Annotated in this window: 115 protein-coding genes, 1 tRNA gene and 1 pseudogene (1 of these 117 only partly in view); 69 read left to right on the top strand and 48 right to left on the bottom strand. The window is 39.4% G+C overall.

Annotated elements, in window-relative coordinates; all coding sequences use genetic code 11:
* Positions 1 to 210: 210 nt before the first annotated feature.
* On the bottom strand, positions 211 to 525 hold the full coding sequence (locus FC56_RS01420; RefSeq protein ID WP_056977544.1) for a DMT family transporter: 315 nt from the start codon (positions 523 to 525) through the stop codon (positions 211 to 213).
* Between the two features lie 201 nt (positions 526 to 726).
* On the opposite strand from FC56_RS01420, the gene FC56_RS01415 reads away from it, so the two are divergent.
* Entirely contained in the window at positions 727 to 1,350 is a 624-nt protein-coding gene (locus FC56_RS01415) for an NAD(P)H-binding protein (RefSeq protein ID WP_056977541.1), read from the top strand.
* A 496-nt stretch (positions 1,351 to 1,846) separates the two neighbouring features.
* On the opposite strand, the gene FC56_RS01410 is transcribed toward FC56_RS01415, so the two are convergent.
* Positions 1,847 to 2,191, bottom strand: a complete 345-nt coding sequence (locus FC56_RS01410) for a helix-turn-helix domain-containing protein (RefSeq protein ID WP_054670067.1) — start codon at positions 2,189 to 2,191, stop codon at positions 1,847 to 1,849.
* Between the two features lie 171 nt (positions 2,192 to 2,362).
* Here FC56_RS01410 and FC56_RS01405 point away from each other — a divergent pair, with 171 nt between their 5' ends.
* A complete protein-coding gene (locus FC56_RS01405; RefSeq protein WP_056977539.1) occupies positions 2,363 to 3,355 on the top strand; it encodes an alcohol dehydrogenase catalytic domain-containing protein in 993 nt (330 codons plus the stop codon).
* Positions 3,356 to 3,384: 29 nt separating this feature from the next.
* Here FC56_RS01405 and FC56_RS01400 read toward each other — a convergent pair whose 3' ends face one another.
* Positions 3,385 to 4,239 carry a GRP family sugar transporter gene (locus FC56_RS01400; RefSeq protein ID WP_056977538.1) on the bottom strand — a complete coding sequence of 285 codons (855 nt, stop codon included), beginning with the start codon at positions 4,237 to 4,239 and terminating at the stop codon, positions 3,385 to 3,387.
* Between the two features lie 355 nt (positions 4,240 to 4,594).
* On the opposite strand from FC56_RS01400, the gene FC56_RS01395 reads away from it, so the two are divergent.
* Positions 4,595 to 5,590 carry a tRNA dihydrouridine synthase gene (locus FC56_RS01395; protein WP_056977535.1) on the top strand — a complete coding sequence of 332 codons (996 nt, stop codon included), beginning with the start codon at positions 4,595 to 4,597 and terminating at the stop codon, positions 5,588 to 5,590.
* A 43-nt stretch (positions 5,591 to 5,633) separates the two neighbouring features.
* On the opposite strand, the gene FC56_RS08275 is transcribed toward FC56_RS01395, so the two are convergent.
* On the bottom strand, positions 5,634 to 5,774 hold the full coding sequence (locus tag FC56_RS08275) for a DUF1541 domain-containing protein (protein ID WP_147649667.1): 141 nt from the start codon (positions 5,772 to 5,774) through the stop codon (positions 5,634 to 5,636).
* A gap of 262 nt (positions 5,775 to 6,036) precedes the next feature.
* Between FC56_RS08275 and FC56_RS01390 the strand changes: the two genes are divergently transcribed.
* From FC56_RS01390 to FC56_RS01370, 5 genes are read left to right on the top strand one after another with little or no spacing between them, the layout of a single operon-like run.
* A complete protein-coding gene (locus FC56_RS01390) occupies positions 6,037 to 7,668 on the top strand; it encodes a peptide ABC transporter substrate-binding protein (RefSeq protein WP_056977533.1) in 1,632 nt (543 codons plus the stop codon).
* A 26-nt stretch (positions 7,669 to 7,694) separates the two neighbouring features.
* Complete coding sequence (gene opp3b / locus FC56_RS01385) at positions 7,695 to 8,621, top strand: oligopeptide ABC transporter permease (RefSeq protein WP_056977531.1); 927 nt, start codon at positions 7,695 to 7,697, stop codon at positions 8,619 to 8,621.
* Positions 8,622 to 8,638: 17 nt separating this feature from the next.
* Positions 8,639 to 9,664, top strand: coding sequence for an ABC transporter permease (locus FC56_RS01380; RefSeq protein ID WP_056977529.1), 1,026 nt, complete (start codon positions 8,639 to 8,641; stop codon positions 9,662 to 9,664).
* An 11-nt stretch (positions 9,665 to 9,675) separates the two neighbouring features.
* Positions 9,676 to 10,767 (top strand): ABC transporter ATP-binding protein, encoded by a 1,092-nt coding sequence (locus FC56_RS01375; RefSeq protein WP_056977527.1) that lies wholly within the window; start codon positions 9,676 to 9,678, stop codon positions 10,765 to 10,767.
* A gap of 5 nt (positions 10,768 to 10,772) precedes the next feature.
* Positions 10,773 to 11,720: an ABC transporter ATP-binding protein gene (locus FC56_RS01370; protein WP_056977525.1), complete on the top strand. Its 948-nt coding sequence runs from the start codon at positions 10,773 to 10,775 to the stop codon at positions 11,718 to 11,720.
* Positions 11,721 to 11,769: 49 nt separating this feature from the next.
* Here the strand turns inward: FC56_RS01370 and FC56_RS01365 are convergent, their stop codons facing one another.
* The 4 genes from FC56_RS01365 to FC56_RS01350 form a co-directional block, all read right to left on the bottom strand.
* Positions 11,770 to 12,510 (bottom strand): DUF554 domain-containing protein, encoded by a 741-nt coding sequence (locus FC56_RS01365; protein WP_056977523.1) that lies wholly within the window; start codon positions 12,508 to 12,510, stop codon positions 11,770 to 11,772.
* Between the two features lie 108 nt (positions 12,511 to 12,618).
* Positions 12,619 to 12,990 carry a DUF1304 domain-containing protein gene (locus FC56_RS01360; RefSeq protein ID WP_056977520.1) on the bottom strand — a complete coding sequence of 124 codons (372 nt, stop codon included), beginning with the start codon at positions 12,988 to 12,990 and terminating at the stop codon, positions 12,619 to 12,621.
* A 93-nt stretch (positions 12,991 to 13,083) separates the two neighbouring features.
* Positions 13,084 to 13,344, bottom strand: a complete 261-nt coding sequence (locus FC56_RS01355; RefSeq protein WP_054670080.1) for a hypothetical protein — start codon at positions 13,342 to 13,344, stop codon at positions 13,084 to 13,086.
* Between the two features lie 15 nt (positions 13,345 to 13,359).
* Positions 13,360 to 14,031 (bottom strand): matrixin family metalloprotease, encoded by a 672-nt coding sequence (locus tag FC56_RS01350; RefSeq protein WP_056977519.1) that lies wholly within the window; start codon positions 14,029 to 14,031, stop codon positions 13,360 to 13,362.
* A 225-nt stretch (positions 14,032 to 14,256) separates the two neighbouring features.
* Between FC56_RS01350 and FC56_RS01345 the strand changes: the two genes are divergently transcribed.
* On the top strand, positions 14,257 to 15,630 hold the full coding sequence (locus FC56_RS01345; RefSeq protein WP_054670086.1) for an NAD(P)/FAD-dependent oxidoreductase: 1,374 nt from the start codon (positions 14,257 to 14,259) through the stop codon (positions 15,628 to 15,630).
* A 74-nt stretch (positions 15,631 to 15,704) separates the two neighbouring features.
* On the opposite strand, the gene FC56_RS01340 is transcribed toward FC56_RS01345, so the two are convergent.
* Positions 15,705 to 16,085 (bottom strand): winged helix-turn-helix transcriptional regulator, encoded by a 381-nt coding sequence (locus tag FC56_RS01340; protein ID WP_056977517.1) that lies wholly within the window; start codon positions 16,083 to 16,085, stop codon positions 15,705 to 15,707.
* 131 nt (positions 16,086 to 16,216) lie between these two features.
* Here FC56_RS01340 and FC56_RS01335 point away from each other — a divergent pair, with 131 nt between their 5' ends.
* Entirely contained in the window at positions 16,217 to 17,416 is a 1,200-nt protein-coding gene (locus tag FC56_RS01335; RefSeq protein WP_056977514.1) for an MFS transporter, read from the top strand.
* 77 nt (positions 17,417 to 17,493) lie between these two features.
* On the opposite strand, the gene FC56_RS01330 is transcribed toward FC56_RS01335, so the two are convergent.
* Positions 17,494 to 18,198, bottom strand: a complete 705-nt coding sequence (locus FC56_RS01330; protein ID WP_082620538.1) for a GTP pyrophosphokinase — start codon at positions 18,196 to 18,198, stop codon at positions 17,494 to 17,496.
* Between the two features lie 53 nt (positions 18,199 to 18,251).
* Positions 18,252 to 19,118, bottom strand: a complete 867-nt coding sequence (locus FC56_RS01325; protein ID WP_056977512.1) for a LysR family transcriptional regulator — start codon at positions 19,116 to 19,118, stop codon at positions 18,252 to 18,254.
* Positions 19,119 to 19,237: 119 nt separating this feature from the next.
* Between FC56_RS01325 and FC56_RS01320 the strand changes: the two genes are divergently transcribed.
* Positions 19,238 to 19,963 (top strand): DUF554 domain-containing protein, encoded by a 726-nt coding sequence (locus FC56_RS01320; RefSeq protein WP_056977910.1) that lies wholly within the window; start codon positions 19,238 to 19,240, stop codon positions 19,961 to 19,963.
* 39 nt (positions 19,964 to 20,002) lie between these two features.
* Here FC56_RS01320 and FC56_RS01315 read toward each other — a convergent pair whose 3' ends face one another.
* A complete protein-coding gene (locus FC56_RS01315) occupies positions 20,003 to 20,947 on the bottom strand; it encodes a D-2-hydroxyacid dehydrogenase (protein WP_056977510.1) in 945 nt (314 codons plus the stop codon).
* Positions 20,948 to 21,066: 119 nt separating this feature from the next.
* On the opposite strand from FC56_RS01315, the gene FC56_RS01310 reads away from it, so the two are divergent.
* The 3 genes from FC56_RS01310 (at position 21,067) to FC56_RS01300 (ending at position 25,093) form a co-directional block, all read left to right on the top strand.
* Positions 21,067 to 21,906 (top strand): hypothetical protein, encoded by an 840-nt coding sequence (locus FC56_RS01310; RefSeq protein ID WP_056977509.1) that lies wholly within the window; start codon positions 21,067 to 21,069, stop codon positions 21,904 to 21,906.
* A gap of 610 nt (positions 21,907 to 22,516) precedes the next feature.
* Positions 22,517 to 23,974 carry a hypothetical protein gene (locus FC56_RS01305; protein WP_056977507.1) on the top strand — a complete coding sequence of 486 codons (1,458 nt, stop codon included), beginning with the start codon at positions 22,517 to 22,519 and terminating at the stop codon, positions 23,972 to 23,974.
* Positions 23,975 to 24,118: 144 nt separating this feature from the next.
* Positions 24,119 to 25,093 (top strand): LacI family DNA-binding transcriptional regulator, encoded by a 975-nt coding sequence (locus FC56_RS01300; RefSeq protein ID WP_056977505.1) that lies wholly within the window; start codon positions 24,119 to 24,121, stop codon positions 25,091 to 25,093.
* 32 nt (positions 25,094 to 25,125) lie between these two features.
* Here the strand turns inward: FC56_RS01300 and FC56_RS01295 are convergent, their stop codons facing one another.
* Both FC56_RS01295 and FC56_RS01290 read right to left on the bottom strand, forming a co-directional pair.
* Complete coding sequence (locus tag FC56_RS01295) at positions 25,126 to 25,515, bottom strand: VOC family protein (protein ID WP_054670119.1); 390 nt, start codon at positions 25,513 to 25,515, stop codon at positions 25,126 to 25,128.
* Positions 25,516 to 25,527: 12 nt separating this feature from the next.
* Positions 25,528 to 26,535 carry a zinc-dependent alcohol dehydrogenase family protein gene (locus FC56_RS01290; protein ID WP_056977503.1) on the bottom strand — a complete coding sequence of 336 codons (1,008 nt, stop codon included), beginning with the start codon at positions 26,533 to 26,535 and terminating at the stop codon, positions 25,528 to 25,530.
* A gap of 424 nt (positions 26,536 to 26,959) precedes the next feature.
* Here FC56_RS01290 and scrK point away from each other — a divergent pair, with 424 nt between their 5' ends.
* Both scrK and FC56_RS01280 read left to right on the top strand, forming a co-directional pair.
* Entirely contained in the window at positions 26,960 to 27,835 is an 876-nt protein-coding gene (scrK, locus tag FC56_RS01285; protein WP_056977501.1) for a fructokinase ScrK, read from the top strand.
* 30 nt (positions 27,836 to 27,865) lie between these two features.
* A complete protein-coding gene (locus FC56_RS01280) occupies positions 27,866 to 28,636 on the top strand; it encodes a DUF6198 family protein (protein WP_056977908.1) in 771 nt (256 codons plus the stop codon).
* Between the two features lie 33 nt (positions 28,637 to 28,669).
* Here the strand turns inward: FC56_RS01280 and mnmG are convergent, their stop codons facing one another.
* The 3 genes from mnmG to jag all read right to left on the bottom strand — a co-directional run bounded on the left by mnmG (position 28,670) and on the right by jag (position 32,934).
* Positions 28,670 to 30,598, bottom strand: a complete 1,929-nt coding sequence (gene mnmG / locus FC56_RS01275) for a tRNA uridine-5-carboxymethylaminomethyl(34) synthesis enzyme MnmG (RefSeq protein ID WP_056977498.1) — start codon at positions 30,596 to 30,598, stop codon at positions 28,670 to 28,672.
* 35 nt (positions 30,599 to 30,633) lie between these two features.
* Positions 30,634 to 32,028: a tRNA uridine-5-carboxymethylaminomethyl(34) synthesis GTPase MnmE gene (mnmE, locus tag FC56_RS01270; RefSeq protein WP_056977496.1), complete on the bottom strand. Its 1,395-nt coding sequence runs from the start codon at positions 32,026 to 32,028 to the stop codon at positions 30,634 to 30,636.
* A 159-nt stretch (positions 32,029 to 32,187) separates the two neighbouring features.
* Complete coding sequence (gene jag, locus FC56_RS01265; protein WP_056977494.1) at positions 32,188 to 32,934, bottom strand: RNA-binding cell elongation regulator Jag/EloR; 747 nt, start codon at positions 32,932 to 32,934, stop codon at positions 32,188 to 32,190.
* 144 nt (positions 32,935 to 33,078) lie between these two features.
* Between jag and FC56_RS01260 the strand changes: the two genes are divergently transcribed.
* Positions 33,079 to 34,410 (top strand): dihydrolipoyl dehydrogenase family protein, encoded by a 1,332-nt coding sequence (locus FC56_RS01260; RefSeq protein WP_056977492.1) that lies wholly within the window; start codon positions 33,079 to 33,081, stop codon positions 34,408 to 34,410.
* Positions 34,411 to 34,451: 41 nt separating this feature from the next.
* Here the strand turns inward: FC56_RS01260 and yidC are convergent, their stop codons facing one another.
* Genes yidC through rpmH form a run of 3 tightly spaced genes read right to left on the bottom strand, consistent with a single transcriptional unit; the run spans position 34,452 to position 35,842 of the window.
* Positions 34,452 to 35,288, bottom strand: a complete 837-nt coding sequence (gene yidC / locus FC56_RS01255) for a membrane protein insertase YidC (protein WP_056977490.1) — start codon at positions 35,286 to 35,288, stop codon at positions 34,452 to 34,454.
* Complete coding sequence (rnpA, locus tag FC56_RS01250; RefSeq protein ID WP_056977488.1) at positions 35,272 to 35,652, bottom strand: ribonuclease P protein component; 381 nt, start codon at positions 35,650 to 35,652, stop codon at positions 35,272 to 35,274. Before rnpA ends, yidC begins: the two co-directional genes overlap by 17 nt.
* Before the next feature lie 55 nt (positions 35,653 to 35,707).
* Positions 35,708 to 35,842, bottom strand: coding sequence for a 50S ribosomal protein L34 (rpmH, locus tag FC56_RS01245; protein WP_003550985.1), 135 nt, complete (start codon positions 35,840 to 35,842; stop codon positions 35,708 to 35,710).
* 502 nt (positions 35,843 to 36,344) lie between these two features.
* Between rpmH and dnaA the strand changes: the two genes are divergently transcribed.
* The 14 genes from dnaA (at position 36,345) to FC56_RS01175 (ending at position 52,702) form a co-directional block, all read left to right on the top strand.
* A complete protein-coding gene (gene dnaA / locus FC56_RS01240) occupies positions 36,345 to 37,697 on the top strand; it encodes a chromosomal replication initiator protein DnaA (protein WP_056977486.1) in 1,353 nt (450 codons plus the stop codon).
* 329 nt (positions 37,698 to 38,026) lie between these two features.
* Positions 38,027 to 39,166 (top strand): DNA polymerase III subunit beta, encoded by a 1,140-nt coding sequence (gene dnaN / locus FC56_RS01235; RefSeq protein ID WP_056977484.1) that lies wholly within the window; start codon positions 38,027 to 38,029, stop codon positions 39,164 to 39,166.
* 267 nt (positions 39,167 to 39,433) lie between these two features.
* Entirely contained in the window at positions 39,434 to 39,661 is a 228-nt protein-coding gene (yaaA, locus tag FC56_RS01230) for a S4 domain-containing protein YaaA (RefSeq protein WP_054670151.1), read from the top strand.
* Positions 39,661 to 40,785 (top strand): DNA replication/repair protein RecF, encoded by a 1,125-nt coding sequence (recF, locus tag FC56_RS01225; protein WP_054670154.1) that lies wholly within the window; start codon positions 39,661 to 39,663, stop codon positions 40,783 to 40,785. Before yaaA (FC56_RS01230) ends, recF begins: the two co-directional genes overlap by 1 nt.
* Positions 40,778 to 42,718, top strand: coding sequence for a DNA topoisomerase (ATP-hydrolyzing) subunit B (gene gyrB, locus FC56_RS01220; protein ID WP_056977481.1), 1,941 nt, complete (start codon positions 40,778 to 40,780; stop codon positions 42,716 to 42,718). Before recF ends, gyrB begins: the two co-directional genes overlap by 8 nt.
* Before the next feature lie 149 nt (positions 42,719 to 42,867).
* Positions 42,868 to 45,369 carry a DNA gyrase subunit A gene (gene gyrA, locus FC56_RS01215; protein ID WP_162256153.1) on the top strand — a complete coding sequence of 834 codons (2,502 nt, stop codon included), beginning with the start codon at positions 42,868 to 42,870 and terminating at the stop codon, positions 45,367 to 45,369.
* Between the two features lie 188 nt (positions 45,370 to 45,557).
* Positions 45,558 to 45,854, top strand: coding sequence for a 30S ribosomal protein S6 (gene rpsF / locus FC56_RS01210; protein WP_054670157.1), 297 nt, complete (start codon positions 45,558 to 45,560; stop codon positions 45,852 to 45,854).
* Between the two features lie 32 nt (positions 45,855 to 45,886).
* Complete coding sequence (ssb, locus tag FC56_RS01205) at positions 45,887 to 46,426, top strand: single-stranded DNA-binding protein (RefSeq protein WP_056977478.1); 540 nt, start codon at positions 45,887 to 45,889, stop codon at positions 46,424 to 46,426.
* A 32-nt stretch (positions 46,427 to 46,458) separates the two neighbouring features.
* Positions 46,459 to 46,695, top strand: coding sequence for a 30S ribosomal protein S18 (gene rpsR / locus FC56_RS01200; RefSeq protein ID WP_054670163.1), 237 nt, complete (start codon positions 46,459 to 46,461; stop codon positions 46,693 to 46,695).
* Positions 46,696 to 47,213: 518 nt separating this feature from the next.
* Positions 47,214 to 49,238, top strand: coding sequence for a DHH family phosphoesterase (locus FC56_RS01195; RefSeq protein WP_082620536.1), 2,025 nt, complete (start codon positions 47,214 to 47,216; stop codon positions 49,236 to 49,238).
* Between the two features lie 27 nt (positions 49,239 to 49,265).
* On the top strand, positions 49,266 to 49,718 hold the full coding sequence (rplI, locus tag FC56_RS01190; RefSeq protein ID WP_056977476.1) for a 50S ribosomal protein L9: 453 nt from the start codon (positions 49,266 to 49,268) through the stop codon (positions 49,716 to 49,718).
* Positions 49,719 to 49,784: 66 nt separating this feature from the next.
* Positions 49,785 to 51,164, top strand: coding sequence for a replicative DNA helicase (gene dnaB, locus FC56_RS01185; RefSeq protein WP_056977474.1), 1,380 nt, complete (start codon positions 49,785 to 49,787; stop codon positions 51,162 to 51,164).
* Positions 51,165 to 51,288: 124 nt separating this feature from the next.
* Positions 51,289 to 51,780, top strand: a complete 492-nt coding sequence (locus FC56_RS01180) for an RNA polymerase sigma factor (protein WP_056977472.1) — start codon at positions 51,289 to 51,291, stop codon at positions 51,778 to 51,780.
* Positions 51,773 to 52,702 carry an anti sigma factor C-terminal domain-containing protein gene (locus FC56_RS01175; RefSeq protein ID WP_056977470.1) on the top strand — a complete coding sequence of 310 codons (930 nt, stop codon included), beginning with the start codon at positions 51,773 to 51,775 and terminating at the stop codon, positions 52,700 to 52,702. The genes FC56_RS01180 and FC56_RS01175 overlap by 8 nt, the downstream gene beginning before the upstream one ends.
* Before the next feature lie 72 nt (positions 52,703 to 52,774).
* Here the strand turns inward: FC56_RS01175 and FC56_RS01170 are convergent, their stop codons facing one another.
* A complete protein-coding gene (locus tag FC56_RS01170) occupies positions 52,775 to 53,656 on the bottom strand; it encodes a LysR family transcriptional regulator (protein WP_056977468.1) in 882 nt (293 codons plus the stop codon).
* Between the two features lie 153 nt (positions 53,657 to 53,809).
* Here FC56_RS01170 and FC56_RS01165 point away from each other — a divergent pair, with 153 nt between their 5' ends.
* Entirely contained in the window at positions 53,810 to 55,435 is a 1,626-nt protein-coding gene (locus FC56_RS01165) for a malolactic enzyme (protein WP_056977466.1), read from the top strand.
* A gap of 32 nt (positions 55,436 to 55,467) precedes the next feature.
* Positions 55,468 to 56,436, top strand: a complete 969-nt coding sequence (locus tag FC56_RS01160; protein ID WP_056977465.1) for an AEC family transporter — start codon at positions 55,468 to 55,470, stop codon at positions 56,434 to 56,436.
* Between the two features lie 144 nt (positions 56,437 to 56,580).
* Here the strand turns inward: FC56_RS01160 and FC56_RS01155 are convergent, their stop codons facing one another.
* Complete coding sequence (locus FC56_RS01155) at positions 56,581 to 56,814, bottom strand: hypothetical protein (RefSeq protein ID WP_056977463.1); 234 nt, start codon at positions 56,812 to 56,814, stop codon at positions 56,581 to 56,583.
* A 193-nt stretch (positions 56,815 to 57,007) separates the two neighbouring features.
* Positions 57,008 to 57,080 (bottom strand) — tRNA-Lys (locus tag FC56_RS01150).
* 279 nt (positions 57,081 to 57,359) lie between these two features.
* On the opposite strand from FC56_RS01150, the gene yycF reads away from it, so the two are divergent.
* From yycF to FC56_RS01080, 13 genes and pseudogenes are all read left to right on the top strand, one after another.
* On the top strand, positions 57,360 to 58,076 hold the full coding sequence (yycF, locus tag FC56_RS01145) for a response regulator YycF (protein WP_056977461.1): 717 nt from the start codon (positions 57,360 to 57,362) through the stop codon (positions 58,074 to 58,076).
* 28 nt (positions 58,077 to 58,104) lie between these two features.
* Positions 58,105 to 59,961 carry a cell wall metabolism sensor histidine kinase WalK gene (walK, locus tag FC56_RS01140; RefSeq protein WP_056977459.1) on the top strand — a complete coding sequence of 619 codons (1,857 nt, stop codon included), beginning with the start codon at positions 58,105 to 58,107 and terminating at the stop codon, positions 59,959 to 59,961.
* The gene (locus FC56_RS01135; RefSeq protein WP_056977457.1) at positions 59,951 to 61,267 is read left to right on the top strand and encodes a YycH family regulatory protein; all 1,317 of its coding nucleotides are present in this window, start codon (positions 59,951 to 59,953) and stop codon (positions 61,265 to 61,267) included. Before walK ends, FC56_RS01135 begins: the two co-directional genes overlap by 11 nt.
* A gap of 18 nt (positions 61,268 to 61,285) precedes the next feature.
* Positions 61,286 to 62,110, top strand: a complete 825-nt coding sequence (locus FC56_RS01130; protein ID WP_056977455.1) for a two-component system regulatory protein YycI — start codon at positions 61,286 to 61,288, stop codon at positions 62,108 to 62,110.
* A gap of 38 nt (positions 62,111 to 62,148) precedes the next feature.
* Complete coding sequence (locus FC56_RS01125; RefSeq protein ID WP_054670342.1) at positions 62,149 to 62,937, top strand: MBL fold metallo-hydrolase; 789 nt, start codon at positions 62,149 to 62,151, stop codon at positions 62,935 to 62,937.
* A gap of 91 nt (positions 62,938 to 63,028) precedes the next feature.
* Positions 63,029 to 64,264: a S1C family serine protease gene (locus tag FC56_RS01120; RefSeq protein ID WP_056977453.1), complete on the top strand. Its 1,236-nt coding sequence runs from the start codon at positions 63,029 to 63,031 to the stop codon at positions 64,262 to 64,264.
* 140 nt (positions 64,265 to 64,404) lie between these two features.
* A complete protein-coding gene (locus FC56_RS01115; RefSeq protein ID WP_056977451.1) occupies positions 64,405 to 66,195 on the top strand; it encodes a glycerophosphoryl diester phosphodiesterase membrane domain-containing protein in 1,791 nt (596 codons plus the stop codon).
* Positions 66,196 to 66,699: 504 nt separating this feature from the next.
* The gene (rlmH, locus tag FC56_RS01110; protein ID WP_054670346.1) at positions 66,700 to 67,179 is read left to right on the top strand and encodes a 23S rRNA (pseudouridine(1915)-N(3))-methyltransferase RlmH; all 480 of its coding nucleotides are present in this window, start codon (positions 66,700 to 66,702) and stop codon (positions 67,177 to 67,179) included.
* A gap of 121 nt (positions 67,180 to 67,300) precedes the next feature.
* Positions 67,301 to 67,963: an ArsR/SmtB family transcription factor gene (locus tag FC56_RS01105; protein WP_054670201.1), complete on the top strand. Its 663-nt coding sequence runs from the start codon at positions 67,301 to 67,303 to the stop codon at positions 67,961 to 67,963.
* Positions 67,964 to 68,134: 171 nt separating this feature from the next.
* Entirely contained in the window at positions 68,135 to 68,449 is a 315-nt protein-coding gene (gene trxA / locus FC56_RS01100; protein ID WP_054670204.1) for a thioredoxin, read from the top strand.
* An 18-nt stretch (positions 68,450 to 68,467) separates the two neighbouring features.
* Entirely contained in the window at positions 68,468 to 68,794 is a 327-nt protein-coding gene (locus FC56_RS01095; protein ID WP_054670207.1) for a thioredoxin family protein, read from the top strand.
* A 193-nt stretch (positions 68,795 to 68,987) separates the two neighbouring features.
* A complete protein-coding gene (locus FC56_RS01090; protein WP_054670210.1) occupies positions 68,988 to 69,758 on the top strand; it encodes a hypothetical protein in 771 nt (256 codons plus the stop codon).
* Positions 69,759 to 70,683: 925 nt separating this feature from the next.
* Positions 70,684 to 71,123: pseudogene (locus FC56_RS01080) on the top strand (GNAT family N-acetyltransferase).
* Between the two features lie 194 nt (positions 71,124 to 71,317).
* On the opposite strand, the gene FC56_RS01075 reads toward FC56_RS01080, so the two are convergent.
* The 3 genes from FC56_RS01075 to FC56_RS01065 form a co-directional block, all read right to left on the bottom strand.
* A complete protein-coding gene (locus FC56_RS01075) occupies positions 71,318 to 72,181 on the bottom strand; it encodes a DegV family protein (RefSeq protein WP_056977450.1) in 864 nt (287 codons plus the stop codon).
* A gap of 152 nt (positions 72,182 to 72,333) precedes the next feature.
* Positions 72,334 to 73,497, bottom strand: a complete 1,164-nt coding sequence (locus tag FC56_RS01070; protein ID WP_056977448.1) for a DUF2075 domain-containing protein — start codon at positions 73,495 to 73,497, stop codon at positions 72,334 to 72,336.
* A gap of 23 nt (positions 73,498 to 73,520) precedes the next feature.
* The gene (locus FC56_RS01065; protein ID WP_056977446.1) at positions 73,521 to 75,503 is read right to left on the bottom strand and encodes an RNA-directed DNA polymerase; all 1,983 of its coding nucleotides are present in this window, start codon (positions 75,501 to 75,503) and stop codon (positions 73,521 to 73,523) included.
* Between the two features lie 196 nt (positions 75,504 to 75,699).
* Between FC56_RS01065 and FC56_RS01060 the strand changes: the two genes are divergently transcribed.
* Entirely contained in the window at positions 75,700 to 76,881 is a 1,182-nt protein-coding gene (locus FC56_RS01060; protein WP_056977444.1) for a reverse transcriptase domain-containing protein, read from the top strand.
* Between the two features lie 30 nt (positions 76,882 to 76,911).
* Entirely contained in the window at positions 76,912 to 77,496 is a 585-nt protein-coding gene (locus FC56_RS01055; protein WP_054670228.1) for a peptidylprolyl isomerase, read from the top strand.
* A gap of 61 nt (positions 77,497 to 77,557) precedes the next feature.
* Here the strand turns inward: FC56_RS01055 and FC56_RS01050 are convergent, their stop codons facing one another.
* From FC56_RS01050 to pyrF, 3 genes are read right to left on the bottom strand one after another with little or no spacing between them, the layout of a single operon-like run.
* A complete protein-coding gene (locus FC56_RS01050) occupies positions 77,558 to 78,502 on the bottom strand; it encodes a dihydroorotate oxidase (RefSeq protein WP_056977442.1) in 945 nt (314 codons plus the stop codon).
* 1 nt (position 78,503) lies between these two features.
* Positions 78,504 to 79,139, bottom strand: coding sequence for an orotate phosphoribosyltransferase (gene pyrE, locus FC56_RS01045; RefSeq protein WP_056977440.1), 636 nt, complete (start codon positions 79,137 to 79,139; stop codon positions 78,504 to 78,506).
* Positions 79,126 to 79,845, bottom strand: a complete 720-nt coding sequence (gene pyrF, locus FC56_RS01040; RefSeq protein WP_056977438.1) for an orotidine-5'-phosphate decarboxylase — start codon at positions 79,843 to 79,845, stop codon at positions 79,126 to 79,128. The genes pyrE and pyrF overlap by 14 nt, the downstream gene beginning before the upstream one ends.
* 309 nt (positions 79,846 to 80,154) lie before the next feature.
* Between pyrF and FC56_RS01035 the strand changes: the two genes are divergently transcribed.
* Complete coding sequence (locus tag FC56_RS01035; protein ID WP_056977436.1) at positions 80,155 to 81,390, top strand: MFS transporter; 1,236 nt, start codon at positions 80,155 to 80,157, stop codon at positions 81,388 to 81,390.
* A 315-nt stretch (positions 81,391 to 81,705) separates the two neighbouring features.
* On the opposite strand, the gene FC56_RS01030 is transcribed toward FC56_RS01035, so the two are convergent.
* From FC56_RS01030 to FC56_RS01015, 4 genes are all read right to left on the bottom strand, one after another.
* Complete coding sequence (locus FC56_RS01030) at positions 81,706 to 83,043, bottom strand: glycosyltransferase family 2 protein (RefSeq protein ID WP_225425402.1); 1,338 nt, start codon at positions 83,041 to 83,043, stop codon at positions 81,706 to 81,708.
* Complete coding sequence (locus tag FC56_RS01025) at positions 83,040 to 83,555, bottom strand: hypothetical protein (protein WP_054670238.1); 516 nt, start codon at positions 83,553 to 83,555, stop codon at positions 83,040 to 83,042. Before FC56_RS01025 ends, FC56_RS01030 begins: the two co-directional genes overlap by 4 nt.
* 198 nt (positions 83,556 to 83,753) lie before the next feature.
* Positions 83,754 to 84,434 (bottom strand): NADPH-dependent F420 reductase, encoded by a 681-nt coding sequence (locus FC56_RS01020; protein WP_056977432.1) that lies wholly within the window; start codon positions 84,432 to 84,434, stop codon positions 83,754 to 83,756.
* On the bottom strand, positions 84,434 to 85,486 hold the full coding sequence (locus tag FC56_RS01015; protein ID WP_056977430.1) for an LLM class flavin-dependent oxidoreductase: 1,053 nt from the start codon (positions 85,484 to 85,486) through the stop codon (positions 84,434 to 84,436). Before FC56_RS01015 ends, FC56_RS01020 begins: the two co-directional genes overlap by 1 nt.
* A 188-nt stretch (positions 85,487 to 85,674) precedes the next feature.
* On the opposite strand from FC56_RS01015, the gene FC56_RS01010 reads away from it, so the two are divergent.
* Positions 85,675 to 86,415 (top strand): sulfite exporter TauE/SafE family protein, encoded by a 741-nt coding sequence (locus FC56_RS01010; protein WP_056977428.1) that lies wholly within the window; start codon positions 85,675 to 85,677, stop codon positions 86,413 to 86,415.
* On the opposite strand, the gene FC56_RS01005 is transcribed toward FC56_RS01010, so the two are convergent.
* Positions 86,412 to 87,416 (bottom strand): FUSC family protein, encoded by a 1,005-nt coding sequence (locus FC56_RS01005; RefSeq protein ID WP_162256150.1) that lies wholly within the window; start codon positions 87,414 to 87,416, stop codon positions 86,412 to 86,414. The genes FC56_RS01010 and FC56_RS01005 overlap by 4 nt on opposite strands.
* 349 nt (positions 87,417 to 87,765) lie before the next feature.
* Here FC56_RS01005 and rsgA point away from each other — a divergent pair, with 349 nt between their 5' ends.
* The 4 genes from rsgA to FC56_RS00985 all read left to right on the top strand — a co-directional run bounded on the left by rsgA (position 87,766) and on the right by FC56_RS00985 (position 93,066).
* Entirely contained in the window at positions 87,766 to 88,821 is a 1,056-nt protein-coding gene (rsgA, locus tag FC56_RS01000) for a ribosome small subunit-dependent GTPase A (RefSeq protein WP_056977424.1), read from the top strand.
* A gap of 201 nt (positions 88,822 to 89,022) precedes the next feature.
* On the top strand, positions 89,023 to 89,916 hold the full coding sequence (locus tag FC56_RS00995; RefSeq protein WP_056977422.1) for an SDR family oxidoreductase: 894 nt from the start codon (positions 89,023 to 89,025) through the stop codon (positions 89,914 to 89,916).
* A 128-nt stretch (positions 89,917 to 90,044) separates the two neighbouring features.
* Positions 90,045 to 92,030, top strand: coding sequence for a cation:proton antiporter (locus FC56_RS00990; protein ID WP_056977420.1), 1,986 nt, complete (start codon positions 90,045 to 90,047; stop codon positions 92,028 to 92,030).
* A gap of 76 nt (positions 92,031 to 92,106) precedes the next feature.
* Positions 92,107 to 93,066 (top strand): 2-hydroxyacid dehydrogenase family protein, encoded by a 960-nt coding sequence (locus FC56_RS00985; RefSeq protein WP_056977419.1) that lies wholly within the window; start codon positions 92,107 to 92,109, stop codon positions 93,064 to 93,066.
* 36 nt (positions 93,067 to 93,102) lie between these two features.
* Here FC56_RS00985 and FC56_RS00980 read toward each other — a convergent pair whose 3' ends face one another.
* Positions 93,103 to 93,765 (bottom strand): YoaK family protein, encoded by a 663-nt coding sequence (locus FC56_RS00980; RefSeq protein ID WP_056977417.1) that lies wholly within the window; start codon positions 93,763 to 93,765, stop codon positions 93,103 to 93,105.
* 376 nt (positions 93,766 to 94,141) lie between these two features.
* On the opposite strand from FC56_RS00980, the gene FC56_RS00975 reads away from it, so the two are divergent.
* The 4 genes from FC56_RS00975 (at position 94,142) to FC56_RS00960 (ending at position 96,495) form a co-directional block, all read left to right on the top strand.
* The gene (locus FC56_RS00975; protein ID WP_056977415.1) at positions 94,142 to 94,687 is read left to right on the top strand and encodes a GNAT family N-acetyltransferase; all 546 of its coding nucleotides are present in this window, start codon (positions 94,142 to 94,144) and stop codon (positions 94,685 to 94,687) included.
* A gap of 141 nt (positions 94,688 to 94,828) precedes the next feature.
* Positions 94,829 to 95,380 carry a hypothetical protein gene (locus FC56_RS00970; RefSeq protein WP_056977413.1) on the top strand — a complete coding sequence of 184 codons (552 nt, stop codon included), beginning with the start codon at positions 94,829 to 94,831 and terminating at the stop codon, positions 95,378 to 95,380.
* A gap of 131 nt (positions 95,381 to 95,511) precedes the next feature.
* On the top strand, positions 95,512 to 96,120 hold the full coding sequence (locus tag FC56_RS00965) for a cadmium resistance transporter (RefSeq protein ID WP_056977411.1): 609 nt from the start codon (positions 95,512 to 95,514) through the stop codon (positions 96,118 to 96,120).
* A 12-nt stretch (positions 96,121 to 96,132) separates the two neighbouring features.
* Entirely contained in the window at positions 96,133 to 96,495 is a 363-nt protein-coding gene (locus FC56_RS00960) for an ArsR/SmtB family transcription factor (RefSeq protein WP_054670269.1), read from the top strand.
* A 53-nt stretch (positions 96,496 to 96,548) separates the two neighbouring features.
* Here FC56_RS00960 and rpmF read toward each other — a convergent pair whose 3' ends face one another.
* Entirely contained in the window at positions 96,549 to 96,716 is a 168-nt protein-coding gene (gene rpmF, locus FC56_RS07975) for a 50S ribosomal protein L32 (protein ID WP_082620533.1), read from the bottom strand.
* A gap of 24 nt (positions 96,717 to 96,740) precedes the next feature.
* A complete protein-coding gene (locus FC56_RS08170) occupies positions 96,741 to 96,851 on the bottom strand; it encodes a putative metal homeostasis protein (protein ID WP_162256149.1) in 111 nt (36 codons plus the stop codon).
* 187 nt (positions 96,852 to 97,038) lie between these two features.
* Between FC56_RS08170 and FC56_RS00955 the strand changes: the two genes are divergently transcribed.
* The gene (locus tag FC56_RS00955) at positions 97,039 to 98,295 is read left to right on the top strand and encodes a chloride channel protein (RefSeq protein ID WP_056977409.1); all 1,257 of its coding nucleotides are present in this window, start codon (positions 97,039 to 97,041) and stop codon (positions 98,293 to 98,295) included.
* A gap of 161 nt (positions 98,296 to 98,456) precedes the next feature.
* Here the strand turns inward: FC56_RS00955 and FC56_RS00950 are convergent, their stop codons facing one another.
* On the bottom strand, positions 98,457 to 99,020 hold the full coding sequence (locus FC56_RS00950; RefSeq protein ID WP_147649649.1) for a hypothetical protein: 564 nt from the start codon (positions 99,018 to 99,020) through the stop codon (positions 98,457 to 98,459).
* An 85-nt stretch (positions 99,021 to 99,105) separates the two neighbouring features.
* Between FC56_RS00950 and FC56_RS00945 the strand changes: the two genes are divergently transcribed.
* Positions 99,106 to 99,753: a Crp/Fnr family transcriptional regulator gene (locus FC56_RS00945; protein ID WP_056977404.1), complete on the top strand. Its 648-nt coding sequence runs from the start codon at positions 99,106 to 99,108 to the stop codon at positions 99,751 to 99,753.
* Positions 99,754 to 99,776: 23 nt separating this feature from the next.
* On the opposite strand, the gene yaaA (FC56_RS00940) is transcribed toward FC56_RS00945, so the two are convergent.
* Positions 99,777 to 100,520: a peroxide stress protein YaaA gene (gene yaaA / locus FC56_RS00940; RefSeq protein WP_056977402.1), complete on the bottom strand. Its 744-nt coding sequence runs from the start codon at positions 100,518 to 100,520 to the stop codon at positions 99,777 to 99,779.
* Positions 100,521 to 100,573: 53 nt separating this feature from the next.
* Positions 100,574 to 101,332 carry a MerR family transcriptional regulator gene (locus FC56_RS00935; protein ID WP_054670279.1) on the bottom strand — a complete coding sequence of 253 codons (759 nt, stop codon included), beginning with the start codon at positions 101,330 to 101,332 and terminating at the stop codon, positions 100,574 to 100,576.
* Positions 101,333 to 101,672: 340 nt separating this feature from the next.
* Here FC56_RS00935 and FC56_RS00930 point away from each other — a divergent pair, with 340 nt between their 5' ends.
* Genes FC56_RS00930 through FC56_RS00920 form a run of 3 tightly spaced genes read left to right on the top strand, consistent with a single transcriptional unit; the run spans position 101,673 to position 104,626 of the window.
* Complete coding sequence (locus FC56_RS00930) at positions 101,673 to 102,872, top strand: quaternary amine ABC transporter ATP-binding protein (protein ID WP_056977400.1); 1,200 nt, start codon at positions 101,673 to 101,675, stop codon at positions 102,870 to 102,872.
* Positions 102,865 to 103,710 carry an ABC transporter permease gene (locus FC56_RS00925; RefSeq protein ID WP_056977398.1) on the top strand — a complete coding sequence of 282 codons (846 nt, stop codon included), beginning with the start codon at positions 102,865 to 102,867 and terminating at the stop codon, positions 103,708 to 103,710. The genes FC56_RS00930 and FC56_RS00925 overlap by 8 nt, the downstream gene beginning before the upstream one ends.
* Positions 103,711 to 103,720: 10 nt before the next feature.
* A complete protein-coding gene (locus FC56_RS00920) occupies positions 103,721 to 104,626 on the top strand; it encodes a glycine betaine ABC transporter substrate-binding protein (RefSeq protein WP_056977395.1) in 906 nt (301 codons plus the stop codon).
* 52 nt (positions 104,627 to 104,678) lie between these two features.
* Here the strand turns inward: FC56_RS00920 and FC56_RS00915 are convergent, their stop codons facing one another.
* The 3 genes from FC56_RS00915 to FC56_RS00905 form a co-directional block, all read right to left on the bottom strand.
* Positions 104,679 to 105,395 carry a sulfite exporter TauE/SafE family protein gene (locus FC56_RS00915; RefSeq protein ID WP_054670285.1) on the bottom strand — a complete coding sequence of 239 codons (717 nt, stop codon included), beginning with the start codon at positions 105,393 to 105,395 and terminating at the stop codon, positions 104,679 to 104,681.
* 118 nt (positions 105,396 to 105,513) lie between these two features.
* Positions 105,514 to 105,888: a glutathione peroxidase gene (locus FC56_RS00910; protein WP_056977393.1), complete on the bottom strand. Its 375-nt coding sequence runs from the start codon at positions 105,886 to 105,888 to the stop codon at positions 105,514 to 105,516.
* Between the two features lie 321 nt (positions 105,889 to 106,209).
* Positions 106,210 to 107,451, bottom strand: coding sequence for a hypothetical protein (locus tag FC56_RS00905; protein ID WP_056977391.1), 1,242 nt, complete (start codon positions 107,449 to 107,451; stop codon positions 106,210 to 106,212).
* A gap of 584 nt (positions 107,452 to 108,035) precedes the next feature.
* Between FC56_RS00905 and FC56_RS00900 the strand changes: the two genes are divergently transcribed.
* From FC56_RS00900 to FC56_RS00885, 4 genes are all read left to right on the top strand, one after another.
* The gene (locus FC56_RS00900) at positions 108,036 to 108,854 is read left to right on the top strand and encodes a Cof-type HAD-IIB family hydrolase (RefSeq protein WP_056977389.1); all 819 of its coding nucleotides are present in this window, start codon (positions 108,036 to 108,038) and stop codon (positions 108,852 to 108,854) included.
* Positions 108,855 to 108,990: 136 nt separating this feature from the next.
* Positions 108,991 to 109,911, top strand: coding sequence for an EamA family transporter (locus FC56_RS00895; RefSeq protein ID WP_056977386.1), 921 nt, complete (start codon positions 108,991 to 108,993; stop codon positions 109,909 to 109,911).
* Positions 109,904 to 110,314 carry a winged helix-turn-helix transcriptional regulator gene (locus FC56_RS00890; protein ID WP_054670300.1) on the top strand — a complete coding sequence of 137 codons (411 nt, stop codon included), beginning with the start codon at positions 109,904 to 109,906 and terminating at the stop codon, positions 110,312 to 110,314. Before FC56_RS00895 ends, FC56_RS00890 begins: the two co-directional genes overlap by 8 nt.
* A 101-nt stretch (positions 110,315 to 110,415) precedes the next feature.
* Positions 110,416 to 111,369, top strand: coding sequence for an aldo/keto reductase (locus tag FC56_RS00885; RefSeq protein WP_056977385.1), 954 nt, complete (start codon positions 110,416 to 110,418; stop codon positions 111,367 to 111,369).
* 16 nt (positions 111,370 to 111,385) lie between these two features.
* Here FC56_RS00885 and FC56_RS00880 read toward each other — a convergent pair whose 3' ends face one another.
* The 5 genes from FC56_RS00880 to FC56_RS00860 form a co-directional block, all read right to left on the bottom strand.
* Positions 111,386 to 111,760, bottom strand: a complete 375-nt coding sequence (locus tag FC56_RS00880; protein WP_054670307.1) for a DUF1048 domain-containing protein — start codon at positions 111,758 to 111,760, stop codon at positions 111,386 to 111,388.
* 1 nt (position 111,761) lies between these two features.
* Positions 111,762 to 112,136: a DUF1048 domain-containing protein gene (locus FC56_RS00875; RefSeq protein WP_056977383.1), complete on the bottom strand. Its 375-nt coding sequence runs from the start codon at positions 112,134 to 112,136 to the stop codon at positions 111,762 to 111,764.
* Positions 112,136 to 112,459, bottom strand: a complete 324-nt coding sequence (locus FC56_RS00870; protein ID WP_056977382.1) for a PadR family transcriptional regulator — start codon at positions 112,457 to 112,459, stop codon at positions 112,136 to 112,138. Before FC56_RS00870 ends, FC56_RS00875 begins: the two co-directional genes overlap by 1 nt.
* 353 nt (positions 112,460 to 112,812) lie before the next feature.
* Positions 112,813 to 113,445 (bottom strand): C40 family peptidase, encoded by a 633-nt coding sequence (locus FC56_RS00865; protein ID WP_225425393.1) that lies wholly within the window; start codon positions 113,443 to 113,445, stop codon positions 112,813 to 112,815.
* Positions 113,446 to 113,603: 158 nt separating this feature from the next.
* The gene (locus FC56_RS00860; protein ID WP_056977379.1) at positions 113,604 to 114,719 is read right to left on the bottom strand and encodes a VanZ family protein; all 1,116 of its coding nucleotides are present in this window, start codon (positions 114,717 to 114,719) and stop codon (positions 113,604 to 113,606) included.
* Positions 114,720 to 114,836: 117 nt separating this feature from the next.
* On the opposite strand from FC56_RS00860, the gene FC56_RS00855 reads away from it, so the two are divergent.
* Positions 114,837 to 115,217, top strand: a complete 381-nt coding sequence (locus FC56_RS00855; RefSeq protein WP_054670324.1) for a DUF1093 domain-containing protein — start codon at positions 114,837 to 114,839, stop codon at positions 115,215 to 115,217.
* 114 nt (positions 115,218 to 115,331) lie between these two features.
* Positions 115,332 to 115,343: the beginning of an iron-sulfur cluster biosynthesis family protein gene (locus FC56_RS00850; RefSeq protein WP_054670327.1), read on the top strand. The gene runs 384 nt beyond the window's last position; only the first 12 of its 396 coding nucleotides appear in the window; the start codon lies at positions 115,332 to 115,334; its stop codon lies beyond the right edge, outside the window.

The following is a 115,343-nucleotide window of genomic DNA, read 5'->3' as shown; positions in this document are numbered from 1 at the left end:
GGCTACCAATTTTTGAAATATCATGCTATAATAAACTAATAGGTGCCAAATCTAGGCGACAAAGATGTCGTCGCGTGCATTGCACGCCGCGCGTAGCTGCGCGTTCAACCACCTCCGACTACTATAGGTTGGTTGACGAATCGCGGCAATTTTCCTAACGAATTTTAGGTAATTGCTAACCGCCATTTCAATGGCGGTTTTTTTGTGCTTTCAACTAGTTAATTTAATTCCTAAAATACTAATCACTAATAATCCCACAAATATCCAGGTAGCTGGTGAAAGTTGGTCGTGAAACAAAGTTACTCCTATAATAATGGAGCTCACTGCCCCAATTCCCGTCCAGACCGGGTAAGCAATGCTTAACGGCAAGTGTTTAGTGGCTAACGCCAAAAAACCAAAACTCAAGCTCATGCCGATTAACGTCGCCAAACTATAGCCCAACTGACTAAATCCATGGCTGAGCTTCATAGTCGTAGCCCACACCACTTCAAAAATTCCAGCGATTACTAAATAAAACCAAGTCATTTAATTCCCTCCCTATGAAAGACAAAAAGCACCTACAAAACTCAACTAAGACCTAATGAGTTTTATAAGTGCTCACACCCGGTGGTGCTTTTTAGGTATCATCTCAAACTAATATTAGCCTGTCAACTACCGTTGTTACTTGACTTTTAATAGTGAAACACCTATAAATAAGGCACCATTAAAATTTTAGGAGGACTTATCATGAAAATTTTTGTTGTCGGAGCTAGTGGTCGCGTCGGAAAGCAATTGACCGATCTTCTCGTTGCAGGTGGCCATGAAGTTTATGCTGGAGCCCGCCATCCCGAAAGTACGGATAGCAATGTTCACCCAGTTAAATTTGATATGCACGATGATTTAGCTAGCTTAAGCCCCAAATTGGCAGGCATGGACGCAGTTTACTTCGTAGCTGGCTCCCGTGGCGCAGATTTATTGCAAACAGATGCTTTTGGAGCTGTTAAAGTCGCCCAAGCTGCTATGGATAACCATATCGACCGCTTTATTTTATTAAGTTCTCTTTTCGCTACCGAACCCGCTCGTTGGGCTGGAATTCCCGGTTTGGCTAGTCTAACCGATTACAACATTGCGAAATATTTTGCAGATAAATGGGTTATTGATAATTTCACCGGCAATTACACTATTTTACAACCCGGTACCCTTCAAGATGTGGAAGGAACTGGCAGTGTGACACTTGACGTCACAGATGGTGGTGATAATCCAATCCCAGATGTAGCGGCCGTTTTAGCAGCAATGCTTACCCAACCTGCTACTTATCGAAAAGTGATTACCATGCACTCTGGTGAAACTAAAGTTGAAAACCTCTTTTAATTAGAAGCCGTTTGCAAATTATTGAACTTATAATTTAATTTTGCATTTTTATGCATTCGATCATTGATTAGCAAACTTTTGTAACAAGTGAAACGTGATTAAATAGGCGTTTTAGTCGGCTTTAATCGTAAAATTCACAAATGTATATCGGCTTTAACGTGAATTACTAAACCAAATTACGCCTTTTATAATTATTTTGGCTAATCACGCTTAAGCTATAAGTTAATTTATAGCGACTACGTTGTGCATTTAGCCAATTATTAGATAATAATTACGAGGTAGGTAGCTTTGTGAATCAATCTACTTTAAGTCGTTTCCTTGACTTTACTTGCTGCCCGCAATATATTATAGACAGATCGATACTTAGCTATTTAGGCTAGTGTGAAGCAACTAACTGTCCACCAAACGGTAAGTTGATAATTCGTACCATCGATCGGCTTAATCTTAATTTTAATCTTCTAACTGTAAAAACTCCCAGTGATGGGAGTTTTTTTATTTAGCGATTTAGTTCTAATACCATCCAAGAAATCCACCATAAAATTGGGAAAATCAGCCACCAATATCTGGCAAATAAGTTTTCCTTATAGTTTTCCTTATAGTTAGTGTTCCAACTTTTAGCTTCTCCCAAACTACGTTGCAACGTAGAGTCGTCTTTAATTAATTCATCTAAGCTAATCTGAAATAAATCACTAATTTGAATAAGTTGGTAAATGTTAGGTAGGTGCTTTTCTGCCTCCCAATTCACCACTGTGTCACTGCTAACTTTTAACTTCTGTGCTACGTTTTGAACCGTCCAGGACTTAGCCTGACGTTGTTGGGCAAAGACTTCTGAAAATAACATGAGCGCTCCTCCTAACTACAGTTCTATAATTCTAGCTTAAGCATACTAATGAAGTTTCAGTTAGGCAAAAGAGAGCTCTGAAATAATTATTTTTTGGTGGAGTCCGGATTTGTTGTTACAATGGGGCCATTAAGAAAAAATTAGTATTTTAATTACCTAAGGAGGGATTAAATGACTCAACAAAAAGCCGTATTAATGAACGCTAACCATGAATTAACGGATGCTAATATTGAAGTTCCCACTCCTGACGCTAAAGACGTTTTAGTAAAAATTCAAGCTGTAGCTGCTAATCCAGTAGACGTCAAACAGCTAGAATCTAGGGATGGCCAAAGCGCTCCTAAAATTCTAGGATATGACGCCGTCGGACAAGTAGTCGCTCTGGGGTCTAGTGCCACTAAATTTCAAATTGGCGATCAAGTCTTTTACGCCGGGGCAGTTAATCGCAACGGTAGTTTTCAAGAATACCAAGTGGTCAATGAAGATCTAGTTGCTCTAAAGCCGGTTGAAATAACCGTTGAACAAGCTGCCGCAATGCCATTAGTTAGCCTAACTGCTGCCGAACTGTTATTTGAAAAGATGCACGTAATCGCTGAAGCCAACGCTAACTCTGGTAATTTATTAGTAATCAATGGTGCTGGTGGCGTGGCTTCCGTTTTAATTCCACTAGCCAAATGGGCTGGACTAACGGTCACCGCCACCTCAAGCCCTAAAAAATTTGATTATCTCCGACAATTAGGGGTTGCTCAGCCCATTGACTACCATGCCGATGCTGAGATAACTATCAGCGACCTTCCCGACAACTCTTTCGAGTATGTAGTTAGTCTTTTCGACATCACTACTTACTGGAGCGATGTAACCAGACTAGTTGCTCCGTTAGGTCACGTAGGTACCATTGTTGAATTTCCTAATGACATAGCTATTGGAAAACTCAAAAATAAAGCCGCTTCATTTGATTGGGAATTCATGTTTACTAAATCTCTTTTTCATGTAGACGAAGCCAGCCAAGGACAAATATTGACCCAAATTGCGGCATTAATCGATGAACACGCAATTAGTGCTCCTCAAATAACTACCTATACTGGTCTGAATGCAGCTAACATTACTGCGATGTTAGACCAACTTAAGACTGGGCATACAACGGGTAAATTGGTGCTGACAATATAAACTAAAAAAGATGCCCGCAGGCATCTTTTTTAGTTTATCGTAGTGACAATTGCTCCCATCACAATTAAGGCCAAACCAATAATTGTAAAGATCAATTCACGAGTAGTTTTATGTTCATGTAAGAAAATTAAGCTTCCTAACGTCGACAATACCATTGATAATTGGCCGACTACAAAAGCGGTGTTCACGCCATTTTCCTTAACTGAGAAGATATAAGTAATCGCAGCTAACGAAAAGACTAACCCAGAAATAATTTGTTTCCAACTTTTAGCTTCCTTCAAGGCTTTCAAATCATGGCTGAATGTTAAATAGATCAACACAGCAATTACCATCCCGACTGATTCTGGAAAGAAGATCGCTAAGCCAGATGAAGACATTCCTTTAGGAATTGTATTATAAATTAAATAACCAATTGTGGTTAAGACTAAGACAGTGTAAGTCGCTTTAACATTATTACCCTGCTTATCACCTTTTTGAGTGTAAGAAGTTAAGAAAACACCTAGCACTAGGAGACCAATACCGATAAAGCCCATTGTTTTGGCAACCGGCGTGCTCCATTCACCAAAGATCAAAACCCCAATTAAGGACGTTCCAATCAATTGCAACCCGGAAGATACCGGCATGGTTTTAGAAACCCCAATATTGCGATATGCAACATATTGGCCGATTTGACCACAGATCCAAAAGGCTCCGGCTAGGGCAGCCATGATAAAGTCCTTTACGGAGATATGTACCCCTATCACAGCAATCACACCTAGACTAGCGACTAACGTTCCCATCGCCGTTCCAAAAATTTGGTTTTTTGTACTACCGCCAATTAATGCAATTGAAAACGGCAATAACCCCCAACCAAGGGCGGGTAAAAATAGCCAAAGTAACCCCATAATCAATCATCCTTTCTCAATTCGCATAGTTTATGATAACCTTTTCATTTTGTTGTTTCAAGCAAAAAGCAAAAATTTTGAAAATTATTTTCAACAAATAAAGGACGTTTATCTTTTCACAAAAAATGTTAGCGTTATTAATGCTTATTTACCAGTGATTATAGCACTGTAAATTTTTTCCATTTTGTCTTTCGCACAAAAAATTACCAACCAAATAATCGAACATTCCCACTAATCAAAAATTCAATCCCTCATTCACAATTATCATAGGTTTAGATTTAAAATTACATTTTTGACTTATTTTCTGCTAAAATGGACAAGTTAATAATTTTTAATAAGTAAAGGAGACTTTCCCGTGGAACTTTCACCATATTGGCAAAAAATTGCTGCTAAAACACGGGCCGAACACCGGCCGTTTTTGAGTCTGGCTCCCATGGAAGCCGTGACTAACGCCGTTTTCCGTCAGGTCGTTGATTCTGCAGCGGCTCCAGACGTTATCAATACTGAATTTGTTAATGCCTTAAGCATTACCCACCCTAAAGCTAAATTTGCGGCGCAGGGCCGTTTATATATTTCTGAAAATGAACCGATCAAACCCATCGTCCAACTTTGGGGCAATGTTGGCGAAGATTTCCGTAAAGCGGCGTTTGCCGTTAAGGAAAAGGGCTTTGAAGCCATTGATATCAACACCGGTTGTCCAGACGCCACCGTTATTAAAAATCACGGTGGGAGTGACTTAATTCGCCATCCAGATTCCGCTGCCGAAGTCATTGCAGCAACCAAAGAGGCCGGTTTACCAGTTAGTGTAAAGGCCCGGCTTGGTTTTAGTAAACCCGAAGAATTCAAAGAATGGATTCCTTTCTTATTAGAACAGGAAGTCCAGGTCTTAACCGTTCACATGAGAACTCGCCAAGAAATGAGTAAGGTGCCTGCCCACTATGAATTGATTGACGACATCATCAAAATGCGAGATGCAATTTCTCCAAATACTTTGATTGCCGTTAACGGCGACGTCGCTGATCGGACAGCAGCTAATAAGTTGGCCGCTGAACATCCTGGTTTAGACGGAGTGATGATTGGTCGTGGGATTTTTGCAAACCCATTTGCTTTTGAAGCTGATCCACACACGCATACTCCTAAAGAACTAATCGACTTACTCAAGCTACAACTAGATCTCTTCGATGATTTTTCTAAGTTGTATGATTCACCACGGTTCCCATCCTTGAAGAGATTCTTCAAGATTTACGTTAAATCAATTCCTCATTCAGCAGATTTAAGAGCCGAATTGATGGACACCAAATCAACTGATGAAGTTCGTCAAATGTTGGCGGCCTCGGATATTTTAAAATAATCAGAAAAACCCGCAATGACTAATGGTCATTACGGGTTTTTTATTATCTAGCTTTTAACTCCGATTGCAATAACCACCGATGATTATTCATGGCTTTTTGCCCTTCAAACGGAGCCACATCCACAATGTAAACATTACTTTCTTGCGAGGAAACAATAGTGGCCTGAGCCCCTCCCTTTTGTATATCGTTTTACCAAAATAAACTAACTAAACGCCTTATTGCAAGATTCATTCCAGCTATAATATTAGAAAACCCTTACAAAAATGAGAAAATACTCATTTTTTGAAAAAATTAATTCGCCTTTATCCCTTATAGAACAAGTGGTTGAAACCGCCTTATGATTTAGATTAGAAAATTTCTCATTTACAACTCATCTTTTATCATTTACTATTACTGTCAAACTTAAATAGAACTTAAATCAGTCAATAGAAAGTGAGTGTTACATATGAAATCAAAGTCAGCCATTACCTTCGGGGTCATTTCAATAGTGGGAACCACCTTGCTCGCCGCGTGCGGATCTAATTCTGCGACGGACACCACTAAGGCCAAAAACAAAACCCTTAACGTCCAAACCAGTTCTAGTCTAACTACCATGGACGTTTCTAAAAGTACCGATATCGTTTCGGCCCAAACCCTAAATAACACCAACGAAGGGCTCCTAAAATTTGGAACTAATAGTTCTTTGCATAAGGCTTTGGCTAAGAGTTGGACCGTTTCCAATAATGGGACCCGCTATACGTATAACCTCCGCCCATCCAAGTGGAGTAACGGTGATGACGTTACCGCCCAAGATTTCGTTTACTCTTGGCAACGAATCGTTAATCCTAAAACCGCTTCCCAATATGCTTACCTGTTTGATAACGTTAAAAACGCCACTAAAATTAACGCTGGTAAGTTAAGTCCCTCTCAATTAGGGGTCAAGGCAGTGGGCAAATATAAGCTAGTTGTCGATTTAAACCACGCTCAGAGTTACTTTAACCAGTTAGTGGCTAACCCCCAATTTTATCCCCAAAACGAAAAAGTAGTGAAAAAATACGGTAGCACGTATGGTACCACCAGCAAAGCCATGGTTTACAACGGGCCATTCAAACTTACCGGCTGGAACGGAACCAACGATACCTGGACGATGGTAAAAAACAAATCATACTGGGGAGCTAAAAACGTTAAGCTCAACCAAGTAAAATATTGGACGGTTAAAGATCCTCAGACTTCACTTTCCCAATACCAAGCCGGCAAGCTTGATTTAACCACCTTGTCAGGAAGTCAGGTTCAACAATTCACCAAGAATAAGGATTATGTGCTTAGAAATTCAGCTTCGACTTTCTACCTAGAAATGAATGAGAAAAAGCAACCCCTCTTTAAGAACACTAAAGCTCGCCAAGCTCTGTCCCTAATTGCTAACAGAGAACAGTTCGTCGATAAAATCCTAAAAGACGGTTCCCTAGCTTCTAACAGTTTCGTTCCTACCAAGATGCAATACCGTGATGGTAAAGACTTTGCCGTAGTTTCCGAAGACAAAGCCATGACCAGCTACAACGAAACCAAGGCTAAGCAGTTATGGAAAGAAGCCCTAAAGGAAAGTGGCAAGTCCAGCATTAATCTGAACCTCTTATCAGACGATACCGCCTCAGGAAAGAGCACTACCGAATACCTGCAATCACAATTTGAAAAGCTCCCCGGACTTAAGATTACCAACCAAAATCTACCATTTAAGACCCGGTTGGCCCGTTCTTCTGCCGGTGACTTCGACCTAGTCGTTTCTGCTTGGAGTGCTGATTATCCGGATGCTAGTTCCTTCCTAGACCTCTTTACTACCAACAGTTCCTACAACAATGGTAAGTGGTCTAACGCGGAATACGATAAGTTAGTTAAATCTGCCAGCGGTAGTCTAGCTAACAAGCCGGCTCAACGTTGGGATGCTATGCTAAAGGCCAACAAGTTAATCACCGACCAAGCCGGGGTAATTCCACTCTACCAACAAGCTCAACCCCAACTAGTTAAGTCCAACGTCAAGGGTGTTATCTACTACCCAACCGGCTCTAACTGGGATTACAGCAAGGCTTACTTAACTAAGTAAAGCCACGGAATTAAGGAAGTGACATAATGGCTAGATATCTATTGAAACGTATCTTTTACCTTTTATTAACCCTCTTTATTGTTATTACCATTACCTTCTTTTTGATGAAGTTACTCCCCGGTACTCCGCTGAATAATCAAGCCAAATTAAGCAAGTCCCAAATTGCCGTTATTTACCAGCAATACGGGCTCGACAAACCCCTTTGGCAACAATACGTTTCTTATTTAGGCAACGTATTGCACGGTAACTTCGGTACTTCCTTTCAATTTAGCGATCAACCCGTTTCCTACCTAATTAGTAGCCGAATCGGGCCATCACTTCAATTAGGATTGCAAGCGATCATCGTCGGGGTACCCATCGGAACTTTAATTGGGGCCTTAGGAGCAGTTAAGAAAAATACTTGGGTGGACACTTCTACCACCATCATTTCCATTCTGGGGATTTCCATCCCCAGTTTTGTGTTGGCGGTTCTCTTTCAATATTTCTTCGGAGTTAAGCTGCACATGTTCCCAATCGCTAACTGGGGCGGCTTTATCTTTACCGTCCTGCCATCCTTGGCACTAGCTGCCTCACCATTAGCTGAATCGGCTAGGTTCATGCGAACTGAAATGGTCGACGTTATGAATTCTGACTATATCGAGTTAGCCAAAGCCAAGGGACTCACTAAAGTCGGGATCATTTACCACCATGCACTTCGGAATAGTTTAATTCCACTCCTAACGGTGGTGGGGCCACTGGCCGTGGGAATCATGACCGGGTCAATGGTCGTAGAAAATATTTTTTCAATTCCCGGAATTGGCGAGCTCTTCGTTAAATCCGTGTTAACCAACGATTATCCTACTATCATGGGATTAACGATTGTTTACAGTGTGATGCTGATGGTAGTACTTTTAATTACCGATATCATCTACAGTCTGGTCGATCCCCGGATTCGCTTGACTGATAAAAATTAAGGAAAGAAGGGACAACCATGATTAATCAATCTCAACCTAGTGATGCAGACTTTCAACTTATCCCGGAATCCGTAAAAGCCAACCTAGATGATGAAAAAATTTCAGCACCGTCACTAACTTTCACCCAGGATGCCTGGCGCAGATTAAAGAAAAACAAAAGTGCAATGGTCTCAATGGTGATTTTAATTCTCTTCTTCATTTTGGCCTTCGGCTCTAGTTTCTTTGAAACCCATAATCCCAACACCCAAAACCCGGCGGCTACTAATTTACCTGCCAAAATTCCAGGGGTCCCAATTCCGGGACTAAACGGAACTATCATGCAGGGTGGCACCAGGGTCGATGCCTATCAACAAGCCGGAATGAAGCCGGGAACCTTTTATTTAATGGGAACAGATTCCTTCGGTCGGGATCTATTTTCTCGGGTGCTTTACGGAACTAGAATTTCTCTAACTATCGCCCTAGTCGCTACCTTCTTTGACCTGACAATTGGAATTGCGTACGGAATTATCTCCGGGTGGAAGGGCGGTCGAATAGATAATTTTATGCAACGAATTATCGAAATCATTATGTCGATTCCCAACTTAGTAGTTATCATTTTGCTGATCTTAGTGCTCAAGCCAGGGATGGTTTCCATTATTTTGGCAATTGCCATCACCAGTTGGACTAGCATGGCGCGGCTAGTTCGGGCAGAAACCATGCAGCTAAAAAACCAGGAGTTTATCCTGGCGGCTAGGTCCCTAGGGGAAAATCCCGTCAAAATTGCCACTAAGCATCTCCTACCCAACTTATCTAGCGTGGTAATTATCAATACCATGTTTACCATCCCTAGTGCCATCTTCTTCGAAGCGCTTCTATCGTACATTGGGATTGGGATTTCTGCACCGCAAGCTTCCTTAGGTACTTTACTAAACGACGGACAAAAGAATTTCCAATTTCTGTCTTATCAAATGTGGTTTCCAGCGATTGTCCTCTCCATATTAATGATTTGTTTCAATTTATTTGGAGATGGCCTCCGCGATGCCTTTGATCCAAAATCTAAATAGCAGGTGATAGTATGGAAAATTCAAATAATATTTTAGAAGTTCGTAATCTAGAAATTAATTTTAAAACCTATGCTGGCACTGTTAAAGCTATTCGCGACGTTAGTTTTGATCTTCACAGAGGAGAGACTTTGGCCATCGTGGGTGAATCAGGTTCAGGCAAATCAGTAACCACCAGGGCCATCATGGGGCTTCTAGCCAACAATGCCGTGGTTGCTAATGGCACTATTGAGTATAAAAACCAGGATTTATTAAAACTTTCCAACCGGCAAATGGAACAACTCCGTAGTGTAGATATCGCTGAAATTTTTCAAGATCCAATGACTTCCTTGGACCCTACTATGAAAATTGGCAAACAAATTGCCGAACCATTAATCGCTCACAAAGGTACTAAACCAGCTAAGGCTAGAGAAGAAGCCCTTAAGATGATGGAAGCAGTTGGGATTACCAATGCCGAAGAACGGATTAACGACTATCCCCACCAATTTTCAGGGGGGATGCGGCAACGAATTGTGATTGCCATCGCTTTGATTAATCACCCCGATATTTTAATTGCCGATGAACCGACCACCGCTTTAGACGTTACCATTCAAGCCCAAATCCTTAACTTGATGAAAAAACTTCAGGAAAGAATCAATACCTCCATTATTTTCATCACCCATGACCTAGGCGTGGTAGCTGGAATGGCTGACAGAGTGGCAGTGATGTATGCTGGCAAGATTGTTGAATACGGCACTGCGGAAGAAATTTTTTATAACCCGCAACATCCCTATACTTGGGGATTGTTAGAGTCTATGCCCACCCTAGACACCAATGCTAAATATTTGCCATCTATTCCCGGCACCCCGCCTGATCTGTTGACCCCACCAGTTGGTGATGCTTTTGCTCCCCGAAATAAATATGCCTTAGCAATTGATCTAAAAAAACAACCACCCTTTTTCGAAGTTTCTAATACCCACTATGCTGCCACTTGGTTACTAGATCCTAGAGCGCCGAAAGTGGTGCCACCAGCAGCCATTAGCAAACGCCAACACCAATATGAATTCGAGCGACAACAGATATTAGCTCAAGAACGAACTCAACATCGTAGTGAAGAGGAGGTGTAGGAATATTGGTCAATGAACAAGATAAAATTTTAGAAGTCAAACATCTCAATCAGTTTTTTAACGTAGGCAAATCCGATGAAGTCAAAGCCGTTAACGACGTTACTTTCGATATTTATCGGGGAGAAACGTTTGGTTTAGTTGGTGAATCCGGATCTGGCAAAACTACTACTGGCCGAGCAATCTTACAGCTTTATAAACCCACTAGTGGTGAAATTATCTTTAACGGTGAAAACATCAATTCCCTAACTGACAAAAAACAACAGCAACATTTTCGCCGGCAAATGCAAATGATTTTCCAAGATCCATATGCATCCTTAAATCCCCGGATGAAAGTGCAAGATATTGTTGCCGAAGGAATTGATATCAACCACTTAGCCAACAGTAAGGAAGAGCGCACTAAGCAAGTGGCTGATTTATTAGAAACCGTGGGACTAAATAAAGATCATGCTAGCCGTTATCCCCATGAATTTTCAGGGGGTCAGCGCCAAAGAATTGGGATTGCCAGGGCGTTAGCAGTTCATCCAGATTTTATTATTTGTGACGAACCTATTTCGGCGCTGGACGTCTCGATTCAGGCTCAAGTAGTTAACCTGCTAAAAGAACTTCAAGAAAACCAGGGATTAACCTACCTCTTTATTGCCCACGACCTCTCAATGGTAAAATACATTTCGGACCGAATCGGGGTAATGCACTACGGCAAAATGTTAGAAATTGCTTCTGCTGATGAAATCTATAGAAATCCCCTTCATGATTATACTCGCAGTCTACTTTCAGCAGTTCCCATTCCCGATCCTCGGCTAGAAAAAGCTAGAACTGAAGTTACGTATGACGCACAAGCAGAAGATGATGGTCAACCTCGTAAATTATTAGAGGTCTTGCCTGATCACTATGTACGAGCAACCAAAGCAGAATTAGAAATGTACCGTAAGCGATCATTAGAGCAACTAAAATAAAAGAAGCCTAAAGCATAATATGCTTTAGGCTTCTTTTATTAATCTATACTTAGCCAAACACCGGTAATAATAACCATGTTAATGGCATCACAATAATCAAAATGGGCACCATATCCGCAATCGGAAAGGTTTTAATATTGCTTAACCGTAAACCAGTGGCCAACATTAAAATTCCACCAGCAGCTGATAAATTACCAATCATGTTAGCGGTCATCAACGGCATAATTAACGCTGCGGAATAAAAGAGGCCAAACAAAACGATAGCTTGCGGAATTACTGCAATCGCCACTAACATCCCTAACAAAGTAGCAAAAATCAACGCGCTAACAAAGTCTAACATTCCTTTACTAACCAGCATGTCAGAATTATGGGTGATTCCTTCGTTTAATGCTCCAAAGATTCCCATCCCGCTAACGCTAAACAAAACTAACAATGCGATTAACTGTTCTAGCCGATCGTTATTTTTAATTTGTTCTTGTTGTTTATCAATCGCCTCTGTTGAAAAATTATGCTCGTCACGGCGACCCCTGAGTAACTTAAACAGTCCTGACTTGATATAGTCTTCTAAGTGCATCCCAATACCGATTGCACTCCCTAATACAGTTGCTAAAACCACAATAGGCGTCTGCTTGATTTTTAGAATCATCACAATCCCTAACGACATTGAAATTAAGCCTAAAATCAACGGCATCTGTTCTTTAATATTGCGAGGTACCGATACTCGCAATAGGGTTCCTACAATTGCCCCCAATAAAGTTAATGCACAATCTACAAATGGTCCTACGGGCAAATTAACCCCTCCTTTTTTAATCACATATTCTAATATAGCACGAAAAAAGCACCACAAAAAAAGGAATTCGATATCAGCTAGACATCGAATTCCTAAATTATTTTAATGTTAAACGTTAAACAAGATTGCGAGCACTGCTAAAATGGCGGGAAAAGCTTGAATCCAAAAGATACTTTTTCTTCTGATCGTTGCCATCCCGAAAACTCCCGCTAATACTACGAAGCTAGTAAACAATAGGCTACCAATTGCTTGAGCATCAACCGGAAAATCAAAGCGGGCAAATAGTAAACCACCGCCGATAAATCCATTATAAATTCCTTGATTAGCTAGTGCCAACCTAGCCTCAGATTGGTTTAGAAATTCTGCGCTCATTCCAAATGATCTTTGCAGCATTTCTGTACTCCCCCAGATTTCTAAAACCATGAATAAAATGGCCTCAATGGCTACCAACAAAATCAAAATGGTGGCGGTAATTTTCATAACTAAACCCCTCTTCTAAATTTATATCGCATCTATTATAACCTAATTATAAATAGTGAAACAGGGGTTCAAAAGAACTTATTCTATAATTAGCTAATCTCCACCGCCCATTATTGTGAAAATCAGACCTCCACCCACCACCGCAGCAATTACAATTCCACCAACTGCCACGCTAAAGAACAGGCCAATCCCACCTACGGCTAACAAAATGATGAACCAAATTGGATGTCTGAGGAAGAAACGAAATAAACCTCCAATTAACTTGAAGAATAAAACAATAAAGATTAAAACGCCAACTAAAATTCCCACCTTAGCGGCGTTACTCATAGCTAATACAACTGGCAAACTGAGCATTCAAAATACCTCCTTTTATTTGGTTCGTAGATAAATTTTGGCTAAATTTCTTAAATCCATCCGACTTAATTGAGTAATTCCTTGATCAATTGGATACATAACTGACCGCTTACTTGAACTATGATTTAACCCCAGTGCGTGCCCCAACTCATGGACTGCTACCGAAAGTTTGTAAGCATCCGCATAGTGACTATTTAATTTGGCACTGGCATGATTGATGGTGTAATTTTCTCGTCCTCTATACTGAATCATAGTAGGCCCACCAATTCCTAATTCAATCATGCTGGTCTGTGGTTGGTTCGTGGAGCTTCGCCCAGCTTTGTTATATGTTCCCAACGTAATTCCGTTGCGATGCTTATTGGCGATTCCTGGTACTAATTTTACCAAGCCGGTCTGATTATATTCTGCTATCGCCTGTAAAAATAATTTTTTTACTTCAGTCGGTGTTTGTTTAGCAAAATGATAGTAATAAACCCGACTTAAGTCATCACTAGTGATTGTTTGTAACTCCGTGTCATTCTTTTTAGAACTCACTGGATAGTTGGCTTTGGGCTGCGGAATTACCTGAACAATTTGATTTTGTAAATCCTTAACCGTATTAATCACTGCGGTTTGAACATTTTGTTTAGTCGCTAGCACAATTACTGTCAGGAGAATTATTGGCCAGACTAAATATCTGAGTTTCACTGCTGACCCCTCCCATTCTAATCGGTAAACCTGTAGTTTACTCAGTTTTTCATTCACTGCCAAGTTGTTATTAATCACTTTGAGAATATCTTAATCCTTTTTACCATTCTGCAAAGAAATTTGCTTTCTAAATTTATAACTCAAAACCGTTTACATTTTATTTTTAGATTGTTACACTAGAGGCGTTAATTTAGAATCATTATAAATGGCAGGGAGGATTTCATTATGGAAAATACCAAAATTGTTATTGTGGGAGCATCACATGGTGGCCACGAATCGGCCATTGAACTATTACAAAAATATTCCAACGTCGATGTTACCATTTACGAAGCAGGAGATTTTGTTTCCTTTATGTCTTGTGGAATGGAACTTTTCTTAGAAGACCAAGTGACTACTCAAGATGATGTTCGCAATTTTAAGCCAGAAGATATCATTAAGATGGGTGGCAATGTCTACAATAACCATGAAGTCACCGCAATTGATGCCGATAAAAAACAAGTTACCGTTAAAAACACCATTAACGGCACCTCAGAAGCCGTGGACTACGACAAACTAATTTTAAGTTCCGGAGTAACTCCCAGATCTCTAAACCTACCTGGAAATGACCTCGAGAACATTTATGAAATGCGTGGCTACGATTGGGCTACAAAACTCAAAGCAGCCATGAATAACGATGCCATCCAAAACGTAGTCGTAATTGGTTCTGGCTATATTGGAATCGAAGCTACCGAAGCATTCACCAAAGCTGGTAAACAAGTTACTTTGTTAGATAGTATGGATCGTCCTTTAGCTACTTACTTAGATCCCGAAATGACCAAGTATATCGAAAAAGAATTAGAATCTCATCAAGTAAAATTAGGGATGGGAGTTAATATCACCAGCTACTTAGGCGAAAATGGTAAAGTGACCGCCGTAGAAGCTGATGGTACCCAATTCCCTGCTGATTTGGTAATTTGTGCAACCGGGGTAATTCCTAACACCGATTGGCTCAAAGGTACCGTTAACCTGGACCAACGTGGTTTTATCGAAACCGATCCTTACTTGCGAACTAACCTACCAGACGTTTATGCAATTGGCGATGCTATCAAACCTTACAACATCCCTGCTAACCAACAAATGCCAATTGCCTTGGCCACTACAGCTCGTCGAGAAGCTCAATACGTAGTTGATCACCTCTTTGAAAATCAAGCTTCTGTTCCATTTGCTGGGGTAGTAGGTTCTTCGGCTTTAAGCGTTTTTGATCTTAAATTTGCAGCTACCGGGCTAAATTCTATGACTGCTAAGCGAGCCAACGTGAGCGCACAAACCGATTTTTATCAAGACTATCTACGGCCAGCTTATGTGCCAGTTAAAAACGGTAATTTACCAGTTTACGTAACCATTACCTATAATCCATTGAACCACCAAATCCTAGGGGGTTCAGTGATGTCACCATACGACGTAACAGCTCAAGGTAACGTTTTAGCCTTAGCTACCAGCAAGAAACTAACTTTAGAAGATTTAGCCAGTGCCGACTTCTTCTTCCAACCAGGCTTTGATCGTCAATGGAGTTTACTTAACCTTGCCGCGCAAAATGCACTGGGCTGGGAACGGTTTTAATTAAAATAATTTAATCCATAAAAAGACCGCCAAATTAGGCGGTCTTTTTTTAGAATTCATTGTTTCACATGAAACTAACTATTAATTCCATTAACGTATCCTTGGTGATTCGACAGCAAGGTCACTTTAGCTCCGTTTTCATTGAGCCGTTCTACTTGGTGTTCTCCCCAAATTGCCATGTCCACTAAAATACGATTCAAGGTTTTACCGTAATCCGTTAATTGATAAATTACCTTTGGTGGTACTTGTTCATAAACAATCCGGTCAATAATTTCATCAGTTTCTAATTCTCTTAGTTGCTGGGTCAACATTTTTTGCGTAATTTCGGGAATAGCTCGTTTGAGTTCCCCCGTACGCATCGGCCCGTTACCCAAATGGCACAAAATAATGGGTTTCCACTTGCCGCCGATTACGTCTAACGTGGCTTCAACGCCAATATTATAAGTTTTTTTCATTCGAATATCTCCTTAGGTACTTTTTGGTGCCTACCGTACTAAAAAGTACGTACTTGTTTTGATTATCCTGTCTCGTATAATGATTTTATTCGCTTATCATTTGTAAGTAAAGAACTTTAAGGAGAATCTCTATGAAAATATCTGTAACCACCAACAGTAAGCCAACCGTTTCACCTACTCTCACTTTAATGGCTTTGGCCATCAGCGCCTTCGCTATTGGTAGCACCGAGTTTATTAGTGTTGGGTTACTGCCGCTCATCTCTCACAGTTTCGGCGTATCTATTAGTAATGCCGGACTAACGGTTTCCGTATATGCTTTAGGAATCACAGTCGGAGCACCGTTGATGACTCTCTTGACCGGAAGAATTCCGCGCAAACGATTATTAATTTATACTATGTTGCTATTTATTATTGGCAACTTAATCGATGCCATTGCTCCCTCGTTTACCATTCTATTAATCGGGCGTGTCATTGCAGCCCTGGCCCATGGTATTTTTATGACCATCTCATCAGTAATTGCATCTAATGTGGTGGCACCAGATAAACGGGCTAGTGCAATTGCGATTATGTTTACCGGTCTTACCGTGGCTACTTTAACCGGAGTACCTTTAGGAACCTACATTGGTAACACGTTTAGTTGGCATTTTTCATTTTTATTCATCACTATCGTTGGGGTAATTAGTTTAATCGCTAATCTACTCCTGGTTCCCAGTAACCTACCTTTACCTGAAAAATCAACAATTAAAGGAATTGGCCGGATTTTGACTAATCCTCAATTATTGCTAGTTTTAGCACTAACGGTAGTCGGTTACGGCAGTCCTTACGTAATTTACACTTACCTATCTCCCATTTTGGCTCATTTAGGTTATAGCTCCAACATGATTGTTTGGCTACTCTTGCTATACGGAGTGATGGTAGCCATCGGCAACACCATTGGTGGTCGGTTAGCTAATAAGAACCCAGTTAAAGCTTTACTAGGGATGTTTGCTATTTTGATTGCAGCCTACTTACTAGTTATCATTTTCTTCAACTCTCATTGGTTGGGCTTAATTGCCGTCTTGATCATGGGGATGTTAGCCTTCATGAATGTTCCAGGACTTCAGTTATACATTGTCCAATTGGCTGAAAAAAACACGCCTAACGATGTAACTATGGCTTCAGCTTTAAATATTTCTGCCTTTAATCTTGGAATTACATTAGGTTCTATGATTGGCGGCCAAGTAGTTGCCCACGTCGGGTTAAGCGCTACTCCGTACTTTAGTATTGGGATGGCGGTGATTACGGTGCTTCTCAACATTTGGTTACTAAAAATGGCAGCCCAAAATAAATAAATTCATTAACTTTGAGTGGTGATTTCACCTTTGCGGACTCAATTTTAATACCAAAAAAGCTGACTAAGTCAGCTTTTTTATTTTCTAATTTTGGCCCGCAAATCATCCATTTCCTCATCTAGTTGAGTAATATCATGAGCTTTACGGGTTAAATCTGTTCGCAGTTGTTCTTTATTGGGAATGTCTTTTTTATAGTTTAATTCGTGTTCTAACGAAGCCCAAAAGTTCATTCCAATTGTCCGAATTTGAATTTCGACCGGAATCCGTTCCTCACCGGTACTTAAATACACGGGTACTTCCACGATCAAATGTAAACTCCGGTAACCATTGGCCTTAGGATTCGCAACGTAATCTTTTTCGGTCACCACCTGAATATCCGGCTGCTCTTTAATTAACCGCTGCATGGTCTCAATATCTGAAATAAATCTAGTAATCACCCGCACGCCAGCAATATCTCGAATGTAATCCGCAATTCGATCCGTAGTAAAATTCAACTGCTTGCGTTCCATTTTTTCGACAATACTATCCGGACTTTTAATGCGCGACTGAATGCTATCAATTAGCGTAGCGTCATGTTCCAATTGATAACTGCGATCAATAAAATTTAACTTAGCCACAATTAAATCCAACGCTGTTTGGTACCGGATTTTAAATTCACCATCGAATTTTTGGGTTAAATTTAATACTTCTTTAACTGCTGCTCCCGTGGATAATTCACTAGGTAAGTCGTCTACGATTCGGTGGGGTTGCGGCTGAAGTTCATTATGATTTTCGTCTGCCATGTTAATCCCTCCTTTAGTCAATTATATAATACGAATCACACTGGTTTCTTCTTTTAAAACTCACTGTATTTTTGCTTAGCAAACTGCCAAAATTTTTCTGCCGCTAACGAATGGTTCGACCGTAATTTCAAGAAGGCCACCCAACTATACTTTTTAGGTTCAATTGGCAGAATTTTGACATTCGGATAATTAGTTAAGTCAAAGGAATTATTCATCAAAATAGAAATCCCCATTCCCTGGTTAATCATCTTTAAAATCAAATCAATTCGGCGCCCTTCATAAACAGTATCCGGCTTGATTCCAGCCGCCTGAAGCTCTTTGACTACTGGTTCATAAAAGCGGGTAAATGGATCTAATAATAAAAATTTTTCCTGATTTAGTTGGCTTAGCTTTAACTGCTTCAACTGAGCTAACGGATTATTTTGGGGCACCAACGCCACCCAAAAATCTTGATCCTCAACTATAACGTCGTATTCAGTTTCCGCTGGTTCTAAAATTCTGGTAAAAAAGATATCCGCCGGTTGTTTAGTCGGGGCGTCCACTTCGTTGAATTTTAAATTAATTTCTGGATGGAGTTGCATAAATTCAGCCACAATGACAAACGCCCGGTACTGAGCTACCGTAGGGATGGCCTGAATCACCAATGTATTTTGGCGCTGAGCTAATTGGTTGTGTAATTCCGTGATAATTTTTTGTTCTTGGTGCAACATTTCTTGAGCCAACGGTAAAATAGCCTTCCCAGTTTCTGTTAATTCCACTTTTCGATGATCTCGCGAGAATAACTTAACCCCCCACTCTTTTTCTAACGCCATAATCTGTTTAGAAACGGTGGCTTGCGTTGTAAAAGTTTGTTCTGCTGTTTTAGTGTAGTTTTTAGTTCGTGCCAAATTAATAAATGCGGCAATTTTTTTCGTATCCAAAGTCGGCCTTCCTTAATTATTCCTATTTGGAATATCTTAGCACAAATGTTGAATTGTTTTCCTCTTTTGAAATCCGTAAAGTAGGAGAAGTGAATTTAAATAGGATGGTGACTAAAACAATGCCAATTGGAATTATTATTAACGCCTTAGCAGTTTTACTAGGTGGAATTTTGGGAGCACTGGGCGGGAATTTAATGAGTGCCGAATTTAAAAACGGCCTCAACTTAACTTTTGGAATCTGTTCGATGATGATGGGCATTTATGCAATTGCCCCCATGAAAAACATGGCTGCCGTAGTTTTTGCTATTATTATCGGCACTGGTATTGGTTTAGCAATTCATTTAGGCGACTGGATTAATAAAGGCGCCGCCCAAATGCAACATTTCATCTCTCGCTTCGTTAACTCTCCCATGACTATGGATCAAGCGACTTTTGACGCTACATTAGTAACGGTGATCGTATTATTTTGTGTCAGTGGAACTGGAATTTACGGTTCTTTAACTGAAGGGATGAACGGTGATGCTACAATTTTAATTGCCAAATCCATTTTGGATTTCTTCACCGCTGTTATCTTCGCTGCTAATTTAGGTTACGTGGTTTCCTTGGTCGCAGTTCCGCAATTTATTTTTCTTCTTTTATTATTCCTCGGCGCTCACTTTATCTATCCCCTCACTACTCCGGATATGATTTTAGATTTCAAGGCCGCCGGCGGCGCCCTGATGTTAGCGTCTGGGTTTAGAATGGTCCAAATTAAAATGTTTCCAACGGCTGATATGATTCCGATGATGGTGATTGTCATGCCAATTTCGTGGTTTTGGATGCAAGTAATTTTACCATTATTGTAAATTAAAAAAGACCGCCATTCATAGGCGGTCTTTTTTAGGTTAATATCCTTGTTGATAATCCACTAAATTATTTAAGGTTTCACCTTGGACATAGGCTTTAACGTTTTTAATAATTAATTGCCATACTCGTTGGTTAATTTGATCTGAAAAGCCCGCATCATGCGGGGTAATAATGATATTAGGAGCATCCCACAATGGGTTATCTGCTGGTAGTGGTTCTGGATTGGTAACGTCTACTGCAGCTCCCGCTAATTGTCCATTTCTCAATGCTGAATCGAGGTCAACAGTCACTACCGAAGCTCCGCGACCAACATTGATAAAGAAGGTTTGAGGACCCATTTTGGCAAACAAATCCGCATTGAAATAGTCTTTGGTGGCTGGGGTTAACGGCAAACTAGTGATCACATAGTCCGCATCTTTAAGTAATGAAATTCCCGCCTCAAAAGTAGTGACCTCATCAAAATTTTCTAAGGCTTCACCGTGCCGGTTAATTCCGACTACGTGCATCCCGAATGCTTTTGCTAGCCGCGCAATGTGACTGCCGATTTGACCAGTGCCAAACAAGACAGCCGTTTTACCGGTTAATTCACTAAAGTGGTGGTCACGATTCCAACGATGTTTTTGTTGCTCTAATAAAATTGAATAGAGTTTACGTTCGTATACCAACATGTAGCCTAAGGTTTGTTGAGCAATATTTTCAGCGTTCGTTCCTCGGGCGTTGGTCAACGTTACGTTGGCTTGAGCCAATTGTTCTAGCGGCAGGCTATCCACTCCAGCTGAAAATGTTTGTACCCATTTTAGTTGGTTATCATGGTCTAAGAGGGTCGCAAATGCTGGATTCCAGCCCAATAAAACTTCGGCATTGGCTAGTTGTTCACTGCTAGCCTGAATGCCATCAGAAATAATTTGGTAATCAGGTGCCAGTTGTTCTAATTGTTGCTTTTGTTCAGCAGTTAACTTCATAGAAGTAATAATATTTTTCATAAGCTCACCCTTTCTTACTTAAATTTTAAAGGATCATCAATTAAATGCAAGAAAATATCACCAAACTCCCCATTCATGTTACACTAGTGACCAGCAATCGGCTGTGAAAGGATACTATCATGAAAAAAACGACAACCATCGCCCTCGTAGTAGCTGGATTATCCATTGGCATCCATACTGCGGCTACTACCACCCATGCCAGCGTAAAATTGGCTAATGGGTATTTAAATGAAACAACCGTGTTTAACCACGGCTACGTCACTACTAAAAAAACCATTAAAACTAATCTGTATCGAAATCTTAACGGCAAAAAAGTCCGTTATACGATCCCTAAGGGAAGCACTTTGAGCGTTGCCACCGTTGGTTACACTGAAAATCACGGACAAATAAAAACTAATATCAGTTTGAATTTAAGTAATACTAGCTATACTTTCAAAAAAACTTTTAGTGATTTTAACGCTCATCACGGTTACTGGCTCAAGACTGATTCAATGGCCTTAAAAAAAGATACGTTTAAATTGGCAAACACCCAAAATAAACTGGGCGGTTTAACGTTTGAAGCCGGCACTGGCGTTAAAAATTTAACCAGTAAAACGGCTACCCCAATGTTTACCGTTACGGACAATGGCTACTTACAGTACTATTCCAGTGCTAAAATCAAACACGCCAAACAGTTAGATGGTGGCTGGAACTTTGCCATTGCTAACGTCAAGCCCACTAACACCCGCAAAATTATCAAGGTTAGGCGAGCTAAAAACGTCACTTATTTGTACTACGCTAAGCCAATCAACGGATTGAAAGAATACAAGATTAAAAGCGGTCTTTACCGGCTAAAAATTAATCACATGATTGGACAAAATAGAACGCAAAAATTTGAAACCGGCGAAGAAGTGATTTCATTAACTTGGGCGAACTACTACGTAGGTGGTAAACGATTCTATGTGGTGCAAGAATACTAGAGTGCTAATTGAAGTTAAAAGCCGTTTTAATAGAGTGCTAAGACCAATGAGGTTTATTTCCGAGCACTAAGAAAATAGCAGTTAATAGTTCGGCCTAAAAAGTCGCTATTGACTGTTATTTATTTAGGTGGAGGAAATAAGTTGGTCGAAGCCGTTTTTAATAGAGTGATGACAGAACCGTTTAATCATTGAGGATTAATTCTGGAAACTACTTTCCAATTGATTCCTCATTTCCCATTGACACCCTCCCCTTCACAAGGCTACCCTTAATGTATCAATGGAGGACGCCTTGCATTATGGTAACCGGCTAATTATGGTTCAAGATGGTCAGATCACTCATGATGTGCGAGGAGATGACAAGCTAAAGCTCAAAAAGACTGAAATGTTAAGTTGGTTCAATTACAAATAAAGTAATAGTTAATTCAGTAAAACTAATCATGAATATTAATTGGTATTTATGCCTTATTATTGAAAGAAATGTAAAAAAATAATTAATTTGTAACTTTTTTGTTCTTGTTAATTCTTATCAAAAAGTTTAAAATTAAAATAATCAATGGCGTTAAATAATTAACAACGTTGAAAATACATAACCAATAAGGGGATTAAAATAATGAACGTAAATCTTAAAAAATCATTATTACTAGGTACTGCTGCTCTTGGTTTTATGGTTACTGCTGGATCAATTAATACTCAAGCTTCTTCAGTTAAGGTACTTTCCAACAGACATCTATCTACTAACGTTACCGTTAACACAACGGGTAAAAATGCTATCTACACTAAGGCTGGAACCCTAAAGGGAGCTAAAGTTCTCGCTTCTGTTAATACCACTAAAAGAATCAAAAACTCTGATAGTGGCCAAGATAACGTATTAGCATACCGTGTCGCTGTTACTAACCGGGGTTCTGTTTACTACAAGGTTGTTACTTTTGATAAAGCTTACCGTGGTTGGATCTATGGTGGTAAGTCAACTAGTAGCTTCGGTGGTGGATTAACCTCATACACTACTTTTGAAAATGGCAGTGTAGCTTCAACTGATACCGACAAGAAGTTCTATATTGCTAACCCCGGAACTTCTAACGACAACAAATCAACAACGTATAAAGCCCCAGCTTGGACCCAAATGGGTAAAGGTCGGACTGTTGTAGATGGTTCTGCAATTGCTAACGATGAATTGACTATTACCAAATCAGGTACTCGTACTCGTGAAGGCGATACTTGGGTTTATGTAAATGATGCTACTAATCCTAACTACAGTGGTTGGATTTTACGAAGCGGTTTAAGTACTACCAAGGGTGGTAGTGATACCACAGAAGTCACTGATGGCGTTACTATCAAATACGTTACCAGTGCTGGAAGTGATGTAGCAAGCAAAACTGTTTCCTTCGTTCCTTCCACTTCTAACAATGAATTAATGAACGTAAGCGATGCTGTAAATGCTAACTTACCTGAAGGTTACTCAGTAACTAATACTTCTTCAGCTACTGCTAAGAAGGGCGATACCATCACAGTAGTAGTTGCCCAAAACAAGAAAACTACTAGCTTAGCAATTCATCTGAAAGAATCGGCAAATTCTAATGGTGACTACGTCTTTGGTAAAGGAGCTGATCTTTGGAGTAAAGATATCCTTACAGGTGATCAAAAAGATGCTTTGAAGAAACAACTAACTGCAGAAAGTAATCAAGTCGTTACTGGTACTACCTGGACCAGTGACCAAATTCAAACCGTTTTAACTAAAGCTAACTTAGGTACTTTCAAGGTCAAAAAAGCAGATAGTAATGGTAAAGAACAAACCTATACCGTTAGTTTCACCAGTGCTGATCCAGTTAAGGTAGCTAAGGATGCTACTCAAGCTGAGGCAACTGCTTACTATACTGTAACTAAAGGTAGTTCTTTAGATAACATTTTAGGCGACTCTACTTTAAGTGATATTTTAGGAAGCCTTGGCATCGACGTTAGTGGTCTAGGTGGTCTTTCAGACATCTTAGACTTACTAAACGGCTTAAACCTTGGTGGTAGCGGCTCTGATCTATCATCTATCATTGATATTATTACTGGTGGTTTATCTTAATAACTTCTAACCTCAAAAACACTTTCGAATTTCTTCGAAAGTGTTTTTTATTATGATTTAAAAATCACAATTACAATTATTTCCTGTACGTAATTTTAACTAACGGCTAAAATAAGGTTAGCTTTCCCAAAGGATGGTGATTCCATGCACTCTCAAATTACAATCAAAGAAATTGCCAAAGAAGCCGGTGTGTCGGTTGCAACAGTTTCTAGAGCTTTAAACGATAGCCCCCGAGTAATGCCAGCCACTAAAGAACGCATTCAGCAAATCGCGAACCAACTGGGCTACCGGGTGAACGATTTAGCCCGCAGCATTCGAGTTAAAAAAACTTTCACCATCGGCGTGGTCATTTCTAACATTCTGACATCTTTTTTCACCGAAATCATTGATCAACTAGAAGAGCACGCCCTCAAAAATCACTACCAAATTATCATTGCCAGAACCAACGAAGATACAACTAGTGAACAACAGGCAATCTCAACCCTGCAGCAACGGATGGTAGACGGACTAATTATTGCCACTGCTGATGTTAGTCATATTTTAACTAATCTAGATCCCACTGTTCCTGCCGTTTTTATTGATCGGCAACCCCAAGAAACCCAAGGTAATTTTGATGTAGTCATAACTGAAAATGCTCGGGGAGCTGCAGAGATCGTTACTACTATGATTCACCAGGGGGCCAAACGAATTGGCTTTATTAATAGTCCGGTCAGTACCACTAGCACCGAACGGCTTCAAGGTTACCGTCAGGCAATCTCACAGGCTCAGTTTCCGTTGGATGACCGTCTGATCTTAACTAGCACCGTTGATTACGCTAATGTAGCGGATTTAACTGGCAAATTAGTTTATAATCTCCGTTGTGATGGCATTATCGCCGCAGATAACCAGATTTTACTCCGAATCCTACAGCGTTTAACTGATCGTGACTTTCCACAGATCACCTTAGGGAGTTTTGATGATTCTCCCTGGCTACAAGTTATGCGTTATCCAATGGTCATTGCTAAGCAACCAACAGCCCAAATCGCCAAAGTTGCCTTTGATCTACTAATGAAACGAATTCAAGATCCCAATCGAGCCACTAATATTAAGCGGGTCAAAACTACCCTAGTAAGATATTAAAAAGCGCTAACCGATATGGTTAGCGCTTTTTCTTATTTTATAATTTCACAGAATTCAATGGTTTCATCATTGGGACCCAAAATGTTAAAGTATTTAATTCCGTGTTCCCAAAATGGTAGCTCTTGAACCTGCTCCTCAACAATCTTATAGCCAGCTTCTTGAGCTGCATCGAAGGTTGCTTGAGCATCACGAGTATCTAACGAAATATGATTAATTGCTCCCGCTTGGTGAACTACTGGATCTCCAGTCCACGTTTCAATTGTTAAATGGTTAAACCGTAAAAATGCCACTTCTCCCGCTCCATTTTTGAACTGGCCAACCAATTGAAATCTTAATCCCTCGTAAAATTTAATCGTAGCAGCCAAATCGGCTGTGGGAATCCCTACGTGTTGCAAATCGGTCACTTGATCGGTAATTGACATGATTAGTCCCCCTTATAGACTCTTTTCAATATTAACGACGGCCTTATTGATTGGATGATCAAATTTACCGGCTAAGTCGTCAGCCACTTGGTCCAAAGTAATTTCATCAGAAATCAACATCTCTACGTTTACCTTACCACTAGCCAATAAGGCGATAGAATCTTCAAAAACGTATGGGTTAATGAAGGAACCCTTAATGTCTAATTCCTTTTGGAAAACTTCGTAAGAATTAAGTGCGAAGGTATCGGTAGGATTAGCTACACCAAACATTAGGACCTGGCCACCTTTACCTGCTTGCTCTACTGCTGCAGTCTGGGTTGCTGGTAGTCCCACACATTCGATAACTACGTCGTAACCAGTTGGAACCTCTTCAGTTGCATTATTGTAGAAATGCGTAGCCCCACAACGACCTAATAATTCTCGTTTATGATCAGAATGACCGGAAACATCAATTTGACTCAGGCCGCTAGCAGCCAAAATTTGGGTGAACAACTGGGCAATAAAGCCATCCCCAATCACCAAAGCCTTTTGAGCTGGTTCTAAGTTCAAACGTTTAATGCCATGCATGACACAACTGATTGGTTCAACCATTGCACCCGATAAATAAGAAACTGAATCTGGTAGCCGATAAACTACTCGTTGCGGAGCGGTGGTATATTCTTCTAGGCCACCATTGCGGGTTACTCCCACCGCACTTAGGTGTTCACACAATTGGGGCCGTCCTTGGCGACAATATTTACAATAGCCACAGTAAATATTAGGGTCAATTGCTACTCGATCACCCACTTTAATGTCAACAACGTCTGGGCCAACTGCTACTACTTCACCAGAATTTTCGTGTCCCAAAACAACTGGCATTTCAGCATCTGCTGAACCGGGTAAGCCTAAGTAAAGATGTTTATCTGTCCCGCAAATCCCAGAGTATTTAACTTTAATCTTCACTTCATCTCCACTAACAGTAGGTTCTGGCAAGTCTTTGATCTGCATATCTGAAATGTTTTCCAATACTAATGCTTTCATGTGATTACCTCTTCATTGTGAAATTAATTACAATAAAAGCTTAGCATATTTTAAAGCGCTTTTATTTAGATCATTGTCCCAAAATAACTATAAGATTATTCAACCATTTCACAAATTTAAATCGATAATTACTGTCATAACAGCAAATAGATTTAAAATTCACAATCATTGATTGAAATACAAACGTTTACACGTTTGCACCAATTTTTTATTTCTACCACTAAATTGATTAACTATCTTCCTTACGCCATTAAATCTTTTTAAAGAAAAAATGTAAACGTTTGTATCGCTATTATGACGGTTATACCGATTAAGAAAACGGTTCCAACAAGCAAAATAAACCGCTTTCTTTAAGTTACAATGATAATATCAATCAATTAAAAAGAATTATTTCACTAAAAATAAATTAACAGGAGTACCAATTATGCAACTAGGAAGTATTGAAGCCGGCGGGACAAAATTTGTCTGCGCTATCGGCAATGAAGATTACAGAACCTTAGATAAGGTGCGCATTCCCACCACTACCCCTGAAGAAACTTTACAGCGGGTAATTGATTATTTTAAGCAGTATCCAGATTTAAAAGCCATCGGCATTTCTTCTTTTGGACCGTTAGAATTACGACACAACGCTGATAACTTCGGTTATATCACCAATACCCCGAAACCAGGTTGGCAAAATACCGATTTTTACGGCACCATCAAACAAGCCTTTGATATTCCGATCGCTTGGACTACCGACGTGAACGGATCTGCTTATGGCGAATACGTGGTTTCAACTTTGTTCAATGAAAAAGTTGATTCACTAGTTTACTACACTATTGGGACTGGCGTTGGCGCCGGCATCGTTAATAACGGTGAATTTATGGGAAGTTTAGGACATCCAGAAATGGGCCATGTTTACCTAAAACGCCATCCAGAAGATCTTGATTTTGCTGGTATCTGTCCTTATCACAATGATTGTTTGGAAGGCTTGGTAGCCGGCCCGACTTTTGAAGCACGCCTCGGTATTTCCGGTCAAGACGTTCCTCACGACCACAAAGTTTGGGACATTATGGCTTACTACGTTGCCCAAGCCGCCATTCAAACCACACTCACTATTCGACCAGACAAGATCGTCTTTGGTGGTGGAGTTGTTAGTGAATGGTTCCTTGATAAAGTTCGCACTCAATTTGCCGAATTACTCAACGATTACGTCGCAGTTCCACCACTTGAGCAATACATCACCATGCCTAACGTTAAAGAAAATGGTTCCGCTACCCTTGGTGATTTCGCAATGGCGTTAAAGGAATATAACCGTTAAGAATTAATTGAAAAGGATGTGGAAATTTTGCTGAATCATAAAGTCTTAGCTACTGAACCGCAAACTGAAATTAAACCCAAAACTCGGAGTCTTTCCATGGCTGCCTCGTTAGGATTCTTTGCTCTTTCACTGGTAATTAACTCCGCCGGTAACGTCTTAACCCTAGTTACTAGTGCCAAAATCATGCCGTCTTTTCTAGGATCTGCCTACTGGACAGCAGCGGAAGCCAATTTTGGAACCGCCGTTCACTGGAATTTATTTTGGACTTTTCTAATTATCGGAATTTTAACTTCGTTATTAAACGCAGCGTTAATTCGAAAATTTGAATGGAAACGTATTTTAGGTAATCTTGCCTTCATGGTTCCCTTCTCAGCCCTAATTCAACTCTTTGAGGACTTCTTCATGGGCAAGTATCCTAATTTGTTTAGCGGGTTTCCAGAAGCTAAGACGCCCCTTATGATCGGCCTCTACGTCTTAATTAATTTTGCTGGAGTGGCTCTCATTGCGATTGCCATTTCGATTTATCAACGGGTTAACCTAGTTTTGCATCCCGCTGATGACTTAATGCAAATCTTACGGTTTAAATTTTTCAAGGGGCAAGCAGCACCAGCTATGTGGGCTTCTTATATTCCCCCTACCATCCTTGCTATCATTGCCCTTTTAATTACCCATCGCTTTACCAACTTCGGCTTAGGAACGGTTTTTGCCTTCCTAGCTCAAGGTGGAATTACCGGCTGGGCTGATACTCACGTCTTCAAAAATCTGCACCATCAAGCACTAGATGTAGGTGAAGATCAATAAATAAAAAAACATCGCCGTCACGGCGATGTTTTTTTATTGGACTTTTGCAATTTTTCCCTGTTGGATATACACACTCAAAATGGCAATATCAGCTGGGTTGACCCCACTAATGCGGCCTGCTTGGGCTAGTGTTTCGGGTTGAATTTGCTTTAATTTTTGGTGGGCTTCAGTTGCAATTCCGTCGATGGCGTCGTAGTCGATATTATCCGGAATCTTCTTAGCTTCCATCTTCTTCATCTTCTCAACGTTTTCTTCGGCCTTAGCAATATAGCCAGCGTACTTGGTTCTAATTTCAACTTGCTCAACTTCTCTGCGACCTAATGCTTCATCCGGTGCAGCAATGAACTGTAAGAGGGTTTTATAATCCACGTATGGCCGCCGTAAGAAAATAGCAGCTATCACACCGTCTTGTAATGGTTTGTCGCCATGGGAGGTGATAAACTCGTTGACTGCTTCACTAGGCTTAATTCGAATCTTAGCTAACCGTTCTAATTCGGCTTCTACAACGGCTTTCTTAGCTAAAAAGGCTTCGTAACGATCGTCAGCAATCAAACCTAACTCATGACCCTTTTCGGTTAACCGCATATCGGCATTATCATTTCTAAGCAATAACCGGTATTCGGCCCGACTAGTTAATAACCGGTAAGGTTCCTTAGTTCCCTTGGTTACCAAATCATCGATCATTACCCCGATGTAGGCTTCATCCCGCTTCAAAGTAAAGCCTGGCTTACCTTGAGCCCGTAAACCAGCGTTAATTCCGGCAATCAAGCCTTGGCCTGCAGCTTCTTCGTAACCAGATGTTCCGTTAGTTTGACCGGCGGTAAAGAGGTTTTTAACAACCTTAGTTTCCAAGGTTGGTTTTAGCTGATATGGTGCAACCACGTCATATTCGATAGCGTAACCGGGCCGCATCATTTCAGCGTGTTCCAAGCCCGCGATCGTATGGATAAATTCTTGTTGTACTTCTTCTGGCATGGAGGTAGAAAGCCCTTGGACATACCATTCTTGAGTATGACGACCTTCCGGCTCTAAGAATAACTGATGCCGCTTCTTATCAGCAAAACGGACAATTTTATCTTCGATAGATGGGCAATAACGGGGGCCCACCCCTTCGATCACTCCGGTAAACATAGGAGCTCGATCAAAGTTTTCCCGGATAATTTCGTGCGTCTTTTCATTGGTGTAAGTTAACCAACAAGAAAGTTGATTTTTAACTGCTAGATAATCTTCATCTTTAGATTCGTAGCTAAAGAAGTTAGGAGTTTCATCACCGGGTTGCTGTTCCGTCTTAGAATAGTCGATTGTTTTTCCGTCTACTCGTGGCGGGGTTCCCGTCTTAAACCGTTCCAAATCAAAACCCAATTTTTCTAGGTTAGCGGTTAGCTTTTCAGCGGGTTGAGAATTGTTAGGACCAGAAGCGTACATCAATTCTCCGATAATAATCTTACCGCGAGCTGCAGTTCCGGCACACACTACTACCGCTTTAGCCCGGTATTTAGCACCAGTATTAGTGACAACCCCACGGCATTCACCGTCTTCAATGATCAGGTCATCTACCGTTCCCTGACGTAAGGTCAAGTTAGGTTCGTTTTCAATAGTTGCCTTCATTTCAGAGTGGTAAGCATGCTTATCTGCTTGCGCCCGTAATGCTTGAACAGCTGGACCTTTTCCAGTGTTTAACATCCGCATTTGCACATAAGTTTTATCAATATTTTTCCCCATTTCACCACCGAGAGCGTCGATTTCTCGAACAACGATCCCTTTGGCAGGGCCCCCAATTGAAGGGTTACATGGCATAAAAGCTACCATGTCTAAATTAATAGTAATTAAGAGGGTTTTATTTCCCATTCTGGCAGCAGCTAAAGCCGCTTCACTTCCAGCGTGGCCAGCACCGACAACGATTACATCATAATCATCACCAGCGTAAGTCTGCTTAACGTCGCTGACTTGTAAACTTTTCACGAGTTGATTCCTCCATAAATGTTTCACATGAAACGTTACTTACCCAAACAGAATTGGCTAAATAACTGATCCAATAATTCATCTTGATAACTGTCGCCAGTAATTTCGCCTAATAGATCCCAGCAATTGGTCATATCAATTTGAACTAGATCAACTGGCAGGCCACTATCTAAACCATCTACGACCGCCTTTAAGGAAGCGTTCGCCCGGTTTAATAGTCCAATATGGCGGGCGTTAGTTACGACGACATCGTTTTGACTATTTTCGATTCCTTCGTTGAAGAATAAATGAGCGATAAGTTCTTCTAGTTCTTGGAGGCCACTGGCTTTAATTGCCGAAGTGGAGATAATATTTTTGCCTCCTACTAGGTGCTTAACTTCTTCTAACTCAATTTGTTGGGGCAAATCCGTTTTGTTTAATACCACGATTCGTTGCTTACCAGCAGTGGCATCAATTAATTCGCGATCTTCTGCAGTCAATGGCTCACTGGCATTTAGGACCAGCATAACCAAATCAGAACTGTCGATTGCCTTACGGGAACGATCAACCCCAATTTTTTCAACCTTGTCTTCTGTATCGTGAATTCCAGCGGTATCAATTAATTTCAACGGTACTCCACGAACGTTAACGTATTCTTCCAACACATCCCGGGTAGTCCCAGGAACGTCGGTTACAATCGCCTTGTCTTCGTGAATTAAATGATTCAACAAACTAGATTTACCAACGTTAGGCCGACCAATAATAGAAGTTGCTAACCCATCTCGCAAAATTTTACCTTGCTTGGCTGTGACTAATAACTGATCAATTTGAGCGTGAACCTGTTCAGCCTTTTGCCGAAGTAAACGACTGGTCATGGTTTCCACATCATCATATTCTGGATAGTCGATATTAACCTCTACCTGGGCCAATACGTCCAAAATATCCTGCCGCAAATTCCGAATTAGATGGGATAAGTTACCATCTAATTGGTTAATGGCTACCTTCATAGATCGATCAGTTTTCGCTTCGATCAAATCCATTACGGCTTCAGATTGGGATAAATCAATCCGGCCATTTAAAAAGGCCCGTTTGGTAAATTCACCTGGTTCGGCCATTCTGGCGCCGTTACTTAATACCATCTGTAAAATTTTATTAGTAGCCACAATCCCACCGTGACAGTTAATTTCTACGATGTTTTCTTTAGTATACGTCTTGGGTGCCCGCATCACTGACACCATTACTTCGTCCACATCGTCTCCCGTGTCATGATCGACAATGTGCCCGTAATTAATCGTGTTGGTGCCCACTTTAGCCAAATTCTTGCCCCGATAAATCCGAGCAGCCACGTCTACCGCGTCATCCCCACTAATTCGGATGATGGAAATTCCACCTTCACCTGCTGGAGTGGAGATAGCAGCAATCGTGTCAAAATCAGTTGTGGTTAAAACCATAATTGTGCTCCTTTCATCAATAATTGAATTTAGAATACAAAAAAAGTGCCCACACCACGCCAAAAAGACGTGGATAAAGCACTTTCACTACTTTACCTAGTTAAGATAAGAATGATTACCTATATAATATTCAAATTCATTTGGTTTGTCAAACAAAATTTAGCGGGGAATAATCACGACAGAACGGTGATTTCCCTTACCTGACGAATAAGTATCTACGTGTTCGTTAGTGGCTAATGCCTTATGGATAATCTTACGCTCAAATGGTGGCATTGGATTTAAGTGCACTGGTCGACCATTTGCAATTACTTCCATAGCGGATTTGTGTGCCACCTTGGTTAATATAACCTGTCGACGCTTTCGATAATCAGCTACGTCCAACATAACCGTAACATCATTAGCCCCTTCACGGTTAATATAAATCTGGCCTAGTTGTTGCAAAGCATTTAACGTTCGGCCATGGCGGCCAATTAAGCGGTTTTCATTATCAGTTTTCAAATCATAATTGATCAAATGTCGATTTTTAACGTCAGCGGTAATTTTTAATTCAAAGCCCATTGCTTTAATTACATCGGTTAAATAATTTGTTAGACTATCAACCACTTGATCAGCAATTAAACGCTGAGTTTTAGGTTTAACTGGATACTTTTTAACTTCAGATTCAGGTTCTACCGCTCGAACTTTATTTTTACGCATTGGTGGTCGGTAAGAATGAACAACGGTTTCGGTTTTTTTCTTATCCTCCACGAGGGTAATATCAACTAACGCCATTTGGCGTCCGATGCCTAAAAAACCGTTACTAGCAGACCGTTTTACCGTAATCAACGCCTTTTCACGGGGAATCTCCATTGCCATCAACCCTTTATCAATTGCTTCTTCGATGTTTTTTCCGGTAAATTCAGTCACAAACAACCCTCCTACCATAAAGTTAACATGATAATAATACCATAAATAAAGAAGTAACCCCAAAATGGTTAGCCGAATCGTTTTGCTGCTCTGCCAACTATTTTTTGTTAAAATACAAATTAATTTAAGAGGGAGGTATGCAAAATGGATTTTGACGTTTTATTTATTGGTAGCGGACAAGGAGCCTATAATGGCGCGATTCCAATGAGTCAGGCAGGATTAAAGGTGGCCGTTGCAGAAGAAGGCCGTTTTGGCGGTGTTTGTACCAATCGCGGCTGTAATGCTAAGATCACCCTGGATCGCCCGGTAGAAATTCTACGCCAAGTAGAACAATTACAGGAAAAAGGCTTTAACGGCGCCCCTATCCTCAACTGGGAGGACCTGATGGCTCACAAACATGAAGTAATCGATGGCTTATCGGAAAGTAACCGGATGAAATTAGTTAACGCAGGAGTAACCATTTTAACCGGCCACGCTAAGTTTGTAGATGACCATACGGTTTCCATTGACGGTCACCATTATTCCAGCACCAAAATCGTAATTGTTTCGGGACAACATCCCCATCAAATGGAAATTCCAGGAAGTGAACTTTTTCATGATAGTACCGATTTCTTAGTAACTGAGCACTTACCAGCCAAAATGGCAATTATCGGTGGTGGATACGTAGCAATGGAATCCGCCACTATCGCGAACGCATTCGGTTGTGACGTTACCGTCATCTTGCGGGGAACTAAAGTTTTACGGGGCTTTTATCAACCTTACGTTCAAAAAATCATTTCTGACTTGCAATCTCGTGGAGTTAAGTTCAACTTCAGTGAATCCATAGAACAAGCTAGGCAAACCACAGCTGGCATCCAACTGAATGGTACAGATGGCTACCAGTTAACCGCCGATTACGTGTTAGATGCTAGTGGTCGCCGGCCTAACGTTCAAAATATGGATCTTGATCGAATTGGACTCAAATTTGATGAGGCAACCGGAATTGAAGTTGATGATCACCTCCAAACCAACGTACCAGGTATCTACGCTACTGGGGATGTAATTCAAAAAACGGTCCCTAAAATCACCCCCACCGCCATTTTCGAGTCCCTTTATCTCTCTCATTTATTCAAGCAGGAAACTACGGCGGCCATTAATTATCCGGCCATTCCACATACTGTTTTTACTTCCCCTAGAATCGCCGCAGTCGGAGTAGAAGTGGCTGAAGCCAAAGCCCATCCTGAAAAGTATCATATAGTCGAATTTGATTATGCGACTGACTGGTTCCGCCAGGTAGGAAACGAAACTAATGGTGGAATTACCATCGTTTATGACGCAGATAATATCGTTGTCGGAGCAGTTAGTTATGGCAATGATGCTGTAGAAACCATTAATGGGTTAACTGATATTATTGAAAATAAGACCTCACACGAGGACGTAGAACGGTTACTTTATATTTTCCCTAGCATTGCCCATTCTTACATGCGTAAGGTTTAACGACAAAAAAACCACTCAGCAATATGCTGAGTGGTTTTTAATTATTTACGTTTGCTCTTTTTAGCTTTTTTAATTGCTTTTTGCTTAGCCCGTTCACGATCTCGTTCAGCTTTAATTTTTTCTTCTCGTTCACGTTGGATCTTCCAAGGATTTTGAATAATCAAGGTTTGACCCACTTGGAAAGCGTTAGTAACTACCCAGTAAAGTGACAAGGCAGATGGAACATTTAACGCCGTGAAGAAGATAATTAATGGCATTCCGACCGTCATCATCGTCGTCATCGAGTTAGATTCTGGTTGGCCCTTCATGTTTAACCATGAAGATAAGAAGGTAAATACCGCTGCCAAGATTGGCAAAATGTAGTAAGGATCTTTGGCCCCTAATTGTAACCACAAGAAGTGACCCGTCCGCAAAACGCTAGTTCGCCAGATAGCTTGATACAAAGCGAAGATGATTGGTAATTGGATTACCAATGGCAAACAACCGGCAATTGGGTTAACACCAGCTTCGGCGTATAACTTCCGTTGTTCTTCCTGCAATTTTTGCATTGTTTCAGTATCTTTAGAAGAATACTTTTGTTGCAATGCCTTTAATTGCGGTTGAATTTCTTGTGTTTTCCGCATACTGCGCGTTTGGAAAATCATCAACGGTAAAATGATAATCCGGATAATAATGGTAAAGATGATAATCCCGATCCCATAATTATCGTTGAAGAATTTAGAAAGCCAGATAATAGCTCGTGAGAAGTTTAAAACGATTAAGCCATCCCACAAACCGGTACTATGTTCAGTGATCGGTGCGTTGCTACAGGCCGTTAAAAAGACAGTCAAACTGAGCATGGCCAGTAAAGCACTGATTTTTTTAATTCTTTTCTTCAATTGTTGATTCCTCATCATCATCTGCAAAGTCTAGCAACTTTGCTAATTTTAAGGCGTGAATTAAGCCACGTTTGATTTCAGCCATTGACATGCCATCGGTTGATGGGCGCGCAATAACAATAAAATCAACGTCTTGCCGTAATTGGGGCTTTAACTCTAACAATGATTGTCTAATTCGGCGTTTGACCCAATTCCGGTGCACTGCGTTACCAATTTTCTTTCCTACCGAAATACCAACCCGAAAATGAGGTTGACCCGGTTTATCCAGAGAATAGATAACAAATTGTCGATTAGCGATTGAATTATGGGTTTCAAAAACAGTCTGAAAGTCTGCTTCTTTTTTAACCCGGTATGATTTTCGCATGATCCATCTCCAAAACTGTCTAAAAAATGAAAAAGACCACTGAATGGTCAGTGGTCTATGCAGACAATACTTTTCTACCTTTTTGACGTCGGCGTGCTAACACTTTACGACCATTGCTGGTACTCATTCGCTTACGGAAACCATGAACGCGAGCGCGATGACGCTTCTTTGGTTGATAAGTTCTCTTCATAACTAAAGAATCCTCCTTTTGTTAGTGTCGCGTTTAAGCATTAATTTTATGTTCAAATGCATTTCTTAAACATAATACCATAAATAGAAGTTAGCGCAAACCGTCAATTTCAAAAATACCGGTAATTTTTTGAACAAAATAAATTGTTTCATGAACAATTGCTGTGGATAACTCAATTTTGGTAGCGGAACAACTAACAGGTTTATTAACGGTTTTTCCACAAGTAAACAGGCGGGTAAAACAGCTGTGCACAACTTGTGGATAACTATTAAAAAATCCCGCAAATCCATTGATAATACTAGACCAACTTATCCACAGATACTTGGTAACAACTGAAACCAAATACTCAAAAACGATGTTTATAAACACCCCTGTGGAAAACCCTATTCCTAGCTGTGAAACAATTTTCCACAACCTATTTTTACCTGTGGAAAACTTTTATAATCAGTGCTAAAATAAATTTGCATGAATTTTGTAACGAATGACTAAGGGGGACCCACTCGTGCTTGATAAAGACACATTATGGGATGAACTCGCCAAAAAATTTCAGCAAAGCATGGCTCCACTTACGTACGACACCTGGATTAAACCGGTTATTCCGGTCGCTTTCGATGGTCAAACGTTAACGCTAGCCTTACCTTCTGAATTGCACCGTGATTATTGGCAATCCCAGCTCGTCCAAAATTTGATCGAATATGCCTACATCACTACAAAGGGCAATATCGAACCCAAATTTATTTTAGAAGACGATCTCAAGAAATACGAAGAGCCGAAAAAAGCTGAAACTGCACCGGCCCAAAAAGTCGAACAAACCGACTTCTCCTTTAGTAAGGAAAATCATATTAATCCGGCCTATACTTTTGAAAATTTCGTTATCGGTAAGGGAAACCAAATGGCCCACGCCGCTGCGTTAGTAGTCTCAGAAGAGCCCGGAAAACTGTACAATCCCTTGTTTTTCTACGGGGGAGTTGGTCTAGGAAAAACCCACTTGATGCAAGCGATTGGTAATCGGATGTTAGAAGACGATCCCAACGTTAACGTTAAGTACGTAACTAGTGAAGCCTTCACCAATGATTTCATTAATGCCATTCAAACCAACCAAACGGAAGCTTTTCGCAAAGAATACCGTAACGTTGATATTTTAATGGTCGATGATATTCAATTTTTTGCAGAAAAAGAAGGGACCCAAGAAGAATTCTTCCATACCTTCAACGATCTCTATAATAATGGCAAACAAATTGTCTTAACTTCAGATCGGATGCCACAAGAAATCCCCAAGTTACAAGAACGGTTAGTTTCTCGTTTTGCCTGGGGCCTACCTGTTGACATCACTCCACCAGACTTAGAAACCCGAATTGCTATTTTGCGGGCCAAAGCTGAAGCGGATCAGTTGGATATTCCTAATGAAACTCTTAGTTATATCGCGGGCCAAATTGATTCTAACGTCCGAGAACTTGAAGGAGCCCTTTCTAGAGTTCAAGCCTACGCCAAGCTTCGAAAAGAACCAATTACTACAGCGTTAGTTTACGAAGCTTTACGGGGAATGAACTTAGCCAACGAACATCATGAATTGTCAATTGCTGACATTCAAAATAAGGTTGCCGATTATTTCCACGTTTCTCTTAGTGACTTAAAAGGCAAAAAGCGCCTTAAATCAATCGTAATGCCTCGCCAGATCGCTATGTATCTTTCTCGTGAATTGACCTCCAACTCCCTACCTAAGATTGGTAAGGAATTTGGCGGCAAAGATCATACCACCGTTATTCACGCTTGCGAAAAAATTGGTGAAGTCATCAAAGTGGACGCTGACGTTCAAAAAGCTGTTAAAGATTTAAAAAATGCACTAAATAACTAACGTAACACTGCCATTCTAATAAAAAATCTGGGTTAACCCGTCGTTAATATGGGTTAATCCAGATTTTTGTTTGCTAAGTTAACTTAATTATTAAAATAATTTCAGCCGATTTTTTATCTAAGCCGTATTTTGTAAAACTCAATGGTATAATACTGTTGATAAACAGAGGATAAAAGCAAGAGTTGTGCACACACTTATCCACATGGGGATAACTTGATAAATAAACACTTTCCAGAGTTTTCCACAGCATCCACAACCCCTACTACTGCTTCTATCTTTTTATTACTTAAGTAAATAACACACCACTTTCCGGGAGGTATCTTCATTTTATGAAACTTTCAATCAACAGAGCCGCATTCATTAAGGCTTTAAACACCGTTTCTAGAGCAATTTCATCAAAAACCACGATTCCTATTTTAACTGGCTTAAAATTATCAGCTGACGTAACGGGACTAGTGTTAACTGGTAGTAATGCGGATATTTCGATTGAAACAACAGTGCAAATCGAAGATCCAGACAACCAATTAGTAATTTCAGAAGCAGGTAACATTGTGTTACCCGCCAGATTTTTTACTGAAATCGTTAAGAAGTTACCAATGGAAACTTTGACTTTAGAAGTTAGCGATAATTTCCAAACTAAAATTACATCTGGTCAATCTTCTTTTGAAATCAATGGGTTAGATGCAGGAAATTACCCTCATTTACCAGAAATTGATACCAATGATTCAATTACATTATCTGCAGATATCTTCAAAGAAGTAGTTAGTCAAACCGTTATGGCGGTTTCTAACCAAGAAAGTCGACCAATTTTAACCGGGGTTCACTTCACCATCGATGATAATTCCTTAATGGCAGTTGCTACTGATAGTCACCGGTTAAGTCAACGCAAAGTAGTGCTAGATCAACCTGTTAACGGCCATTACGATTTTGTAATACCGGGTCACAGCCTTACTGAACTGACTAAAATGATTGCTGATGATCAAACTAACGTTACGTTGTTAGTAACTGAAAACCAAGTGTTGTTCATGTTGGGTGACACTATGTTTTATTCCAGATTATTAGAAGGTAACTACCCAGATACTACTCGGTTAATCCCAACCGAATTCGATACCAGAATTCAATTTGATGCCCACGAATTATTGGCTTCAGTTGAACGGGCTTCCTTACTTTCTCATGAATCACGAAATAACGTGGTTAAGTTAACTATCGATCCTGATCAACAAATTGTTACCATCTACGGTAATTCACCAGATGTCGGAAACGTTGAAGAAGCAATGGAACCTCGCTCAGTTGAAGGAAACCAACTTGAAATTTCCTTTAACCCTGATTACATGAAGGATGCCTTGCGTTCTTTTGGCCAAACTAACGTCAACATTGATTTTACTTCACCACTTCGGCCATTTACGCTGATGCCTAGTGAGGATGGCGAAAGCTTTATTCAATTGATTACCCCAATTAGAACGTTCTAAAAGGCTTGTTAAGTTTGTGAAAAGCTCAGTACCTAAATCAGGTGCTGAGCTTTTTTGGTGGAAAATGATAATTTGGTTGGTCAGTTTTAAAAAAAAGGCGTAAAAACGACTAAAATTCGCATAATTTAGTTTTTAGCCATTTTGTCCTTTGGTGGAAAAAAATATCAAATGAAACTAAAAACGCTCAGAGGGCTTATATAGCCGAATTCGATGTACATTTTAGGTTTAAAAGTGTATAATTAGTATCAGACAAAGGTGGGTGAAACTGTGAAAAAAGAAGTTTTTGTTAGCGGTGAATACATCACTTTAGGCCAACTACTAAAAGAAGAATCCATTATTAGTAGTGGCGGTCAGGCTAAGTGGTATTTGAAGGAAAATGCCGTCAGTGTCAACGATGAACCCGATGATCGCCGGGGCCGGAAATTATATGATGGTGATAATGTTGATGTACCTGGGGAAGGCATGTTTTTTATTCGGACTAAACAGGCGGATTAATGCAATTAGAAGACTTAACTCTCTGCAATTACCGCAACTATGAGGATACGACTCTGCAATTTTCTCCTCACATTAACGTGTTATTAGGAGAAAATGCTCAGGGCAAGACTAACATGCTAGAAGCGATTTACGTTTTAGCGCTAGCTCGTTCACACCGAACAGCTAACGATAAGGAGTTGATCAACTGGCAGGCAACGGCTGCTCAAATTAAAGGCCGGGTTCGTAAAAATCGAGGAACGGTACCGTTAGAGTTGGATTTAGCTACTAAGGGTAAGAAAGCTAAGGTTAATCACTTAGAACAGGCGAGACTGTCATCTTATGTAGGCCAGCTAAACGTAATTTTATTTGCGCCTGAAGACCTGCAGATTGTTAAAGGAGCACCACAAAAACGGCGGAAGTTTCTAGATATGGAATTTGGACAGATGAGTAGTAAGTATCTCTATAATTCTAGCCAATATCGCAAAATATTGAAGCAACGCAATCGGTATCTAAAGGATCTGCATAATCATGTTAACCAAGATAAAGTATATCTAGGAGTGTTATCAGATCAATTAGCTGCTTATGGTGCAGAGATTATTGCTCAACGGTTGGCATTATTAGAGCAATTAGAACACTTTGCAGCTCAAATCCATGCCGAAATTTCTAGAGGGCAAGAACAATTGGTTTTTCAATACCAAACTGCCATTCCAGAAGCCAATCGTGGTTCAGTGGAAGAGTTATATCAATATTTACGCCAACAATACGAGCGTTTAGAAGCCAAAGAAATTATGCAAGCGACGACGTTGTTAGGCCCGCATCGCGACGATTTAGCGTTCTTAGTTAACGATAAGAACGTGGCGGCGTTTGGTTCACAGGGCCAGCAACGAACCACTGCACTAGCTTTAAAACTCGCCGAAATCGATTTAATGAAGCAACAAACCGATGAGTATCCGGTATTACTACTGGACGACGTACTCTCGGAACTGGATGATTACCGTCAAACGCATTTACTGACGGCGATTCAAGATAAAGTCCAGACGTTTTTAACGACTACTAGCTTAAGTGGGGTTCAAGAGGAGTTACTTAAAGCTCCGAAAGTCTTTCAGATTGCTAATGGTCGGGTCAAGGAGGAAATAGATGACTGAAGAAGAAAGCAAACAAGCTAAAGCGCAAGAATATGACGCCAGCCAAATTCAAGTGCTGGAAGGCTTGGAAGCCGTTAGAAAACGGCCCGGTATGTATATCGGTTCTACTAGTGCCCAAGGTCTCCACCACTTAGTGTGGGAAATCGTGGATAACGGAATTGATGAAGCCTTAGCTGGGTTCGCTACTAAAATCACCGTTACGGTGGAAAAAGATAACTCAATTACCGTTACCGATGATGGCCGGGGAATTCCAGTTGATATTCAACAAAAGACGGGAAAACCAGCGCTAGAAACGGTCTTCACCATTTTGCATGCCGGTGGTAAATTCGGCGGTGGCGGTTATAAAGTTTCTGGTGGTCTTCATGGGGTAGGGGCTTCAGTAGTAAACGCTCTATCTACTCATTTGGACGTTGAAGTTGCCAAAAATGGTAAGATCTACCGAATGGACTTCACTCGCGGTCACGTGACTGAATCAATGCATACCACTCGGGATGTGCCAGCAGATGCTCATGGGACTCGGGTACATTTTGTTCCGGATCCAGATATCTTCCAAGAAACGACGATTTACGATATTAAGACTTTAACTACTCGGGTTCGAGAACTAGCCTTCTTAAATAAAGGTTTGCGGATCGTTATTCGAGATGAACGCCCAGAAGTTCCAACCGAAGAGGACTTCATGTACGAAGGTGGAATTAAGCATTATGTTGAATATCTGGATAAAGATAAAAACGTCTTGCTTAAAGAACCTATTTACGTTGAAGGAATTGAAAACGGCATTACTGTTGAAGTAGCGCTTCAATATACTGATGACTACCACAGTAATTTGATGACCTTTACTAATAATATCCACACCTACGAAGGTGGGACCCACGAAGAAGGGTTCAAACGAGCATTGACTAGAATCGTTAACGATTACGCTCGGAAGAACAAGTTGATGAAAGACAGCGATCCTAACTTATCAGGGGAAGACGTTCGAGAAGGGATGACGGCGGTAGTTTCTATCAAGCATCCGGATCCTCAATTTGAAGGTCAGACCAAGACTAAATTGGGGAATTCAGACGCTCGGACTGCAACCGATCGTATTTTCTCAGATCACTTCAACAAGTTCTTAATGGAAAATCCTAGCGATGCCAAAAAGATTGTTGACCGCGGAATCTTAGCTTCTAAGGCGCGGTCTGCTGCTAAGCGTGCTCGTGAAGTTACCCGGCGTAAGAGTGGGCTAGAAATTAGTAATTTGCCAGGTAAACTAGCTGACAATACTAGTAAGGATCCAGAAATTTCAGAATTATTTATCGTCGAAGGGGATTCAGCCGGTGGTTCTGCTAAACAAGGACGTTCTCGGTTGACTCAGGCTATTTTGCCAATTCGGGGTAAAATTTTGAACGTGGAAAAGGCTACGATGGATCGCATTTTAGCCAACGAAGAAATTCGGTCATTGTTCACCGCTATGGGAACTGGTTTCGGTGAAGATTTTGATCTCTCCAAGATTCACTACCATAAGCTAATTATCATGACTGATGCCGATGTTGATGGGGCGCACATCCAAACCTTGCTATTAACATTGTTGTACCGGTACATGAGACCGATGATCGATGCGGGCTTCGTTTACGTTGCTCAACCACCGTTGTATCAAGTGCGGCAAGGTAAGCTACAACGATACATCGACACAGATGAAGAATTAAACGAAGTGTTGGGACAACTACCACCTTCTCCTAAGCCAGTTATCCAACGGTATAAAGGGCTTGGTGAAATGGATGCTGAACAACTATGGGAAACCACAATGAATCCGGAAAACCGACGTTTATTGCGAGTAAGAGCTGATGATGCCGCTGAGGCTGATCAAGTCTTTTCAATGCTGATGGGTGACAAGGTTGAACCACGTCGTGATTTCATTGAAGAAAACGCAACGTTTGTTGAAAACCTTGATATTTAGTGTTGTGAAACACTGTTAGGATTAGGAAAAATCCTAGTGTACCAATGTAGTTTCACGTGAAACAATCACCTGACCAAGAATGGAGGTTAGACAGCTTGGCCGAAGAAAATTTTGAAAGTCATGTTACTGAAATTGACTTATCTAAAAAAATGCGGACGTCATTTCTTGACTACGCAATGAGTGTTATTGTTGCTCGGGCGTTACCAGACGTTCGAGATGGATTAAAACCGGTTCACCGGCGAATTTTATATGATATGCACGAATTAGGGGTTACCCCTGATAAACCATACAAAAAGTCTGCCAGAATTGTTGGGGACGTTTTGGGTAAGTATCACCCCCATGGGGATACTGCCGTTTACGAATCAATGGTACGAATGGCTCAAGAATTTAGTTACCGCTATATGTTAGTTGATGGACATGGTAACTTTGGGTCTGTCGATGGTGATGGGGCTGCTGCTATGCGGTATACCGAAGCTCGGTTGAGCAAAATCGCCATGGAAATGATTCGAGATATCAATAAAGATACAATTGATTTTCAAGATAACTATGATGGCACTGAACGGGAACCATCCGTTTTACCAGCGCGTTTTCCTAACCTGTTAGTCAACGGGGCATCTGGGATTGCCGTTGGGATGGCTACTAACATTCCACCGCACAACCTTTCTGAAGTTATTAGTGCTATTCACGTCTTGATGAATAATCCAGACGCTACCACTGCTGACCTAATGGAAGTTCTTCCGGGACCTGACTTCCCAACGGGAGGAGTTGTAATGGGCAAATCTGGAATCAGAAAAGCCTACGAAACTGGAAAGGGTTCAATTACTTTAAGAGCGCGGGTAGAAATTGAAGGTGATGCTAACGGTAAGCAAAGAATCGTGGCCACCGAAATTCCTTACATGGTTAACAAGGCTAAATTGATTGAACGAATTGCTGAACTAGCTCGGGAAAAACGGATCGAAGGCATCACTGATGTTAACGATGAGTCTGACCGAGAAGGAATGCGAATCGTAATTGATGTACGCCGGGATGCTAGTGCCGAAGTAATCTTAAATAACCTTTACAAGCTAACCTTGATGCAGACTTCATTTAGCTTCAACATGTTGGCAATTGTTAAAGGCACGCCACAAGTGCTTAGCTTAAAAGAAATCTTGACCTACTACTTGGAACACCAAGTGGAAGTTATCAAACGCCGGACAGCTTACGAATTGAAGAAAGCGCAAGCTAGAGCCCACATCTTAGAAGGTTTACGGATTGCGTTAGACCATATTGATGCCATCATTGCGATTATTCGGGGATCTCAAACTGGTGAAATTGCTAAAAACGAATTGATGAGTCAATTTGGGTTAAGTGATAAGCAATCTCAAGCGATCTTAGATATGCGGTTAGTTCGTTTGACTGGTTTGGAACGTGAAAAAGTTGAAAAAGAATACAATGACTTGATGAAGGCCATTGAAAACTACAAAGAAATTTTGGCTAGTCGCGAGCGCGTTAACGAAATCATTTACCAAGAACTCTTGGAAATTCAAGATAAGTTTGGCGATGATCGGCGAACTGAATTACTAGTTGGAGAAGTTCTTAGTCTAGAAGACGAAGACTTGATCGAAGAAGAAGACGTAATCGTTAGTTTGACTCATAACGGCTACATCAAACGACTTCCAACTACCGAGTTCAAGGCGCAAAATCGTGGTGGTCGTGGGGTCCAAGGTATGGGTGTTCATGACGACGATTTCATTGAACACTTGGTTTCAACCTCTACCCACGATATTTTGCTCTTCTTTACCGATGCCGGAAAAGTTTACCGGATGAAAGGGTACGAAATTCCTGAATACGGTCGTGCCGCTAAGGGAATTCCGATTATTAACTTGCTTAATATTGATTCGGGTGAAAAAATTCAAGCTGTGATCAACGTTGCTGATCGTAGTAGTGATGTTGATAAAGACCTCTTCTTTACAACTCTCTTGGGAACCGTTAAGAAGACGCCAGTTGCTGAATTTACAAATATCCGAAGTAATGGACTTAAGGCCATTCATCTAAAAGATGGTGACCAAGTTACCAACGTCTTAATTGCTGACGATGATGAAAATATCATTATCGGAACTCATCAAGGATACGCTGTTAGCTTTAGAGCTGACGCAGTTCGGACAATGGGTCGAAGTGCGACTGGGGTTCGAGGTATTCGCCTTCGCGAAGACGATTACGTAGTTGGTTCAGATATCTTAGCGCCGGATAGTGATGTATTCGTTATTTCAGAAAAGGGTTACGGTAAGAAGACGCCTGCTTCTGAATACCCAATTAAGGGTCGTGGCGGAAAAGGAATTAAGACCGTTAACGTAACTGAAAAGAATGGGCCATTAGCTGGTTTAACTACCGTTAAGGGTGATGAAGACATTATGTTGATCACCGATAAAGGGGTTATGATTCGTTTCGGAATTGAAAAGGTATCTCAAACTGGTCGAGCTACATTAGGAGTTCATTTGATCAAGATGGACGGTGAATCTAAAGTAGCAACTATGGCTAAGGTTGAAAAAGAAACTGAAGCAGAGGATAAAGCTCCTTCTGCATCTGATGATGCTTCAACTGCTGTTGCAGATGCCGTATCAAATTTGGCCGATCGCGAAATTGCACACAATGAATCTGACAACGAGGATTAGAATTAAATTAAGAGACTATCACGCGATAGTCTCTTTTTTTCGTATTTAGTTAAGTATCGGGATCAAAGAAAAAGGCAATTGTAATCTTGACGGAAACGTGATAGTATATCTAACTGTGAGTATCTGTCTAAACAGAACTCTCCTTGCCCCAAGTAAGGGGCCATTAGTCCACAGGGAGGTGCAAAAACATGGAAGAAAAGAAATACGAAATCACTTACATCATCCGGCCAGATATGGACGACGCTGCTAAAACTGCTTTAGTAGAACGTTTCGACAAGATCTTGACTGATAATGGTGCTAAGATTATCGATTCAAAAGACTGGTCTAAGCGTCGTTTCGCTTACGAAATCGGTGGTTACAACGAAGGTATTTACCACATCATTAACATGACTACTGATAGTGACGAATCACTTAACGAATTTGACCGTCTATCAAAGATCAATGACGACATCTTACGTCACATGATCGTTGTACGTGATAACTAGAAATTTGTTTATAAAAGAAAGGAGCATTCAGCATGCTTAATCGAGCAGTTTTAACGGGACGCCTTACCCGTGATGTTGATCTACGATACACCCAATCTGGGACCGCTGTTGGGACCTTCACACTGGCCGTTGATCGGACTTTTAAAAATCAACAAGGCGAACGGGAAGCTGACTTCATTAACTGCGTCATCTGGCGTAAATCAGCTGAAAACTTCGCTAACTTCGTTCGTAAAGGTTCACTAGTTGGAATTGATGGTCGGATTCAAACCCGGAACTATGAAAACCAACAAGGTAATCGCGTTTACGTAACGGAAATTGTTGTTGAAAACTTTGCTTTATTGCAATCACGGTCTGACCGTGAAGGTGGTAACAACAATGGTGCTTATCCTGGGATGGCACCAGCGGGGTCCGCTCCTACGACAAGCGGAAATCCGTTTGATAATCCATTTGGCGGTTCACAGAATAATGGTGGTGGGAGTAACAACTCTAATAACACCAACAATAACGCTGCTGATCCTTTTGCCAATAATGGTGACTCAATCGACATTTCCGACGATGATTTACCGTTCTAAGGGACGATAATAACGTAAGGAGGAAATAAAACATGGCTCAACAAAGACGTGGCGGCCGTCGCCGTCGTAAAGTTGATTTTATCGCTGCTAACCACATCGAATACATCGACTACAAAGATACTGATTTATTGAAGCGTTTCGTATCAGAACGAGGCAAGATTTTACCTCGTCGTGTTACTGGTACTAGTGCTAAAAACCAACGTAAGCTTACCGTAGCAATCAAGCGTTCCCGTATCATGGGACTTATGCCTTTCGTTGCTGAAGACTAAGCTAATAGCGTAACAAAAAGAACTTATTTGAATTCTCAAATAAGTTCTTTTTTATTTAAATGATTTGACAATTAAGTTTTTGAACCGCATAATTATGGAATAGTGGATATATATCCATAAGTAATGTTATGGTTTAACTTACTATCATAGTTATAGTAGCTTAGATGAGGCAGTTTTTTTGCGGTAATCTTAAATAATGGATTATTAAAATCTGTTAATGATAAACCAAACATGTTATAAAAGGGGTAAGTTAACTGCGACTTGATGTGTAACAACTGAAAAGTTACAGGTAACTAAAAACTATCTATATTATCGTGTAAGGGCATCCTAATTAAGGATGCTTTTATTATTTTTGAATAAACATCGACTAATTTGGGGAGACTTATTGGTTACTAGTAAGTATGTCTAAGAAATTAATATTCGTTTTGAAATTTATAATCAACTTAATGACGCTAAAATATTAGTTTTTATTTTATGGTAAAATAAAGTCAGAACTATCTATAATAAGAGGTTAAATTATGAAAAACGGAAATGAGTCACACCCGAATCAATTACCTCCGTTTATGCGTAACGGACGCCTACGCCGTATTTTAGTGTTCATCGCCATCTTGGTGATCTATAGTGTAGTCGTTTCGTTCTTGTATAATTTTGCGATGGGGGTAACGATTTCTATTATTAGTGTTGTCGGATTGATTTATACCATTACGGCAATGAACGTAATGGGGTCAGAAACTAACCGTTACATTAATGATTTATCGTATCGGATTCACCGTGGCGAGCAAGAAGCATTGCTGGAAATGCCACTAGGGATGCTAGTTTATGATGATGATCAACGGATTGAATGGGTTAATCCGGCATTGCAACAATATTTTGGTCAGGAAAATATTTTAGGTAAACCGCTAGTAGAGGTTGATGAACAGTTGGCGGGAGTAATTGCTAATTTTGATCCTGAAGAAGAAGATCCGGTTATTAACTGGCGTGATCATCGTTTCTCGGTACTGGTTCAAAAAGCTTATAATACTGCTTACTTGCTAGACATCACTAAGTACGTGGAAATCCAAGAGCAGTATGAAGATGAGCGAATCGTTGTGGGACAAGTATTTTTAGATAACTATGATGAAATTACCCAATCATTAACCGATCAAGAAATTTCCAACCTTAGTAACTACGTAACGAATGAATTGGCTACTTGGTCACAAAAATTTGGAATGTATTTGAAACAAGTTGATGATGATCACTTCTTCTTATTAGCCTATGCCAAATCATTGGATGCGATTGAAGCTGATAAATTCAGTGTTTTAGATTCTGTTCGTGAGAGTACTTCTAAACAAAACTTCCCATTAACACTTAGTATGGGAATTTCGTATGGCGATGATGATTTGAATCATTTGGCGGATCAAGCCCAAACCAACTTAGACTTAGCACTAGGACGGGGTGGAGATCAAGTTGTGGTTAAATCCCTTGATGGTCAAGCTCGTTTCTATGGTGGTAAGACTAATCCGATGGAAAAACGGACTAGAGTCCGGGCACGGATGATTTCGCAAGCGTTAAACGAATTGATGAAGGAATCAGATCAAGTATTTGTTCAAGGCCATACTCGTCCTGATATGGATTCATTAGGGGCCTGTTTAGGAATTAGACGAATTGCTGAGATGAATGGGCAAACTTGTTGGATTGTTTTGGACAAAGAACAAATGCATTCTGATATTCAACGCTTATTAGAAGCTATTCAAGAATATCCAGAAATTGAAGATGCGATCATTACTCCAGAAGAAGCGCTTGAAAAGGCTACGGATACTAGTTTGTTAATTATGGTAGATCATTCTAAACCATCAATTAGTATCTCTGAAGCGTTGTATGAGCGGCTATCTGATCGGACAGTGATTATCGACCATCACCGCCGAGGTGAAGAATTTCCAGAAAACCCAATGTTGGTTTATATCGAACCATATGCCTCTTCAACTTGTGAATTGATTACCGAAATGTTTGAGTATCAACCGCACGAGGGCGAACCAATTAATAAGTTAGAAGCGACAGCAATGTTGACTGGGATCTTTATTGATACCCATTCGTTTGCAATGCGCACCGGAACGCGAACCTTCGATGCTGCTAGTTACTTGCGTTCAGCGGGGGCTGACTCTATTGAAATGCAGTCCTTTATGAAGGAAAATATCGATAGTTATATGGCTAGAAACCATTTAATTTCGTTAGTCGATTTCTTTAAGCCGAAAATGGCTTTAATAGTTGGTGAAGATAATGTAGAATACGATTCAGTAACGGCAGCGCAAGCATGTGATTCACTGCTTAGCATGTCCGGCGTGGATGCGGGCTTTATCATCACTAGACGGCCAGATAATCTGATCGGTATTTCGGCTAGAAGTACCGGGGCGATCAATGTTCAAATTATCATGGAGGCCATGGGTGGCGGTGGTCACTTATCTAGTGGTGCTACTCAGTTAGCTGATTTATCAGTTGAAGAAGCTCGTGATATGTTACTTGAAACTATCACTGATATTGAGCATAATAATAACAGTGAAGATTAAATTTTTGAGGATAGTAGGTGTTTAAGAATGAAAGTCATTTTTCTAGAAGACGTTCGGGGTAAAGGTAAACGTGGTGAAATTAAAAACGTACCTGATGGCTATGCTCAAAACTTTTTGATTAAAAACGGCAAAGCCAAAGAAGCTTCTAAGCAAGCCATGAGCGAACTTAAAGGTCAAAAACGGGCAGAACAACGTCATGAAGACGAAGAAATCGCCAGTGCTAAAATGATCAAAAACAAGTTGGAAGCTGACAATACCGTTGTTGAAATTACTGCCAAAGCCGGTACCGATGGTCGGTTATTCGGTTCAATTCCTAGCAAGCAAATTGCTACGGCATTGGATAAGCAGTACCAAATTAAGTTAGATAAACGCAAAATTGAATTACCAGAACCTATTCGGGTAGCTGGCTACACTAATGTTCCTGTTAAGCTTTATACGGACGTAACGGCTACGATTCGGGTTCACGTTACCGAAGCTTAATTTAGCGCCGGAAAAGGGATTACGAGGTTGCTCGTTTAATCCCTTTTGCTGTATTTGGAGAAAATAATGAATAATGAATTTGTAAATGAAGTCCCACCCCAGAACCTGGAAGCGGAAAAGGCCGTTTTAGGGGCCATCTTCTTGAATGGGGATGCGTTGGTAGAGGCATCTGAATATGTGACCGCCAATGATTTTTATAAGCGGGCCCACCAACTAATTTTTACCGCTATGACGGATTTAAATGACCGGGATGAAGCTGTCGATGTTGTTACGATTACCGACCTTTTAACCACTCAAGGTAATTTGGAGAACGTTGGAGGCATTGAATATATTACGGATCTAGCTGCAACGGTGCCTACAGCTGCTAACGTTGCTTATTATGCTAAGATTGTGCGGGATAAGGCAGTGTTAAGACGGTTGATCCAAACCGCTACTAATATCGTCACCGCTGGTTATTCGTCTGAAGAAGACGTAACTACCGTTTTAGATAATGCCGAAAAAGAAATTATGAATGTGGCTGAAAACCGTAACCAAAGCGGGTTCAAGTCGATTCGGGATGTCTTAAATTCTTCGTTTGCTGAAATTGATCGCTTATCGCAAGATGGCGATACGGTCACTGGTTTATCGACCGGCTATCCTGAACTAGACAAGATTACTACGGGGTTACACGAAGATGAGTTAATTATTTTAGCTGCTCGACCAGCCGTCGGGAAAACGGCATTTGCGTTAAACGTGGCCCAAAACGTAGCAACCAAGACCGACAAGGCTGTGGCTATTTTTAGTTTGGAAATGAGTGCTGAATCACTGGTAAACCGGATGCTGTGTGCAGAAGGTAGTATTGATGCTAATCATTTGCGAACTGGTAACTTAGCCGAAGATGAATGGCAAAACTTGATTGTGGCAATGGGCAGTTTATCCAAAGCTAACATCTACATCGATGATGCAGCCGGAGTGAAAATGTCTGAAATTCGTGCTAAATGTCGCCGGTTAGAAAAAGAAACTGGTAACCTAGGTATGATCGTGATTGATTACTTGCAACTGATTGAAGGTACCAATCATGAAAACCGGCAACAAGAAGTTTCCGATATTTCTCGGCAATTAAAGAAGCTGGCTAAAGAATTACACGTTCCAGTTATTGCATTGTCCCAGCTTTCTCGTGGTGTGGAACAACGCCAGGATAAACGACCAGTTTTGTCTGATATTCGAGAATCTGGTTCAATCGAACAAGATGCTGACATCGTAGCGTTTCTGTATCGTGACGATTATTATGAACGAGATGGCGGCGATGATGACGATGATGGTGGCAGTGAAGCTGATGACCAAAACGTTGGGGAAGTTGAAGTCATTTTAGAAAAAAATAGATCTGGTCCTCGTGGAACGGTCAAATTATTATTTGTAAAATCGTATAATAAATTCTCTTCGATTGCTTACGTACCGGGAGGATAAAAATAAAAAAGATCACCAATTTTTAAGTTGGTGATCTTTTTTATTGGGAAGAAAAACAGAAAAATTTAAAATTGGCCGTTACTTTTGAAGCTGCTATTCGTTGTATAAGTGTAAGGGAGGTATCATGCGACTTGATGGTTATGAAGAACAGATCAAAGACATCTCATTAGAATTAACCCGCTATTTAGTCCAGCACGGTGCTAATTTAGAAGTGGCAGAGGATGTGGTCCAAAACATATTCGTGAAGGTATTAGAGATGGATTTAATTTTGCCACCGACTGAGATTAGGCCGTATATGTACCAAATGGCCAAGCGGCAATATATTGATTATTATCGACGGCAGCAAAGATTCCAAGTGATTTTAGAAAAATACCTACAGCCAGCTACAAATCAAGCTAATGACACGTTACAGGTAGATCCTCAGGAAAAGAAAATGGTAAAAGCCTTAAAACATTTACCGGATAAAGATCGGCAACTTTTTGTTCAAAAGTACATAGAGCAACGGTCATTAGAGGAAATTGCTGAGGCAAATCACAAAACTCCTGCGGCAATTAAGATGCGTTTGTATCGACTAAGGCAAAAATTAAGAAAGAAAATGGGGGACAACCATGGATAAAAACCAACAATTTGAAAAAATGGCTAGAAGAGTCAGATGGCGGCGCTTGATCACTACCATTTTGATTGTGATCGTTACGGTACCTGTAATTTTAATTCTGGGGTATAAGGCCTCACAGATGCTAGCTGCTTATCAAGTTCAAAAGCTAAATACTGAGATGTGTGGTAGAGAAGAAATTATGGCCCCTAATATTCAAATTAGTGATCAGATGTTGGCCAATAATTCCGTTTGGGGTGGGCAAGTGGTTAGCCATCGGTATAAGGAAATTGATGGTTACCGAGTACCTTGGTCAATGGCAATCGGTAATTATTCTTTGCTTAACAACTCCGTTTTAGCTAATAATATTGGTTCTGTAGATCTAGCTAATTCTGGAGCGTATGATCGAGACACTCAAACTAAGATTCCAGTACTTTATAATAATCGAGTGAAGCGACCAATCGTTAAACCGGCTCAAGAAATTGCTAAAGTTGCTAAAATGAAAAACTACGTGGCAGAAGTAGCCGTTACTTTTGACCATCCGTTAACCTATGCAGAAATTCAGCAAAAATTACCAACCACCATTAAGGCTAATTGGTTATGGCTAGGAGTAAGTGGAAAGGCCGATTCGACCGATATGGAGAATGATTTATTAGGAATTCAACTTGAGAATGGGAAAATCAATGAAGAAGAGTATCAACAGCATCGTCGAACTTTCCAGCAGGCTTCAAAGTTGGAATTGCTTGATTACGATGGTTTTGATATGGCGAAATACGTGCAGCAGTATGCACAAAAATATCCTAAGCTCAAGCAAGCTAAATTTGCAGGGATGATTGTAAGTGGTAGAAGTGAAGAGTTTAAAGCGTTGGCCAACCAATCTTGGATTACAGCAAGTTCAGTGGGAGCTGCGGTTAAGCGAGTACCTTATCAGCCAGTAAGTTATTAAACGACACTATAAATTATATGTAGATTCAAAAACCCCAGAAAGGCTAAGACCTTCTGGGGTTTTTTATGATGGTTAATGATAGTTGGTTAAATTTAAAATCCAGTCAATTACTTGACGTTCAAAGTCTGTTATTAGGTGATCACTTCTATAAGCAATGCTCATATGGAAATGGGGTTGAGAATCATCAGCCAATTCAATTGCGTGTACGTCTTCTGTAATAGCAGTTTCTGCTAGTAGACTAATGCCAACGTCATTTTGAACCATTCTTTGAACTACTTGAGGGTCGTTGCTTTTAAATATAATTTTCGGGCGGAAATGGTTTAGGTGACTCAGTTGTTTCAGGGCTTTATCATGGACGAAATTTTCACTCAATGTGATAAATGATTGCCCTTTAAGTTCCTTAAAAGAGATTTTAGTCAGAGAAGCCAAGGGAGAGTTTTGACTAACGATAATCTTAAAGTTAGATTGAGCAAATTCTTGAGCGTGAAGTGATTCTTGATTGAGGGGGACAACTGAACCTAATAATGCTAAATCTAGTGAGCCATTATTCAATAAATTAATTAACTCTGCAGACCCACGTTCAACCGAAATTACTTGGTTTAAAAGATCATGTTGGTTAAGTAGGGCAGCAAGTTGAGGAAAATATTTTTGCCCAATAATGGGTGGTAAACCGAATTTAATTTTTTGATGATTAATGGAATTAATCTGATTTTTAGCAATCTCAAGATGGTTTAGAATGGCGGCAACGTGGACGGCTAATTGTTTACCACTTGTGGTAACGGATAAATGGTTCCTTCCCGGATCGCGCATAAATAAGATAGTATTTAATTCTGCTTCGAGTCGCTTGATGGCCATAGTAATGGTAGGCTGACTTACCTTAAAATCAGCCGCAACTATTGAAAAATTCCTTTTCTCTACTAAATCTTGAAAATATTCTAATTCTTTAATATTCATTTTATATTCTCCCAAAACATTTGAGGCTATTATAGCCTAAATAACAGGTTTTTTAAATTAATTATCAATTTTTTTTATACTTATAAATAAGTTTGACTATAATTTTTGTCAGGGATTAGACTAACCCAGTTAATTAAAACAGGAGGCGGGAAAATGACTAATCCAGTGGCAATTTTAAATAATCCATTTTTAAATAAAGGAACGGCTTTTACCAAACAAGAACGACAAAACTTAGGTTTACAAGGACTACTACCACCAAAGGTACAAAATTTATCAGAACAAGTTGAACAAACTTATGCTCAATTTCAGCACAAGGGAAGCGACTTGGATAAGCGGATCTTTTTGATGGATATTTTTAACGAAAACCGAGTACTATTTTATAAATTATTTAGCGAACACATTGTAGAATTTATGCCAATCGTATACGATCCTACGATTGCAACCACCATTGAAAACTATAGTGAATTATATGTTCAATCTCAAAACGCAGTTTATCTTTCTATTGATGAACCAAAAAACATGGAACAAACTTTGCGAAATGCAGCTGATGGACGCGACATTCGTTTAATTGTTGTAACCGATGCCGAAGGAATTTTGGGAATTGGTGACTGGGGCACTAACGGAGTAGATATTTCGGTCGGAAAGTTAATGGTTTATACGGCTGCTGCAGGAATTGATCCTAGCCAGGTAATGCCAGTAGTTTTGGATACTGGTACTAACAACTCCAAGTTGCTAAACGATAAATTATACCTAGGTAACCAACACGAACGGGTTACCGGCGATCGGTTCTATGACTTTGTTGATCAATTTGTGCAGACTGCTGAACGTCTTTTCCCAAATCTTTATTTGCATTTTGAAGATTTTGGTCGGGATAATGCGGCAAACTTGTTAAACAAGTACAAAGACCAAATCACCACTTTTAATGATGATATTCAAGGAACCGGGATCATCGTCTTGGCGGGAATCTTAGGTGCGTTAAACATTTCTAAGCAAAAGATGACTGATCAAATTTATCTTTGTTTTGGAGCTGGCTCTGCAGGGGCCGGAATTACTAAACGGATTTTTGATGAATTCGTTCAAGAAGGAATGGCACCCGAAGAAGCTAAAAAGCATTTCTACATGGTAGATAAACAAGGACTATTATTTGACGATGATAGTACTTTAACACCAGAACAACGGGAATTTGCTCGCTCTCGCTCTGAATTTGAAAATGCTGATCAATTGGATAATTTAGCAGCTGTTGTAAGCGAAATTCACCCTACGGTAATGGTGGGAACTTCCACTCAACCAGGAACGTTTACTGAAGAAATTGTAAAAGACATGAGTGCTAATACTGACAGGCCAATTATTTTCCCACTTTCCAACCCAACCAAGTTGGCTGAAGCAACTGCTGAAGATTTAATCAAGTGGTCAGATGGCCGAGCATTAGTTGCAACTGGAATTCCAGCCGCTGATGTTGAATACAAAGGGGTTACTTATCATATTGGTCAAGCTAATAATGCTTTGGTTTACCCTGGTCTTGGCTTAGGGGTGATTGCTTCTACAGCAAAAGTTTTAAATGATGAAATGATCTCAGCTGCTGCTCATTCTTTGGGTGGAATTGTGGATCCAACTCAAGCTGGTGCCGCTGTTTTACCACCAGTTTCTAAGTTAGATCAATTTTCACAAACCGTTGCGTTGGCAGTTGCCAATAGCGTTGTAGAACAAGGACTGAACCGCGAATCAATTTCAGATGTTAAGGCTGCTATTGATGATACTCGCTGGGAACCTAAATATTAATCTAAAATGAATAAAGAAGGAAAGTGAACTTTTTGGGAGCTTTTATGACCTCCGTAGCCAGTGTTTTTACCATTCTATTAATGATGGCACTGGGATATCTCTTAACCAGTTTAGGCTGGTTTGATGAAAACTTTAGTGGCAGCCTATCCAAATTAATTATGAATGTGGCTTTGCCCGCCAATATTTTCATGTCTGTCATGTCAAACTTAACGGTTAATAAGTTAGTCAGCTTATCTAGTGGCTTAATCTATTCTTTTGCTGCTGTGATAATCGGCTACGTGATTGCCTACTTGGTAGTCAAAATTGCTAGAATTCGTCCTGGACGTCGGGGTGTTTTCATGAATATGGTGGTTAACGCTAATACCATTTTTGTGGGATTGCCTTTAAATCTTGCTTTGTTTGGTTCCAAAAGTATGCCTTATTTTTTGGTCTACTATGTAACTAATACTGTATCTACTTGGGCGTTCGGGGTCTTCTTAATTTCTAATGATGATCCTACAAAGCAAAAGGGACAGAAAGCAGAAACAAAATTTAACTGGAAAAAGTTATTACCTGCGCCCTTATTAGGTTTTATAGTTGCCCTTTTGTGGTTATTCTTAAAGCTACCGGTACCTAATTGGGCAGGCAATACGCTAAACTACGTCGGAAGTCTAGTTACACCGTTGTCTTTAATTTATATTGGAATTGTATTGCATAATGCGGGACTAAAAAGTATCAAATTTGATCGCGATACGCTCTTAGGCTTAATAGGAAGATTTATTGTTACACCTGCCATTATGGTTTGTTTAATTCTATTGGGATCCCACCTCGGTCATGGGTTACCATCTATGGAAATGCAGACCTTAGTAGTTCAAGCAGCTGCACCAGCTTTAGCAGTAATGCCAATATTAGCCAATGAAGCTCACGGGGATGTAGAGTATGCCACTAATTTAGTAACTACCAGTACGGTATTATTCATTGTGGTAGTTCCAATCGTGATGACATTAATTCAATTTATTTAATTATAAAAAGCCCATAACGATAAAAGTTATGGGCTTTTTTATCCACAAGTGGATAAACTAATTAATTTCACTAAAAAAGTTATCCCCACTTTTGGGAATAATAAAAAAGTTTCGGAATTAGCAATCCGAAACTTAGGTAAAAGCTCATTCAGTTTTATCTTTAGTAAAGAAATTAATTAATAATGATGCGATGAAAAAGATCAACAATAGTAAAGCAAAGAAGATAACCTGAGCTACAAAGCCGCTCATTCCCCAACCGATGAATGTATTAACGACTTGGCTCTTGAACATTAGGATAAATATAATCACAAGTACTAACACAATGGCATTTAAAATTTTAGCTAACTTATTTTCTTGTTTTGGTTGATGACTTTCCATAGTAGATCCCTCCTAAAATAAATATAAATTCCCCTGATAATAAAAGCTCATAACTAGATTACGATCTTTTATTACAGTTATTATATTCCTTTTAGGTATTGGAAGTTTATAAAACGACTTATGGCTAATTAAGCACAAAAAAATACCAATCATGGCTTACGCGGCATGACTGGTATTTAGTGAATATATGTAATGGGCAGTCAGGGGCTCGAACCCTGGACCCACGGATTAAGAGTCCGTTGCTCTACCAACTGAGCTAACTGCCCATCGCTAATCGACTTAATAATAGTACCATAGGATTTTATGGTGTGCAAGGGTTTCTTACGAAAAAAATAAAAAAATCTTCAGTTGGTATTTATAGGGAGGATTATTTTTTTAAATCATTGGTTTTGTTTAACTTTGATTTCAAAACTTTTGCAAATCTATTGCTGATTGATAGCTATGTTATAATATGGGCGTGTCGGAAGTTTTAATTACGACTCATTAAATGAAGGCAAATAACTTTAAAAATTGAATTTAAACAAACGAATAGGAGCTAACTTAATATGGCTAAAAAAGTTTTAGTGGTCGATGATGAAAAACCGATTGTAGACATTGAAAAATTTAATTTGGAAAAAGAAGGCTATGAAGTTGGAGTGGCTTACGATGGTGAAGAAGCGATCCAAAAGGTAACTGATTTTGATCCGGATCTAATCATTTTAGATTTGATGTTACCTAAAGTGGACGGGCTAGAAGTTGCTCGAGAAGTCCGAAAGACTAAGGATACGCCAATCATCATGGTAACTGCTAAGGATTCTGAATTAGATAAAGTGTTAGGGCTAGAATTAGGGGCTGATGATTATGTTACCAAGCCGTTTTCTAACCGTGAACTGGTAGCCCGAGTTAAGGCTAATTTGCGGCGCCAAAGTAGTGCTGCTGCTAGCGCTGAAAGTGATAATGACAACAAAGATATCGTTATCGGCGACTTGGTAATTCATCCGGAAGCCTATTCCGTTTCTAAGCGCGGTGAAAACATTGAATTAACCCATCGGGAATTTGAATTGCTTCATTACCTAGCCCAACACATTGGTCAAGTAATGACTCGGGAACATTTGCTACAAACCGTTTGGGGTTATGACTACTTTGGAGATGTTCGGACCGTGGATGTTACCGTCCGGCGACTACGTGAAAAAATCGAAGACAATCCAAGTCACCCAGTCTGGTTAGTCACCCGGCGTGGGGTAGGGTACTATCTACACAACCCAGAAAGTGATCAAGCTTAATGAATATTTTGAAAGGTAAGAGCTAGTGGTGAACAATCGAATCAAATTTTATCAATCAATCAAATTTAAAATCGCGCTAGTTTTTGCCTTGGTGCTATTAGTTACCTTGGAAATCGTTGGCGCGGTTTTCGTGCGTCAATTGGAACATCAAAACCTTTCGACGTTTAAAAATCAGATTCAATTACAGTCCTACGTTACCAACTCCTTAATTACGGAGCTTAGTCGTTCGGACGAAACGGCGGCCGATCTTAGAATTAAAACCATTTTGGATGACTCTGATAATACTAATACCGCTCAAATTCAAGTGATTGATAATAAAGGGACTATTCGAGGAACTAATCAGGTTAATAACCAGTCGATAGTGGGGCAAAAAACGACTGATAATAACATTAAAAGTGCGATTTATAATAGTCGAACTATCGAAAAAAACACCTATGATTCTAATAGCAATACTCGTTACTACACCCTAATTACGCCGTTAATTAAGAGCTCTGGTAATAATAATAGTGAAATTGTCGGGGTAGTTTATATTAAGGCTAGCCTAGATCAGGTTTACAAAAACATCAGTAGTATCACTGTGATTTACCTATTTGCAGCAACTATTGCGATTATTTTGGGGCTGATCATTGCGATCGTTATTTCCGGTGCTATCACCCGACCAATTGAAGAAATGAAAAAGCAAACCATGCGGATCGCTAGGGGAGACTACTCTGGTCAGGTTCATGTTTATGGTAATGATGAATTGGGCCAATTAGCCGGTGCGGTAAATAACTTATCTGTGCGGGTAGAAGAATCCTATGAATCGACTGAATCCGAGCGGCGCCGACTAGATTCGGTGCTGGCTAACATGACTGATGGGGTGTTAGCAACTGATCGGCGCGGAAACGTTATTATCATTAACGATACCGCAGCTAGTTTCTTAGACATGCCAGAAGACCAAGCTCTCGGACAGTCCATCTTAGATGTTTTAGATATCCATAAGGATTACAGTTTACGGGAATTACTGGAGAAACCAGATGAATTAATTTTGGATTTTTCAGATGATGATCACAATATGATTTTGCACGCTCATTTCTCATTAATTCAACGGGAATCCGGTTTTATTAGTGGGCTAGTTTGTGTGCTTCATGATATTACCGAACAACAAAAGATTGATGCTGATCGGAAACAATTTGTTTCTAACGTTTCTCATGAATTGCGGACACCATTAACTAGTGTGCGGTCTTACATTGAAGCTCTATCTGATGGGGCTTGGCAAGATCCTAAGTTAGCGCCGAAGTTCTTGAAGGTCACTGAAGATGAAACCGATCGAATGATTCGGATGATCAACGATCTATTGACCTTGTCACGAATGGATTCGGGAACTCAAAAGATGAATACTGAATTGGTCAATATCAACGAACTCTTCAATTACATTTTGAACCGTTTCGACATGATCTTACAAAAGGATGAACATCCCGAAAAAACCTACACCATCAAACGCATTTTTACTAAACGTGATTTATGGGTTGATTTGGATACCGACCGTTTCACTCAAGTGTTAGATAACCTCATGAACAACGCGATTAAGTACTCTCCAGATGGTGGCATAATCACTTGTCGCCTCTATGAAACTCGAAATAAAGTTATTTTAAGCGTTAGTGACCAAGGATTGGGAATTCCGCGTAAAGACATTCCTCACATCTTTGACCGATTCTACCGGGTTGATAAAGCCCGTTCTAGAAAACAAGGTGGGAGTGGTTTAGGACTCGCTATTTCTAAGGAAGTGGTAGAAGCGCTAGGGGGCCAATTATGGGCTGAAAGTGTTGAAGGTCGAGGTTCTACGTTCTATATCGCCCTACCTTATGAACCGTTAGCAGAGGAGGATCTTTGGGATGAAGTTTAGAAAATACCTGTTGCCTACCTTACTGACAATAGCGGTTTTACTAAGTTTGGCGTTGTCAGTAGCCATGTGGTTAAATCCTGCTCGATACGGTAGCCGGCAGCAAAATAATACTAAGACCCCCGCTAAAACTGAATCGGTTAATAAGTCCATTGGCTACGTTTATAGCCCGGTTCAAGCGGTGTATGCTGATCAAAATGGTAACCAAGAGTTATTGATTAACACTTCAGTGAATACCGTGGCAGAAATTAAACACCAAATGCATGATTACCAAGATGCTAGTCTAAAGACTATTAGTTCTAAGTCTAAGGGAAACTACGTTGAAGCGTTGGAACGACCAAATAGTTTCTTATTAAATTATACAAGCACGGTTACTATGAAAATGGTAGACGCCTTTGTTAATAACCGTTTCAAGGATTTACCTAATTATGAAGTAGACCATATTGTCGTTCCAACTGACGATAGCGAGCATTTGTACTTATTGGCGGATAAAGAGTATAAAATCTATCGGATAAGCATTAAAAAGCATAATCTTGAGGGACTTCAACAAATTATGCAAGGTGGCAACATCCGGAAAGTTCCAGCTGCCGTGCATATGCTGAATAATAAACCCAATGTTTACACTGAAAATAGCTTTACCCTACAACCTTATCGTTACTTAGTAAGCAGTCAATCGGAGGATTATTACGTTAGCCGTTTACTAAACGGTGAAAATTCACAAAACGTACGGGTGAAAAAGCAAGGTAATAATACCAGCTATACCGATGGTAATAACCGGCAATTAAACTTTAATGAAAAGCAAAAGATGGTTAATTATAGTGACTTTCAGGCTAAACCAGGAAGCTTATCTCTTACTAGTTTGCTGACTGGTGGGTACAATAATTTGGTTACCTTAGGAGTTTCTTTGGATAACGTCCGTTTATATGACCATAATTTAAATAGCCACATGATAACCTATCGTTATTTCGTAGAAGGGTTTCCGGTCTTTGGAAATAATGGTCAAGGATCAATTACCATGCAAAACGTTAATACAGAAACGGTCCGGTATCGTTTCCCATTAACTAGTCCCCAAGTACCGATTCCTAACGGCAATTCCACGGTAACAATGTTGCCAACCCAAACGGTAATTGACCGGTTAAAGGAATTGGGTTATAAAGAGCGCTCAATTAGTCAAATTCATATTGGGTATAGCCTGAAGAAGGATTCTTCTTCTATGCTCGTTAAACTAACTCCGGAATGGTATATCAAATACAATGGCAAGTGGCAAAGTTATAGTCAAATGAGTGGAACAACGGTGACGACTAATTAATGAAAGGGGGGCGCGTCATTGAACTTTAAGCGAGTGGAAATTATTTTTCTATTTACCTTTTTGGCGATTGATATCTTCTTGTTTGGGATGTATCAACAAAATCAGAATCTTCAATCTGAAAATGTTTCGCAAGGAGACAGCAATTCCACGATTATTAAGGAAATGAAAAATGATCAGATTAAGGTGGGAAAGTTGTCTGATGAAGAACAGGCAGCTTACTATGTTTCTGGAACCAGAACCAATACATTACAGCAAAAAATGGGTCAGTTAACCAATCAAAGTACCAGCTTTAATGATTATGAATTGACCAGTGAATTTACTCAGCCAATTAATGTGGCGCAAGATGCTCCCCAAGAAACGATTAATAAAATGCTGACTGATTCTACGTTCATCTTGTATGGTCAGCAGTATCAGTATAGTAAAGAGTTATCAGACGCTAATACGTTGGTATATACTCAAAAAGCTTTAGGGCGTAATATTTACTCAGCAGTTGGGCAAATTCGATTTGAAATTAACGACCAACACCAGTTAATCGGCTATACTCAAAGGTACTTGGAAGATATTAAGAGTTTGCGGGAAAAATCGGAAACCATCTCCGAAGAACGCGCACTAATCTGGTTGTACCAGTACAACGAAATTCCTAATAATACCCGCATCAAATGGTCAAAATTGGAGTACACTAAGTTGGTTAATATTGACGATAATTGCGTTTTGATTCCGACTTGGGTAGTGGCGATTAAGTATAATAACTCGCCAACCATTCAAATCAAACGGATTAACGCCTTTACAGGAAGTATCATTAAAGATTCCACTTCAAATATTAAAGCAGCAACAAATAGTTAAAAAGGAAGACGGCAAACTTGCAAACTCAAAATGATGACATGAAAATTTCAGTGTTAGCTAGCGGCAGCACGGGTAACGTTACTTACATCGAAACACCAGAACATAAGGTATTATTAGATGCCGGTCTTAGTGGCAAAAAGATCGCGGAGTTAATGGCTTCTATTGGTCGTGATTTGCACGACGTGGATACTTTGTTGGTAACCCATGAGCATTCTGATCACCGCCAAAGTGTGGGTGTTTTGGCCCGAAAGTACGGCTTGGATGTCTATGCTAACGAAGGAACTTGGAACGCTATGGACGGCAAAATTGGCAAAGTACCGTTGGAGCAAAAAAACATTTTTCCGGCTAATACGGTGTTAGACTTTGGTGATTTGGATATTGAGAGTTTTTCAGTTTCCCACGATGCTGCAGAACCACAATTTTATGTGTTTCATCATCGGGATAAAGCCTTCGCAGTTTTAACCGATGCGGGTTACGTTTCCGAGCGAATTGAAGGAACTATTAAAGATGCAGATGCTTATTTGTTGGAATGTAACCATGATATCGAAATGCTCCAAAATGGTGAGTACTCTTGGCCACTGAAGCAACGAATTATGGGAGATAAAGGTCATTTGTCTAACGAAGACGGAGCTAACGCGATGTTAGATATTATTGGAAATCGAACTAAAAACGTTTTTTTAGGCCATCGTAGTCAGCATAATAATTTGAAGTCATTGGCGCATTTAACGGTGGCTTCGATTTTGACGGAACACGATATGGGAGTGGGCTATGACTTTAACTTATTTGATACTGATGCAGAAAAAGCATCGAATTTAATCGTCGTTTAAGGTATTTATATGGTTTTTGAGTTAGAATAAATTTAGTTTATATGTGGCACTGGCTACATACCTTAATTTTTCTAGGAGGGAATTCAGGCATATGAGTAATGATTTTGGTAAAATAGTCGCCACTGCTTTAATTGCCGGCGCTTTAGGTGGCGGAATTGTCTATGGTGGAGCTTCATACTTAAATCGAAACGACAGTGGGAATGTTCAAAATTCGGGGGTGCTTTCTCAGGACAATAGCGGAGGCACTGCCAAAGTTAGCAATATGAAAGTTAACTTGTCATCTCAATCTGAAAAAGCTTTTAATTCAACTAAGAATGCTGTAGTTTCCGTTATTAATTTGCAAAAGCAAAGCGATAACGAAGATACTTTGGGAGCTTTGTTTGGTGGTAGCTCATCATCTGACTCTAGTAGCAGTGACAACGATAAGCTAGAGACAAGTAGTGAAGGTTCTGGGGTAATTTATAAGAAGAGCGGAAACACTGCTTATATCGTTACTAATAACCATGTGGTAGAGGGATCTAACGCCCTGGAAATTATTTTAAGTAACGGAAAGAAGTTATCCGCAACAATCGTTGGTAAAGACTCCGTGACGGATTTAGCGGTTATCAAAGTTGATGCCTCTAAGATTAACCAGGTAGCTTCGTTCGGTAATTCTGACAATATCAAAGTAGCAGAACCCGTCCTAGCAATTGGGTCACCAATGGGGTCTGAGTACGCAACCTCAGTTACCCAAGGAATTATCTCTGCCAAGAAACGAGAAGTGGCTCAAACTAATGATAGTGGCCAACAAATTGGTAATGCTACCGTTATCCAAACTGATACTGCAATCAATCCTGGTAACTCTGGTGGGCCATTAATTAATATGGCTGGTCAAGTAATCGGAATTAACTCAATGAAATTATCTGCAGATAGTTCAGGTAACTCCGTTGAAGGGATGGGCTTTTCTATTCCAAGTAACGAAGTAGTTACGATTATTAACCAATTAATTAAAGACGGAAAAGTTAGTCGGCCAGCACTAGGAATTAGTTATACTGACCTTTCTAATATTTCGGAAGATCAACAAAAATCTATTTTGAAACTACCTACTTCAGTAACTAGAGGGGTAGTAGTCTTGAAGGTCAACTCAGACGCTGCGGTTAAGGACGCCGGTATCAAGAAGTATGATGTAATTACCGAAATCGATGGTAAGAAGATGTCTGATCAAAGTACTTTGCGTGACTTATTGTACAAGCACAAGGTGGGCGATACGATCTCTATTACTTATTATCACAACGGTAAAGAAAAGACTGGTAACGTTAAGTTAACTAAGACAACGACAACAGAATAAACTGCTATATGAAAAGGACATCAATTTGATCAAAAAATGATCAAACTGGTGTCCCTTTTGTTTGCTTAACAAGAGGCCTGGGGTCAGTTTTTTGTCAGCAAATATGCTATCGTTAAAGACAAAGTCAAGGGGGAATTAAAATGAATTCATGGCAATTTTTTAAGGAGGCAAATCACCGCTTTTGGCATCACTGGGGGAGCTATATTTCTATAGTTTTCTGGACCACGATGCTGATTGGAGCCGTGGCAGTCCCAGTATTTACCTGGTTGACTAGTTGGATATTGCGAATGGGAAACATCCCATACGTTTCTTACACTAATGCCATCGAAATTATTACTGGCAGTCCTTGGGTAGCACTAGGGTTACTTGCTGAGTTATTAGCTTTAGTAGTTGTAATTTATTGGCAATTTGCTTTTATTTTGTTAAGCATCGTTAATATTAGACAAGAAAAACCGCGAACCTTATGGGCAGTTTTGCGTAAGACGATTTTGAGTTTACAGGGAACTTCTCCGGTAACCTTCTTATTTTTCTTAGGGTATTTTATTATCATTGTTCCGTTTGGCGGCCTGTTATTAAGCAGTCCGTTACTTAATAAGGTTAAGATTCCTGACTTTATTTGGCAATTTTTACTACAAAATCCGGTAGCAACAGTGGCGATCGTTACTTTTTATGTGCTTGTTGGTTATTTAGGGATTCGGTTATTATTAACGTTACCTTTAATGATTATTCAGCAAGTACGAACAGTGCCAGCAATTAGATTAAGTTGGCGAAAAACTCATGGTAGAGTGTGGTTTTACATAGGGAATATTGTGCTAATTGTGGGGACTAAAGCCTTAATCACCATGCTAGTATATTTGCTGGCTTATTTTTCACAGCTGTATTTAGATACCACAAAGTTAGCTTTTGCAGGAGCAATGGTTAATTTGTTCTTGATGGAATTGATTTCGGAATTTATGAACTATTATATGTCTACATTGGTGTTTGGATTAATGATTAGTGGGGCTAACGATTTTAGACAATTACGAGCCGCTAGCTTGTTGCAATTTAGTAGACCTAAGGTTCGCCACTGGCAGCGATGGGTTACTGGAACGGCATTGGTATTTTTAACGGCCAGCATGGTAGCTTTTAATGCAGTGGTATTGAACGGGCATGCTCTGTCTAAACCAATGGCAATTTCACACCGGGGAGTAGATAACGGCAATGGGGTTCAAAATACGATCCCGGCACTCCGCAAAACGGCTAAGGAAAATCCGGACTACGTGGAAATGGATATTCACGAAACTAAAGATCACCAATTTGTGGTAATGCACGATGAGAACTTAGATGATTTGGCGGGGATTGATAAGGAACCACATCAGTTAACCTTGAAACAGCTAACTCGCATTACGGTACGGGAAAATGGCCATAAGGCTAAAATTGCCAGCTTTGATCAATATTTAAAAGTAGCTCATCAAATTCATCAAAAATTATTGGTGGAAATTAAAGTCACACCGTATGATACGCCAAATATGACTAGCCTGTTTATTCAACGTTATCAGCGGACTTTATTAAAGCATCATGACCGTATTCATACATTATCGTATCCAGTTGTTCAACAGCTAAAAAGCCAAGCACCAGATTTATTTGTTAGTTATATATTACCCTACAACTTAACTTTCCCAGAAACCAAAGCGAACGCCTATACAATGGAAGCTACAACGCTTAATGATAGTTTTATCAGTAACGCTAATCAGCGGCACCAACAAGTATATGCATGGACAGTTGATGATATCGATCAAATGGATCAGATGATGTTCTTAGGGGTAGATGGTATTATCACCGATCAATTACACGAGTTACAAGTAGAAATTAAAGATAACACCGATCATCCTAGCTATGCTAATTTGTTGTTGGCGTTAATGAGTGAACTGGGTGCGGATAGTAAAAACTAGTAATTGAGCTAAGCCTAAATTAGTATAACGATAAAATTACGAACACTTTTTTAGTGTAATCGGAATCATTTTCCGTAATTAGATTAAAAGCCGAACAAGAGGAGACTAATGAGTTAAAAAGATTTAGTCAAGTGAAAATTAGCAAAAATAGTCGGTGGATAACTTTGTGGATATCTTCCTGTTGTGAAGCAAAATGGCGTTAAATCGTACTTTAAATGGTGGATTAAGCAAAACTCATTAATCCACAGCTCTTGTGGATAACTTTTTAAAAGGCTAAAAACGGTATTTGTTTGGACACCTAAATGCTGGTATAATGGGATTTGTAAAAAAACAATGCGAACGTACGTTGTGCATTGAGCTGTGGATAAAAAATTTAAGACTTGTATTTAAAAATTAAAGTGCAGTTCAAAAAAACTAACAGGCAGTTGTTAACCTGTGGATAACTCTGTGGACAAACTGTTAAAAACTACCCGGTTGTACACAGAAACGAAAGGAATCCCATTAATGAATATCAAACTCGTAGTTGTCGGTAAACTCAAAGAAAAATATTGGAAGCAGGCTATCGCAGAATATGCTAAACGGCTGGGGCGGTTTTGTAAGTTTGAAATTGTTGAGGTTCCAGATGAGAAAGCTCCAGAATCTTTAAGTGAAGCTGAGATGGCTACCGTAATGGCCAAAGAAGGCAAACGCATTTTAAGTAAAATAAAAGACCGAGAGTACGTCTTTGCACTCGCAATCTTGGGAAAAGAACGTACTTCTGAAGAATTTGCCGCTGAAATTCAGCGGTTAACCACTTATGGTCACTCCGATTTGACCTTTGTGATTGGTGGTTCACTAGGCATGGATCCAGCTGTATTGAAAAGGGCCGACACTCAAATCTCATTTGGCAAGTTCACTATGCCACACCAATTGATGCGTACGGTGCTGACGGAGCAAATCTATCGAGCATTTATGATTAATGAGGGTAGTCCGTATCATAAGTGATGAGTTGAATTATTATAATTAACTCGAGTTGCATTCATTTCAGTGTAAAAGATTGACATATCCACATTTAATCCCTAAACTATTCAACAAAATCATTGAACACGGTTAGGAGGATAATCAAATTTTAGAAGAAGCTACAGTGTACAAAAATAAATTATATAAAGAATTATCCAGAATTGGTAAGGGAATTAGTAATGACAAGCGACTTGAAATCCTAGATTTATTATCACAGTCAGCTAAAACTGTAGAAAGTATTTCAAAGGAAACTGGTCTTAGTTTTGCTAATACTTCGCGACACCTGCAAGTTCTAAAAGATAGTCATCTAGTTAAAGCCGAAAAAAACGGAAATTATGTAGTTTATAGTGTGATATCTCCTCAAATCGTTGAACTAATGCATTTATTAACCTCAGTAGGAGAAAATGAACTATCAGAAATGAAATATATCCAAGATGAAGCTGATAATCAGGATGGCATTAAAACTCTATCATTAGAGGAAGTAGTTGATCGAACTGCTGACACTACTAATAATTTTATTTTAGATGTCCGACCAGAAGATGAATTTTTGGCGGGACACATTGATACAGCAATTAATATCCCATTAGACCATCTTACGGATAATTTTGCTAAATTGCCTAAAAATAAAGTAATAATTGTGTATTGTCGCGGGAGGTTATGCCAAAATTCAAATTTAGCAACTCAATTATTAAATGAAAATGGATTTAATGCATTTAGTTTGAACTCAAGTTATTATGATTGGAAAAGAATCAGCAGCACAATTAGTTAAGACCGCCTTACTTAAATAAGCGGTCTTTTTTGTTGTTTTATTTTTTACTTGCTTGTACTTACAAAAAGTATGTGTTATCATCAAACCATTCAATTGATTAGTTGAATGATTTGATGATTTAATCGAATGTTGAAGAATGATAATTAACCAAAATTAATGAGGAGAATAGACATGATTAAAAATTTAACTGATAAAGATTTTGAAAAAGAAACCAGTACCGGTGTCACTTTAACTGATTTTTGGGCAGCTTGGTGTCCTCCATGTAAAATGCAAGGACCAATTGTTGAAAAACTAGACGAAGAGTTGGGTAACAAAGTCAAGGTGACTAAGATGGATGTTGATGCTAATCAAGAAATCCCAACTAAATTTGGAATCATGTCCATTCCTACTTTAATTGTTAAAAAAGATGGTAAGGTTGTTGAAAAACTGGTTGGGTTACGTACTAAAGACCAATTAACTCAAGTACTATCACAATATACTAATTAATGAAAAGGATCGGTATTCATGAAAAAGTTACCAGTTATTAATAAACTAGAGTTAGAACAAAGGCTCAGCAATGGAAAATATGTAGTTGAGTTTATGGCAGAATGGTGTCCTGATTGTAACTTCATTAAGCCACGTATGCCAGAAATTGAAGCTGATTTTCCGGAATATACTTTTCTTCAAGTGGATAGAGATCAGAATTTAGATTTATTTGAAGAACTTAACGTTTTAGGAATTCCTAGCTTTATCGTATATGAAGATGGAAAAGAAGTTGATAGGCTAGTAAATAAAGCACGTAAGACGAAAGAGGAAGTTGAAGCGTTTATTCGTGATGCAACTAAAGGGTAATTAAGTTACCTTTATCGGCTTAAATTTTAACTATATATTTTTACCATGAGGCTCATCCAGCAGTGACTGGATGAGCTTTTAGTATAAATGGAGAACTGGTATTCACAATATAATGAAACCTGGCCAGAGCATAGTTTAATGTTAAAATACGTTGTATTATATGGACGTAATTTTATAAATTTAGGAGGTTTAAATGGATAAAGAAACAGTTCCTGGATTATTAATTAAATTTGTTGAACCACAGTACGTTGATAATTTTATAAATAATGGAGAATTACATTTTTCACCTTTAGGTTATTTTATTGATTTAGAAAATGAATATGGTGATGATGTTATTGGAGATAAAAGTGAAGGTGCTAGAATTATTAATTTTGATCCTAAACAAAGCAAAACTACGATGATTATTGATGATAAAGAATATATTTTAGATCCTAATGATGTTAATTCAATCAATGTGGAATTTACATATGATACTGTCCGAGAATGGGGAGTTCTATCATTGTGTAACCTTAATGCTAGAGAAGATTTAGAAATTGAAGAATATGATAAAAAAACTGAAAAAGCAGTATTAAAAATAAAGGATAATGTTATTGATGATTTAATAAGATTAAGTGATGATAATAAGCGTATTCCGGTTGTTATTAATGCTAGTGGGTTGCTAAGTGTTATGGATAGTAAGTTTACTCAAAAAGGAAGAAATATTCGGTTACAAAACGTAGAATATTATCCAGAGTCAATTCAGCAAAATATCACGGTAGACGAGTTTAAAGCAGATCCTGGTAAAATAGTATTTTTAAAGCGTGAAAAATATAATTATCAAAGAGAATCACGAATTGCTTTGTTTGAAGATATTGGCAAAAATGGAGAAAATATTTCTATAGGAAGTTTAAAAAAGTGCGCATTTAAATTAGATCCGGTGACAGGATTAAATAATTTTAGGTTAAATGCCATTGTTAAATTTTAATAATTGTTAATGCTACCGCAAGTGTTATTTAAATTACTAAATCAGGTAACCGTGATTACCTAAATTAAGTGTATGTCACATTTACTGAGCAGGTTACTATCGATAAGGAAAATAAATTATTGCACGTTCATATGCGATGATTTAGTCAAAAAGTAGTAGACCAGATTAATGCATTTAAAAAAGTAGAACAAAAACAAGCAGGAATTCCTTTGAGGGTGCCTGCTTGTTAGTATTAAAGTAGGCTAGAAATCAGTATAATAAGTGATGTAAAGGTAATTAGAGATGCAAGTCTGTATCACAAGTGATTAGGTTATTTAATTAAACTAGAGAATAGAAAAAAGAGAACTCAGTTAGTTGAGTTCTCTTTTTTGACTTAGCAATTAAAATTCAAATTGTACATGAAAGACAAAAATATATTCATATATGCCCCAAAGTAATCCGAGAAAAAGGAATAAGATAACAAATTTTTGCCAGGTTGTTACTTTCTCTTGATAATGGAGAGCGAGTCTAACTCCTAGAACTAGGAAAACTATTAATATAATAAAAAGTGGTATTATAATCAGCATTATTGATTTCTCCAAAATATGTATTTATGTAAATGCTCAAACTTATTGATTTAGGGAATTTTTAGATTATAGATTTCATTATGGTTTTAACGAATGTTGAAAATGACATTCTAGATTCCTTGTAGTTTCTATATAATTCACCGATGTTTTGGGCCCAACCGCCATTTATGAAATATGCACTTAACATAACAAGTAAAATTATTGATAAAATCGATAGTATTTTTAACATTGAAAGTTTCTCCTTTTTTTAATTGATAAACTAAAATGTAACACTGGACAATTTTCAATACAATAATGATAATATGATTTTTACATTGTATTTATATTATTAAAAGATATTACGATTAATGAGGTAAAAAATGAAAATTACTGAAGTCAAATACCGCCCAGAAACTCTGATCCAGCAACTTTTATCTGTCTGGGAAAGTTCAGTCAAGGCAACCCACCTTTTTCTATCAGAGAAGAAAATAGCGGATATTAGACAGTATGTTCCACAAGCGTTAACAGAAGTTCAGCGGTTACTTATTATTGAAACCGAAACTCATATTCCGGTAGGCTTTTTGGGAGTTAATAACCAGCATTTGGAAATGCTCTTTGTTGCTGACGAAGAAAGAGGCAAAGGATATGGAAAAAATTACTTAGCTATGGAATTGAAAATTACTCAATTAATGATCTCGCCGTTAATGAACAAAATCCCTTGGCTAAGGGATTTTATGAACATCTAGGATTTAAAACGTATAAAAGAACAAATCATGATGGGCAGGGAAATCCATACCCACTATTGTATATGGAACGTTAAAAAAGTAACTACTCAAAAGAGTGGTTACTTTTTTGGTTCGTATATAGTTAACTTTTAAGCTAACACTGTAAGTTGCTAGCGTAATTGTAAATGTGCTTTGGAAGCGAAGTAGGCTTTTGCTGGAGTAATCATTTTCCCTTTTATTCCTGACAATATAAAAAACCTAATCCGGTAAAGGACTAGGATTTAGTAAATTACATTTCATTAATCCACGCTAATGCAAAGGCGTTATTGCCAACATGAGTTCCAATTACAGGTCCGATTTGGTCGACTTCAGTAGAAACATCGGGAAATCGGGATTTAAAGTCAGCTTCCCACTTTTTAACAGCGGGTTCATTGTTTGTTCCCATTAACATCACGTGTAGTGGATGAGTCCGTTGTTCATAGACGGTCTTAAAACGTTCTTCGATATCAACGAGGGCTTTTTTTATGGTCCGAATTTTGCCAATCGGGATGATTTCGTGGGTGTCTTCGGATAACGTCAAAATCGGTTTGATTTTTAGTAAACCACCAGCAAGAGCTCCGGTTTTACTTAAGCGCCCTCCGGTAACTAGGTTCTTTAGATCATCCACAACAAAGTAAACGCCCATAGAATCACGAAGTTGATTAAGGGTATTGATTATATGGTCTAACGGCACCCCTTCGTTGGCCATGGCAGCCGCAATTTTGACTTGATACCCCATTGGGGACAATGCCATGTGGGAATCGTAGACCACGATTTCAGCATCTTGATAGTTTCTGGTAAACATTCGTAGGTTGTTTACGAAGCCGGTAATTCCAGCAGTCAAATGAATACTGATAATTTGGTCGTAACCCTTTTTAACTAAATCATCATATAGTGAAAGCATAATTTGAGGGGTGGGTGGCGCAGTGGTTGGTAACTTATCCAAAGTGGGTAATTTAGCATAAAATTCGTCATTGCTCATCCCAATGCCTTCGGGGTAGACGTTATTGTTAATCATAAAGGTAATGGGGACTACGAACACGTTCCCAAAAGCCTCAACTTCTGCTGGGGATAGGGTCGCAGTGCTATCAGTTACAATCGCAATTTTACTCACAAGTAAACCTTCCTTAATTAAAAATGGTCAATCAAAACTTTGTTGATTGGTACTAGACTAGAATTAGTTAGATCAAGTGTCAAGTTAATGCCCTAAATTATATTAAAAAACAAAGAAACCAGGAGATCAATTTTGACCTCCTGGTTTTCTGATTAGTTCTGGTTCAATTCTAAAAGTCGCTTGCGTAAGGCAGGATCATAGGCCGTCAAATACAGTCCGTACTTACCACGTTTCATCAAAACGTTTAGCACGTTAGCGATGAAGACTTTGTATTCTTCTTGGGTAAATTTGATGTCTTTACGCTTTTTGAAGATTTCCTTGTGGGAATATTTTTCGGGGATGATGGTCATGGTGTCGGTTTTGGGATCGTAGCCAAATGAAGGACCGATAACCATGCCGACGTAGTTTAAATCAAACCCCTGTAAGGTATAAATGGTACCAACTTGGGTAATTGAGCCTTCGCGTTTAGCCCAGTGTGTTCGTTGAGGATCCCATTCATCCCAAGGTAAGTTGAAAGTATCCATTTCCACGTTATGCCGCCCATCAATTCGAGGAAAACCGGAAGTCGCTACCATTCGACTCATGCCGACTTCTTTGTTGCGCTTCTTGATGGCCTCAAACATTTTGCCAGCCTTATCGAAAACTTCGAATTCAAAGTCACTATTGGTAGGAAATGGTTTGATGGGTTGTTCAGCTGTTAAATCATCCATCCACTGAACTTGTTCGTCGCTAGCTACCATCCGGTACTGGAAGTTCATACTGAAGACTTCGTAAGGGTGTTGACCAATGGTTTTGAAGAGCAGGTCCTTATCCCAGTACATCTTGGATTGAAAGACTTGTTCGAAATCGTAAACTGCGACCACTACTTTGGCGAGATCCATTAAATCAGTTAGTTGGTTTTGACCGCGGTAATGCGCGTAGGGTTCTGATTTGGAATAGAGCAAGTGGGCTTCATCAACGAAAATAATGTCGTATTTTTTATGATTCTTTTGCGCATCGTTAATTAATGAAGTGGGGCGGCGAATGGAGTTAACCTTCATGTTTGGGATTGATTCACCCAAATCCCGGTAAGCTTTATAGAGTTCGGGATGGTTGACGACTAGGGCGGTCTTGTAGTGTTTATCGGTCATGTACTTACGAACCAATTCCATTAAGACCACTGATTTACCAGTCCCGGCAGCCCCTTCGATGATTGCAACGGAGTGTTTGGAGCCATTTAGGCTTTGTTTGATGTAGCCATTAATGTTGTTAATGACGTTTTTTTGATCGTCAGCTAAATCTTCGACGAAGAATTGTTCTTTTAAAATTTCGTTCATGTAGATGCTCCTAAGTTAGTAATTTAATAATTTATATTTTTATTATATTTACTAATAATTTTTTTGTAGAATAACTTTTTAGAAAAATCCTCAAACTCTGAATCCCATGCATAATAGGAATTTTTACTAAATTCTTTTGCTATTTTTCCTAAACCTGTTTTTTTAATACTGTTTAAATATTTATCTTTTAATATATTTAATTCGGCTTTATTGAATCCAGGATATTTAGAAAAATCATTTAATAAATAAAACCACTCTGAATCAAACCAGATATCTTTTTCTTTACCTTTTAAGGAGTAATTGATTACATATTGTGATAATAATTTATGAAGAACTTTCTTAACAGTTAAATAACGTAATTCTGTATTTTTATCTTTAGTATTATAAATGTAATATGCTACAGAAGACCAAACAAAATACTTATTTTCGGCATCTTTAAGCATTGAAATAAGTTGATATGAATTTAAATATAATTCGAATTTATTTAAGTACTTTAAAATTGGTAAAAAATCATATCCTTGATTAATATCAAACCAAGAATATGAGACAAGATTAGATAAGCATTGGAATATCATCTGAAAATATTTAATTAAATTTTCTTTACCGTAACTGTCTTCTTTATAACTTTGTTCTAATTGGTTAATCAATGTGATTAAAACATAATAAGTGTAAGTATATGTTGTTTGCATTGGCGACGCCTTTAACAAGTTAGTTAATCCTTGAAGAAATGTTCTTAGAAGATTGAGATATTTGATATACCTTTTGCCAGGCTTCATATTCATAAAATGTTGAAGTGATGATAAAAAATAATTAATTATTTTGGAAGAATCTGAAATATTTTCTTGACTAAGCTGTAGTACTTGTGTAAAAAGTAGTTTCCAATCCTGATTTGTGCCCCGTATATCATCAGCTGATATTAAACTATTTTTAGAAAATACATTAGATAAAATAATTTTTTTATTTTTAAAATTGTTGATATAAAATCCTATCTTGTTAACAGGAGATAATGAAGATGATAATGTAAATGAGTACACAGACATTTTTGAAGAATTTAGAGTTAAATTAATATCCGATAATTGTTTTTTTAAAATATTTATTACATAATTTTTAATTTTTTCTTCATCATAAAATATGAAAATATCGTCTACAAATCTAAAAATTTTATAATCTCTTTCGTGTATAATTTTTTCTTTATATAATTTGCTCTCAACATTATTATCAATTTGACATAATAATATTTCTGCTAATATTCTGCTAAATTCTGGACCGATAATTATTCCGTTTGTTTCTCCATAGTTTATTTCGCGAGCAACTAGGTCTATAGTATTTTCAAACATATCTGAAGATCTATATAATTTAGCGTTTTTTTTAGATCTGAAAAGAACCCATGATAATGTGTGTGTATAAATGCTTGGAAAGAAATTTTGTATATCAATCTTTACCATATGCATAAATTTTTCTTGAGCATTTATAAAATCACTTGAATTATAAAGCTCATTCATAGATTGAACCTTAGAATATGAAAAATAATGTCTAAATGAACGTATTAGCTGTTCTGATGAAATATGTTTATTTGTATGTTGAAGAAATGTACCTTCCAATTTTTTTATCGAAGTAATTTCTGAAGACGTTAGATCTAGTTGATTGTTATTACGTGTAATGGGATATCTAACGCTAAAATTTGATCTGGAAGCTGCAATAGTTATTTTGTTTTCAAATTTAATTATAAATATTAAACATTGTAATTGGGCTAGTGGGTGAAGTAAACTTAGTGTTCTGGACTTATTTTTACGAACGTTTACTTGATATTTGAATGGAATGCTTTCCTGTTTCTTACTAAATTCTCCGAGTTTTGGAAAATTAAAAATATTTTCTTTTTGATTTAAAATTATCTTTCTTATTTCTGTTTCTGTAAAATTTTTATTTGAAAATAGTTGTTTATTTGAAAATAATAATGGTACTTCTTCTGGAAGAATATCAGTACGTAAAAAATAATTATTAGCCATTGTTTTTTCCTTAATATTTATTATAATGATTTTATAACCTCTATTGACTGGTAGATGTTATGTATAAATGGTGAATTATACATCATTTATAATCTATTACGTCCACACACAAAGGATGCTATGCATATAGTGTTCAATTTATTTTATTAAAATAAATATTCTTATTTTTATGGAATATAGAGGTTATATACATATTATGAGCCGAAAAAGTGGTTATGATAACAAAATTATTGTTAACAACAGAATTGTATATAAATATTCTGCAGATATGATTAATAAATATAAGCTGTTATCAAATAAAATTAAATTCTTTTGGTCAATTAGATCTAAAGATAGATATAAAGTAATTACAGATATAGTAGAAACGATTTCTAATGGTAACATTGTTATTGACTCAAAAAATACATATAGAGAAGTAAATAACAATGAATTTACAATAATAAGAGGTGATATTAGCCATTTCTTTGATAGTGTTGATAAAAGTAAATTATATAGGATAATTTTTAGTAATGGCACATTTTCAAATTCTGAGGAAAAGTTGCTAAAAGAAATTTTTTTTGATAGAACCATAACTGGTATTCCTCAAGGTAATCCTATTTCTTCTATTTTATCTGAGATATATCTTAAAAATTTTGATCAATACATGACTTTAAACTATAAATATTTACTTTATGAAAGGTTTGTTGATGATTTTGTTCTCATATTGCCATACTCTGTAAAGAATGATGAACTTATCATAATTAAAAATCAAATTAAATCTTTTTTAAACGGTATAAATTTAAAGATATCTGAAAAAAAATTTTATATGGTAACTGATAATGATTTAAAGTTAAACTCTGGATCATTTAATTTTTTAGGATATAATATTTCTATAAAGAATATTGAAGATAAATATTATGTTTGCTTAAAAATAAGTACTAGTAAAATTAAAAAGTATAAGGATAGAATATATAAAGCATTTTATGAATATAACAGCACAGAAAAAGAAACTGAAGACTTTGTGAGACTAAAGATAAAAATTGAAAATATTCTTGTGGGCGTTATAACTGTAGATAAATATGGAAAAAAAGAAAGATTAGGAATACCGTTTGGATATTCTCTTATTAACGATAAAGATAATATAAAAGATATTTATAATTTGTTTATGCATCTTTGTTATAAGAGTAATCTTAAAAAAGATGAATTTAAATTATTAATTAAAATTGCAAAGAATTTTAAACGTATGTTGGATGAGAACTATATATATATAATTAATTATTTGAAAATGCCTATAAAAGATTTAAAAAATATTTGTCATGATATGAATGTTAAGAATATAAGTAACAAAACAAAAACAGAAATAATACAACGACTTTTTAAAAAGGTTTATCGAAAATAACTTCATAACTTATCCTAAGGAGAAACAACTATGACTTTCCCACAACTTGATTTAACTAACGTGGCCGGTCCTAAGGCTACTATCGAAACCAATTATGGCACTATCAAGGTACAACTATTCCCTGACCAAGCTCCTAAAACGGTCGAAAACTTTGTGACTTTAGCTAAGCAAGGCTACTACGACGGCGTTACCTTTCACCGGGTGATCGCTGACTTTATGATCCAAGGTGGCGATCCTACTGGAACTGGTGCTGGTGGTCAAAGTAGCTTTGGTGGCGAATTCGAAGACGAATTTTCTACCGAAGTCTTTAACTTAAACGGTGCTCTTTCAATGGCTAATGCTGGCCCTAACACTAATGGTAGCCAGTTCTTCATCGTCACTAATGAAAACGTTCCTGGTGGCATGATCGACCAAATGAAGGCCGCTAACTACCCAGAGGAAATTATTGCTGCTTACGAAAAGGGTGGGACACCTTGGCTTGATTTCCGCCACACCGTTTTTGGTCAAGTAATCGACGGCATGGACGTTGTCAAAACCATCAGCAAAGTTGAAAAAGATGCTGCCGATAAGCCAAAAGAAGACGTAGTGATGAAGTCGGTAACGATTGAAGACTAAGTAAAAAGCTAACTCAAGCGAGTTAGCTTTTTTAGTTGTTTATGAGTTTTAACATTTGGTTTTAAATTATTTTTAATTTCCCCCTGAAATCGGCGAGACTACGATAGCCTTTGGCTACCATAATTGTTTCCAGTTCGTCAGTTACCCGCTCAAAAATGGGAGTGCCTTCTGGCCCAAACGCTGTGCCAATTTGAACCAGATCGGCACCGCATAAAATGTGTTCAAAGACGTCTTGGCCGGAACTGATTCCCCCGGTGCCAATAATTTTAATGGCTGGGTTAAGTCGTAAGCGAAAAGCCCGGATGTTAGCCAATGCAGTTGGTTTAACGTAATCACCACCAATACCACCAAATCCAGCTTTGGGTTTGATAACTACAGTTTCAGTATCAAGATCGACCGCTAAACCATTCCCAATTGAATTGATCGAGTTAACGTAGGTTAATGGGTATTGGTTTAAGATGGCGCTGAGTTCATCGAACTGGTTTAAATCAAAGTAGGGTGGCAACTTTAGTCCTAGATGGCCGTCGAAAAAGGTAAAGGCAGCTGCTAAAATATCCGCTACCGCTTCAAAATCATAGCCAACTTGTGATTTGCCGGCAACGTTGGGACAGGATAAATTTAACTCTACCAGCCCTTGGTAGTCACTAGCTTGGATTTGCCTTAGCATGGTTAGATTTTCAGCGATGCTTAATCCCGCGATTGAAAGAATTAGGTTTTGGTTTCCAGCGATCTGTTGGTTTATAACATAATCCAAGTAGTAGTCAAAGCCGTAATTAGGCAGCCCCATTGAGTTAATACTTCCAAACGGTAAAGATTGCATCCGGGGAGTTTCGTTTCCGTTACGTGGTTGTAAGGTCGCGCTTTTAGTTACTGCCCCTCCGGCAGTTGACGCTAAAATAGCGTCGAGTTCAGTTGTTGACTGGCAGCGTACACCAGCCGCATTAAGAACCGGATTGTTAAAATTAATGTCATTAATGCTAACTTGTAAGTTTGACGTAGTATCCATCTCAGACCTCCTGCTTCATCCAATTCCATGGATCCTGGTGCCAAGCGCTGAGGTAGTCAAATTGTGCTTGAGAGATTTGGCCACGATCAAATTCCTGTTGAATCACGTCTGTATAGGTTAATAGGGGCTGTAAATTAGTATCAGCTTCGGCAAAATTTTGTTCAGCATCTGGGAACTGGTATGTATAAATAGCGGCAACCCCAGCGACCTGGTAACCCGCAGTCCTTACTGCTTGAACTGCCTGTAAGACGCTGCCACCAGTCGAAATTAAGTCATCAATTAAGACTACCTGATCAGTTTTACTTAAGCGCCCTTCAATTTGCTTGTTGGCCCCGTGATCTTTGGCTTTGGAACGAACGTAGATTAATGGGAGATTTAACTTTTGGGCAACCCAAGCAGCGTGTGGAATACCGGCAGTGGCTACTCCACCGATGACAGTTACATTGGGATAGTATTTTTTAATAATTTCAGCTAGGCCAGATGCGATCATGTCGCGTAACTGGGGGTTAGCAATTGTTAAACGAAAGTCAGTGTAAATCGGAGCTAGCATCCCACTAGCGTACTTGAATGGTTTAGTTAATGACAAACTGATAATTTGATCTTCGGTTAAATTCTGAATAATTTTAGCGTTCTGCATTTTGCCACTCCTTCAAATATTGATGATAAGCACTAACCGGATCAGCGGCCTGAATAATAGGACGGCCGATTACTAAAGCATTGCTGCCATTGTGTGCTGCCTCGCTGGGAGTAGCAGTGCGAGCCTGGTCGTCTTTTGAGGCTCCACTGGGGCGAATCCCAGGAGTTACGTATAAGAAATCTGACCCGACTTGTTCACGAAGGGCGGGGACTTCCAACGGTGAAGTGATTACCCCATCAGCCCCGGCTTGTTTGGCTAGTTGAGTTAGGCTAACTACTTGCTCAGCCATGGGAAGGCGACAGTTTTGTTCGTTACGTAATCCTTGGGCGGTAATTGAAGTTAGTTCTGTGACGGCGAGTAACCTGGCAGGAGCGACCCCGGCATCTTGGGCTCCGTTAATCAGGCCCCGCTTAGCTTGGGCAATCATTTGGGCACCACCCAGAGCGTGAACGGTTGTATAAGTGACTCCCAAACGACCAATTTGCCGCATGCCATTTTCTACTGTATTAGGAATATCATGGAGTTTTAAGTCTAAAAAGATGTGATGGCCTTTTTTTAGCAAATCACGAACTATTTGTGGGCCTTCACCGTAAAACATTTCCATCCCGATTTTGACGGTTAAGGTTTCATTAGCGTCAAATTGATCTAGTAATTGAAATAAATCTTTTCGGGTAGCTACGTCTAAAGAAATAATTAATGGTCCCATTACTACCAGCCTCCTAATTTTAGGTACAAAAAAAGCCCGTTAAAACGCAGCTGTAGTAAGGGTTGTTCATCTTACTAATTCTACGAGTCCACGGACTAGATTATTATTCGTCCGCTTTTGGCTTCTCTGAACCAAATTAAAGCTCCGTTGTTTGTAGTTAACTTTACCATACTTGAAATGAGTGTCAAGGTGATTTTGTTGAAATGATTTTCTGAATAATTGGACCTTGATTTATTTTTTAGTTCGTGAAATAATCGAACCAGTTTAAAATAACGAATGTCAGCGAGCATTCATTTGGAGGAATAACACATGAAAGATACTGCAACTATTGCGCACACCCATAATTTGACGACCAAACAGAAATGGACGATTGCTTCGACCAGTTCAGGTTTTGCTCTAGAAAATATGGATGTGCTTTTTTTATCGTTTACCATGAGTTCCATGATTTCGCAATTGCATTTAAGTGGGGGAGCGGCGGGATTAATTGGCTCTATCACTAATCTCGGGATGTTGTTTGGCGGCATTTTGTTTGGCTTAATCGGGGATCGCTTTGGCCGGGTGAAGACCTTTACCTATACTATTTTTATCTTTGCCTTTGCGACGGCTATGATGGCGTTTGCCAATAATATTAACGAGATTTACATACTACGGTTTCTAGCCGGCATTGGGGCCGGTGGTGAATACGGAGTCGGGATTGCCATGATTGCGGAATCATTTCATAAAAATCAGATTGGCAAAATGACCTCCATTGCGGCGATTGGCGGCCAAGTTGGTGCCATTTTAGCGGCCGTCTTGGCGGCCCTAATTATTCCGCGCTTTGGGTGGCACGCCTTATTCTTAGTTGGGATTGTACCGGTAGTTCTAACTTACTTTGTACGGCGGCATTTGAGTGAAACCGATGAGTTCATTCAATCTCAACAAGAGAACCATGAATCAACGATCAAAGCAGTATTCAAATATATGTTTAGTTCTCCTAAAGTGGCCTATCAAAGTGGGGCACTGATGGTGATGACTACCGTTCAAATTGCCGGTTACTTTGGCTTGATGAACTGGTTACCCATTATTGTGCAGAAACAACTGGGATTAAATGTCTCTAGCTCTTCACTGTGGATGATTGCGACGATTATAGGAATGAGTCTAGGAATGATGACGTTTGGCACCATCTTGGACTATTTTGGTCCGCGACGGGCATTTGGGATCTTCTTAATCGCGTCCGCCTTAATGGTTTACACCATTACCTTAGCGCATAATTTAGTATCCCTTTTAATTATCGGAGCGGTGGTCGGTTTCTTCTCAAACGGGATGTTTGGCGGCTACGGGGCCGTAATTTCGCGCCTTTATCCAACCGAAATTCGGTCAACGGCTAACAACGTGATCGTTAATGTGGGCCGAGCGGTGGGGGGATTCTCATCAGTGGTCATCGGTATTTTGATGGATCACTACTCACTGACGGTAGTCATGGGTTCTTTATCGGCATTATACTTACTGAGCTTGGTGACTATGTTGACGTTGCCGGGATTGAAGGGACTAACGGTAAGAAAATAATTTAAATAAAAGGGATTGTGACAGAAGTCATGAAATGACTTCGTACTCCCACCAGCAGTGGCTGGATTTATAAATAAATCCTAGTCATCTGTGCAAGGGCCTTACAACGAAATCGAAGATTTCTGTAGGGCTCCTCCGCAACACCGCTTAGATTTTGATTCCATTTCGTAACAATTTATCAAGGTCAAGTGAAGACTGCGGGTAGTCTAATTTATCCAAGTAAATTAAAAATGGTCTTTAACACATTTTCTCGTGTTAAAGACCATTTTTATGGACTAGAGTAACTGTATGTTACAGTCTCTTTTTTATTTTCAATTACTTATTAATATGGTCACTTTCGCTTAAGCTAAAGTCGCCTTGTCGTTTAGGGCTAACCCAAACGCCTGAACCCCGGCCTAAGATAGTTTTAACTGCGCTAACAAAGGTGGTGACGATGGTTAGGGTATTAACGATCCAATAAAATAACATGTAGAAAGGAGCAAACTTAAAATATTTGATTTTACTTCTATGGTCATCGATGATTAGGCTTGCTAGTAATTGGAAAAAACCTACCATGGTTTCACAACAAACCAATCCAGCAGAATCGGTTAACATTTGTGTGATTTGGCCCCAGTTTTGTGTTAAGCAATAGCCAATTATTTGAAGTAAAAACAAAATCGTGGAAAGCCAAAAGAAAATGGCCCAGGTGATACTTAAGGTTTGATCTATAAACATTATGGTTCTTCCCACGCTTTGGAAGGGATGCGCCAAAATTAATTTAAAGTTAGTCAACCAGACCTCTGTTCCACCCTTGGCCCAACGCTTTCTTTGGTGATAAAGCATCGATAAGTTTTCTGGAACTTCCATAAAGAACATAATTTCGGGAGCAAACAGAGCCTGCCAGCCATGGACTTGGTGATCCCAAGCGATACTGATATCTTCAGTCGCCCGGTTTTGTCTGAATAATCCCACATCGATAAGGGCTTTTTTGACGTAGAGGGTATTGGCACCGCTATATGCGTAAATGGATCCTAACACCGCTTGTTGAGTGCGTTTAATTATTCCAACAATACTAGAAAATTCTACTGTTTGTGATTTGGCAATGATTTTGGTTCTGTTTCTAACGTCCATATTGGCTGTAATGGCAGCGACGTTATTGGAGTTGGGGTAAAGTAGGGTGTTTACGTATTTGATTAATGCGTCGGGTTCAGGAACGGTATCAGCATCGTTACTTAGAATTAATTTTCCTTTAGCAAAACCAATTCCAATGTTAAATGCATGAGCTTTCCCCTTATTTTTTTCGATTCTAATAGTTCTTAGGTTTGGATAAACGTCACGCAATCGTTTTAATATTACCGGCGTTTGGTCGGTTGATCCATCGTCCATCACGATCACTTCGTAATTACTGTAGTTGAGCTTAGTCATTAAATAATTAATGGTTCCCTCAATGACAACTTCCTCATTATGGGCAGGGATCATGATTGTAATTAATGGTTCAATATTTTGGGGTATTTTCAACCACTCATTAATATTATATTTGAATAAAAATTTAAAGCATAGGGCGCCGACAAACCATGCAAATGCACCAATGACGGGATAAGAAATTAAAAGAAGAAAGTTAAAGTGCAGTAGATTTTTGATTGATTCTAAGATGTTAATTTGATCTAAAGTTATAATGATGCGCCTCTGTCTCTATATAAATCTTTAACGGTATCGTCATCTAAATTTTGTTCTTCCTTGACTGAATAAAACTTAACATTTTCACGCATTTCTTTACTACCGAATCTTTCTGTATAAAATTCTGATAGGATCTGTTCTCTTTTTTCAAGAAGCTTTTCATCATGAGTAATCGATTGGGCTAGTACTTTGGCTTGGCGGTTATTATTATGAATAGTTAAAATAATTGAGCCTAATAATATAACCGCAAAAGCGATGAGGAAGAAGGTACTAAAGGATTTTAGTTCGTTGATTTCACTTGCTTTTGCCTGAAAATGTAAGAGTTTAGCCAACTTAGGCCATAGAAACGGGATTAATAACCATATAAACGGAACTGCCAATCCCGTCCATGCCAAGATAGACAGTATGCGTTGTCTATACTTGATCCTGCGTTTGTTCAACGAAAAGAAATCATCGGAAACTAATTCATGGCTTACCTGTTTCCGACTGATTGGTGATTCTTTGTTCATTAATATAGTTCGCTTCCTAAAATTGTATTTAAAATAAGATTTAATTATATAGCAACTCAAAGAGGTTGGTATTAACTTATTAGATATATAAAGATTAGAGAATGTATAACTATTTTATTTTTGTAATAATTATTTGTAAATTATGGTAAATTTAAACAAAAAACAGATACGAATTTTTTCGTGTCGGTTTTTGATTTATTATTTATCCTTTGCCGCCTCAATTTGCTTCCCAAACTCTGTCTGATCAAAGTTTTTAATGACTTCGTTTAATTCAGAAGCGGTTAGACTAGCACCAAATAAGGGACTGCCGGGCTCGGTCATGATGCCATCCGCCAAATTGTAGTGGACGATCGGATCAAACCCCATGGAGTCTACAAATTCAGCCACTTGGTCAACTGCTTCCGGATTATCACCAGTTACAAAAAGGGATTTGCGGTTAGGAGCCCCTTTAGGCTTGGCTTCTTCTTGAAGGTTATGATAGCCCATGTGATTAAAGGTTTTCACAATGGTGCTGTCCTTGAAGTACTCTTGGACCTGCTCACTAGAAGTAGAATCTGGAGCCAAAACTTCTTCACGAATTCCATCAGTTTCCCACCAGTAATTCATCGCGTCGACAACTAACTTATCCTTTAGTAGTTCTGGTGAAATATTTTTATAACGACTGAGCGGAATCGCTAAAATAATTAGATCACTGTTAGCGACTAAATCTGCATTTTCGGTGGCGATGGCTCCTGGAACCAAAGTATCAATAGTTAAAGCAATTTTTTTAACAGAACCGGAACCGGAAATTCTAACTTCGTAGCCAGCATTTAAGGCTAACCCAGCCAACACGATTCCGACTTTACCAGCGCCGATAATCCCAATTCGTTTGAAGGCCATTACTTAGCCGCCTCCTTTTCTGAAAGAATTTCTTTCACCCGCGGAATGACGTTGGTAGCGTAAAGTTCAATCATCCGTTCTCGTTGCGCCGCAGTTTGATTTCCAGCCCCGTAAACTAAGTCAAAGCGGCCTAGGTCAAGAAGATCAATGGTGCGGGCAATTCTTTGGGCGACCGTTTCTGGATCACCAACGTAAAATGAACCGACTTTAGTTTCGTTATCAAACTGTTCGCGACTCATAGGGGCCCAGCCCCGGGTAAGCCCAATGCGGTCAAAGTTAGCTTTGATGTTTTTGAATGCTACTTCGACAGCTTCGTCTTCATCATCGGCAATAAAGCCATGGGAGTGAACCGCCACCGGATAAACTGGCATGTTTAGTTGTTCAGCAGCTTTATGGTAGAGGTCAATGTATGGTTTGAAACGGTCAGCTTGGCCCCCGATAATGGCAATGATGACTTTATAGCCAAATTTAGCTGCTCGAATGATTGATTCTGGAGAACCACCAATACCGATGTAAGTTTCGAGTTCCTTTTCGGTCTTGGGATACACTTCTTGGTCCTTTAATTCGGGACGGAATTTACCAGACCAGGTAACTGCGTCTTCCTTGCGAAGCAAATCAAATAGTTCTAATTTTTCGTTAAAGAGGTCATCGTAATCGGTTAAGTCATAGCCAAAGAGCGGAAATGATTCGGTAAATGATCCCCGGCCTAACATTACCTGCGCCCGTCCAGCTGAGAGACCATCTAAGGTAGCGAAACGTTCGTAAACCCGCACTGGGTCATCTGAGCTGAGGACGGTTACCGCAGTGGCTAATTTAATTTGCTTAGTGACCGACGCAATCGCAGCTAAAACGGTTTCGGGGCTAGAAACACTGTAGTCGGGTCGGTGGTGTTCACCAACCCCGATAACGTTGATTCCTAATTTATCAGCCAGTTCACCTTCGCGAACGATTTGCCGAATGGATTCTGCTGCTGTTTTTAAACTCCCATCTTCATTGGCGACAATGTCACCAAAAGTTTCGATCCCAAATTCTAATTTATTTACGTCTACCATAATAATTACCCTCCAGTCGTTTTACTTACTTTTTGTAAGCTGGTAATTGAATCATAATTCATTTCAATCCAAAAAGCAATTATTTTCCTCTATCAGGATAGAGTCCAAAGTTCATGAGTGATGGGTAAAAGATTATAATAGAGCTATAAATGTAACGTTAAAAGTCATTAATTTAGTGGAGGAAAAAGATGCTAACTTTACTGTTTTTAATACTGATGAGTATAATAGCAGGAATTTTGACCGGAATTGTGGGAATGGCGTCGCTAACCTTGTACCCAGTTTTACTGGCGGTAGGCGTACCCCCGATTACGGCTAATGCAACCATTACCATTGCCCAAGTTGGTGGCGGGGTAGGAACGGTTTTATCGTCGTTAAAAGAGCTGCGGCATCATTGGCGCCAAGCATTTCAAGTGGCTTTGTTAAATACACTCGGTGGCGTTTTAGGGGCTATTATTTTAGTTCATAGCTCTAATGCGGGTTTCCAAAAGGTAGTTCCTATTTTTATTTTGTTAGCTGGGGTTTTGATTTTAGTCCCTAAAAGCAAGCGAGAAATCACCAAGAACCATTGGTTTAACGTGTTAGGCTGGCTAGGTGTTTTCTTAGTAGGAATTTATAGTGGTTATTTTGGGGCGGCGGCTGGATTATTAATGATTGCGGTGCTCTCCAAAATCATTAATGAGGAGTACGCCATTTATAATGCTATGCGTAATTTTGCGACTTTTTGTAACAACGTGGTGGCTGCCAGTATTTTTGCCTGGCGCCTAACCATTGATTGGCAAGTTATTGTGCCGTTATTAGTTGGTTTATTTGTGGGGGGGTATTTAGGTCCCATAATTGTGCGCTACGTTCCTTCCCGCTATATTAAAACGGCTGTGGGCATTTTTGCATTATTGTTAGCAGTTTACTTGGGTTATCAGGCCTATTTTTAAGATAGGTGTGGTGAATTATGGTGAAATAATTTAAACAATAAAACGAAAATTCCAGCCACCAAAATCCCCAATAGATTATCCCAAATACGAAGTTCTCCAGCTGGCAAGATGCCAAAGAGGGTGACGGCAATGCTTAAAGCGCCGAAGCAGTTGAGAACGCTGTGGTAAAAATAATTATCCGTTAAACCCAATCCAAAACCGGTGATGGGAGCCAGTAAAAAGGTGAAAGAAGCGGGCACTATGGCCATACAACTGATAAATAAAATGGAACCCACAACGACTCCGGATAATCTTAATCCCATTCGATTCACGTAGTTAGTTTGTTGGGGGAGCAGGACTGACATACAAGCGTAGCCTAACCAAACTGCTCGATTCAAGTGCAGCAATTGGGATAGGAGCAAGGCAGTACTAACGCCCAGCGCTAATCTTAACTGCCAATGAGTGGTTTGAGAATGCCAGTTAAAGTTGGTAAACATATGATGCCAACGGTAGGGTTGGCTCTTTTGGTGGTGATTGCGCCACAAAATAATACTTAATAATAACCAGACAGTGATTAATGAAACCGCACGCCAGGTAATTTGTGGGCCGGCAACCGGATTACCAGTGATAAAAATATAGCTAAAAGTATAAATGCCACCATTGCCAAATTCTGGTTGTGAGGCCGTGGTGATTAAGATGAATAAAATACTGAGGAAATGAGCGAGAAAGAAAAACGGTAGAGGTAGGTTATGCCACCAAATACTGCCCATTAAAATTACCGCCAAAACAGCTCCTAAAGAAACGATACTGTCGGAAAGTTGATAACCATAGTTAATGAATCGGATTCCTAATAACATACAAAAACTGCCGACGGCCACGCTACTGTTAGCGCTGCCGAATAAACCGTTAAACAATGAAATATAGAAAATAGCAAAGCCTAATAAGGCAAAATCTCGTAAAAATAAAGCTTGAAGATAACTCTGTTTTTGTCCTTGAGGACTCATTTTGATTTTGGTGCGCAAGGCCCCTGGACTTAATTGCATTAGTTGATAAATAGCGATCGCTCCTTAACTGATAGTAATTAAACGATGAAAAACTTACCATAGATTGCTACAAAAGAAAAGTCATAATTGACGCCTAATTACTTAACATGCTAAACTAAACGCAATTAAACTTTCGGAGGCACGTGTATGGCGGTCATTGACTAAGTAATCAGATGGGAAACTAGCAGCAAATAAGCTGCTTTATTTGAGGTACCCAGAGAACTTGGTGAATGACTGACAGAGACACGCTGCATTAAGCGCAGTGGTGAGCTGGGCTTTTTTTGTCCAGTTTTTCCGTGGTACCCGCTAAACGAGAGGATAAAAAACATTGAATTTAACTGAATACGGACTTACTAATCACATTATCCAGACTGCTGCTGAATTTCCGAATGAACAACTTGCTCGAGTGACTGAACAACACCGCGACCTGTATCAAGTGATAGCGGAGACTGGAATCTTGCAGGCGCAAGTTAGCGGTAAATTCCAACATACTGCACTAATGACCACTGATTTTCCGGCGGTGGGCGATTGGGTCATGGTTACCCCTACTGCTGAAAATGGTCAGGCTATCATTCATCGGATTTTGCCGAGAACTAGTGCGTTGATGCGGGGTGCTGCCGGTAGTGATGGCGCTGGTCAAATCATTGCGGCTAACTTAGACACCGTTTTTATTTGCATGTCACTCAACGCGGACTTTAACGTGCGTCGAGTAGAAAGATACCTAACGATTGCGTGGGAAAGTGGCGCAATGCCAGTAATTGTCCTCACCAAGGCGGATCTATGTGAAGACTTGCCACAAAAGTTAGCGGAACTTAGCGAAGTGGCGATCGGAGTTGATGTGGTGACTTGTTCTGCTAAGCAAAATGAGGGCTATGAGCAGTTGCGCCAGTACACGGACAATAACCAAACGGTAGCCTTTGTGGGTTCCTCGGGGGTCGGCAAGTCCACGTTAATTAACGGGTTAATGGGCCAAGATGTGTTTGCCACCAAAGAAATCAGGGAAGATGACGATAAAGGGCGGCACACCACTACGTTCCGGCAACTATTAAAATTACCAACGGGGGGAATCGTAATTGATACCCCCGGAATGCGAGAGTTGCGGATTCAGACTGGTGATTTAGCGAAAACCTTTGAAGATATTGAACAGCTAGCAGCCCAATGTAAATTTAAGGACTGCCAACATCAAACTGAACCGGGATGCGCCGTCCAACAAGCCATTACGGCTGGTGAACTATCTGCCGAACGGTTCGAAAGTTACCAAAAGTTACAACGAGAAATGGCCTATAGTAGCCTGAATTCTCGGGAGTTAGAAAACGAAAAAATCAAGCGCATGTTCGGTAGTAAAAACGAAATGAAGCAAATGTTAAAACACTTGAAGAAATAAGAAAAACGCTCGTCCTGGTAAAAAGGGGCGAGCGTTTTATAGTTGGACGTTGTTTTTAATTTTACTCAACAAATTAATTGATGATCTTTGTTGATATCATTTATATCTAATTTTTTTATTTTGAACTAGGCATCAAATTTTAAAATTTGGCCAGAATTCGTTATCTTTAGGGTAATTCAAAATAGAAAGTGGGGCTTTAAAATGACAGAACCTAATTTGAGAGATCCTAGAAAGCTATTTTATAACGAAGAATTCAAACGCCAAGATCAAGACAAACCAGCATTGCAAAACAAAATGGATCCCCAACCAGACTGTGGGGAACATAGTTATGTAGGCAATCGAAAACTAGAAAATCGGCGAGTATTAATTACCGGTGGTGACTCTGGCATCGGCAGGGCGGCAGCGATTGCCTTCGCTAGAGAAGGCGCGGACGTAGCGATTCAGTATTATCCTGGCGAAGAATCAGATGCCAACGAAGTCGCCAAGTATATTCAAGATGCAGGACGTAAAGCGGTCTTGTTACCATACGATTTTAGAAATGATGATGCACCTAAGGAAATGGTCACCAAAGCCATTTCAGAATTAGGCGGCTTAGATACCTTAGTGTTAAATGCTGCTGAACAAATTTCTCAAGATAATATTGAAGAATTAGATATTCAACAAGTAAAGGATACATTCAAAGTTAATATTGTAGCGATGTTTGCGATTGTTAAGGCAGCATTACCAACCTTGCCTGCTGGGAGTAGCATTATTATGACCACTTCCATTCAGGCTTTTGGACCATCTGATCACTTACTTGATTACGCAGCAAGTAAGGCAGCCATTGCTAACTTTACGGTCGGCTTGGCTAAGCAGTTAGCTAAGCGGGGTATCCGGGTGAACGGAGTAGCTCCGGGACCAATCTGGACAGCCTTACAATTAGATCATGGACAACCACAAGAAGCATTACCATCGTTTGGCCAAAACATGTTGATGGAACGAGCTGGGCAACCAGCAGAATTAGCACCAGTTTACGTTTTCTTAGCTTCTAACGACGCTAGCTACGTAACCGCCCAGATTTACGGGGTAACGGGTGGAAAGGCAATTAATTTATAAAATGAGACGGGAGGGTGACTTTTTAGTCACCCTCCTTTTAATATGTAAAAAGCCCTTTGCTTGTAACAAAAGTGATGTTCATCGTACAATCAGGAATGATTAGAATTTCGTTAGGGGGATTTGATTAAATGGAGTTAACTATTACCTTGCTACTAATAATTTTTGCGGTGTTTGCTAGTAACTTAGCTGCTGCTAAAGTCAAAGTAATTCCAGCCGCTTTTTGGGAGATTGACATCGGATTGTTACTACCATTTATTCCCTGGTTTCATGATTTTGAGATGATTCCGGAAGTTTTTTTGTTTGTTATTATTTCAGTTTTAATGTTTAACGAGGGGCAACATACCAACATTCGTCGTTTATTTAAGCATTGGGGCTCTACCCTATCAATGTCTGTTTGGTTAGCGTTAGTTACGATTATAGTAGTAGGATTAGTCACCAAATGGTTTTTACCAACGCTATCATTATCACTAGCTTTTATTTTGGGGGCTATCATTACTCCAACCGATTCGGTTGCGGTTAGTTCTATTACTAGTGATCTTAAAGTTCCCAGACCGGTAATGAATACTTTGGAACGGGAATCTTTATTTAACGATGCGTCAGGATTGGTGGTCTTTAATTTAGGAATTACCGCCTTAGTAACGGGATATTTTTCTATTTTGCATGCGGTAACTGACTTTTTGTATGTCTTTGGTGGCGGTATTTTACTGGGCGTAATTTTGGGATGGATAGCTGTTCGAATTAGACTTTGGATGATTAGACAGCGGTTAAGCGGTCCTCAGGTTATTATTCCTTATAACCTGTTGACGCCATTTTTTGTTTATTTTGCGGCGGAAATGTTAGGAGTGTCAGGAATTTTAGCGGTGGTAACCGCCGGAATCGTTCATGGTTGGCAACAAAATGTTTTGAAGTTATCCTCATCACGGCTACAAATAACCACTAATTCTGCTTGGAAACTTATTTCTAGTATTTTGAATGGAATTGTTTTTGTGTTGCTGGGGGTTAGTTTTCCGGAAGTTTGGCAGGACCTGGCAACTAGAAGCGCACATGGTGTTAGTGTGTTACTAATTTTGGGAACCTTACTTTATGTAGTTATGCTAGTAGTTCGATTTCTATGGGCTTGGCTCGGAATGGTTAAAGTTCCCCATCAAAGGCAACAAAAAGCTCGGTTTACTGATAGTGTTTTAATTGCTCTAAGTGGTGTTCATGGGACCATTACGATGGCTATGGCGTTTTCGTTACCACTACATTTAAAAAATAAAGTGTTTATTGAACGTTCAGATTTAATTTTTGTTGCTGCAGTAGTTATTATTTTAAGTTTATTGGTACCAACAATAGTGTTGAAATTGATATTGCCACCTAAACAGCAATCATTTACTAGAAGCGAATTGGATAAAGCAAAGGAAGATACTATCAATGCTGCAATTAGATTGATTAGTCAACATTCTAGTAATCCTAATACTATAGCGGTCATTCATACGTTAAATTCTCAGCAATTAGCTCCCGTAGTTGTTGATCCTCAAAAGGTTAACGAATTATTAGAGGATACCAAAAGAATTGAGAAGGAAACTATTAAGCAGATGGTCGCTACTCATGAAATTTCTGAAATGCTGGCGGCTGATTATGAACGAACGGCGGCCTTAATGTATCGACGGTTGGACAACGGTTTATGGCAAACGATATTAGACTATTGGCGGTTATTTATGCCGTTTTCTCAAGCTAATCGTAATTATCGAAAAAGAAAGCGGCAATTTAGAAAAGTTACTGGAGAAAAACGAAGAACGGAACGTGAACGTTGGTTTACTGATTTGCAACGGGTAAGTAAAAAGCCGTTTGAAGAAATTAGTAATTATCTTGCAAATGTTGAGGATGTTTTTGAACATCCTGAAGTGCTTGTCGTTCGCTCATTTTATGACCAACGCCAACGCAATTGGAATAGAACGCGAGACGAGCAGATTGTGCAAAATCAACTTCTTACTCGAGCATTTCAAGAAGAGTATACATACGTCCAAAATCGAGTACTAGATGGTAGTTGGTCTAGGCAGTTGGGAAATCAATTATTTGATGATATTGCCAATGATCAAATGTTGTATATTCAACGAAGTTTGGAAGAGTAGGGCTTTGCGGTTGTTCTTCCTAACAATTCGATCTATACTTTGGGTTAAATTAAGCATTTAACTGGGAGGGTTTACCATGATGAAAGTATTTATCTCTGCACCATTGCCAGAAGTCACCGTTGAAAAAATTAAGGCTGCAAATCTTGAAGTCACAATGTATTCTCAGGAAACGTTGATTACTCATAATGAATTGTTGGCTGCAGTGAAGGATGTGGATTTTTTGATTACTCCGCTTTCTACGCAGGTTGATAAAGAAATTATCGATGGCGCTCCTAATCTAAAATTAATCGCTAACTTTGGGGCTGGATTTAATAATATTGATTTTAATTATGCCCGCTCTAAAAATATTGCGGTTACCAACACACCGCTAGTCTCTACTAATTCTGTAGCGGAAGTTACCCTAGGGCTGATATTGGATCTAAGTCATCGCATTGTTGAAGGGGACACAATGATGAGAACTACTGGCTTTCCGGGTTGGTCACCGCTATTCTTCTTAGGTCACGAGATCGCTGGCAAGACGCTAGGGATCGTGGGACTGGGTAATATTGGCCAATCTGTTGCCCAAAAAGCCCGGGCACTATCGATGAACGTCCAATATTGGCAACATCACCAGCTTTCAGATCCACAAGAACGTAGCTTGGGGGTTAAGTATGTTTCAATGGATGAACTAATTAGTACCAGTGATTTTATTAGTATTAACGCTCCATTGACAGATGAGAACTTCCATCAATTTAATACTGATACCTTTCACCAAATGAAAAAGACGGCTGCCTTGATTAATGTGGGTCGGGGGCCAATTGTAGATGAAGAGGCACTGGTAACAGCTTTAAGAGCTGGTGAAATTGGCGGGGCAGCCCTAGACGTTTATGAACATGAACCTAAAGTGACGCCGGGATTGACTGAAATGAAAAACGTGATCTTAACGCCCCATATTGGAAATGCGACGGTTGAGGCTCGCAACGCAATGGGGAACATCATTGCTGAAAACGTCATTGCGGTGGCTAATGGTCAGTTGCCTAAGTACGTAATTAACTAAAAAAAATCCCTAGCTTAGATGCTAGGACTTTTTTAATTAATCGGCATTAAAATAAATTAGTGACCAGGCAATTGCTAACAAGACTGCAGGAAATAAAATAGTCCAAGTTCCAGCAATTGGAATTAGGATTGCGACAATTGAGGCCCCTAAGGCAAAGGTAATCATAATTAACGCTGTGGTTTTGAACTTACTTTTAGCTGCGGCTTCATGGTAAACGATAGAGTCAAAGCTGGTTTCAGCAAGGGTTCTTAGATTTCCGGTCATCATTAATGGGGTGAACGGGCCGCCAGCTAGTTTGCGAAATTCTTGTAATTCCGCAGCGGCGGCTATTGAAAGAATAGAAGTAGCTAAGAGGTTAGGAAGGTATTTTCCCAAGAAAGCCACTATAATTAACAAACTGAATTCGTAGGCTAAAATCATTTGGCGTCGGCGTTTATCGTTGTCACGTAACTGGTGGCTTCGTTGCAGTAAGCGAATTAAAATGGTACCCACAAAGAAGGCTAATAACGATAAAGCATACCGCAAACTAATTGCGAATTGTCCGCGCCCTAAGTTAAGCCCTAATAAAATTAAGTTTCCGGTTTGCAAACCAGCAAACACTTCTCCGTGTAACATAAAAGTGTACGCGTCAATACTACCAGCTACCATCGTTAAGATTGCACCAAACGCAGGTCGTTCGGCAATATTACTCTTAGTCATTTTTAACACCCCCATGCTGTAATCATAATCACTTGAAATAAAAGAGCAATCATTTGACTTGTTAATAACTTCTTTTGAGTTGACGATTGAATGGTGACGTGTAAGAATGAGATATTAATAAAATCGTAATTAAAGGGGGTCGTGATTTTAAGTAACAGTTTTAGCTTTGTCTAGAATGTAGCGTAAGGTACATGTTTTTGGTGTGGTTTGCGGTAGTTACTTAAAATCCGACCGTTTTATTGATAGTGAATTTAAAATTTAGCTATCCTTAACAACTGACGTCGGAAACGGCGGCTTTTTTTGTATCTCAACTGCTAGCCTAACCGTGCTAATTCTAGAATAAATTGGTTTTTAAATGTAGATTAGGAGTAGTGAAATGACAGAAATACAAACAAATAGACTTTTTTTACGTAACTTTACGTTAGCAGATGCCCCTAGTGTTTATCAATACGCTAAAAATCCGAAGGTGGGGCCCATCGCTGGTTGGCCACCACATCAAAGTGTGGCTGATTCTCGCCATTACATTGAGGAATATTTTATGAGTCCTCATATCTTTGCGATTACCTTAAAAACTAATCCGGAAAATGTGATTGGTTTGGTAGGTTTAGAGTTAGTGGCGGATGGTAACGGCAAAGATTTTATGCAAATGGGGGAAGCAGAGATTAGCTATTGGCTAGGAGAACCGTTTTGGGGACAGGGAATAATGCCTGAGGCAATTCAAGCGGTAGTGACTTATGGTTTTGAAGACTGCGACCTGCAAGCAATTTGGTGTGGTTATAAGGATGGTAATCTACAATCCAAACGAGCTCAAGAAAAGCAGGGATTCAAGTACGATCATACGGTACAGCGAATGTTTAATCCGGTGCTAAACGAATACATCGTGGAACACTTTACTAAACTAACTAAGGCTGATTGGGAATAAGGTTAAGACGACTTCTTCGGAGGTCGTTTTTTAATCTGTAAATTTAGTGAGCAATAGGAATTCCCTAATGAAGATTTAAGAGTATAATGAAGACGATATTAGTTAATTAATTATAAATACATATTAAAAGGGGAATCTGATATGACAAGATATGAAGCGATTATCACACCACTTAATGAAGCTAAAACTGGATTGGTACCTCACGGAAAAGCCAGCTTTGAATTAAATGAGCAACGCTTAAAAATTACGGTTGAAATGACCGGGGTACCCGCAAAAGTGCTACACCACCAAGATATCCATGGATTAGTAAATAATCGATTAGCAGAACCGGCAGCTATGACCCAAGATGCTAATCAAGATGGGGTTATAGATTATGTTGAAATTGAGCATATCTCTGGGCAACCACTGATTCCACTTAATGAAGCTCCCCAACGATTGGATTTTACGGCAGATAGTTATCCGGTTGCTAACGAAAAGGGCGACTACGACTATTACAAAGAAGTGGGAATCGACGAATTGGTCCGCAACTTTAAGGATGCTTATAATAATGCTAAGTTAGATCTGGCTAAGCGGGTGATTTACGTTTACGGAGTGGCTAAAGATATTGAGCTTCCTAAAACTGTGCAAGGTGATAAACCGCATGTGATGTTGCCAATAGCGTGTGGCCAGATTATGGAAATAGATGAGGGATAAATGAAGAAGACTTGCTCGATACAGAGCGGGTCTTTTTTGGTACATAAATAAAATAGATTGGAGTTAATTATATGTATGTGTTAATATGAAATAAATATCATATGACCATTATTTCATATAAGGAGAAATTTATGTTAGAAGCTTTGGGAACCGCCCTATTATCGTACATTGGAACTACTTCGGATTATTTTGTGATCTTATTATTGATGTTTGGGATGTATCGGGGGAAGTTAGCTCGCCCAGTAGTGATCGGAGCGTATTTGGGGAATGGATTATTGTTGGCGGTTGCGATTATCGTGGCCTACGTTTTAAAATTAATTCCAGCAGAATGGCTACTAGGCTTGCTAGGTTTAATTCCAATTTACATGGGAATTCGGACTTTTTTTGCTGATGATGATGAAGTGGATGAAGCCAAAGAGACCCTAGCTAAGGCCAGTTCAACTAAAATTATTTCTAACGTGGTGCTGATCACAGTAACTACGTGTGGCGCAGACAATTTAGCAATGTATATCCCGTTCTTTGCTAACACGCCATTTGCTTATCTACCAGCTATATTAGGACTTTTTCTGGTGATTTTAACGGTGATTATTTTTGCAGCATACCGCTTAACATTGGTCCCGGCAGTTCATCAATTTTTTGCGAAATTTGGGGAAACGACCACTGCGATAATTTATATTGCGTTAGGCTTGTATGTTTTGTGGGATGCAGGTACGATTACTCATATCCTGGCACTTATTTAACGGAGGTTAGCAGTGGAATCGATTAACTTAATTCACCCAGCCAAGCTAGACGAGGCGGTCAAAATTGCGCGCCTACTGGGAAATAAAACTCGAATTCAAATTTTATATTTATTAGAGCAAAAGCAGTTTAACGTAAGCGAACTGCAAGAAATTTTACAAATTGAACAGTCTTCGCTGTCCCATCAACTAAAGGAATTACGAGATTATCAATTGATTAGTCAACAAAGAGTGGGCAAGTCAATTTATTATCAACTGACTGATCCGCACGTCATTACCACAATGAATTCCATCCTTGCACATACTGATCACGTTTTGACTGGTAAAGCCCACGATGGTGAACCAGTGAATGGAACGATTGAGATCAATGGAGATTAATTCTACAAAAAAAGATGTAAATTATCAGTTCAACACTGGTAGTTTACATCTTTTTAGTTAATCACCTTTTTGCCATTATAGTAACCATCTGCTGAGACATGATGACTCAAATGGTATTTGCCAGTTTGAGGATCACGGGACAAGTTAGGTTGCTTTAATTTTTGATTGGCACGGCGATTGTTCTTTTTATTTTTGGATGTTCTTCTTGCGGGGACTGCGATGATGTTACCTCCTATAGCGACAAGCTATTTTTGATTGCGTTTGGCGTCTTGAATAATTTTTTTGGCGCGGTTGCGGGTTTTGATGTTAGGACTTTTGAGTTTACGGTAAGCAGTTGCTAAATCAGTTTTTTCCATAGTAGTACTCCTTAGAATTAAAGTTTATTAACTAAATAGTAACTATTACCATTTAGCGTAATGATACTTTATCACGGGAGAAAAACAAAGTCAACGAAAGATACTTAGCTGAGAAAAATCTATGTTATAGTAATTTGACGGCTCAAATTACAGAGATAAGTGATATTTTAAAAGGGGATTATTAGTTATGCAAAATCAGCGAGATAATTTAGCGCTGGTAGTTTCAACAGTGGTGATTGGAATCCTGGTGGGAATTGGGACCATCATTTTAGGACTATTTCAAGAAACCATCGAATGGCTTTTCTTAAACTTGGATGAAACGGCGGCACATCCAGCGGCTACCAATGTTGCCCCGGTTCACAGACTGTTATCATTAGTGATTGCTGGATTAATTGCTGCGTTGCTGTGGTGGTTTATCAGCAAAAAATTAAAGCCGGTAGTCAGTATTGAAAACGGAATTAAGGGACAGACATTTCCGGTTAGCTCCACCTTAGTAGATATAGTTACTCAAATCTTTTACGTGGGTGCTGGTGGCCCAGTTGGTCGAGAAGTTGCTCCTCGTCAATTGGGATCTCTGATCGCCCAAAATTGGATGAAGTTATTACATAAAATACGACAGGTTCAGCTAAACGAGTCCGATCGGCAACTTTTAATTGCGGCGGCAGCCGGGGCTGGTTTTGCGGGAGTATATATTGCGCCAATTACCGGGATGCTGTTTAGCGTGGAAATTTTGATGAAACGGGCTAATAAACGCATCGTTGTAGTTAGCTTATCCATGTCATTAATTGCGATGTTGATTGGCTCTTGGCTGCACGATTTCAAACCATATTACTTAGTGGGCCGGCTCAATTTTGCGCCGCAATCAATTTGGTTGGTAGCCATTATTGCTCCAGTATGTGGAATTGCAGGCGCCTTCTTTCGAAAGGGGTTCAAGTGGGCCGGTAAGCATAAAGCCAAAGGTAACCCGATCTTGTGGCAACTACCGTTAATTAGTTTGGTTACCGGAATCATCGCTATGGGCTTCCCCCAAATTATGGGTAATGGCCGGGCGTTAGCACAACTAGCGATTCAAAGTCAGACCAGCTCACTTATTAAATTAATCTTGTTGGGAGCAGTTGCGAAAGCCTTTGTGTCGATCTTCACCTTAAAAGCTGGGGCAACTGGCGGAACCTTAACGCCCTCCATCTCGATTGGAGCTAGTATTGGAGCTACAATTGGGTTTATTCTTAGTTTGTTTATCCCGGGAATTTCCATCTGGCAGGCTGCTATTCTGGGCGCCAGCGCCTTGTTAGCAACTTCTCAGCAGGCGCCATTAATGGCGATGTTCATGTTGTTTGAAATCTGTCATCTAAACTATTCTGCACTATTACCATTAGGATTAGCGGTTTGTGTGGCGGTAGCAACGGGGAATTTAATCTTAACTAAAAAATCAGGAGCTAATTAAGCTCCTGATTTTTTATTGGGAATGATTAAATGCGTGAGACAATTCAAAATCATCCCGGCAAACATTAAGTACATGGCAGTCTCCATGTGCATTTGTAACATGCTGACGAGGCCAATAGCGTAAATAATTAATTCTATGACGGTGATTATTTTCATAACGAATTAGTCACTCACTTTTTCAATCTTACCAACGGCGATGGGAAGGGTGACGTGGGCATCAAAGTGGCCCACCATACCAGCAACCGTATCCGGTAAATTCAAATTGGCTGGTACGCCGTGAATGTAAACAACGCGCTTATCTAGTTGTAGGTCAGCACTGCCAAAGGCTTGTTCAAAGTTGGTGGTTAAGGTTTTTAGGGGCACCTGTTTGGTGTAAGCAAAGTAACCCTGATCATCAGCAACTGGGTAACGGTCATGAGGAATATCCATGTTTTCCGGGGCGTCATCAAACGGCACCATGGTAGTTCCCGATGTTGATTCAGTTTCCATTAAATCGACAAAGCCATCTTGATTAACGTCGTTGGCTTCAGTAGCAATTGCTGCCGGCCGGCCATCAGGAAAGCCGTGGAAATGTTCCCAATGTTCGGTGTTGGCGGGAGTATCAAACATTTCAATTTGAATGGTTAATTGGTCAGCGGTAACCTCAAAAGTGGCGGTACCGTGGGCATTAGAACCGATTTTAGCTGCATTTAACGGAACGATTTCTGCTTTATATTTAGTCATTATTAACTTACCTCCTCAAAATTTACTTTAGTGTATAATTATTTCAGGTAAATTAAATTGATAAATGTCAATTTTGAGGAGAGTTATTATGGTAAACCATTCACCTTTTCACTGCGTGCAAACCGCTCCTATTTTTGTGGGGTTGGATAACGCCACGTTAGAAAAATTAACAGCTATTTCAACTCATCAGCAGCGGTATGCTGCTGGTACCACAATTTATGAAGCTGGCTCTGATGTTGATCGGCTATTAGTAGTTGATCGGGGCCGGGTAAAAGTATACCGACTGGATGAAAACGGGCAGGAACAGATTCTGTATTTTTTGGAAGAACACGCGGTAGATAGTGAAGCAGCACTGTTTACGGATTCTATTCACCACAATTTTGCTGAAACCGTTGAGGATTCCTTAATTTGCTCCATTCGAAAAAATGATTTTCAGCAGTTGGTGCAAACAACCCCGACGTTAGCCGTTAGTTTGATTAATAATTTTGGCAACCGGTTGACGGACTTAGAAAATCGTAGCGCCCGCTATGGCACCCTAACTGCCCATGATCGGTTGAAAAAGTACCTAGAAGACACCAGTGAACAAATTGGTAGTCGCTATTTTAAATTACCCCTTAGTAAACGGGATTTAGCTAATTGGCTGAGTGTGACGCCGGAAACGTTAAGCCGCCAGTTTACTAAGTTGATTCAAGAAGAAATAATTGAGATGCAGGGGAGAATGATTAAGTTGAAATAAGTCACGGTCATTAAGATCGGGGCTTATTTCTGCAGAAAAACTAACTTAGTGGAGGTTGACAGTTGTGGCTGAAATTGATAATTGAGGTGATCGAATTGTTGCACCTTGGTTAAAGTTTGGACGTTGTTTTCAGCCAGGTAACGAACCATTTCTCCGCGGGCCATCTTAGCTAAAGTAGCTTTGGTTTTGACCTTCCCAGCAACTAATTGGCCAAAAACGATATCGATAAATGGTTGGGTGGCTGGTAAATACGGCCGAATGGTTTTAGCGTATTCCTGAGAAGCCAGATTAATAATGGGTTCGCGATTGGTTTGCAAAGTGGTTGCTAGTTTGGTTCCCCAAAATTGGTATAAATTTTGAGCGTTGCCAACTGTTAAAGGAGCCTGCATCTCTAAGCGATAGGGGACAATGCCATCAAATGGCCGAAGGATACCGTAAAAGCCAGAAAGAATCCTAAGATTTTGTTTTACGTAAGCCAAAGCATTCACAGTAAATAAATCGGGAGCCATGTACTGATACTGAATGCCGGTAAACGCAATAATAGCTGGTGTTGCCGCTGCGTTTAAATCTAGATGTTGTAACTGGTCATAATTAGTTTGGGCTAATTTTTCGCTGCAATGCCAGAGGGTGTGCAGTTCTTCAAATGTTAGTTGGCGCATCCGAGCTAGAATCTGCTGCGTTTCTGATAAATAGTCCGGGACGGTTTCTGCTAGAAAACTATCCGTATCTACTTGCATTTTTTTAGCGGGAGAAATGATGATTTTCATGATTAATCTGAGCCTCTTTTGCCATAGTTGTGCTAATAGTTTACCACGAATGATTATTGGGTTGCGGCATAGATACTATCCCGTAAAATTTGGGTAGCTCCCTTGCCAGCGCGTTCATCGTAGTAGCTGGTGAAGCGTTCATCGGCTAGGTACATATCGGCTAGACCGCGATGAGCAGCAGTAGAGTAGTTAGGCCAGGTATAGGTCAACCATTGTTTGTGTAGTTGGTAAATAGTAGCTTGGTTTGCGATAATGGTTTCCGAATTGGCCAAGGTGGTTTTCAATAATTCAATTAATTGCTGTTCTGTCTGTTGCATGACGGTAAATTGCTCAACACTTAATTGAGCGTATTTTTGGTTGGCCGCACGGATTTCTGGTTCAGAATACTTATTGCGTACCTCTGCTCCAAATTGCTTTTCGTTTGTGGCTAGTTGCTGTTGCTTAAAAATTTCAAATTGTTCTTGATCTGTCATTTGACTTACTCCTTGATTAATTAAAATTTGTTGTTGGACGGCTTCGATAGTTAACTGCAGTTGTTGAGCTTGGTGTTGTAAGTGAAGTAACTGTTGATTGAGATCGGCAGTCAACTGGTCTGGCTTTTTCGTTAAAATTGTCGCGATATCCGCCAATGAAAAATCTAAAGCGCGGTAGGTCATGATTTGGCGTAACCGCTGCACCTGCTGGGGGCCGTAAAGTCTGTAACCGGCTTCGCTAATAGTAGCTGGTTTAAGTAAATTAATTTGATCGTAATAGCGCAACGTCCGCGTACTGATCCCTACCAAATCGGCTAATTGTTTAATGGTATACTGCATGTTTGCACCTCCTAATTAAGAATATAAGGGTTGCCGTGGCGTCAAGGTCAAGAACTGGATTTTGTGAACTAACTATAAAAGGATTAATTGCAAATGTAAATTGAAGAGAAACGTTGAGGTTACCAATTATTACTTAGACTTTAAGGAAAAAATAATTTGAATTTTGGGGGATTGGTTGTGAAAAAGTTTACTTTTATAAATAAACAGGCTAATTTTACAGACTATTTTATTTATGTTAGGGTAGTATATACGTTTTAAAAAAAGAACTTATCTAATTGGATGAGTTCTTTTTTGTATATTGGTCTCAAGGGCCAAAGTTATAACTTAAGGAGGTTGTTGCTTGACTACTAAAGTAGAGGTTAAGAACTTAACTAAAATTTTTGGAAAACGGGTCAATAAGGCCAAGAAACTCCTCGCGGATGGAGCTAGCAAAGCAGATATTTTGAAGGAAACTGGAGCTACGATCGGAGTCGATCGAGCCAATTTTACGGTGGAAGACGGAGAAATATTTGTGATTATGGGCCTTTCTGGTAGTGGTAAATCCACTACGATTAGAATGCTCAATCGGCTAATTGATCCTACTAGCGGCCAAGTCATTTTAGATGGCAAGGACGTAATGGACATGAATAAAGATGAATTAAGAGAAATGCGCCGCCATAAAATGAGTATGGTGTTTCAAAATTTTGCGCTGTTACCGAACCGAACGGTCTTAGAAAATGCCGAATATGGTTTGGAGATACAAGGAGTAGATAAAGCTACTAGGCAACAAAAGGCTAGTGAAGCTCTCGAAATGGTGGGCTTAACCGGCTACAACGATCAATATCCCACTCAACTTTCTGGGGGAATGCAGCAGCGAGTAGGGCTGGCTAGAGCATTGGCTAACGATCCGGAAATTTTATTGATGGATGAAGCCTTTTCTGCTTTGGACCCCCTTAACCGCAAAGAAATGCAAAACGAACTGTTAGATTTACAAGAAAATATGCAAAAAACCATTATCTTTATTTCCCATGACCTTAACGAGGCTTTGAGAATTGGAGATCATATTATGATTATGCGCGATGGTGAAATTGTCCAAATCGGCTCGCCTGAAGACATCTTGACCCATCCAGCCAATGACTATGTGGAACGGTTTATTGAAGACGTCGATCGTAGTAAGGTGCTAACCGCAAGTAAGGTTATGATTAGACCAGTAACGGTCAATATCGAAAAGGATGGTCCCCGATTGGCTTTACGCCGAATGAGAGAAAACGAAATTTCCAGTCTCTATGTGATTGATAATAAGCATCAAATGGTGGGCTTGATCGATTCGGCGGATGTTATTCAATTGATTAAGGATAATAATCGTTCTTTAAGCGGAATTTTGAAGCACGACGTTCCCACGGTAGAACTAGATACGCCATTAAAAGAAATGATGGACGAGGCTTCACATTCTCCGGTTCCTATTGCGGTCTTAGATGACAAGCAACGGTTGCGGGGAATTATTATTCGGGGTGCCATCTTAGACGCATTAAACGGTAATGGAGGTGTAGAACATGTTTAATTTACCTAAGTTACCACTGGCCCAATGGGTGAACGAATTTGTTAACTGGCTAACCCAATTTGAAGGGTTCTTTCAAGGGATTACCAACTTTTTAAACGCAATTATCAACTCGTTTCAGTGGGTATTTGACTTGCTACCAGAATGGTTATTTGTGGTAGTGATTGTGGCAATTACTTTGTATGCTAACCGTAAGAAACAAAAGTGGAGTTTAATAATTTTAGAAGTGCTAGGTTTCTGGTACATCGCTAATCAGGGTTATTGGCGGGACATGACTCAAACCCTTACGCTGGTCCTAACCTCTAGTCTGATTGCAATTGTAATTGGGATTCCACTAGGGATTTGGATGGCTAAAAGTAACAAGGTGAAAACTATTGTGAATCCGATTTTGGACTTCATGCAAACGATGCCGGCCTTTGTTTATCTAATTCCTGCCGTAGCATTTTTTGGAATTGGGATGGCTCCTGGGGTAGTGGCTTCGGTTATTTTTGCGATGCCGCCTACAGTACGAATGACTAACTTAGGAATCCGCCAAGTGCCGGGTGATTTGATTGAAGCGGCCGATTCGTTTGGCTCCACTAGTTGGCAAACCCTTACTCAGGTTCAACTACCAATTGCTAAATCCACCATTATGGCCGGAGTAAATCAAAGTATGATGTTATCACTTTCAATGGTCGTAATTGCTTCAATGATTGGGGCAATGGGCTTAGGAACCAAAGTTTACTTTGCTGTGGGTCGTAATGACGCCGGAAGCGGGTTCACCGCTGGTTTCGCAATTGTAATCTTAGCAATTATTTTGGATCGGGTAACTCAAGCCTTCAACAAATCTCAGAATAAATAGGAGGGTGAATGTGAAAAAGAAATTAACCTTTTTATTACCAGTGATTCTAACGTTGGTCGTTTTGTTAAGTGGCTGTAGCACCAAAGTTCCTAAATACAATGCTAAGCAAAAATTGGGTCCGCAAATTAATTACACCATCACGGGAATTGACGCAGGGGCTGGAATTATGGCCTCAACCCAAACGGCATTAAGTAAATACGGTTTAACCCAAAATAATTGGCAACTGCAAACTAGTTCAACAGCCGCAATGACCAGTACCCTAGACAAAGCCATTAAGCATAAACAGCCAATTGTGATTACTGGTTGGCAGCCTCACTGGATGTTTACCAAGTACCCAATCAAATTTTTAAAAGATCCTAAACAGGTTTACGGTAAAACTGAAAGTATCCACACCATTGTGCGTAAAGGATTGCAAAAAGAGCAACCCCAAGCCTATCAAATGTTGGATCGGTTTAACTGGACGCCAGCAGAAATGTCTCAAGTAATGATGCAAATCAATAACGGAAAAGATCCGCAAAAGGCGGCTCAAGAGTGGATTAAGGCTAATCCTAGCAAAGTCCGCACTTGGACTCAGGGAATTCGGAAAGTAGCTGGTAAGCCAACCATTAAATTAACTTACGTAGCTTGGGATTCAGAAATTGCTTCTACTAATGTAGTGGCAGAAGTCCTTCGTAGCTTAGGCTACAACGTCACTACTCAAGCAATGGAAATGCAACCAATGTGGGCATCAATTGCTACTAACGTTGCGGATGCTCAGGTAGCTGCATGGTTACCAACTACGTCAGCTAAGTATTATCATGATTACCAGGGAAAATTTGTTGATCTAGGTCCTAATTTAAAGGGGGCCCGGGTAGGGTTAGCAGTTCCTAAGTACATGACCAATATTAATTCGATTGAAGATTTGAAGAATAAATAAAAAGGGATGCACTCAAAGTTCTAATAACTTTGAAGCATTCCTTTTTGAGTGTTTAGAAAAATAAATAATAAATACCACTCAACCCGATGAACCCATAGATAAATGGTTTTATCGTTTCCAAGTTCCAGCGAGCAGATAGTCTAGTGGCTACCATTGTCCCAACGGTAGCTGCCAGCATACCAACAATGATATCTGGAATTTCTGCGGTACCTAAAATACCGTTAAAGACCCGAATGGCAGTGATATAGATGGCATCAATTAAGAAAAAGCCCTGGATATTACCTAAGTAATCCGGCATTGAGTCCGAAAGTGATAAGAAGTAAAGGGCCATTAACGGACCGCCGATTCCAAATAAACCGTTAAAGAAGCCAGAGATTACCATAAAAATTAACGCAATCCAAAGGGGATATTTTTGACTGCCGGCGGTTTTGGAAAAAGTAAAATAAATGCATAATGCTACTAATAGTCCGCCAAGCATCAACCGCAAGATATGCGTATCTAAAACGCTACTAAGGTGAACGGACCAAGTTGCTACAGCGGCGTACACAATAAATGGTGGTAGTACTCGTTTGAGCTTAAATTCATGCCGATAACGAATTGTTAGGGTTAAAACACTACTAAACATGATGACGCCACCGATACCGGCTGCTTGAGTCATTGGTAAAATGGATGGCAGAAAAATCATCATGATGATCACAGAACCAAATCCAGTAAGACCTTGGACTAGGGCACCTAAAAAGGCGGCCAAAATAAGGATGAGCCAAGTCATAAAAGTTGTTCTCCTTCATTAAAAAGTAAGCTACCTTAAGTTTGCGGATTGGTTAAGGGGATGTCAATGGTTACTGATAGATAAAAGCCAAGATTCTTGATAAATCTTGGCCTCCAAATTATTTTTTTAGTTCTGCTAATATATCTGGTAAAATCTCTCCTGGCTTGGTTCTAGGAGAATAACGTTTCACGACTTGACCATTGCGATCGATTAAAAATTTGGTGAAATTCCAACTAATGCGGCCAGAGTTAGTTTGTTCCTTTAAATAAGTAAATAAAGGATCGGCATCTGCCCCATTTACCCGGATTTTACGCGTCATTGGGAAGGTGACACCGTAATGGACAGCACAGTATTCTGCTGTTTCTTCATCAGTTTTTAGCTCCTGGTGAAATTGATTGGAAGGTAGTCCTAGAATAGCCAGACCTTGATAGTCCTTAAAGTTAATGGACTGACCACTCATTTCAGTTTCAGTAAAATCATAAAAAGTTTGCATCCGAACACCTCCTTACTGGCAGTTTAACACTAAAAAAATGAGGATAATAATATGAAGCATTTGAGTTGCATTTTGAATGATTTGAGATTAATATGAGGTCATCAAATGGAAAAGGGGGTGATACTTTTTGAATTACTATTCTAATCTTAAAGTGTCAGCCTTGCTCCTTAGTGGAGACAAGTTCTGATCACTTGTAAGAGAAAACCAGCCAAAGTTATCTTTGGCTGGTTTTTTTGTGGATAAAAAAAGGAAACATCGTAAGATGTTTCCTTTTTCCATTTTTATATTTCAGTAATGGTTATAACAATACTAATTTAAAAATTAGAATTCAATAGTAGCTAAACCACTAACGATGCTACGGATAACGTCGTTGTTCATAGGAACAGCGTAGTAACCGTCAGAGTTCTTAGTGTTGTCAGCAATGATAGTTTGAATTGGGGCCTTTACATACAAGTTTTGTGGTTCGATAGTGTATGAAAGACGAATGTTATCACCGTAGTGAACGTTTTGTGGAAGAGCATCAGTATCGATGTTGAACTTCATGAAGATACCAGTGTTGTCAAGGTGATCTAAGATACCACCTGGGATACGTGGCAACAAGGTTGGTGTGATCTTCATGTAAACAGTTGACAAGCCGTCTTTCTTAAGTGCGGCAAGAAGGTCGCTACGTGAAAGAATGTCTGACTTGTTACCCTTAACACTTGCATCACGGTTAAATGTATTAACAGCGTCAGTGAAGTTTACGTTTGAGTTGAACAACAAACGTAAGCCGCTGATGTTTGAAATAGTGCTAGTAGTCTTTTGGCCAGCTACATCGTAGTTTGAGTAGTTGAATACCATGCTAGCAGTAGTTTGGTTAACGCCTTCTGACTTGTAGTTCTTAAGACCAGTTGACTTGATCCAGCCGTTAACTTCTGGGTGAGCGCCATCAGTTACGTATAACCAACGATCTCCTTCACGAGTACGAGTTGCAGCTTTAGTAACTTTCAACTTGTCGTTCTTGTAATCAGTGGTGTCCATTACTTTACGGCCGATCTTGTATTGAGTGTAAGCAGGGGCAACGTATGTAACAGAGTTACCATCATTGGTAGTACCTGGTTTTGCAAATACGTAAGTGTTTGCCTTTTCAGTTGAAGTTGCAGCAGTTTCGTTTGAAGTAGTGTATTTAGCAACGCCACCACCAAAGTTGTTTACAGTTTTACCACCGTAAATCCAACCACGGTATTGCTTATCAAAGCTAACGATCTTGTAGTAAACTGAACCACGGCTGTTTACAGTGTAACCGTAAGCACGGAAGTTGTCTTTACTGTTATCGGAAGCAGCAAGCTTGCGAAGAGTAGTAGTTGATGCAACAACTTTACTGTTGTATTTAGGTGCAGATAAAAGATCGTTGCTACCAGTAAATGAAACGTTACGTTGGTTAGCGTTAACCCCAGTTAATTGATGGAAGCCGTTAGTAGTAGTAGCGGCACTTGCATTGTTAGCATTAGCAGCGCCAGCTAAGGTTACAAAACCAAGGGCAGCTAAACCAACAAATAATGAATTCTTCAATGTAGACTTCATAATGTACATTCCTCCTAAAATATATATAAACATGATCTTCAGAATACTAAAAAAATTCATAGTATCCTAAATCACATTAATTATCACATGAGTTTGTCGTTTTGACAAGTAAAAATGTTTTTTATTTGAATTTTTATTTAAAAAACGATAAACATAACTGACAACACAGCATTATATATTAAAACAGTCAGTCTGGCAACAGAAACGATAAGATATGTAGTCGTGAACTGCTGCAAAGCCACTATTATCAAGTATAACAAAATGCTGACAGACAACTCATCAAAATTTAGCTCTATGCTTTAAACGATTACATTATGGCATCTTAAAAAAAACTTTGCAATTAAATAGCTCATATTTTTAATTATTAATATATAAACGATGAAAAAAGTATGTCCTAAGTGGATTTTGATTCTATTTGACGGTATAACTATTGTGGAAGATAAAGTGGCTATATTCAAATCTTATTGTCACAATTAATTGTGATTAATTTATTTTATTTATTAAGTGGTATACTTTTAACCTAACATATAGTACAAAAATATTTCATTTATGAATTTTTTGGTAGTTAAAAATGGAGGATAAATATGTATAAACTGATAACTAGCGATTTGGATGAAACTCTATTACGAGCAGATGGTTCTATCTCGGCAGATAATGTGGCAGCCATTAAAGCAGCTACTAAAATGGGCGTTAAATTTGTTCCTAATACCGGGCGTAATTTTTTGACGGTTCAACCTTTATTAGAACAACTAGGATTAAAACAACGAGTTAATGAATATGTAATTTCATATAATGGTGGCGCGGTAGTAGAAAATGCTGGCAACCAAGTGATTATTAGTAATGCGTTAACTTATGACGAAGCGCGGAAAGTGTTTGCGACTTTTTTGGAGTTTCCGAATACTAGCGTCCATGTTTACACTATTGATCAGCTCTACATTTACCGGTTAAGAGATGATGACCGCCGTTATATGCAAACGCGTGGGGTGACGTTTACCGAAATGACCACCTCGAATTTTGAACAGTTCAGCGATCAACCCATTATGAAAGTAATTGCGATGAATCCAGCTGAAGAGGTGCGTCACCAGATGTATGCTGCAATTGAGCGTAATTTACAAGGAACGGTTAATATTACTTATTCTTCTGGTATCTACGTGGAAGTTAACCATGGTGGAGTTGATAAAGGCAAGGCAGTATTGGATTTAGCTAGTCGGTTGGGAATTAAAGCGGACGAAATTATGGCGTTAGGGGATAATTCCAATGACTTGGCCATGCTTAAGGCTGCGGGCTTAGCGGTATCAGTGGCTAACGGAATTCCCGAAGTAAAGGCAGTGGCCGATTACGTAACCACGGCTGATTATGAAAATGGGGTAGCCGAAGCTATCCATAAATTTGTCTTAGACTAAAAGAAACCCTCAGTTGAGGGTTTCTTTTAGTCTGGAGGTTTAATCTATACCAAATTTTTGTTAGACTGAAAATTGATGTTTCATTTCGGCTTTTAGCTGTTTATACCAATTTTAAAAGCCGTGTTAGGAGGGTTCAATGAAGTCTAATAAATTTGAGGGAATTTCCCTAGCCGTGGGGGGTTCTATCTTATGGGGAATTTCTGGTACGGTAGCCCAGTACTTATTTAACAACTTTGTAATTACCCCAGTATGGATCGTGGGGGTCCGGCTATTATTTGCCGGATTGCTGTTGGTGACAATTAGTACTCTGCAAAATGGCAAAGCTGCTTGGCAGATTTGGCGAAATAAAGCCGATCGCCGCCAGTTAATTGCTTTTGCCGTTTTTGGTATGTTGGCATCCCAACTATCGTATTTTATGGCTATTCAAGCCGGTAATGCGGCCACTGCTACTATTTTGCAATTTACTGGGCCACTGTATATTATTATTTATCTGGCTATTAGCCAGCACCAATTACCACGCAGAATTGATGCTATTTCCATATTAGTAGCGCTTACGGGAACTTTCTTGTTAGTTACTAAGGGGCATTTAAATTCCCTCTCGTTAGCACCTCTAGCAGTAATCTGGGGATTATTATCTGGAGTTAGCCAAGCTAGTTACACCTTAATTCCCCGATCGTTACTGCAAAAATACGACGCTAAATTAGTAGTGGGGTGGGGAATGTTAGTTGGTAGCATTCCCTTTTTACCAATCGTTGCCACCCAGGTGCCCCATTCATTTGCGGGGCCAGAGTTGGTAGCAATTGGGTATATTATTATTTTTGGAACCATTTTTTCATATCTATTCTACCTTCAAAGTTTGAACTACATTGCACCAGCAACTACGGGAATGCTTAGTTCACTAGAACCCCTAACGGCAACCACTCTAGCAATTTTATTACTAGGAGTAAAAATGAGTGGTATTGAATTAATTGGGTCTATATTAATTTTGGCGACGGTCTTTTTACAGGCGTTGCCAGTCAAGAGTGCAAATAAGGAGAAAACAATATCCAATGGCTAAAGAAGTTTTAAGTGAAATTGAAGTTACCTTAAACGTAATCGGTGGTAAATGGAAACCTTTGATTTTACACCTGTTGCAAACGCAAGGAACTAAGCGCTACAGTGAAATTTTGCGGTATCTAGAAACTGCTCCGAAAAAAACGGTCACGGCGCAATTACGAGAATTAGAAGATGATCAAATTATTAAGCGAGAAGTGATTCCAACTGCACCGGTACAGGTAAATTACAGCGTAACTGAACTAGGGAAAAGTTTATTTCCGTTATTAGATGTGATGTGTTCTTGGGGTTACGTTAATATGAATGATCAATACCAATTGAAACATCCGACCTGTGAGCCCGATGAAGCTACTATGTTAGATAAGCAAGATAAATTAAATCGGTTAGGACAATTATTTACTGGATAAGGGCACTTCAAAGTATACTGGGTATAAAAATGTCCCTTCTTGTATTTCCATTGTCGGACTTTTACAATGAAAATTAGATTAGACATTAGGAGGCCAAAATTATGAAGCAAGTAAAAATGGGTAACACCAACTGGACTGCTTCTGCGGTTGCTTTAGGGATTATGCGTATGGAAGCTTTATCCGTGGATGACGCTACCAAATCACTACAAACGGCAGTAGATGCTGGAATTAACTTTGTTGATTCTGCTGATATTTACGGAATGGGCAAGTCAGAGGAAAACTTTGGTCAAGCTTTGAAGCAATCCGGAATTGCTCGTGATAAATTGTTTATCCAATCCAAGGGTGGAATTGTTACCGACCCTGCTCGTAGTCACGGTAGTTTTGTTTTTGGTCAACGTTACGATTTTTCTAAGCAACACATTTTAGAAGCCGTTGATGGTATTTTGGAACGGATGCAAATTGATTATTTGGATTCCTTTCTATTACACCGGCCTGATCCTTTGATGGAACCAGATCAAATTGCGGCGGCATTTGATGAATTGCAAATGGCTGGTAAAGTCCGACACTTTGGGGTATCTAACTTTAATCCACAACAATTCATGCTGGTTCAAGAAGCAGTCAGCCAAAAGCTACTGATTAATCAATTGCAATTTAGCATTGCTCACACTGGGATGGTTGATTTTGGGATGCATACTAATATGAAAGATGAGCGGTCGATTGACCATGATGGCGGTCTATTAGAATTTGCCCGGCGAAAGGGTTTGACCATTCAAGCCTGGTCTCCATTCCAATACGGAATGTTTGAAGGGACCTTTATTGATAGTCCTAAGTACCAAGAACTCAATGATCTACTGGCGAAACTAGCTGAAAAATACCATACTAGTAAAAATGGTATTGCGGTGGCCTGGATTTTACGGCACCCAGCTAACATGCAAGTGTTATTGGGAACCATGACTCCGGAGCACATCGCCGACAGTGCTGCTGGTGCAGACATCGAATTGACAAAACAAGAATGGTACGATGTTTATTTTGCGGCCGGAAATGATTTACCATAATACTAAAGATAGCGGGCTATTTTCTTTGATGAGAATGGCTCGCTTTATTTAGTTTAGCGTGCACCCGTTTTTGCATATCGTTTTTCCAGTCTTCAGCCCAGAATTTGGTTTGCAATGATTGCCGGAAGTTTTCGGCAAATTCACCTACGTTAGTTCCGACATAATCTAAAACCGGAATATGGTTATCCACGCCATCTTGAAGAAAATCGATTAGTTGGTAAAGGCCGGCGATTGTGTCTAGGCCAGAACCACCAGCGAAGGTGAAGAGGTATTTTTCTACTTCTTTGTAGACGACCTGATAATCTTTGGGCATGGCGTGAACTCGTTTCATTTGAGCGCGCCATTCTCGTTTATCTGCCCGCATTTTGGTGAAACGTTGAAATAAACTCATGTTATTTACCCCCTAGTTTTTTGTTAATTCGTTGGTTGATTTTTGCTTGTTTTTTCTGTTGGTAATTCTCCGTCCAGTTAGGCACGTTCATGGATTCGCCCCAGTCATGAGCAAATGCTGCGATGTCCGGGCCGATGAATTCTGCGACGGGGGTTTGTTGAGCTGCTACTTCACTAAATAAGTCAATGAGATTTACTTGGGCATCCATTAAGTCGAAGCCATCGAACCCGCCGTAATTAGCCATTAGGTAGTCACTAATTTGTTGAAACGCTTGCTGATAGTCTGGAGGTAGTTGCTTTACTCGGTCCATTGCTGCTTGGTATTGTAACTTCTTTTGATGGAGGGCTTTTAAATTCCAATATTCTTTTTTAAACATTATGCTTTCCCCTTTAATTCCTTGAGTCGGTCAGTCAAGAAGCCCCATTTATCCCAGAAACGAGCGAGTTCTTTGCGACCAGTTTCGTTAAGGGAATAAAATTTGCGCATGGGGCCGATGTCACTTTTGCGTTTGACGGTGTTCACCCAGTCATTTTTTTCTAGTCTGATTAATACCGTATAGACGGTGCCTTCGACGATATCTTCAAATCCGAGATCCTGAATGGTTTTGGTGATTTCATAGCCGTAGGTTTCGCCGCGACTAATAATTTCTAAAATGACGCCTTCGAGGACGCCCTTCAACATTTCCGTAATATCTTTCATGAGTTCTCCTAATAAGTGTTGCTTAGTAGCTAAGATAACTGAATTTCAATTGAACGAAGTAGTGGGTCGCTACTTGTTATTCCTAAGTACCGGTACATAGGAATACAAAATAGCGGTTCCGTCAACTACTTAGTAATAAAAAGTAGCTTATGAAAATAAATAAAAACCGCTAACCATTGATGAATAGTGGTTAGCGGTGGTTGAATATTGATTTAATTTTTAGTTGGTACTCGAAAGTACCCGAGCGCAGTGGTTGGCTGAGTTTCAAAAAACAAAACTCTAGCCAACTTTGCGAAGGTTCAACTAAAAATTTCTTTCAGAAATTTAGTTTCTCTCTCCAGCACTTTAAAACTTTATTTTACTCTCCCCGCAAAACTAGGCATGAATGCAGAGCTGATTGTTTCTACTTCTACATTTGAACCAGGTTGAGGTGCAGCTACGTATTGGTTGTTACCGATGTAGATGGCAACGTGATAAGATGCGCCTTGGCTTCCCCAGAACAAGAGGTCGCCAGGTTGAGCAGCACTAACGCTTTCGTAAGTTACTTGGCCTTCTTGAGCCGCGGTATTATGACCTAAGCTAATGCCAGCTGCGTTTTGGTAAACGTAAGCAGTTAATCCTGAGCAATCCATTCCGCTGAGGCTAGCGCCGCCCCAAACGTAAGGGATGTTCATGTTAGCTAATTTTTTAGCGTAGTTAACTACGGCACTGTTAGAACTAGTAGTGGTAGTATTAGCCGTAGCTTGATTGGCAGTACTAGTATTTGTTGCTACGCTATTAGCTGAGTAACTATTATTGGCGTAATTATAATTATAGTTGTAATTATAGTTAGTACCTTGATTAGCGTATCCAGCATTATAGGTTTGAGTAGCTTGAGTAGTTTGTGGTTGAGTATAAGTGTCGGCGCTTGCCACATCTGTGGTAGCGATGCCTGCTCCCATTAATCCAAGGGTAGCAAGTAAAGTTAAACGAATAGGTAATTTCAAAATCAATTCCTCATTTCTAGTTGATGACCACATTGTAACGTGTCAATATTACGAGGCAATTGGGAGAGATTTACAACTTTAGGTCGAAAATGGCAATTGGATGAAATTAGGTTATATTCGTAACTTGGCTGCCATAAATGTTACATTGAAAAAATAAGCTAATGACCAATTTCTCTAGTGTTAGTCATGTGTTCATAAAACATCTTGCTGTTTTGCTTAAACATTAACACCAAGATATCCAATAAGAATAGCAACAACGCAATACCAGCAATTGCTAAAATGGTAAAGTAAAAGGCCCTACTACTGCCACGATCCGAATCGAATTTGACTAGGACTAACGGAATGAAGTAAAAAAGGTTACCTAGGGCTAAGCCATAAAATAGGAACTGCCGGAACAATAGTTGCAAAAAACCAGCAGCTGATTCGTCTTCTGCCACCAGACTAATTTTGACGGCCCCCTTACCAATCGTAGTGCCCTTACTGAAGTAAGGTAATATTACGAAGTAGATGAACACACCACCCAAGTAGCTTAGGTAATTATTCAGTCCTAATTGGGGAACTAACAACCCTAAAGCAATAAAAATAATTAATAAAATAATCCAATCAATGACAAATGCGATAGCTCGGCGAGAAAAACTAGCGACATTACGTTTTTGTTCAGCATCATAGTTGAGCCGAGAAAGTGGGGGGAACAGTTTGGCAAATAAGGGTTCGATTAAATAACCGCAGGTACCACCTAAGGTATTTAAAATTAAATCGTCAACGTCGAATAATCGGTAAGGACGCGGATAGATAAAGTACAAACCACTTAACTGAGTCAATTCAAAAAAGAGGGAAAGGCAAAAGGATGCCAAGACCACTTTTTTAAACGAGAGCTTCCAAAAATAACGTAAATACAAACCAAACGGTACGGTGAGCATGAAATTAAAGAAAGGTTGCAAAAAGGCACTTTGCTTAAGGGCGGGAACGTAGGTGCTAGGGTCTAGCGGTCTAAAGACGGTATTAGTGATGAAATAATGCAATGCATTGAAAGGAACTAGTTGCATCCAAGGAGTATGTAAGTGAGCAACAAAGCTTTGGCTAGGTAGTGGCAAAATAATTAAGTAGTAGGCACAAATCAAATAAAAGCTGAAACTAAAGACAATTAATACTTTTAGTTTGGAAATGGAACCATACTTGCGGTACTGCAATACGGCATACGGAATTACGGCAAGCAAGGCGATAAAAATAAAAGTAAAAAAAGCTGAAACAATGGGGAATACATAAGCACTCATAGTCGACCTCCAGGTTATGATTGTACTAATTTAATTATATCATTATCGATAGTTTCTTCACTTCTGTTTGTTTTAGATATGCTACAATTAATCAAAACCAAGGAGGGTTTATTTACTATGAAGAAAATAATTTGGCTAATTGTGGGAGTGGCGGTAGTAGTATTAGCTTATTTTGGTTGGAACTACTATCAAGAAACTTACCAAGGACATACGGCTTACGCAGTAGTAAGTAGTAAAGTGCCAACGCGAGAAAAAACGGTGGACGATAATGGTAAGACCATTTCTAATTCCTATTCGTACGTTTACCACTTTAAATTTGTGAGAACGGACGGAAAGGTCCAAAACATGGAATATGAACTAATGGGTTCAGATCCGAAACCATTTACTCCTAACTCATACGTTAAAGCTAAAATTTCTCAAAAACGAGTAATTAACGGGCCTAACGAAGTGAAAGCGGACCAAGTTCCAAGTGATGTGAAAGCTAAGCTTAATAATTAATGAAAACTGAAGTGTTAAAATTAGCATTTTTCAGTAAAGGGAGTAGAATATAAGTTGTTGATACGAACTTTTAGTAAGTAATTTGCTGATGTGAATTGCTAAGGAGGAATGAATATGCCAACAATT

The organism is Lentilactobacillus senioris DSM 24302 = JCM 17472, from assembly GCF_001436555.1.
GTDB lineage: Bacteria > Bacillota > Bacilli > Lactobacillales > Lactobacillaceae > Lentilactobacillus > Lentilactobacillus senioris.
The sequence above is the reverse complement of the archived record's forward strand: the minus strand, read 5'-3'. Positions and strand labels throughout refer to the sequence as shown.

What these genes read in the sequence shown, in the direction of transcription:
- scrK (WP_056977501.1), top strand. Translation starts at nt 26,960, where the DNA reads ATGCAACTAGGAAGTATTGAAGCCGGCGGGACAAAATTTGTCTGCGCT.
- FC56_RS00870 (WP_056977382.1), bottom strand. Translation starts at nt 112,459, where the DNA reads ATGAAAGATATTACGGAAATGTTGAAGGGCGTCCTCGAAGGCGTCATT.
- FC56_RS00935 (WP_054670279.1), bottom strand. Translation starts at nt 101,332, where the DNA reads ATGCAGTATACCATTAAACAATTAGCCGATTTGGTAGGGATCAGTACG.
- FC56_RS01170 (WP_056977468.1), bottom strand. Translation starts at nt 53,656, where the DNA reads ATGAATATTAAAGAATTAGAATATTTTCAAGATTTAGTAGAGAAAAGG.
- FC56_RS01055 (WP_054670228.1), top strand. Translation starts at nt 76,912, where the DNA reads ATGACTTTCCCACAACTTGATTTAACTAACGTGGCCGGTCCTAAGGCT.
- rnpA (WP_056977488.1), bottom strand. Translation starts at nt 35,652, where the DNA reads ATGCGAAAATCATACCGGGTTAAAAAAGAAGCAGACTTTCAGACTGTT.
- FC56_RS01355 (WP_054670080.1), bottom strand. Translation starts at nt 13,344, where the DNA reads ATGCTCAGTTTGCCAGTTGTATTAGCTATGAGTAACGCCGCTAAGGTG.
- FC56_RS01390 (WP_056977533.1), top strand. Translation starts at nt 6,037, where the DNA reads ATGAAATCAAAGTCAGCCATTACCTTCGGGGTCATTTCAATAGTGGGA.
- FC56_RS01195 (WP_082620536.1), top strand. Translation starts at nt 47,214, where the DNA reads ATGAAAAACGGAAATGAGTCACACCCGAATCAATTACCTCCGTTTATG.
- FC56_RS01410 (WP_054670067.1), bottom strand. Translation starts at nt 2,191, where the DNA reads ATGTTATTTTCAGAAGTCTTTGCCCAACAACGTCAGGCTAAGTCCTGG.
- FC56_RS01175 (WP_056977470.1), top strand. Translation starts at nt 51,773, where the DNA reads ATGGATAAAAACCAACAATTTGAAAAAATGGCTAGAAGAGTCAGATGG.
- FC56_RS01180 (WP_056977472.1), top strand. Translation starts at nt 51,289, where the DNA reads ATGCGACTTGATGGTTATGAAGAACAGATCAAAGACATCTCATTAGAA.
- FC56_RS01300 (WP_056977505.1), top strand. Translation starts at nt 24,119, where the DNA reads ATGCACTCTCAAATTACAATCAAAGAAATTGCCAAAGAAGCCGGTGTG.
- FC56_RS01035 (WP_056977436.1), top strand. Translation starts at nt 80,155, where the DNA reads ATGAAAGATACTGCAACTATTGCGCACACCCATAATTTGACGACCAAA.
- FC56_RS01015 (WP_056977430.1), bottom strand. Translation starts at nt 85,486, where the DNA reads ATGGTAGACGTAAATAAATTAGAATTTGGGATCGAAACTTTTGGTGAC.
- opp3b (WP_056977531.1), top strand. Translation starts at nt 7,695, where the DNA reads ATGGCTAGATATCTATTGAAACGTATCTTTTACCTTTTATTAACCCTC.
- FC56_RS01345 (WP_054670086.1), top strand. Translation starts at nt 14,257, where the DNA reads ATGGAAAATACCAAAATTGTTATTGTGGGAGCATCACATGGTGGCCAC.
- FC56_RS01320 (WP_056977910.1), top strand. Translation starts at nt 19,238, where the DNA reads ATGCCAATTGGAATTATTATTAACGCCTTAGCAGTTTTACTAGGTGGA.
- FC56_RS00890 (WP_054670300.1), top strand. Translation starts at nt 109,904, where the DNA reads ATGGCTAAAGAAGTTTTAAGTGAAATTGAAGTTACCTTAAACGTAATC.
- pyrF (WP_056977438.1), bottom strand. Translation starts at nt 79,845, where the DNA reads ATGGGACCATTAATTATTTCTTTAGACGTAGCTACCCGAAAAGATTTA.
- FC56_RS01260 (WP_056977492.1), top strand. Translation starts at nt 33,079, where the DNA reads ATGGATTTTGACGTTTTATTTATTGGTAGCGGACAAGGAGCCTATAAT.
- FC56_RS01050 (WP_056977442.1), bottom strand. Translation starts at nt 78,502, where the DNA reads ATGGATACTACGTCAAACTTACAAGTTAGCATTAATGACATTAATTTT.
- FC56_RS01330 (WP_082620538.1), bottom strand. Translation starts at nt 18,198, where the DNA reads ATGGCAGACGAAAATCATAATGAACTTCAGCCGCAACCCCACCGAATC.
- FC56_RS01065 (WP_056977446.1), bottom strand. Translation starts at nt 75,503, where the DNA reads ATGGCTAATAATTATTTTTTACGTACTGATATTCTTCCAGAAGAAGTA.
- FC56_RS01295 (WP_054670119.1), bottom strand. Translation starts at nt 25,515, where the DNA reads ATGTCAATTACCGATCAAGTGACCGATTTGCAACACGTAGGGATTCCC.
- rpmH (WP_003550985.1), bottom strand. Translation starts at nt 35,842, where the DNA reads ATGAAGAGAACTTATCAACCAAAGAAGCGTCATCGCGCTCGCGTTCAT.
- pyrE (WP_056977440.1), bottom strand. Translation starts at nt 79,139, where the DNA reads ATGCAGAACGCTAAAATTATTCAGAATTTAACCGAAGATCAAATTATC.
- rpsF (WP_054670157.1), top strand. Translation starts at nt 45,558, where the DNA reads ATGGAAGAAAAGAAATACGAAATCACTTACATCATCCGGCCAGATATG.
- FC56_RS01060 (WP_056977444.1), top strand. Translation starts at nt 75,700, where the DNA reads ATGAGCCGAAAAAGTGGTTATGATAACAAAATTATTGTTAACAACAGA.
- FC56_RS01400 (WP_056977538.1), bottom strand. Translation starts at nt 4,239, where the DNA reads ATGGGGTTACTTTGGCTATTTTTACCCGCCCTTGGTTGGGGGTTATTG.
- FC56_RS01360 (WP_056977520.1), bottom strand. Translation starts at nt 12,990, where the DNA reads ATGAAAATTACCGCCACCATTTTGATTTTGTTGGTAGCCATTGAGGCC.
- FC56_RS01310 (WP_056977509.1), top strand. Translation starts at nt 21,067, where the DNA reads ATGAAAAAAACGACAACCATCGCCCTCGTAGTAGCTGGATTATCCATT.
- FC56_RS08170 (WP_162256149.1), bottom strand. Translation starts at nt 96,851, where the DNA reads ATGGAAAAAACTGATTTAGCAACTGCTTACCGTAAACTCAAAAGTCCT.
- FC56_RS00980 (WP_056977417.1), bottom strand. Translation starts at nt 93,765, where the DNA reads ATGACTAAGAGTAATATTGCCGAACGACCTGCGTTTGGTGCAATCTTA.
- FC56_RS01095 (WP_054670207.1), top strand. Translation starts at nt 68,468, where the DNA reads ATGAAAAAGTTACCAGTTATTAATAAACTAGAGTTAGAACAAAGGCTC.
- rplI (WP_056977476.1), top strand. Translation starts at nt 49,266, where the DNA reads ATGAAAGTCATTTTTCTAGAAGACGTTCGGGGTAAAGGTAAACGTGGT.
- FC56_RS00885 (WP_056977385.1), top strand. Translation starts at nt 110,416, where the DNA reads ATGAAGCAAGTAAAAATGGGTAACACCAACTGGACTGCTTCTGCGGTT.
- FC56_RS00945 (WP_056977404.1), top strand. Translation starts at nt 99,106, where the DNA reads ATGGTAAACCATTCACCTTTTCACTGCGTGCAAACCGCTCCTATTTTT.
- FC56_RS01405 (WP_056977539.1), top strand. Translation starts at nt 2,363, where the DNA reads ATGACTCAACAAAAAGCCGTATTAATGAACGCTAACCATGAATTAACG.
- FC56_RS00900 (WP_056977389.1), top strand. Translation starts at nt 108,036, where the DNA reads ATGTATAAACTGATAACTAGCGATTTGGATGAAACTCTATTACGAGCA.
- FC56_RS00915 (WP_054670285.1), bottom strand. Translation starts at nt 105,395, where the DNA reads ATGACTTGGCTCATCCTTATTTTGGCCGCCTTTTTAGGTGCCCTAGTC.
- FC56_RS01340 (WP_056977517.1), bottom strand. Translation starts at nt 16,085, where the DNA reads ATGAAAAAAACTTATAATATTGGCGTTGAAGCCACGTTAGACGTAATC.
- FC56_RS00970 (WP_056977413.1), top strand. Translation starts at nt 94,829, where the DNA reads ATGACAAGATATGAAGCGATTATCACACCACTTAATGAAGCTAAAACT.
- yycF (WP_056977461.1), top strand. Translation starts at nt 57,360, where the DNA reads ATGGCTAAAAAAGTTTTAGTGGTCGATGATGAAAAACCGATTGTAGAC.
- FC56_RS00855 (WP_054670324.1), top strand. Translation starts at nt 114,837, where the DNA reads ATGAAGAAAATAATTTGGCTAATTGTGGGAGTGGCGGTAGTAGTATTA.
- FC56_RS01165 (WP_056977466.1), top strand. Translation starts at nt 53,810, where the DNA reads ATGACTAATCCAGTGGCAATTTTAAATAATCCATTTTTAAATAAAGGA.
- FC56_RS00875 (WP_056977383.1), bottom strand. Translation starts at nt 112,136, where the DNA reads ATGTTTAAAAAAGAATATTGGAATTTAAAAGCCCTCCATCAAAAGAAG.
- FC56_RS00965 (WP_056977411.1), top strand. Translation starts at nt 95,512, where the DNA reads ATGTTAGAAGCTTTGGGAACCGCCCTATTATCGTACATTGGAACTACT.
- recF (WP_054670154.1), top strand. Translation starts at nt 39,661, where the DNA reads ATGCAATTAGAAGACTTAACTCTCTGCAATTACCGCAACTATGAGGAT.
- FC56_RS00860 (WP_056977379.1), bottom strand. Translation starts at nt 114,719, where the DNA reads ATGAGTGCTTATGTATTCCCCATTGTTTCAGCTTTTTTTACTTTTATT.
- FC56_RS01290 (WP_056977503.1), bottom strand. Translation starts at nt 26,535, where the DNA reads ATGAAAGCATTAGTATTGGAAAACATTTCAGATATGCAGATCAAAGAC.
- FC56_RS01020 (WP_056977432.1), bottom strand. Translation starts at nt 84,434, where the DNA reads ATGGCCTTCAAACGAATTGGGATTATCGGCGCTGGTAAAGTCGGAATC.
- FC56_RS01420 (WP_056977544.1), bottom strand. Translation starts at nt 525, where the DNA reads ATGACTTGGTTTTATTTAGTAATCGCTGGAATTTTTGAAGTGGTGTGG.
- FC56_RS00990 (WP_056977420.1), top strand. Translation starts at nt 90,045, where the DNA reads ATGGAGTTAACTATTACCTTGCTACTAATAATTTTTGCGGTGTTTGCT.
- FC56_RS00895 (WP_056977386.1), top strand. Translation starts at nt 108,991, where the DNA reads ATGAAGTCTAATAAATTTGAGGGAATTTCCCTAGCCGTGGGGGGTTCT.
- rpsR (WP_054670163.1), top strand. Translation starts at nt 46,459, where the DNA reads ATGGCTCAACAAAGACGTGGCGGCCGTCGCCGTCGTAAAGTTGATTTT.
- FC56_RS01380 (WP_056977529.1), top strand. Translation starts at nt 8,639, where the DNA reads ATGATTAATCAATCTCAACCTAGTGATGCAGACTTTCAACTTATCCCG.
- rlmH (WP_054670346.1), top strand. Translation starts at nt 66,700, where the DNA reads ATGAATATCAAACTCGTAGTTGTCGGTAAACTCAAAGAAAAATATTGG.
- FC56_RS01025 (WP_054670238.1), bottom strand. Translation starts at nt 83,555, where the DNA reads ATGAACAAAGAATCACCAATCAGTCGGAAACAGGTAAGCCATGAATTA.
- FC56_RS00985 (WP_056977419.1), top strand. Translation starts at nt 92,107, where the DNA reads ATGATGAAAGTATTTATCTCTGCACCATTGCCAGAAGTCACCGTTGAA.
- trxA (WP_054670204.1), top strand. Translation starts at nt 68,135, where the DNA reads ATGATTAAAAATTTAACTGATAAAGATTTTGAAAAAGAAACCAGTACC.
- FC56_RS00910 (WP_056977393.1), bottom strand. Translation starts at nt 105,888, where the DNA reads ATGCAAACTTTTTATGATTTTACTGAAACTGAAATGAGTGGTCAGTCC.
- dnaN (WP_056977484.1), top strand. Translation starts at nt 38,027, where the DNA reads ATGAAACTTTCAATCAACAGAGCCGCATTCATTAAGGCTTTAAACACC.
- FC56_RS01315 (WP_056977510.1), bottom strand. Translation starts at nt 20,947, where the DNA reads ATGAAAAATATTATTACTTCTATGAAGTTAACTGCTGAACAAAAGCAA.
- FC56_RS01120 (WP_056977453.1), top strand. Translation starts at nt 63,029, where the DNA reads ATGAGTAATGATTTTGGTAAAATAGTCGCCACTGCTTTAATTGCCGGC.
- dnaB (WP_056977474.1), top strand. Translation starts at nt 49,785, where the DNA reads ATGAATAATGAATTTGTAAATGAAGTCCCACCCCAGAACCTGGAAGCG.
- FC56_RS01305 (WP_056977507.1), top strand. Translation starts at nt 22,517, where the DNA reads ATGAACGTAAATCTTAAAAAATCATTATTACTAGGTACTGCTGCTCTT.
- FC56_RS01090 (WP_054670210.1), top strand. Translation starts at nt 68,988, where the DNA reads ATGGATAAAGAAACAGTTCCTGGATTATTAATTAAATTTGTTGAACCA.
- FC56_RS00880 (WP_054670307.1), bottom strand. Translation starts at nt 111,760, where the DNA reads ATGAGTTTATTTCAACGTTTCACCAAAATGCGGGCAGATAAACGAGAA.
- FC56_RS01135 (WP_056977457.1), top strand. Translation starts at nt 59,951, where the DNA reads ATGAAGTTTAGAAAATACCTGTTGCCTACCTTACTGACAATAGCGGTT.
- FC56_RS01375 (WP_056977527.1), top strand. Translation starts at nt 9,676, where the DNA reads ATGGAAAATTCAAATAATATTTTAGAAGTTCGTAATCTAGAAATTAAT.
- FC56_RS01115 (WP_056977451.1), top strand. Translation starts at nt 64,405, where the DNA reads ATGAATTCATGGCAATTTTTTAAGGAGGCAAATCACCGCTTTTGGCAT.
- gyrA (WP_162256153.1), top strand. Translation starts at nt 42,868, where the DNA reads ATGCGGACGTCATTTCTTGACTACGCAATGAGTGTTATTGTTGCTCGG.
- FC56_RS00955 (WP_056977409.1), top strand. Translation starts at nt 97,039, where the DNA reads ATGCAAAATCAGCGAGATAATTTAGCGCTGGTAGTTTCAACAGTGGTG.
- FC56_RS00925 (WP_056977398.1), top strand. Translation starts at nt 102,865, where the DNA reads ATGTTTAATTTACCTAAGTTACCACTGGCCCAATGGGTGAACGAATTT.
- mnmE (WP_056977496.1), bottom strand. Translation starts at nt 32,028, where the DNA reads ATGGTTTTAACCACAACTGATTTTGACACGATTGCTGCTATCTCCACT.
- FC56_RS01415 (WP_056977541.1), top strand. Translation starts at nt 727, where the DNA reads ATGAAAATTTTTGTTGTCGGAGCTAGTGGTCGCGTCGGAAAGCAATTG.
- FC56_RS01125 (WP_054670342.1), top strand. Translation starts at nt 62,149, where the DNA reads ATGAAAATTTCAGTGTTAGCTAGCGGCAGCACGGGTAACGTTACTTAC.
- ssb (WP_056977478.1), top strand. Translation starts at nt 45,887, where the DNA reads ATGCTTAATCGAGCAGTTTTAACGGGACGCCTTACCCGTGATGTTGAT.
- FC56_RS01155 (WP_056977463.1), bottom strand. Translation starts at nt 56,814, where the DNA reads ATGGAAAGTCATCAACCAAAACAAGAAAATAAGTTAGCTAAAATTTTA.
- FC56_RS00905 (WP_056977391.1), bottom strand. Translation starts at nt 107,451, where the DNA reads ATGAAGTCTACATTGAAGAATTCATTATTTGTTGGTTTAGCTGCCCTT.
- FC56_RS00975 (WP_056977415.1), top strand. Translation starts at nt 94,142, where the DNA reads ATGACAGAAATACAAACAAATAGACTTTTTTTACGTAACTTTACGTTA.
- yaaA (WP_056977402.1), bottom strand. Translation starts at nt 100,520, where the DNA reads ATGAAAATCATCATTTCTCCCGCTAAAAAAATGCAAGTAGATACGGAT.
- FC56_RS01010 (WP_056977428.1), top strand. Translation starts at nt 85,675, where the DNA reads ATGCTAACTTTACTGTTTTTAATACTGATGAGTATAATAGCAGGAATT.
- gyrB (WP_056977481.1), top strand. Translation starts at nt 40,778, where the DNA reads ATGACTGAAGAAGAAAGCAAACAAGCTAAAGCGCAAGAATATGACGCC.
- FC56_RS01070 (WP_056977448.1), bottom strand. Translation starts at nt 73,497, where the DNA reads ATGAACGAAATTTTAAAAGAACAATTCTTCGTCGAAGATTTAGCTGAC.
- FC56_RS01335 (WP_056977514.1), top strand. Translation starts at nt 16,217, where the DNA reads ATGAAAATATCTGTAACCACCAACAGTAAGCCAACCGTTTCACCTACT.
- FC56_RS00995 (WP_056977422.1), top strand. Translation starts at nt 89,023, where the DNA reads ATGACAGAACCTAATTTGAGAGATCCTAGAAAGCTATTTTATAACGAA.